Below are 115,343 nucleotides of genomic sequence, written 5' to 3'. Positions count from 1 at the left end.
GATCTGGAACACAGGAAGCAGTTTAACCGGGATTTACAGAGTCGTAATACATGTCCCTTAACAGGACAACCTTCACAAAACAGCTTTCACAAACAAATATCTTAAGTGACAAATTGGCAGAGAAACTATCAGTTTCTGGCTCTCAGCCTGCTGGCTATCAATCTTGCTGGTTATCAGTTCACTGTAACACCGTGAAATAGAGAGTTAATTTTTCCGGTAATTCAGATAAGTATAACTACCAGAATAGGATTTAGTAGAATAGAACTCGATATCTAATTATCTTTATAATCATAGAAGGAATTAGCAACTTAAGATCATTAATTCAGGAATCAATTCTTTGAATTACTCATGAAATTATCAGTTTAGAGATCAATTTCCCGGGATAAAGACAACCTAAACGTTAATTGGAGTTAGTATCCCCTGGAATTCACTCCTTAAAATCTTCAATTCAGGAACAATCCCAGAGATTGGTTATTTAAAATCTTTATTTAAGATCAGCTTCTTTAAATCATTTATTTAAGTTATTTATGTGATATTTAAGTCATTTATGTAATTGTTAAATTAAAAATTACTGATCAGGTTCATTAAATCAGGAATTGTTTATAAGATCAACTGGAATAAGGGACCAATCATAAATTATTCCGGTAAGTATTGAAGTAGGTTCCATGCTGAATCAGCTAGAACGGAAAACACTGGAATAAAGGAATAAGTCAAGGCATGGAGTATGAAGATAAATCATTAAAATATGGAAAAATAGGTTACTGGAATAGGAAACAGGTTAGAATAGTTTACTGAAATATAGGAAAGAGTTTAGTTAAGTCATTTAAAAGTAGAAGCTTACCCGAATTTAAAATCTGTTTGGAAGCAGGCTTTTTGAGAAATAGCTGTGACTAAGGAAGAATACTGAAAGTGTCTGTAGATCAAGCTCGGTTCCGGAATTCTCTAGATAGGTCGGAGAGCCCTTTGGAAATCTATATTATATGAAAACAGGGTTAGAGTTAGTTTCCGGAAATTTCGGCAGGTCAAAATATTTGTATAATGAAACAAATATATATTTAAAGTTGTATTCTTCTTCCAGGAACTGCAGCCTGGTGCATTTCATCCAGGAGGGGACTTCTTTCAGGGTGTAAGAACTAGCTTTTAGAAGTGGCTTTTCTAAAGACGATTCTATAGTTCTCTATTATACTTTCACATTCATGGTCATTGATTCAAGACCGTCACCTGATTCTTTTTGAGGTTTCGGTTTCACAAGGATAAAAAAGTAAAAAACTAAATAAGAGGTTAAAAAATATGACTGAAATAGGCATTGTTGCAGTCGGCGGATATAACGAAATGGGCCGCAATATGACTGCCGTTATTATAGGTGAAGATATTGTTATTCTGGATATGGGGCTCAGGCTTGACCGGGTTCAAATTCATGAAGATGTTGAAATTGATAAGATGCATTCTCTTGAACTGATCGAGATGGGTGCAATTCCTGATGATACTATTATGAAAGAAATCAACGGGACTGTCAGGGCAATTGTCTGTACTCACGGACACCTTGACCACATTGGTGCGATTCCAAAACTCGCCCACAGGTACAATGCTCCTATACTTGCCACTCCCTATACCGCAGCTATTATCAAACAGCAGATAGAGTCCGAGCGCAAGTTCGAGGTCTGCAACAGAGTTATTCCTTTGCAGGCAGGCGGGACCTACCAGGTTACTGAAGACATTTCTATAGAATTCATAAGGGTTCAGCACAGTATCATTGATTGTGTACTTGCAGCTGTGCACACTCCTGCAGGAGCGGTCCTCTATGCCTGTGACTTCAAGCTGGACAGGACTCCGACAATGGGTGAGGCTCCTGACTTTGAGCGCTTCAAATCCCTCGGAAAGGAAGGGGTCATTGCAATGATTACAGAAAGCACGAATTCAGGGCGCTCAGGAAAGACTCCTTCAGAACAGATCGCAAAGGATATGGTTAGGGATGTATTGCTCGGGACAGAAGAGTCCGATGTGGGCATGATCGTTACGACTTTTGCCTCTCACATTGCCAGGCTCAAAGCGATTATCGAGGCTGCCGAGGAAATGGGCAGAATTCCTGTGCTTCTGGGGCGGTCCATGGAACGTTACGTGACTGCAGCCAGGGATGTCGGTTATCTTGAACTGCCCTCCAATGTAGAGATTTATGGCATGAGAAAAGATGTCGACAGGGCATTCAAGCGCATAATGCAGGAAGGCAAGAATAAATATCTGCCTATTGTTACAGGGCATCAGGGAGAGCCAGGTTCCATTCTCGTGCGGATTGCAAATGGGGAAACTCCTTACGCAATTGAGCCCGGAGACAAGATCATTTTCTCAGCAAATGTGATCCCGAGCCCGTTAACTCAGGCAAACCGCTACGCCCTTGAGACCAAACTCAGGATGAAGGGCGGGAGGATCTATGACGATGTCCACGTATCAGGGCACGCGTACAGAGAAGATCACTGGGAACTTCTGCGCATGGTAAATCCCGAGCATGTAATTCCTGCCCATGGGAATATGGAAATGCACGGACATTACATAGAGATGGCGGAAGATGCGGGGTATGTACTCGGAGATACCGTACACCTTCTGAGAAACGGCGAAGTGTTATATATAGAAGAGTAACTCTATTATGAAAAACCCCGTATTTTCGTGATGCCTATGACGCTTATTGATGAGATCAAAAAAAGAAGTTCCCATGTTGATGCTGCAATTGACGAACTGCTTCCAATAACCCGCCCGGAGGAGCTGTACAAAGCTTCTCGTTATCTGGTGGACGCCGGTGGAAAGCGCCTTCGTCCGGCAGTCCTCATTCTGGCAGCAGAAGCTGTCGGCTCCGATCTCAAGTCCGTTTTGCCTGCAGCAGTGGCCGTGGAACTTGTACATAATTTTACCCTGATCCATGATGACATAATGGACAAAGATGATATCCGCAGAGGAATGCCTGCAGTCCATGTGAAATGGGGTGAAGCCGGAGCAATTCTTGCCGGCGACACTCTTTATTCTAAAGCCTTCGAAATTCTGTCAAAAGTCGAAAATGAGCCTGTCAGGATTTTAAAGTGTATGGATGTCCTCTCAAAGACCTGTACCGAAATCTGTGAAGGCCAGTGGCTTGATATGGACTTCGAAACAAGGGAAAGGGTTACGGAACTTGAGTATATCGAGATGGTGGAAAAAAAGACCTCTGTCCTTTATGCAGCCGCAGCCAAAATCGGAGCCCTTTTAGGAGGGGCATCTGACGAAACTGCCGAGGCTTTATCCGAGTATGGACGCCTTATAGGGATCGGTTTCCAGATGTACGATGACGTCCTTGACATGATCTCCCCCGAGGAAGTGCTCGGAAAAGTAAGGGGAAGCGACCTCATGGAAGGGAAGCATACACTTATTGTTATTGATGCTTTCGGGAAAGGCGTGAAACTGGATATCTTCGGGAGAGGGGAAGCCACTCTCAAAGAAACTGAGGCTGCCGTCCTAACTCTTACAGAGTGTGGGTCCCTTGATTACGTAAGGAACCTTGCAATCTCATACATCAATGAAGGCAAGGCAAAACTGGATGTCCTCAAAGACTGTCCCGAAAAGGACCTTCTTCTCCAGATTGCCGATTATATGATCGCAAGGGAATACTGAAGATGAGCTGATTCTGGCTCATCAAATTTTCCATTTCCAGATTTCTTGGTTTGTTTTTTTCCTGATGTTTTGTTTTTTCCTGGTGTTTTTTTTTCCCTGTTTTTCTTTTGGTCGGTGCATATACTTTTTGATTAATTCAAATACCTTTTAATGAGCATATGGCAAAAAAAGTATGCAGTACTTTCATTTTTGTTCCTGTAATTCTTAGAATATTGTGTTTGTTTTATGTGAAAATAAAACATCTTTCGGGTTTGAAAGATTGGAAACGGGTAGATTTTCTACGCTCTTTGGGAGTAATTTTTCAAAAAAGAAGGTTGGAGGCAGGATGTGGTCCTGCCAGAATTCAAATTTCAGGTTCTTTTATTTTTTTGCGTCTCTGATTTCCATTGTGCTCTGCGCAGCTACAAGCCTTGCGATAGGAACTCTGTAAGGGGAGCAGCTTACATAATCGATGCCTATCTGATGCGCGAAGGTAATGGATTTCGGTTCGCCGCCATGTTCTCCGCAGATTCCTATCTTAAGCTCGGGTTTGACGGAGCGTCCTTTTCCGATTCCGATCTTCATCAGCTCGCCAACGCCTTCCTGGTCCAGGACTGCGAAGGGATCATGTTCAAGGATGCCTGCCTTCTGGTAGATGGGCACGAATTTGGATACGTCGTCCCTGCTGAACCCGAAGGTTGTCTGGGTAAGGTCGTTTGTCCCGAAGGAGAAAAAGTCAGCTTCCTTTGCAATCTGGTCTGCGACAATTGTGGCTCTGGGCAATTCTATCATGGTTCCTACTTTGTAGTCGATCTTCATGCCTTTTTCAGCCATTACTGTTTCTGCCGTCTTGCAAACTTCCTCTTTAGAAAGGGAGAGTTCTTTTACGAGGCCCACAAGCGGGATCATGATTTCAGGAACAATTTCCATTCCTTCAGCTGTAAGCTCACAGGCTGCTTCCATTATTGCCCGCACCTGCATGTTGTAAATTTCAGGATAGGTAATACCGAGCCTGCAGCCCCTGTGCCCGAGCATGGGGTTGAGTTCCTTAAGAGAAACTACGCGCTGGATGATTTTTTTAACCTCATCAATCTTCCCGCAGTCCCCGGAGGTTTCGAGTTCCCTGAGTTTTTCGTCGAGCTCTTCTTTATCAGGAAGGAACTCGTGCAGAGGAGGGTCAAGGAGCCTGATGGTTACAGGAAGGCCTTCCATGCTGCGGAAGATTCCTATGAAGTCTTCTTTCTGCATGGGGAGCAACCTTTTAAGGGCTTTCTTCCTTGTCTTTTCATCTTCGGCCATGATCATTTCCCTGACTGCGGGGATCCTGTCTTCACCGAAGAACATGTGTTCTGTCCTGCAAAGCCCGATACCTTCTGCACCGAGTTCGCGGGCAAGGGCTGCATCAGCCGGGTTATCGGCGTTTGTCCTTACTCCGAGAGTCCTTATTTCGTCAGCCCAGATGAGAAGCTTTCTCAGGTCGTAATTTATCTCTGCATCAATCAGGTCTACTTTCCCGATAATGACGCTTCCGATGCTTCCATCAATCGTGATAAAGTCATGCTCTTTAATGGTGAAGCCATTTACCATAAAATGGGCGTTCTTCATATCGATTGAGATTTCTCCGCAACCAACGACACAGGGTTTGCCCATGCCTCTTCCAACCACTGCAGCATGAGAGGTCATCCCTCCGCGCACGGTAAGGACTCCCTGTGCAGCTGCCATGCCTCCGATGTCTTCAGGTGAGGTCTCGGTACGGACAAGAATTGTCTTTTCGCCTATCTCTGCCATCTCTTCAGCAGCTTCGGCAGTAAAGACCACCTTTCCGACAGCGGCTCCGGGTGATGCTGGAAGCCCCTTTGCAATCACTTCAAGCTTTGCTTCCGGGTCAATCCTCGGGTGCAGGAGCAGGTCAATGTGTTCTGCTTTAACTCTGTTTACTGCGGTTTCTTTATCTATGAGCCCTTCTGCCACCATATCGGTTGCGATCTTCACAGCTGCGGCAGCTGTGCGCTTTCCGGTCCTGGTCTGCAGCATGTAAAGTTTTCCTTCCTGAATAGTAAACTCTATATCCTGCATGTCTGTAAAGTGGGATTCAAGTCTCTGGCAGATGTCCACAAGCTGGGCATAGGCTTCCGGGATTTTGTCTCCGAGTGTATTAATAAAGTCTGGTGTCCTTATCCCGGCAACAACATCTTCGCCCTGTGCGTTGATGAGGTATTCCCCAAAGAACTTTTTTTCGCCTGTAGAAGGATTTCTTGTAAAAGCAACACCTGTACCTGAAGTGTTTCCTCTGTTCCCGTAGACCATGGTCTGCACATTAACAGCTGTGCCCCAGCTGTCATCAATGTCGTTGAGCTTCCTGTAGGTAATGGCTCTCTGGTTATTCCATGAATCAAAAACAGCGTTAATTGCCATCTGAAGCTGAACTTTAGGATCCTGAGGGAACTCAAATCCTTTTTCGAGTTTGATTACTCCTTTAAATCTTTCTGCCAATTCTTTCAATGCTTTTGAATCGAGGTCGGTGTCGGACTTAACCCCCAGTTCTTTCTTCTTGTCCTCGATTAAGGAATCGAATTTTCTGAATTCAACTCCAAGAACCACGTCCCCAAACATGGCGATAAATCTTCGGTAGCAGTCATAAGCGAACCTTTCATCATTGACTTTTTTTGCGAGTCCTATAACTGATTTGTCCGTAAGTCCAAGATTCAGAACTGTGTCCATCATCCCCGGCATGGACACTCTGGCTCCAGATCTTACAGAGACTAGCAACGGATCTTCGGGATCTCCCAGCCTTTTGCCATTTAAGGCTTCCAGCTTATCGATTGCTTCTTTTTCCTGCCTGAGTACTTCTTCTGGATATTTATTTTCCTTAAGATAAAGTACACAAACTTCGGTTGTTATTGTAAAGCCAGGTGGTACGGGAACTCCGAGATTTGCCATCTCGGCAAGGTTTGCACCCTTACCTCCAAGCAGGTCTTTCATACTACTCTTACCATCAGTTACATCCTTTCCAAAAAAATATACGAACTTGGACAATGATTCTCCTCCCTGGAACGAGATCATTAATCGGAGTTAGAGTCTGGATATTTTCCAGACCTATGATCTTCATTAATCGGAGTTAGAGTCTGGATATTTCCCAGACTTATAGTCTTCATTAATCGGAGTTAGAGTCTGGATATTTCCCAGACCTATAGTCTTCATTATTCGGAGTTAAAGTTCTGAATATTCCTAGACTTAGGGTCTGATTGTTGCCAACAATGTCTATTTAATATATAAGCTTGTGGTTCTCCCCTCCTGTATCTTATACTTTACTCTTTCAATTTAGTTGGGATCAATGTATAATATAGGTCTTGCGATATACTTATATATGATGAACGTAGACTACATATGCTTTTCAGTCTACAATATATATTCTTATTCGGGACTGACAGTTTAATCCACTCGAAGCCGGGGTATTTCTGCCCTGTGCATAGAGGAATAACTATTCGTGGCTGATATGAAACGACTCGGTACCGTGCTGCACAGGTCAGGTCTAAGAAACCTGATAATTAGAGGGGATGAGGTAAAACCCGATAACGTCTCAGGTAGTGTTCCAAAGCTGAATTCGGTTGTCGTTGACAAGGCTCTGAACCGGATTGGTACAATTGCCAGTGTCTTTGGACCTGTAAACCATCCATATTTTTTAGTGAAGGGCTTTAAGCAAATTCCTGGTTCGGAAACTCGGGCTCTCGTCAATGAAAGAGTCTATATTCGGTGAGATCTCTGACATTCGATGAAGGTTTTAATCCTTTATTATGGTTTAGCTTTAACCGGTTTATAATCTTTTTGCTAGTTATAGCCGCAAGTTTTCTTCTCCCTTCTTTTATATATATACTGTAATTTATAAAGTGCAGGTTTGAGATTCAGGAATAGAGATAGGTCATATTAATTTGTAAGGTGATATAATATGGTAGAAGTCGAAAGGGTTCGCTATTCGGACACTCTTGAAAGAGAAAAAATACGTGCCATGATTAAAGCTCGCAAAGAAAAACAAAAGGAGCAAAGTTTTGAGAACGAAAAGGCCGTGTGTCCAGAATGCGGTAGCAGAAACCTAGTTCACGACTATGAGAGAGCAGAGCTCGTGTGTGGGGACTGCGGACTTGTCATTGACGCCGACTTTGTGGATGAAGGGCCGGAATGGCGAGCTTTCGATCACGATCAACGCATGAAGCGTTCCCGTGTGGGTGCGCCAATGACGTATACAATCCACGACAAAGGGCTTTCCACAATGATTGACTGGAGAAACCGTGATTCTTACGGAAAGTCTATCTCTTCCAAAAACCGTGCTCAGCTCTACCGTTTAAGAAAATGGCAGCGTAGAATCCGTGTAAGCAACGCAACTGAAAGAAACCTGGCTTTTGCTCTTTCCGAACTGGATAGAATGGCTTCAGCTCTCGGTCTCCCGAGAACTGTCAGGGAAACCGCAGCAGTCGTCTACAGAAAAGCTGTGGACAAGAACCTCATCCGCGGCCGGAGCATTGAAGGCGTAGCCGCAGCAGCCCTGTATGCAGCCTGCCGCCAGTGCAGTGTCCCGAGGACACTTGATGAGATCGAAGAGGTTTCCAGGGTAAGCAGGAAAGAAATCGGAAGGACTTACCGTTTCATTTCCAGAGAACTTGCCTTAAAGCTCATGCCAACTTCCCCTATCGACTATGTCCCGAGGTTCTGCTCCGGGCTTAACCTGAAAGGAGAAGTCCAGTCAAAGAGTGTTGAGATCCTCAGGCAGGCCTCAGAAAAAGAACTCACAAGCGGAAGGGGCCCCACAGGAGTTGCCGCAGCTGCAATTTATATTGCATCCATTCTCTGCGGGGAGCGGAGGACTCAGCGGGAAGTTGCAGACGTTGCCGGGGTTACGGAAGTTACCATCAGGAATAGGTATAAGGAGCTTGCAGAAGAACTGGATATCGAGATCATTCTCTAAACTCTTCTTCTTTTTTATTTAGCCAGCCTGATTAAAAGTTTTTCCGGGAAAAGTTTTTTCCAGGTGTGTGGAGGGTACGAATGTGCCCTTTTTTTCATTTCCTTTTCTTCAGAGCTGTCCTTTTTAGCTGTGCTCGAATCTGCTTTCCGAAATCGTTTACTTTTCAAAAGTATACATTTACTAAAATATCTATCTAATTTTTCTAAAAACTTCCAGATCGATAAAATGCTGACAACCGATAATGCTGACAACCGATAATGCTGACAATTGAGATCTTCAGAGCCCTTCTCCTGGGCTTCACTGTCGGGCTTACAGGTGCCCTGGTCCCGGGACCGATGCTTTTTGCAACCATAGAGGTTTCTCTCAGAAAAGGCTGGCTTGCAGGCCCTGAAGTTGTGATCGGACATATTCTGGTTGAGCTTATGCTCTCTATTCTAATTATCTTTGGAGCTGCTTCACTTGTCGGCAGCGGTGCAATCTCAGCTATCTCCGTTATTGGCGGGCTTGCACTTATGGTCTTCGGACTGCTTACGGTAAGGGATGCAAAAGCTGCTGCCTCTGCAAGAGTCTCTTGGGACGCTTCAGGCCTGAAATTTGCTTCAAATCCCGTGACATTGGGCCTGATAACCTCCGTTTCCAATCCTTACTTCTGGATCTGGTGGCTAACTGCGGGTAGTGCGCTTGTGCTGAAAGCACACGAACTGGGAATCCTTATCTCAGTAGCCTTTATCCTGGGTCACTGGGCGGCAGACCTTAGCTGGTTCACTGCAGTATCCGGGTCTTTCAGCCGGGGAAAAGCCCTGCTTTCTCAAAAAATGCACAGACATATCCTCTACGCTTGCGGGATATTTCTGATAATTTTCGGGTTCTATTTCATGCTTAACTATAACAACCCAGCTCAACTGTTCTGATAAGTATTTTTCCTGATAGTTTCTCTGATAATTTTCCTGATAGTTTCTCTGATAATTTTCCTGATAATTTCTCTAATAATTTCCCTGAAATTTACCTGATAAATATTCTTTACTTATATACATTCTTTAGAGCCATCGCTCGCTTATTCAGTGTTGAGAACAGGTAGACTCCTCCGCTGAAAGTCAGCAAAAATAAGCCTACGAGAATTCTCATGTTTTTGACGGTTTTCCATCTCCACCTGTTAGCTACGAACAGGGAACTAAGAGACAGAGTGACAAGCCCAGACGGGCCGTGAAGATATACAACTGCAGGAGCCTTTCTGGCAGTTATAAGCTTGAGTGCGGAGTATGCCATATATAGTAAAGATAAGGATCCCATCATGTATCCTGCGGTATTTATCTTTCCGTGCTTTGGAATTCCCACTTTTTTTGATCGGCTTTTCTTCAGTGCAGTAATTCCGATTATATAAGTCAGCAGGGTTGAGACCTGTAGTCCAAGTGAGATTTTCCTGATATGTTTGATACGCGAGCCCATTCCCAATTTTAGCACCCCTTTTACAATGTTGCTTTCTGGCTTTAGTTAATGATCTTTGATTGAAGATAAGGCTCAGAATTAAAGATCTCTTTGGAAACAAAGTTACTGAAATATTTTCTCTGCCGAAAATCTTTTCCAGAATCATGTGGACTGGAAAATTTGGGCTCGTTAATATAACTGGATAAATTGGGATAGCTTAATAACAAAAGGATAACCTTAGGATTCCGAAAGGTCGATTTTCTATGAGAAGGCAGTGCATAAAAGTACCTAAAAAGAAAGGAGAACCTGCAAGAAGAGTTCTCCTTGGTCTTGAAATTCTTGATAATTCCTTGAAGATAGGTTCGGATGAAATCTTCCTTTATCTTCCCCTCTCCAGGGAGCTCGTCCCTGAGGAGTTCGAGAGCCTACCGGAAGGTTCCGAACTTACGGATTTTGATTTCGAGCCCATGGAAAAAAAGCCTGTTCCTGAAGACCTGCTAGGTTTCAGCCCTGCATACGAAGTCATAGGAGACATCGCCCTTCTGGAAGACGAGAACCTGGATGCGCAAACAGCCTTAAAGATCGCCGACGTCCTCCTCCGGACCCAGCCAAATATAAAATCCGTGGTCAAACCTCTTACTCCTGTCATAGGAGAATTCAGGATAAGGGAATTCGAGATAATTGCAGGCGAGCCCAGAACAGAAACGGTCCACAGGGAGTACGGCTGCCGCTACAAAGTTGACCTTGCAAGAGCTTATTTTACCCCCCGCCTCTCTACGGAACGCTCAAGAATTCTCTCCTGGGTTAAGGAAGGTGATACTGTTGTCGATATGTTTGCCGGTGTCGGTCCTTACAGTATCCTGCTTGCAAAGAGCAAAAAACCTTCAAGGGTTATAGCAATCGACAAAAACCCTGACGCAGTGCATTACCTGAGAGAAAACATTTCCCTTAATTCCGCAAAAAACATTGAAGCAATCGAAGGCGATGCCAGGGAAGAAGCAAAAAGGTTTGCAGGAACTGCCGACCATGTGATCATGAACCTCCCTCACAGTGCCCACGAATTCCTTGACTCTGCTGTCCTCCTTACAAAACCGGGTGGAATAATCCACTATTACGGAATGACTCATGAGGATGACCTCTTCAAAAGTTCCGTCGAACTTATCCGAAAAGCTGCAGGAAAAGCAGGAAAGCAAGTCGAAATTCTGGAGAAAAGGGTAGTCCGTTCATATGCTCCTCATCAATATAACATATGTATCGAGGCAAAGGTAATTTGAGGCTTCTGTCTGCCGCAAGCTCCTGTGAAGGTTCGGAATATGGAAATCTCTCTGCCAGCTGACCTATAAGGGCAGCCAGGGTGTGCCAGTAAAAAACTCCTCTGCAGACGAAGAGAGAGAATAATATGATCAAAAAATCAGAGGCCTGCGTAAAAGAAAATGTTTAAACATTTGCAGGTTAATTTCTGTAAAGGGCTGATGGTTGAAGTAATGCTCTTGAATTTATGATGTAGGAATTGTAATACTGGGGTTAAAAGAAGCTTAAAACTGCTTAATTACAGGTTATTAGTTATAATTCTGCAAGGAGCTGATTTCAGATGTCCACACTTACCTATTTCATGATAGGCTTCTCAATTTTGATTGCTCTCATATTTATATGGTTCTACCTCAGATACTTTAAGAAAAGAGAGAAATAATAAGTTAAATAAAACTGAAGAGTAAGAAATTTACTGGCAGTTTATTTTTTCCTTCTCTTTTATCTCACGCTTTGCAGGAAGGAAACAGCCCTTACGAGCGAAATAGTTAAATTCTTAATCGCTCTTTTAAGTCTGCTTATCCCAATCCATGTGCCGTCGTGGCTTAGCGGTATAGCGGCTGATTCGTAATCAGCAGGCCGAGGGTTCAAATCCCTCCGGCGGCTATTTGTTTTTAGGGTTCAGAGCCTACTTTCTGGAACTATGAGGAAATGGAAATCTTCTTTTTAAACTTCTCTTTTGTAATAAATCTGGATATTTTTCACTGCTAGCCTGAGGGCTGATCTTCATTTTTTCAGAATCTCCATGATCTCTTTTATATCAGGAAGCTCGTGTCCCGGATATTTCTTAAAGAATATCACTTTCTGATTTTCATCAATGATTATATTCGCTCTTTCAGAGACGCCTTCCTTTTCCTTGAATATTCCGTATGTTCTGGCGATTTCCCCATGCGGCCAGAAATCCGAAAGGAATTTGATATGAGTAACCCCTAGTTCCCTTGCCCAGGCTTTCTTCGAAGGCATGGGATCTACACTTATACCAAGAGGTACCGTGTTTAGTTCGACAAAAAGCTCATGGTTTTCTTCAAGTGATTTCATCTGTGCTGCGCAGACCTGCGTCCAGGCAAGCGGGTGGAAGGACAGGAGTACCTTTTTTCCTTTCAGGTCATAAAGATGCAATTCTTCCCTCTTCTGGTCTCTTAACCGGAAGTCCTGTAGTGTTTCCCCTATTTTTATCTCGGTTGTCATAAATTTCCCCAATTTAATATTTGTTTCTCTATTTAAGTTATTAATTGCCTGTGCTTCTGAACTCATAGCTCGTAAACCAGACTTTAGTACAGACTAAAAACAGAAAGATGGAAAAATAAAATGGGTAAATGAACTATATCCGAAAATTCCGGGTACAGATGGAAAGCTCGATAAATATCAGGGAGCAGTTCTGGATATTAACGAAATCAAGAGGACCTGTGACCTTTATTTGTTCTTTCGTATCCCGAATAATCTTTAGGATCAGAACAGGGCTCTACGTGAATTGAGAAGTACCCGTTTTTGCCGCAGATTTCTTTTAATCTGTCTTCAACCTGCGTTGAAATTTCATGTGCATCTACGATGTTGAGGTTTCTGTCTACCTCAATATGGACATCTGCAGCCATTGCATTTCCTATCTTCCGGGTTTTTAATTCATGGAAACCCAGCACTCCATCTGTGGAAATCAAAATCTCTTCAATATTTCTATAGGTTTCCGAGTCCAGTGAGGCTTCCAGCAGTTCATTCAGATTTTTATACGAGATCTCAAATGCCACTTTGAAAATGAAGAAACTTAATATAACGGCAGCTATGGGATCGAGCACTACCCACCTGCCTCCAAGCAGGATTGCGCTCCCAATCCCTATCATGGTCCCTATAGATGAGAAAGCATCGGAACGATGGTGCCAGGCGTTTGCAGTCAGAGCATCACTCCTGAGCTTTCGGGCATATATCATTGTATAACGATACAGCCACTCTTTTATAACAATAGAAAAGACTGCTGCGGCAAGAGCGATCCCGCCCGGAGCTGGCAGTACCTCCCCCTGAAAAAAAGCAATAACCTTCTGGAGGCCACCCCAGAAAATCCCGAAAGCCACTGCAACAAGTACCAGTCCTATAAACGCAGCAGATAGTGTCTCGATTTTCCCGTGCCCGTAATTATGCGTGCTATCTCCGGGTTTTCTGGCAACTTTTAAACCTGCTATTACTGCGATGTCGGTCATGAAGTCTGAAGTGGAATGGGCGGCATCAGCAATCATTGCTGAACTGTTGCCCATTATCCCTGCAAAAAACTTAAAACCTGTCAGCAAAGCATTTGAAGCCATTGCAACTTTTGTTACATAAATTGCCTGGGAATACCGGTTATTTTCAGTCTCCTCAGAGCGAGAGAGAATTCCACTATCTGCACTATTAGTTACTTTCATGGTTTCTCAGAACAGCCAGATATATTTGAATAAATCTTAAATTCATACCTGTATTATATATCTTAAACGGGAACATATAGATAAGCGATCAACAGATATAAATATTCTCTCTCGCCTGCTCTTAATTTATTCACGTCATTAGATGCCGTTTTCTATCAAGTTTTCACCATATGACCCTGAGTAATATTTTTTTCTTATTTTTCCGAATGATTCCTCCTCAAAAATTTTCTTTAAGGTTCATTTTAAGGTTTAATTCTCAGATTTGATTATCAGGTTTGATTTTTCAAGTCTATTACCGCAGGTCCGAGTCTTGATTTTTGTGTCTGCTGCCCTGTTTCTAAAGTTCTTTCAGGGCTTTTTTCCTTACTCTGAAAGATATCTTTTAAACCATTCCCCGGCTAAACGAGCAACTTCTTCTAATGTTCCCGGTTCTTCAAAAAGATGTGTAGCACCCGGAACAATCTTAAGTTCCTTTTCCGTTATGACTATCCTGTCTAAAGCCCACTGGTTCATATCTATTACCTGAGTATCTCTTCCACCTACAATAAGCAGCGTTGGTGCTTTTACATACATCAGGGCAGTTTCAGCGAGGTCAGGTCGCCCTCCTCTCGAAACGACGGCTTTTACTGTGTCTGCATGTTCTTTTGCAGCCATGAGTGCGGCTGCAGCACCTGTACTGGCTCCAAAGTAGCCTATGTTGAGATCTTTAGTATCCGGTCGATTTAAAAGCCATCTTGTCACATCGATAAGGCGTTTTGAAAGCAGGTCGATATCAAAACGGAGATGGCGCGTCATCATATCGACTCTCTCTTCCTCGACCGTCAGGAGATCAAATAAAAGGGTTCCAAGACCGCCTCTCTGCATTTCCTTTGCAACGTACTGGTTGCGTGGGCTGTGGCGGCTGCTTCCGCTTCCATGCACAAAAACAACAATTCCCCTGGCTCCTTCAGGAATATCCAGATTTCCTTCAAGATGAATTGAGTTAATTGGAATGTGGACTTCGATACTCTTTTTCCCCCTACTCAACGATTCTTTCATACTGCCCCCCAAAAAGATTTGCTTTAGAATTTACAGGTATAAAGGTGCGTAAATAGCAAACTTACTTCTGAGTTAGCATAAATAATAGATTTACCTGCCATTTGACTATGAGTTAGTAGTAGATTTGCCTTTAAGCAGATTTACCTTTTAGCAGATTTAACTTTGAGCTTTCCTTGATGGAAGATTCCTTGCTTGTTTCAGTAGTTCGCATACTTCTTCATCCGTGGTCTGGCTAAAGTCCCCATACCAGGCCCCTACCGCATAAAAGGGCTCCGGCGTGGTAGCACAGATTATTTCATCTACTTTATCCTCAAAGAACCTGCACATGTCCGGGGAAGCCGTAGGGACTGCAACGACCAGTTTAGCCGGGTTTTTAGTTTTAATGGCTTCAACTGCTGCATGCATTGTTGCGCCGGTTGCAAGCCCATCATCTATAAGGATTACAGTAATACCAGTTATATCCGGCTTGGGATGGTCTCCACGATATTTGCGCTCCCGGCGTTCCAGTTCCCTAAATTCATTTGCAGCTACCGTAGCAATTACTCTGTCAGGTATCTGATAAGACCTTACAACGTCTTCGTTCAATACACGGATATCATCAGACGCAATTGCTCCCATTGCCAGTTCTTCATTGCCTGGAACTCCCAGCTTCCGTACTATGAAAACGTCCATTTTTACGTTCAGTTCTCTTGCAACTTCAAAAGCTACCGGGACTCCACCCCGCGGGAGAGCCAGTATCAGCACATCTGGACGGTTTGAATATTTTGAAAGTTCTTTTGCCAGCCTTTTCCCTGCATCTACTCTATCTTTAAAGATTGCCATCATTCCCTTCAACCCCCAGTTGAATCAGATTAATTCCTGAAACGCGTTACATTGCTTATAGTATCTATGTTTAAATCCTTAAATGTATAGATTATTATAAATTTAATTAAACCTCTTATAGCTGTTACTTTAAAAACAATAGATGCTGGTAGAAGAATAACTGGTAGAAGTATAGCTGACGAAAGCAGAATGTTTGGAGTATCCTTTAGTTTCGTATGCTTTTTTATCTATGAAGAACTGGGCTTTAAATTAAGTTTGTTTTAAATAATGATTGAATATTATTTTATATGAAGCTGATATTGTTTTTAATATCTGATACATCCTTTTAGATCTAACTGTAACAGGGGTGGGGAAAATAGCAAATTTTAAGGGGAAAAAAGTAGTAGTCGAGCCCTATGAAGTGCTACTCTGGGCAGCTATAATCAGTGTACTCTACGTGATTAGCCTGAGTAACTTCCTGCTTTTCCATACTCTGGTAGAACTCTTCAGCGTGTATGTCGCATATGTGATATTTCTCGTAGTGTGGAAATCAAGAGAACATTTAGAAAACCGATACCTTATGTTTATAGGGATAGCTTACTTTTTTATCGGCGGTCTGGATCTATTATACACGCTTTCCTATGAAGGAATGGGTATATTCCCTGAACTTGGTCCAAATATGCATACTCAGTTCTGGATTGCTGCGAGGTATATGGAGAGTATCTCCCTTCTGCTGGCTCCTCTGTTTTTAACAGGTTACAGTACAGAGTACCTTAAAAAGAGCGACAGGTATATTGAAAGAACCAGGTTTGCCTGGGAAGCCTTTCTAGCGTACGCTGGAATTACTATTATTTGCCTGCTCTCTATTTTCGTTTTCAGGAACTTCCCGGATTCCTATATTGAAGGCTCAGGTTTCACTCCTTTTAAAATAATAAGTGAATATGTAATCTCTTCTATTCTTCTTTGTTCACTGATAGCCCTTTATGTAAAGAGGGATAGATTTGAGAACCACGTCTTCAGGTTACTCGCAGCGTCGATTATCCTGACAGCCCTGGGAGAGCTGAGTTTATCGATTTATGCGGGAGCAAATGGATTTTTTAACCTGACGGGACATTATCTCAAGATTTTTTCTTTCTACCTGATCTATAAAGCAATAGTTGAGACCGGATTTGAAGACCCTTTCAGCCTTCTTTTCAGAGAACTTAAGTATAGAGAAGAGGCTTTGAGGCAGGAAACAATTTTCCTCAAGGATGATCAGGGTTATCTTTACAGATTACTCGGTTTAAAGGAAAACCAGTTTGAGAGAGAACCAGAAGTGGAAAAAGTTCCGATATATGAGAAAGAGTACTATTCATTTGTGCAAAACATAGAGGGACTTATCGGCTTTCGGCTTTACGAGAATCTTGAACCTGTACTCATGGACGGGTCTATTGAAGAGGTTACAGGGTACAGTAAGGAAGATTTCCTTTCTCATAAAGTCAAATGGACTGAACTGGTTATGCCCGAATACCTGCCTCTGTTTTTTGATAATATGAAAAAAGCAATCTCTACCCCGGACCTTTCAAGGGAGTTGGAGTATAAAATACGCAGAAAAGATGGAGAAACTAGATGGGTCAGAGAAATTCTTCAGAAACTTCCGGAGCGCTCTGGAGCGCCAGGACAGATACAGGGTCTTGTCCGTGATATTACCAGACGTAAAATTGCAGAAGAAACTCTGACAAAAATACAGGAAGCCCGGATAAAGGAAATTCACCATCGAATTAAAAACAATTTACAGGTTATCTCTTCTCTTCTCAGCCTTGAGGCTGAAAAATTTGCTGATGAAAAAACGCTTGAAGCCTTCAGGGAAAGCCAGAACCGGGTTATCTCAATGGCTCTCATCCATGAGGAACTTTACGAAGGTAAAGGCATGGACACAATCGATTTTGCGGTTTACCTCAGGAAATTAACCCTTGACCTTTTCAGTTCATATCTCGTAGAAATCGAAAAAATCAGCCTCAAACTGGACCTTGGGCAGGTTCATCTTGGTATGGACACTGCAATCCCTCTTGGAATTATTGTCAATGAGCTTGTTTCAAATTCTTTAAAGCATGCCTTTTCTTCAGACAGAGAAGGTGAAATCAGAATTAGCCTGAGCATAAAGGGAGATTATACTTCAAAAACAGGCGGCTCAGGTAAAGATCGTGGCTGCCCGAATGGTATAGGTTTCCATTACATGGTTATAGTAGCAGATAATGGGACAGGCTTTCCTGAAGAGATAGATTTCCGGAACCCTGAGTCCCTCGGGCTCCAGCTCGTAAATATTCTTGTTGAACAGATAGACGGCTGCATTGAACTTAAAAGGGACAACGGGACTGAATTCACTATCTGGTTTAATAATCCCGAAGATGAAAAGGAAAATCAATAAGATCTGGACGGCAGGAATGATAATGAGATTTGGGTGAATCGGAAATCTGCAGGAGATTTTCAATATGATGCATTTTCAACCGGACTAGATCCATAATCCTTGTCTAATTTTATGCTTACTTTGAAATTTTCCATACGAAATTATTTTTTGGTTGAAAAGAATTTTTTAGGTAATTAATTTAAAATAGTTAATGATATAATGTTATATTCATGGAGTTAGGAAGTTAGTGGGTATGAAAAAAAAGTAAAGAACTGCCTGGAGGCCATTGATCCTGCTTCGGATCAATATACTTGGGGGAGTATATTTTCGAGGCTGCTGTATTGGGGAATCCAGTAAAAGGGTGTAGCGCCTCCGGGCTTCTTCTTACTCTGTTTTTACTATTCTTTTATTTTTCCATTATTTTGTATTCTAATGCTTGATTCAGAGGTTGCCAGACTTCTGATATTTAATAGATATAATTCAATGTAGTTTTATTATATCAGGTCAATTAATACTCTCAGGGAGTATTCTTAAGGGGGCAACTGCAAATATCATACCTTAATGGAAGTTCATTTAAAGTAGGGCTTTATGAGGCAGCGGTCTGGATAGCGATATTGGGTCTGCTTTATTTAATCAGCCTTGGTAACTATCTTCTCTTCCATACTCTGGTAGAACTCTTCAGTGTTTATGTTGCATACGTAGTATTTCTTATAGTGTGGAAGTCAAGAGCTCGCCTGGAAAACAGGTATCTTATACTGATAGGGGTTGCTTTTTTTTTCATAGGAAGCGTTGATTTCCTTCACACCCTTACATTCAGGGAAATGGGGATGTTCCCGGGTTTTGGAACTAACCTGACTGTCCAGCTCTGGATAGTTGCAAGATACCTGGAAAGCATTTCCTTCCTGGTTGCCCCGCTGTTTTTGGTACACAACAGAGAGAATGGAAATAAAGAAGTTGAGGGCAGATCTAGAGAATCTCTTGATGATTCTACGTTTGCCTGGAAAGTTTTCCTTATATATGCAGCAATTACTATCTCTTGCCTGCTCTCTATCTTTTTTTTCAGAAATTTTCCGGTTGCTTATATTGAAGGTTCAGGGCTCACTCCCTTCAAAGTTCTGAGCGAGTACATAATTTCTTTTGTTCTTTTTTGCTCTCTGATAACTCTTTATGCAAAACGGGATAGATTTGAAAACAAAGTTTTCAGCCTGCTCGCAGCTTCAATAATTCTTACGGCCCTTGGAGAGCTATCTTTTACCATGCACTCTCATGTAGATGAATTCCCAAACCTTATAGGCCACTATTTTAAGCTGCTGTCTTTTTACCTTATTTACCAGGCAGTCGTAGATGTCGGATTTGAAGAGCCGTGCAGCCTTCTTTTCAGAGAGCTCAAGCACAGGGAAGAAGGCTTCAGGCAAAAAGCGATCTTCCTCGGGGACGAGTATAATCACATATGCAGAATTATAGGAGTAAACAGGGATCTTGAGCAGAAAGAAAAAAATGAGGATAAAGATCAGGAAGGTTACCATTCTTTTTCAGAACATTTTCCCGGGATCGGGTTCCAGCTTAACTGGGACTTTACACCTGTATCCATGCAGGGGCCTGTTGAGGAAATGACAGGTTATAGAAAGGAAGACATCCTTTCAGGAAAAGTGGATTTGATAGAAATAATTGTACCTGAAGATCAACCTTTAATTTTTGAAAACCGGCAGAAATTGAAATCAAATCCTAAACTTGTAATTGAAGATGAATTTAGAATCCGTAAAAAAAGCGGAGAGACAAAATGGGTCAGGGAAATTACCCAGAGAATCCAGGGTGGGTCTGAAGGCTTAGGAAAATTCCAGGGTCTGGTTTATGATATCACTGAACGTAAAATGGCTGAAGAAGCCCTCGAAAAAATAGACCGAATTCGAGTAAAAGAGGTCCACCACAGGATAAAAAATAACCTTCAGGTTATCTCGTCCCTTCTCAGTCTGCAGGCTGAGAAATTCGAAGATAAGGAAGTCATTGAAGCTTTCAGGGAAAGCCAGAACCGTGTCGCATCCATAGCCATGATCCATGAAGAGCTTCATGGAGGGGAAAGCCTGGATGCCCTTGATTTCGCAGACTATCTGCAGAAACTGACTGCAGACCTTTTTAATTCATATCGTGTGGGCAAAGACGGTGTAAGCCTTAAACTTGATCTTGAAAAGGTCTGGCTTGGCATGGATATTGCAATTCCCCTCGGAATTATTGTAAATGAACTGGTCTCAAATGCCCTGAAACACGCTTTTAAAGGTAAAAACGAGGGGGAAATCCGCATAAGCCTGCTAAACGCAAAAAGACCTGCCTCCATAGATGAGATTTCCGGTTCAGATCGGAATTCAGATCGGAATTCAGACCGGGAATGCCTGGAGAATAATGATTCACATTATATATTGACCGTTGCAGATAATGGAAAAGGAATTCCTGAAGAAATAGATTTTCGAACCGCTGATTCTCTGGGGCTTCAGCTCATAACAATTCTTGTTGAACAGATAGACGGCTGCATCAAACTTAATAGGGGTCAGGGAACTGAGTTCACTATCTGGTTCAATGGTGAAGAAAAGTAAGACTGAAAAGTGCGGGAAATTAAGACCTATTAGTTCAGGGTACGGGAGACAAGAATTTCGGAGCCCTTAATTTCTTAAATTTTCCCGAATTAAGTTGAAATGCTGTTATTTACAGTTGAATAAAGATTTATATAATTCGGAGAATCAAAATATGCCAATGGACTGCGTATAATCAGTCTCATAACGGATATGGAGATGACCAAGATGTCGCCTTCCATGGTAGGAATGAGTTTTCTGGTTCTGGGTATAATCCTGCTCTTTGGAAAGTGGATAAGGGTAATTACCCCCGGCCTCCAGAAGCTCTTTATCCCCAGCTCTTTGATCGGCGGGTTTCTGGGCCTAGTTCTCGGGCCGCAGGTCCTGGGCAACCTGGTTGAATGGTCTGAATATGAGGACACTACACTTGCCCTGCTCGCCGGCGGGATATTTCCTGAAGATATGCTGACCGTATGGGCTGCTCTTCCCGGGCTTTTCATAAACATTATTTTTGCCACACTTTTTCTCGGGAAAAAACTCCCCGGGATTCGAGAGGTCTGGAACATAGCCGGGCCCCAGGTAGCCTTTGGACAGACCGTAGCCTGGGGCCAGTATGTTTTCGGAATATTGATAGCTATTCTTATACTGACTCCTTTCTTTGGCATTGATCCGATGGCAGGCGCACTTATTGAGATTGGATTTGAGGGGGGCCACGGGACTTCTGCAGGTCTGGCTTCTACCTTTCAAGAAGTCGGATTCCCTGAAGGGACAGACCTGTCACTCGGCCTTGCCACTATAGGTCTGCTCTTCAGTGTAATTTTCGGAATTATACTTTTAAACTATGGTGTAAGAACCGGGAAAACCACTGTTTTGCAGGATCCTGGCGAAATATCTCTTAAAAAAAGCGAGCAGGCAGGAATTGTTGATTTCGATTCAAGGGAGTCAGCAGGCAAAATTACAACGAAACCCGAATCTATCGAACCTCTCTCCCTTCATTTTGCTTATGTTGGAGTTGCTATCGGAATAGGCTATATTATTCTTCAGGCCCTCCAGCTGATAGAGGAACTTACATGGGGCAGGATAACAGGCGTATATCTTCTTGAACATATACCTCTTTTTCCGCTTGCAATGGTCGGTGGAATTATTCTCGAGCTGTTCCTTGATAGATATGATAAGTATAAAACGCTTGATAGAAACCTGATGATGAGAATACAGGGCCTTTCCCTGGATATCCTGATAGTTAGCGCTATTGCAACTCTTTCTCTTGATGCCATAAGCGGCAATCTCGCTCCCTTTATTATCCTGAGTATTGTCGGTATTGTCTGGAACGTAGCAGCCTTTCTTTTGTTCGCGCCCAGAATGATACCCTCATACTGGTTTGAAAGAGGCATCGGAGATTTCGGGCAGTCTATGGGTATGACTGCAAGTGGACTCCTGCTGATGAAAATTGCAGACCCTGATAACAAATCTCCTGCTCTTGAGAGCTTTGGGTACAAACAGCTCATGTTTGAGCCAATCGTAGGAGGAGGCCTGTTTACAGCTATGTCAGTCCCCCTAATATTCAATTTTGGCCCGATTCCCGTGCTTATCCTGACAACTATTGTGATGCTTTTCTGGATAGGAATGGGACTTTTATATTTTGGCCGAAAATAATGGATTCTATTCTACCCGTTTTTGTACTTTACCCATTTAATTGATTCTCTTTCACCAGTTATAATGCTGAAGCTTACATGTTTTTTAAAAACGTTCGGGTTTTATAATATCTAAACCTAATTATTAATAAATCGTTATTTGTAGACATGCTTACTGACAACATCAGGCATAAGAAGCTGATACTCTGGGGAGGGGTTACTATAGCTGAAGGGAGTAATCATAATGGGGATGACAGCTCAAAAAATCTTGGAAAAAGCAGGATTTTTACTTCAAAATCTCTTCTTATCACTCTAATCGGAACCCTTCTGGGAGGGCTTGTTTTCGGGCTTGTGGGTTATTTTGCGGAAAGTGGAAGCCTTGCAATACCCAGGCTTGAACCACTCTTTGCAGCGCCTTACGGTTCGGTTACTATTTTTCTTATTATTTTTGGTGCAAGCCTTGGTTCGTTAATCGCCTCTCTGGCTTCTGCAGGCAAGCTCCACAGGGATGAAGGAGCTGAAGAAACCGGAGCCGGGATGAACCTTAACAAATGGTTTACATGGGGGATTGCGGTCCTGACTGCTGCAATAATTCTCAGTGCTGTGGGATATATCTGGATTCTTTCAGCTGCTTACGGAAACGGATCTGATCAGGACCCCCGCATAGGGTATACTATGAAAAACGTACAGAGGATCCCCGGGGATACGCCTGCTCAGGTCGGGGATTCGATGGTTGAGATATATGCAACCGAGCCTCTTGAAATTCCTGCTGACCCGGTTGCAGCCGCAGTAATGGCACCTGTGGCTTCCGCAAGAAACCAGACCCTTGTTTACGGTGCGGAAGGAGGTGGTCAGGGGAATATGGATACCCTTGTTGAGGAATCCTTATCTCTTCTGGGAGAAAGCTCTGTCATTGTAATTATTTCGGCAGAAGAACCTGCCTATGCCCTGCCTGCAGCATATACTGCAGCATATTTCAGGGCACCTGTAGTCCCTGTTGAAGAAGGGTCCATCCCTCAGAGTTTGCAAAACTCACTCGAAAAAGGAGAGGAAAAGGTTATTTTTGTGGCTGCCCCGGAGAGGCTCCTTTCAGACCAGTTTCTTGAAGAACTGGAAGCCTTTGGAGAGGTAAACCGCGTGGCAGACGAGAACATTTACAGGCATGCTCTGTTGTGGGCGAGAAGCCGCTGGGGCAATTTCGGGTGGGGCATGGATGAAAATTTCCATTTCGACGCGTACTACAACTTCGTACTTGCAAACCCTGAGACCCCGGAGTTTGCTGCAGCTGCTCTGCCTTTGGCTTACCAGGGCAATTACGGGCCGTTGCTTTACACACAGAGTGGAGACCTGAATGATTACGTTGACCAGTATTTCTGGAGGCTTTCTCCTGATTTCTTTGATTTCCCTTCAGACGGGCCTTTCATGAACGTGAAGGTTGCAGGAAATCCGGAGAGTGTGAGTTATAACGCCCAGGCAAGGGCTGACCTTGCTCTGGAAGTACGCTCTTTCAAAAATCAGGCAGCCGGAGCAAGCGGGCTTGCCTTACTCGGGTGGTCCTGGTTTTTCATAGGCTTCTTCGGAGCCATCTGGGCTCTTTTTATTATGCCAAAACGCCTGCCTTACAGCTCTTTTTATTCCCGGATTTACTGGCCTATGGCAATGCTGGTATTCGGGCCTGTAGGCGTTCTGGCTTTCCTTCTGGCCTACCATGAAAGGCCTGTGATATCCACGGGTCATATGGCAAAATTCCTGCGTCCTCCCTGGGCTAGGGCTCTATCAGCTACGATTATGAGTTCAGGAATCGGGATGGCCCTCATGATAGCCTCCATGTACCTGTTTCAGTTTTTTGGATTGCCTCTCTTACGGACTTTTGAATTCACATCGCTGTACTGGTTAGGCTCCCCGATGACGACAATTATGTGGCTGATAATGGTTATCCCTGCCGTTATCGTCTCTTCTTTATTTTACATGGGACCGATGATGGCTGATATGCGTGAAATGAAGTACTGGGGAGGGGTAAAGAAGGCTTTTCCAGTAGTCACCCTTTCCATGGTCAGTGCTTCTATAGGGATGTTTGTGACTGCATGGTATGTTATGAACTGGAGGGGGTGGATGAGCGGGGAAGACCTCTGGCTCTGGGTAACTCCTTTATGGATTTCCGCATCTGCAGGTTTTTTTGTTGCCCTTATTCCGAATTATTTTATGGTTAAAGCCGGGTGGAAGGAGGGAGAGATGTGATAAAGCCCGTTTATACTCTTCTTGCAGTTGCCGTTCTTACGGTTCTTTTAATCCTTGGATATGTATCAGCGTGGGACCCTCAGGGAAAGCCTCTTGATATCAGCACTATGCAAAATAAAGAACTGCTTGAGTTAACGGGCAGCACTGCCCGGCTTTCCGGTGAAGACCATATTCAAACAGCCATTGCTTATTCCCAGACAATCTATGCGGCTGCCCAGGATAAAGATAGACCCGGAGCGGTTGTTCTTGTGAGGGACGATGACCCCGCAACTGCAATCGCTACGACACGCTTGCAACACATGCCAGTTAATGCACCCATGCTCTTTGTTACTGAAAACGGAACCGTACTGCCGGAAGAAACCCGGAAAGAGCTCGAAAGGCTCGGACCGGAGGGGGTTATGATGGACAATAACGTGCAGGTATATATTCTCGGGGATATTGACCGAAGTGTGGTCGATGAGGTCGAAAAACTCAAACTGAAAACCCGTACAATATATGCATCAAATCCGATTAAGTTTGCCGAAGTTCTGGATGAGTACATTTCAGTCCTGGAGTCCAATCACAGGCAGATTGTTTTTATAGCTTCTACCGATGCGCTTGAGTACTCATATCCTGCAGCCAACTGGAATGCGCATATGGGGGACAGCTTTGCTTATGTAACTCCTGAAGGGGTGCCCGAAGAAACAAGAAGAATCCTTGAAAGGCGCTGGCCGTATTATCCTTACATATATGTATTTGCTCCAGCTTCTGTTGTTGACAGCGAGATAATGGCAGAACTTTCTCAGTATGGGCACGTTCAACGCATCCCGGGAAATACCCCCCAGGAAATGGCAGTAAGGTGGGCCGGATATAAGGACAGCGGGCACAAAACCTCATGGCTTGTTGGTTACAGGCCTCGAAGCGTTGGATGGGGCTATGCGGAGCCCGGGCATAACCTTCTTCTGGCAAACCCTGAAGACTGGAGAGTTGTAGTCCCAAGCGGAGTGCTGTCACATATGGGAAAGCATGGTTTCCTTATCCTGACCGAACCTGATGGCGAGCTGCCTGATGTTGCACGTTTTTACCTGCAGGTCATTCAACCTGAACCTATATATCCCAGCCAGCAGGTGTTCAACTTCGCATGGATTCTTGGCAGGGATGTTAGCAATGAAACGGTTAGAGAGCTTGATGGGCTCCTTAAAGTGTCTTCCCCTGATAACGGGAACCGCAGCGGTTTAACAGCAGGAAATAACAGCAGTTTAATAAATACAGGCAACAATAGATAACAGAAGGCGTGATTTCTTATTTTGGGATAACTGGGGCATCAATCTGCTGGGATGAAAACTTAGATATGAAAAGCACCTGAAATAAAAATAAAAGGTGCTTTTTTCTTATTTTTTCTATGAATTTTCTTCTCCGCTATTTTCTTCAAGCTAAGGGTTTATTTCCTTCCCTAAGGGCTTTAATACTCTACCTACTTATGTCCATCCGAGGTCTTTCATCTGTGCAGAATCACTTTCTTTTACCTTAGCGGTGTGAAAAAACTCGTCACTTCGTATGTCGAAGAACTCTATGCCGTACACGGTTCCATAATAAGCGGTTATCAGCTCTGACTGGGTTGGGGCTTTAATAAACTGGATGTTCCCTTCTTCATACCACCGATCCCAGGGAGTTTTATCTTCGGATATGCGGTATTTCATTTCTAAAGTATTTCCTTCTGCTCCTGTGGTATTGCCGTTGTTCTCAGGCTCATTGTCAGTATTCTCAGACTCCTGTTCAAAGGGCTGTTGGGAGACTTCGTCCCACTCCCCATCGATTACAGCAGACCTCACATCTCCCTCAAAAACGGTAACTTCTATACTGTGAGGAGTAAGGGCTTGGGTTACGATCTGGTCTGTCCGGTTTCCATAGCCTCCGTGCCTGCTTGTAAATGTATAATTTAAAATATGCTGCTCCGGGAACGTCTCAAGCACCTCGTGACTTTCCAGCTCGAGGTCAAAGCCATCAAAACCGTATGTGGGTGCGGTTTCTATCCAGGCCCTGGCTATCCTTTCAGCTTCTTCCGGAGAGGTAGACAGGGCATAAGCCCTCAGTTCAACCAGTGCAGAATCGATTTCCTGGAGACCTTCAGGCATATATTCTGAATAGTAAGGGTCCACAGTTACGGTTTTTTCTTGGGTTTCCCCGATCAGGCTAATTTCGAGTGTTCCCACATCTGTAACAAGAGGCTGCCCTTCCTGCGGAACATACCGCTCTTCCATCTGAAGAAACTCGTTTTCTTCAAACAGGCTGATAAGATCTCTGAAAGCACTTTCGTTGAAAGGCTTTTCGTGTATTTTCATGAATCTTCCTTCATTATCCGAAGTTGTAAATACAACCGATGTGCTGTTTACGGTTAACTCTTGCAACTGCATCTCCGGGAGTGTGAAGGCTCCGTATGTCATGTGGGTTATGGTTGCATTTTCTGAGATTTCTTCTGTTTGTTTTTCAGTACATCCGGCTACAAAAGTTAATAACAATATCAATAGTACAGAAATTGTTTTGTTAATCAAAATCTCCTCCTTACTTTCCCTCAAAGTTCTACCTAAGGATGCTTTTTAACTGACTTAAAGATATTTTTAACTGAAAATTTTTCTTTAATTATAGTATAAAACCTTTCCTTTAATATTGTATTTTTTTTAAATATGTATTTTTGTTAAGATTTGAGCTAATTAATGATAATTTGTAATTAATTTATCCTCTTTTCTGGTTTAATTTCTTAATTTTTTGGATTCCCCAAATTCAAGATAACATTTATATCTGTACACTAATGATTATATCAGTACTATAATTATTTGAAATCTTCATATTATTGCATTTCCTAAAAAATGCTGATTTAAGTGAGAAGGCACAAACCAGATGAAACTGCAGCTTGTTAATCTTCTTTTATTTTCCGACAAAAGGAAAAATTTACTGTTAGTGCTGTCAGAAGGGCCCAGAAACATTGATGAAATTCTTGATCTTCTTCAGGTCCCCAGAATTTCCATGCTTCCCCAGATCAAAAAATTAAAAGAAGAAGGTCTAATTGTTCAGAAAGAAAATGTATATCATCTTTCTATAATAGGTGATATATTAGTCAAAAAAGCCAGACCCTTACTTGATGCGGCCAGTACATTTGAAGACAACAGTTATTTCTGGAGCCACAGGAAACTGGACTCTATTCCTTTTCATTTATTAAAACGGATCGGTGACCTTAAAGTAAGTCAGCTTACCGAACCTGGGCTTTCTCATGGATTTGATCTGTTTCCTGAGCTGATTAATCATCTTGCCGGATCCTCACAGGTTATGCTCCTTTTTTCTTATTTTCATCCTCAGATTCCTTCTTTTTCCCTTGAGCTCGTAAAAAAAGGCGTTAAGATGCAGCTCATCCTTAGCAAAGATTCATTTGATAGGTTTTCAATGGATTTTCGTGATGCGGGAGAGAAGATCCTGGCGAAGGAAAATGCCTCTATTTTTATGCATGCAGGAACACCGCTTGAAATTCCTGCACTTATCGCTATTTCGAAAAAAGCGTTATTGTTAGGATTTTTTAATAAGAAAGGAAGGTTTGAAGGGCAGTATCTTCTTAGTTTTGAACCCCGCGCCCTGGTATGGGGTAGAGAACTCTTCGAATATTATATGAAAAGGTCAGAGAATGTATGTTCAATGTATTACCCGTATACCAGCTCTGATATTCAGAAAACTTCCGATGACCTGCAGTAAAATCAGAATATGTGTATCCGAATATGTCTTTAAATTAGAATTTAAATTAGGAAGATGAGATCTCCGGTTTTAAGTATATTTTATTGTGAAAAGTCCTACAGGTATCTCGATGAAACGCAACTCTAAGGAATGGAAAGAAAAAAGAGCTGAATTCATTAAAGGCAAGGCATGTGCCTGGTGCGGCTCTTCTGACTGCCTGTGTATCCACACTCCCGGAGCCTTTTCCCCGGCAGAGATCCGTTCCGGGATTTACAGTCTCGCTTATGCCAGGTTCAGGGAAGTATACAGACAGAAGTACCAGAAATTCAAGTACTTCCTGACCGGTAAACACCGCCATAAAAGCCATCCTGCCTGGCACAAAGCCTCGACCATACATAAAATCGAGCCTGACCATACTGACCTTGAAGAACAGCGCATCGAGGAGCTTGTTGAAGACGCAGGAGAAGGAAACTTCAAAAGACTTTATCACGAATGGCTTGAAGAAAGCGGGATTGAAGAGCTAATTGAAGAAGAAACCAGAAAAGCAGAGGAAGAATATTCGTCTCTGGAGCATGCAATTGTGCTCTGCAAGCGCTGTCATTTTGCAAGCTTGAAAGGCATGGAACTCTGCCCTGTATGCAGAAAAAAGTATAAGCCTCCAAGATATGAGACCTGCTTTGACTGTCTGCCCGATATAAAAAAGAACGAAGTTCTGGAAAGGCAAAAGGAAAAAGAGAATTTTCCGGGGAATTCAGAGCAATCTTTTGATAAATCAGTTACTGAAGAGCCATAGTTACTGAAGAGCCATAGTTTTACTTTCTGACTATATGAATATATGACCCGGAAAGTATAGTCCTTCTTAGAGAAGAGCCCAGCCACCCCCTCCACAGGCTCTGCAGGTTCCGTTTTCCAGATTTCCGGATCCGCTGCAAAGTGGACATGTTATTGCAGGCTGGGCAACGAGCACGTTCCCCTGTCCTCCACAGGCTTCACAGATTCCACCTTCAGCATGCCCGGTTCCGTTGCAAAGAGAACATTTTTCCGGAGCATACTCTGTATCTTTATAGGTATAAAGCATCCCATCACCTTCTTCATGTACGAGCACAGGGGTATTTTCCCAAGCAAAAGATTCTTTTAATACATATTCTAGGCGTTCTGGATTAAAAGATCTTGCAAAAAGATAAAAAAGAAAGTGTTATAATGTAATTGCCGGATTTTTTTATATTTATCATCCTTTTTTATGTATCTTTCTAAAGTGTTCTTGAGAATATTTTAGAAATATGTAAAAGTTTAGTCCTGAAGCTTGATTAATAATTTTGCCCCTGACTTTAACCTTTTAATTTGCTTGTTTGAGGGAAACATTAAACCAAAGGAGGTTATTTTCGACATATCTGATGCCGCTTGCCAGCCAGATATTTCTGGAGCTCAAAGAAAACTCTTAAATAAAAATCAGTCTTTTCTGTAATTTCTTACTAAAATTTATTCATAACTTTCTCTCTTAGTAACATAAAATATTATTTTTAATGATTCCGGTAGTTTTAAGTAACATCAAAAAAATAATAATCATTGGGGGAGAGATTTTAAAGTTATGTCTTGGGGGACGCGGACTTTAAAATATATTTCTTTACCTCAGGGAGTTGGAATTATGGTACATAGAGATAATCCGGAATTTTTGTCAGCAAGCACTATAAAAGGAGATAAAGTCATCAATACAGCTGGAGAAGATCTTGGGAAGATTGAAGAATTAATGATTGACCTTCGTGATGGAAGAGTAGCATATGCAGTACTCTCTTTTGGTGGATTCCTGGGTCTAGGCAACAAGTTATTTGCTATTCCATGGAATGCCCTTTCGTTAAGAGTGCACGAACACGCCTTCGTACTTGATATTCCTAAAGAAACTCTCGAAAAAGCAGAAGGCTTCGATAAGGATAACTGGCCTGTAACCAGCCGTGAATGGCTTTCCTCTATGTACAGCTACTATGGATATCAGCCCTACTGGCAGACAGAAGTACTGGAAAACCGACCAGGTAACATTTAAGCCTTTGTAGCTGAGCAAGCAAATACAGATGTCAACCTTACTGGCATGTAGGGTTTGGAATAAACTTAATCAGGAGATTAGTTTTGAAGTTGTGTCCTGGGGAACACGGACTTTAAGATATCTTCTTACTTTAGGGAGTTGGAACTATGGCACATAAAAATAATCCAGATTTTTTATCAGCAAGCACTATAAAAGGGGATAAGGTCGTCAATACAGCTGGGGAGGACCTTGGAAAGATTGAAGAATTAATGGTTGACGTCGATGACGGAAGAATAGCATATGCAGTACTGTCTTTTGGCGGATTCCTGGGTATGGGGGACAAACTATTTGCTATTCCCTGGCAGGCTTTCAGACTGAAACTGCATGATCATGCCTTCTTACTTGATGTTCCTAAAGAAACTCTTGAAAATGCAGAAGGCTTTGATAAGGATAACTGGCCTGTAACCAGCCGTGAATGGCTTTCCAGAAACTATACTTATTATGGATACCAGCCTTACTGGCAGACAGAAGTGGCGGGACAAACTGTAATACGGGGTGAGACAGAAGCAAAAAGAGTATCCCGGGCGAGCAGAGAAAATCCTGACTTTTTGTCAGCAGACACTATGAAAGGGGATAAAGTTGTCAATACATCTGGAGATGACGTTGGGAAAATTGACGAATTAATGATTGATCTCGAAAACGGAAAAGTAGCATATGCTGTACTTTCACATGGTGGGATACTGGGTATAGGTAGCAAATTGTTTGCTATTCCCTGGCAGGCTCTTACTTTGAGAGTGCATGATCACGCCTTCGTACTTAATATTCCTAAAGAAACTTTTGATAAGGCAGAAGGTTTTGATAAGGGCAACTGGCCTTTAACTCGTGAGGAACTCTCCAGAACCTACACTTACTATGGATACGAGCCTTACTGGCAGGCACTACCGGCGGCAGCGGCAGGAGTTTCGACAGGAATCATGGGTGAGACAGAAGCAGAAAGAATGGCCCGGCTGGAAAGAGAAAAATCAGGAATGGTAGGAACTGAAGAAGAGAGAAAGGCCCGGATGGAAAGAGAAAGGCTTGAAGGGCTAAGAGAAACACAGGAAGAAAAGGTATCCCATCTAGAAGAACAACGGATTCAGAGAGAGAGGCAGACCGAAACCGAGAGGGAGAGATTGGCCAGGCTGGAAAGAGAGCAGATGGAATTAGAGAAGCAGGCGGAAATTGAGAGAGGGAAGCTGGTAGGGTTAGAGAAAGAGCTTCAGGAGGCCATTAGACTAGAAGAGACCGAAAAAGTGTCCAGGCTCGAAAAAGAGGTGAATGTAGTAAAGATGCAGGAAGAGGCCCGGAGAGAGAGACTGGCACAGCTGGAAAGTGAACGGGAAAGAGTAGGAAGGCAAGAAGATGTCGAGAAAGAGAAGCTTTCCCGGCTTGAAAGAGAGCGTATGGAAGCTGAAAAACGGGAAGAATCCGAGAAAGAGAAGCTTGCCGGGCTTGGAAGAGAGCGTATGGAAGCTGAGAGGAAAGTAGAGACTGAACAGGAGAGGCTTGCCCGGCTGGAAAGAGAGCGTATGGAAGCTGAGAGGAAAGTAGAGACCGAGCAAGAAAGGCTTTCCCGGCTTGAAAGAGAGCGTATGGAAGCAGAAAAGTGGCAAGAGACGGAATCGGCAAGGATGGCCCGGATGGGAGGTATGGCAAGCAGAGAAAACCCAGATTTTCTGTCAGCAACCACGATAAAAGGGGATAAAGTTGTCAATACATCTGGAGAGGATCTTGGGAAGATTGAAGAATTAATGATTGACCTCCGTGATGGAAGAATAGCATATGCAGTACTGTCTTTTGGCGGATTCCTGGGTATGGGAGACAAACTATTTGCTATTCCCTGGCAGTCTCTTAGACTGAAACTTCATGATCATGCCTTCGTGCTTGATATTCCTAAAGAAACTCTTGAAAAGGCAGAGGGCTTTGATAAAGATAACTGGCCTGTAACTTCTCATGAGTGGCTTTCCAGAACCTACACTTACTATGGATACGAGCCTTACTGGCAGAGAGAAGTGACCGAACGAACCGGATTGCCTGGAGAGATAGGATCAGAAAGAGTATCCGGAAGAGAAGGTCTGGCGAGCAGAGAAAGTCCTGACTTTTTGTCAGCAGGCACTATGAAAGGGGACAAAGTTATCAATACAGCTGGAGAGGATCTTGGGAAGATTGAAGAATTAATGATTGACCTTCATGATGGAAGAGTAGCATATGCTGTACTTTCATTTGGAGGATTCCTGGGTATGAGCGATAAGCTGTTTGCTATTCCCTGGCAGTCCCTTTCATTGAGAGTACACGAACATGCTTTCGTACTTAATATTCCCAAGGATGTCCTGGAAAACGCAGAGGGCTTTGATAAGGGCAACTGGCCTTTAACCCGTGAAGAACTCTCCAGAACCTACACTTACTATGGATATCAGCCCTACTGGCAGATAGTAGTCGTGGAGCAGGCAGAAATTTCGACAGGGGTGCAGGCTGAGACAGAACCAGAAAGAATGGCCCGGACAGAAAGAGAGAAACATGAACAGCTAAAAACTGCGGAAGAGAAAATGGCTCAGCAGGATAAAGAACGAATAGAAAGGATGGAGAGGACAGAGACAGATAAAGAGAAGCGGGAACGACTAGAAAGAGAGCGCATGGTAGCAGAGAGGCGGGAACACAAATACCAGTAATTTTATTTAGCACATCAGGGAGGCATTATTCTGTCTCCCTTAACTATATTGTATTTCTGGTAACAGTGTAAGTTCTTATTTAAGCCGGCTTCAAACAGATAAGAAAGCACTCAAGTTCTTATTCTCAATTTTTAGTTTACTTTCAATTATTTAATTTCCTTTTAATATTTTTTTTCAACTTTTTTCAACTTTCTCCAATTTTTAAATATACTGGCCACGTTTTACGAACTAAATTACTTTTTTGCTGTCAGAAGAGTTGCCAGTAGCGATTTTTTAATTTCTACTGCGTTACTTGGGCAGAGTTCACGGCAACAGTAGCATAAAATACATTTCTCCTGGTTGATCCTGAAACTCCCGTCTTCCAGTTGTTCTACAGCCTGCGGAGAACAATTATTGTAACAAGCTCCGCAGTGAGTGCATTTTCTTTGATTGATCCGGGGATATATTGTGTAATACTTGCCAAGACTGCGTGTAAGAAAAGGTGGGGCTGTGCTGACTCCGCCGCTTGATGGTTTGAATTTCTTTTTGACCTCTTTTAACGGCGTTCCGACCACGACAGGGCACTGGTTTCCGAAACCTTTCTTGAGAGCACCTGCGGTCGTGGGAATTTTCAAAGGATCAAAGCCTATCAGTTCTGCCGCAACAATATCCAGGGAAACACAGTCCCGGCTTGCCAGAATTACTCCTGAATTTACAGGTTTTCCGTGAGAAGGCCCGTTTCCTTCCATACCCACAACTCCGTCCATGACCGCAAAACCGGGCCTGACAACAGAATATACATCGGCAACAGCTTCGCCAAAGAGGTTTCTTTTTCCAAGAAGGTGTATCTCTTTTCGGCACTTCAGAGGAAGGGCTCCAAAGAAGTTCTTGACCGCGCCTGTATAATATGTAAGCTCATGGGTTTTCAGTTTCGGAAGGGATATTATAACATCGGCTTCAAGGACAGGGTTTGCAATGTATAGTTTTCGGAACTGAAGGGGCTCAGGGACTTCTACCAGGGTAAAGCCTGCAGTTTCAAAGTTCACAACTCTTGCTCCGGCTTTTCGGGCAGCCTCTTCTATGCCTGAAGCCCTCAGGGCTGTTGCTGTAGCTCCAGGTCTTGAGATTCCGGCTCCGTCTCCGACAACTGGCTTTCCTCCTGCACTGAGCACAAATTCGCACATTGCTGCTACCACGGAAGGATGGGTAGTTGTGGCAGTTTCCGGCGGGCTTGCCGAAAGAATATTGGGTTTGAGAAGTACACTGTTTCCCGGTTCAATTATATTTTCAATGCCGCCCAGCAGGTCAAGAGTCCTGGCTATTGCTTCTTTTGTTTCAGAATAATCAGGGCAGGGAACTATGGAGACTTTATTCATGCTAAAAGTAAATCGGAATAGTTATTGAATTCCTTTCCGGTTTCAGTCTTTTGTTTCAATCTGTTCAGTCTTTTGTTTCAATCTGTTATTAGTTTGCAGTCTTTCTTAAGTACTTCTTATATCCTGATCTTCACCTGTTTTTGAGGCCCATTATTAAGTCTATTTCTTCGGCTATACTTTCCAGTTCATCCAGTATCCTTTCCGAATCCTTCCTCATCTCCCTTACTGCAGCTTTCAGACTGCCTCCTCTCAGATAGATCAGGCGTTTTTTCCTGTAAAGAAGCCCGGAGTCATTGAGGTTTCGGAGATGATGGTTTATTCTTGAGATCTTCATATCGAGGTCTTCAGCCAGAACTTCAGATGAACTTATCTCGTCGTTTGAGAGGTTTTCAAGTAGACTGAAGATTATCCTGTTAGCTGTATTTTCTGTATCCCTTCCTGAAGAGAAGCCAAAGCTGTCACATAACCATAAAAGGTCTTCTTCAAGGCTCTTTATCCGGGGTTTTTCTAAATTTCTGAGGATAATCTGCTGAACCATCTGTGTACTATTTTAGAGATTCAGGTATATATATTTTATTTTAATTTGTAGATATCATCTCGATTTTTTTGCAATTATACTTATTTTGCTAATAAACTCTTTCCGTTTTGCTGGTAATTTTTAAATACAAGTTTCACACTATATGCAAATAGTTGGGCGTTTTACAGCTCAATACATTCATCTATCCCATGCTGACTTATAGTAACCAGTGGATGTTCAGCTAATATAGAGGTCACTTACATACAAGGAGGAACAAAGAGTGATTATCAGACCTATTGGCGAACGAGTATTACTCAAGCACCAGAAGAAAGAAGAAGTGACTAAAGGCGGGATCTATATCCCGGACTCTGCACGGCAGGAGAAGAAAGAAGGAGTCGTTATAGCAGTGGGGACCTTCGAAGACGGGAAAGAACTCCCTTTGAAAAAGGGTGACCATGTAATTTATGGGGGATACCAGGCCGATGAAGTTGAGCTCGATGACGAAAAATACATCTTCGTTGACTTCAAGGATATCCTGGCAACAGTTGTTGAAGAATAATATTGAATGAGGCCTCTTCTGAACGTACTATATCCGGAATATGAAAATGTCAGATAAATCATGACTTGGATAAATCATGACTTAACTCAGTAAGAATATTTGATCCTAATTCAGGTGAATACAGATGGCTTCAAAGCAGATAATGTTTGATGAGAGTGCTAGAAAAGCACTTTTAAATGGTGTGGATAAAGTCGCAAATACTGTTAAGATCACTCTCGGACCGAAGGGCCGTTATGTCGTGCTGGATAAAAGTACAAAGCCCGTAGTCACAAATGACGGTGTCACCATTGCAAAAGAAATAGAGCTCCATGATAAGTTCGAAAATATGGGAGCCAAACTCGTCAAGGAAGTAGCTTCCAGAACTCAGGACAACACAGGAGACGGGACAACTACCGCAACCCTCCTTGCCCAGAGCATGATCCGGGAAGGTTTAAAAAACATCAGTGCAGGGGCAAATCCCATAGAGGTCAAAAAAGGGATTGAGATTGCCACAGAAAAGGTTGTAGGGTACCTCAAGAGCAAGAGTGTCGAGGTAAAGGGCAAGGACAAAATCATACAGGTAGCTACTATTTCCGCAAATAATGACGAAGAAATAGGCAATCTGATTGCCGATGCCATGGAAAGGGTCGGTTACAATGGGGTAATCACTGTCGAAGATTCAAAAACCATGGAAACCAGCCTTGATGTAGTTGAAGGCATGCAGTTTGACCGTGGATTTGTTTCTCCCTATATGGCACTTGATACTGAAAAAATGATCTGTGAATTTGAAGACCCCTATATATTGATTACGGACAAAAAAATCAACAGCATGAAGCAGATCGTGCCTGTACTTGAGAAGGTTGCTTCTGAAGGCCGGTCCCTCCTGATTATTGCTGAGGATGTCGATGGGGATGCCCAGGCAGCCCTGATTCTGAATATTATCCGCGGAGCCCTGAGGGTCTGCGCTGTAAAGTCTCCTGGTTTTGGAAACGAGAGAAAGGAGATGCTTGAAGACATTGCCGTCCTGACCGGCGGGCAGGTTATCAGCGAAGAAAAGGGCATGAAACTTGAGGAATTCAGCGACCACATGCTCGGAAGTGCCAGGAAAGTTACGGTTGACAACCATAAGACCATAATTGTAGAAGGCAGGGGCGACAAGGCAGAAATTGACGAAAGGGTCAGGATCATCGAAGCCCAGGTCAATATTGCTGAAGCCGACTACAGAAAGACCGAACTTAAAAAGCGCCAGGCAAAACTGGGAGGTGGCGTTGCGGTAATTAAAGTAGGAGCTGCAACCGAAACCGAACTTAAGGAAAAGAAGATGAGAATTGACGATGCCCTGAATGCTACAAAAGCCGCAGTTGAAGAAGGTGTGGTCACAGGAGGAGGAATTAGTCTCTTCCGTGCAGCTGCAACCCTGGATTCCTTGAACCTTGATGGCGACAGGCAGGTAGGTGTAAAGATCGTCCAGAGGTCCATAGAAGAGCCTGTCCGCCAGATCGCCACAAATGCAGGCAGGGAAGGCGCTGAAGTGGTGGCAACCATAAGGGCAGAATCCAGCGAACTCTTCGGGTACAATGCAAAGAGAGACGTGTTTGAAGATCTCTTCGAAGCAGGTGTAATCGACCCGACAAAAGTGGTAAGAAGCGGCCTTCAGAACGCTGCCTCAATCGCAGGCATGATGCTCACAACAGAAGCACTTGTAACAGACTTCGATGAAGAAAAGGATGACAGGACAGCTGCAATCATAATCTAATGCAGCTTTTTTCTTCCTCTTCTCATCTTTTTTTCTTTTTTCTTTTTGCTATCTACTATTGAATGATCAGTATTTTCATGCTCTATTTCACGGTACTGCTGAGATTTACTTTAACTATCTCAAAAACCGCCGGCTCAAGCGGCGCCAGGATGCGGAGTAAAGTTAACTAAAAATACTTCATTCAGGCTACTCTGTATTAATATTAACATCAATCGAACCGTAGACTCTCATTTTTTCTTTTCTCTTCTTTTCTTTTCTTTTCTCTTCTCTCTTTATCATCCTATTTTTTCATGTTTTCTTCACTCCGGTAAAGGCTGAAAACCTTTTTCTCTCATAAGTACATTATTTTTGTAAGAGCGTAACTATCGATATTTATAACTGTTAATCTATAGTCTATCTGTTATAATCCTCCAATTTTATTTTACTGCAGATTCCTCCTATCAGAAAGGTGAAAATAAAAATGCTTGAAGTCTACTGTGACTCGTCTTATAATGAAGGTGAAAATTCCTATATCGGCTGCGTGGTGCTCCGGAGCGGCAGGCAGGTTCACCAGTCAACAACTAAAATCCCGGGCGATCCTCAAAATAATCTTGATTGCGAACTTGCAGCCCTTAATTTTGCTATCTTACTTGTCAGGATTTTTTCCAAAGGCGATAAGGAAATAATTATTTATAATGATTCTACTGAAGCCGTAAAAGCCTTTCAGGGAAGGGTTAAGGAAATCGAAAAGGAGTTGTCAGGGTCCAGAGTTAACTTCGAGTATATCCCCCGCGAGAAGATGAACCAGGCAGCAGCAGACAGCCTGTCTAAAAAGTTTCCGGTTTTTTTCTCGAGTACATCTACGTGTGATGTGGAATCTTTCTCGAGAAGGGAAGACATTCTCTCTGATATTGCCCATAATGAAAGTAGCGTTTTTTATCTGGAAAAAGTTCCGGAAATGTCTTCAAATAAAAAAACCTGCTACAGGCTGATAGTCCGCACAATGAAAAAAACCCTTTCTGATGACCGTACTTATCCAGTAAAAAAGGGAGGTCCTGGCACTCAGGTAAAAGCTGCGGAAGAAATTAGAAAAGACCTCTCAAACCCCGAGATCATTTCTTCCCTTAAATCAAAGGGTGTCAGGCTTGAAAACTCCTACTTCCTGCTCACAGACGAGACATGGGGGCTTCGAGGTACGGATAGCCAGGCATACTCCATCCTGCCCTCTTCCATTCCCCATAAAGTCATATGTGATGAGGTGGACAGGTCACCTCAAAACCTTTTCAGAAGAGCAGAACGTTTCAAATAATTTTCTGCGCCTCGCAGCCCTCTGCGTCCCGCAGCCCATACTTTACTTCCATCTTTCCGGAACTTGGCGACGGTATTGTAGAAATTAAAGTAGTCGGCATTGTGGAAATCAAGTTATTCCACTTATACTGTTATATTCAACCCTTAAACCCAATTTAAAACCCTGAGAATCCATGAAACCCATAGATTATAAAATACAGCTTTTGCTAACAATTTTCGTTAGCTCCCTGCTCCTTGGGAATCTTCTAGGGAGCAAGATAATTGATATTTTCGGCATTGTGACCTCGGTCGGCCTTTTCGGATATCCGCCTACCTTTCTTATTACTGATATAGTAGAAGAGGTGAGGGGGAGAGAAGTGACAAAGGTTTTCGTACATGCAGGTTTCCTTTCACTCTGTATTGCGGTAATTTTCGTGTTTGTAAGTACAGGGCTGCCCCCTTCATCCCTATACTTGCACAGTGAGGCTTATAATAGTGTTTTTTCAAACTCCATGCGACTTATCCTGGCAAGTATGATCGCTTTTATTATAAGCCAGTATCACGACCTCTGGGCTTTTAATTTCTGGAAGCAAAAAACAAATGGCAGGTATTTGTGGCTCAGAAATAACCTTTCTACAATTGTCTCTCAGCTGCTCGATTCTCTCGTTTTTATTTTTATTGCTTTCTATCACTCCACTCCTGAGATGAATGCCATTTCAGTATTTTATATGGTTTTACCGCTCTGGGCTCTTAAGGTAACTTTCGCTCTTCTTGATACTCCGTTTGTATATCTTGGAGTCAGGTGGCTTGCTTCTGAAAACATAGATGACGTCCCCTGTCATGGGGAAAGCAGGGAGGCGGGCCCGGTTAAAGGTTAAAGTGGTACAGTTCCTGAATCATGTTTGGTTCAGGAGTTGCTCCGGATTATGTTTGGAAACTGAATACCAATGCTTATGGGCATCTCCGTCCTATATACATTAACGGGGGTGCTAATCATGGTAGAATATCCTGATGCCGAGATACTGCCTGTCAGGGCTGAAACAAAGAGGAATGCGAAAAATCCTGAAAAAGCTTACGAAAAAGAGGCTGACGAGGGTAAGAGGCGGGAAAAAGAAACTGGTACTCAATACACAGGAATTCTCTCAGAAGAATTCTGTACATCCTGCCTGAATATGCCTGAGGAACAGCGTAAGAGCATGATCCTGGAGATCCAGCAAATAGCTGAAAGAATTCTGAAAGCTCATGGTGTTATTAACGCGCCTGAAGAACTTTTAAAGGGAGAATGGTTTCTCAAACTTCAGAAACCGGAGTTCGAAAAGAAACTGGTCCTTGCAAAGTCCGGAGAAGAAATCTTTATAGGTTTCTATATCTATCCGGAAGAAGCTCCTGTACCTGACCCTAACTTTGTTTTGCTTTCTCAATACGGGTTCTGGTACCCGCAGAGGATAGAGGAAAAATTTGAAGAAACAGTTGCCTCCTTCTTTACGGGAGCTTATGGAGACTACGATTTCCTCAATATTGTCCCTGAAAGCGTTGAAAAATTCCAGGCCTTTCAGCGTGATTTTGCAAAAAAACTTGAAGATCAGGGCTGGGATGGGCCTGATGTGGAGGTAGTTGAAAAAATAATGCCTGAAGATTAAGTTGCTATGGAGGATTAAGTTTCTATAGATCTATCCAGTTGAGGGAGTTAGCTTTTTTCTTGTAAACTCATTCCGGGATTTTTTTCTTTATATTTCCTCAGTTCTGACTCTTTATTTTTCCCACAGAATATTTAAATATTGAAAGCATACGCAGTTTTAGGTACATACTTAGTGATATTACTTGCTTCTACCCGTGGTTTTTATAGTAATCGCTTTTCAGAAGGTCTTTTATGTTTTCAATGAATTCCGAATGCATCCTATCAAAAAAATCAGAAGATATCCCTCCTTTCTATGTGATGGAAGTACTGGAAAGTGCCAAGGCCCTGGAAGCTCAGGGCAGGCATATAATCCACCTCGAGGTCGGAGAGCCTGATTTTCCTACCGCCCCCCATATATGTGAGGCTGCCTGTGCTGCGATTGGCCAGGGGCTTACAAAATACACTCACAGCCAGGGACTCCCTGCCCTGAGAGAGGCAATAGTTGAGTCTTATTACCGGAAGTTTGGAGTTGACCTGAATCCGAATCAGATTGTTGTCACTTCCGGAACAAGCCCTGGTCTCCTGATGGTTTTTATGGCTCTGCTTGAAAAGAGGGACGAAGTAATTATGTCTAACCCCCATTATGCCTGCTATCCGAATTTCGTAAAGTATCTGGGCGGGACCCCTGTTTTTGTCTATACGAGCGAGACAAACGGCTTTGCTCTTGAACCGGAAACAGTAAGGCAGTGTCTGAGCCCGAATACGAAAGCCATCCTTATTAACAGTCCTTCAAATCCCGGAGGACATGTTATGTCTCCTGAAAGCCTGCAGGGTCTTGCCGCTATAGCGGATGAAAGAGGCATTCCTGTTGTTTCGGACGAAATCTACCAGGGTTTAATCTATAGCGGAGAGGAACACAGTATTCTGGAATATACTAAAAATGCCTTTGTTCTGAACGGCTTTTCCAAACTGTATGCAATGACTGGCTGGAGGCTCGGCTATATTATCTGCCCCACTGAATGTGTACGCGCGATCCAGAAAATTCACCAGAACTTCTTTATCTGCGCTAACTCTTTTGTGCAGGAGGCAGGTATTGCAGCCCTGAAAGGTTCCCAGGAACACGTTGTCGAGATGGTTCAGACCTACAATATACGCCGCCAGTACATGCTTAAAAGACTTCTTGGCATGGGGCTCGAAGTTCGCAGAGAGCCACTGGGAGCTTTTTATGTCCTTGCTGATGCCCGCAAGTTCAGCAACGATTCTCTTGAACTGAGCCGCCGGATTCTCAACGAGGCAGGTGTGGCGGTAACTCCTGGCATAGACTTCGGAAACGGAGCAGAAGGCTATCTGCGTTTTTCCTATGCCAACAGCCTGGAAAATATTGCAGAAGGTATGGACCGCCTGGAAGCTTTTCTGGTAAAAGAACTTGATGGGTGAGGGCTTCCTGAACCATAAATCAGGCAACCTATGATTATCAACCTTTCCAATTATTTTTCTAACTAATTTTTTGGCAAGTTTCTAATCAACCTTCCCCAATAATTATTTCTAATCAGTCTTTCTTTTTCTTTTTTAGTGTGTACTCTAAACTTGATTCCGAAAAGCTTTCCAGTTCTACCAGATTATCAGGTACTGACGATTTCCCATGCAATTTTTCATTTTCCCAAACTGGTTTTTTATCTTCTTTTATGTCTGTTTCACTGATTGTTTCTTCTAATTTATCTCCGGCTTTCTCTTTTCTGATTTCTGTTTTACTCTTTTTTTCGCCAGCAAAAGAGGTTTCTTCCCTCACCATCAAATTTTCATCTTTTTCCCCTGATCCTCTCTGAAATTTTTCCAGTCCCCTGCCGCCTGCCGGAGTTTTTCTCGGGGATTTAAACTTTAGCTTTTCGGGGTTTCTTTTTATAACAATGCCTGAAGCCAGCAGAACCAGGCTTGCAACAAAGTAGGTAAAGAGACTGAGGTGAAGTTTTTCCTCCAGCACAATTGCTGTCTCCCCAGAGGCATCGACCTCTTTTGAAACCACGCTGTATCCGGTCTTCTTTATAGTTAGTTTATACTGTCCTTCGGCTGCGTGAAATACGACAGGAGTCACTCCTTTATACTTTCCGTCGAGGTAGACACTTGCTCCGGAGGGGCTTGAAGAAATGCTGTATACTCTCTCGTTTACACGGAGTTTTTTTGAGATTGAAGTTGTCTCCCCGGCTTTAACAAACACCCGCGCAAAAACATCATCATATCCCTCCTGCCTCAGCACCACCTCGTAAAAACCAGGCGGTACTCCTTCTATAAGGGCAGGTGTTTTTCCCGCAGCCTTTTCATTTATGTAGATCTCAGAGCCGTTTGGAATTGTTATGATTTTGATTTTCCCGAAACTCCCTTTTTCCTCTGCAGCTGGGTTTTCAGTCTCTATACCTGCGGAATTGTTCTGTCCGGGACCTACGGTTGATGTATTCGCAAATACGGGGCTGATAGCTAAGGTAAGTATCAGTAAGGAAATAACTATGTAGATAGGGGCTTTTCTGAAGTCTTTCTGTTTAAGTCTTGGTTTAATATCAGGTTTACTTTTTATAGGGAATCCCTTCGTTTTAAATGATGGGTCTTTGTTTCTAGCAACTGGTATTTATAACTCCTCACTCCCGTTTGCAGAATTGAGCAGAACCTTTTAATTTCTCTCAGTTTCCTTTCAGTTTCCTTTCAGTTTCCTTTCAGGTTTTAAACTTCCTTTTAATTTTCTTTTTTATCTGTTTAATGCAGGTTGCTCTGTTTCCATTTCATTAACTGTTTTCTCCCGCTTAAAATCAAAGATTCTGCTCTGTCCTCCCTCTTTTTCAGGACAGAAAATCCCTGTAATCATCCAGGTTCCAGATATGAAATGGGTTCCCATTATAAAGTAAAGTTCTCTTTCTTTCAAACGTTCAAAGAGCTGTTCTTTTATTTTCTTTTCCACAGCTCCGGGTTTCCTTTCTTGCCTTACAATATTCCGTACGGTTTCATTGAGTTCCCAGTCAAGCAGGACAATTTTATGCCCCCTGCAAGCTTCTTCCCCCTCGCACCTGAAAGTGTACTTAACCTCTACAGGCATTCTGGATTTTTCCCCTTTTTCCAGGAAATCTCCCATCATATTAAAGTACTGCTGCCGGTCATAGGTTTCGATGCTGTTTACTTTAACCTCAATATTCAGAAGCTCCGGCTTTATCACTCCCAGACTTACCCCTTCAATATTCAGTCTTTCTAAAGAAGTTACCAGTGGCAGGATAAGCTCTTTTATCCCCCTATCTTTTGCGGGCTGTTTCAGGTTAACGTAATCAAGGACTTTCCTGCTTTCCAGCCTCGGGTCATTCTCAGGCTTTGTAACCGTAACCTCAAGCAGGTCATTCCTCCTGAAATCCACCAGTCCTTCGCCGTACCTGAACCTGAGGGGATAAAGCCTGAGGAGTTCTCCATCTTTGTTGATGCCGGTCACTCCCACAGCATGCCCGTCCCCATCCCGTTTGCTTTTCTCCGGGGTAGCTCTGACAAGGATTGCAATTTTTTCTTTTTCTCGTCTCAAAGGAGAACCTCGGTCGTTTAAATGGATATAGCGAATATGGAAGATTGAATCTTAGAAGAAGATTATACTTTGAAGGTATTAACCATTGGGGGAGCTGGATGAAAGTGTTTACTTCCGAGACTATTGTTTTCTCTAAATATGTAATGGGTTAGGTCCTTAACAGTATAAACTCTGGAGATAAAATGAGAATATCATTAAAAGAGGTAAATATCGAGACTTTAAGATGGAATTAGGAAATACTAGTGCTTCGATTCCAAAATAAATCCCTTATTTAGTGGGAAAATGGGTGACCATTGTATATATTCAAACTTCAACTTTTGTGAACATACTTCGGAATCGCAATACTAGTGAACTACTCCTCCCTGAATTCTTCGCCTTCCGGCTCAGTTTCGAGGGATAAGCTTCCTACGAGTACATTATCTCATATGGCTTCGGATCTCAAAGATCCTCAATTCCTCAATAAGCCTGTTTATCGTAGATTTCCAGTAGCAAGCTACCGAAAGCTCGTCTACAGAGCATTTTGCAATAGGTTTCACAACCTTCAGTTGCGAGATACTCAGTCAAGCTCTACTGTTCACCGTTCAAACTTTTACCTTCGAAACTTCTTCGAAGAACCTTATAGTCTAAGTTCAGAAAGTTTGTACCTGACAGTTCCGGCTATTCCCKACTTTGTTACCACGAGGGCGAGGAAGAGCTACGGATAACATGCAATAGGAGTTGAAGATATAAGTAAATTTACGGAATCAATAACAATAGAAGGTGTGAAAATTGACGGCTTTCATCCCCCACCTGCCATCTCGGATAAATCCGACCTGTAGAGGAAGGGGACTTCCCGCCTTAGAGTTAAATGTACTCATAAAAACTGAGAAAATCTTCCTGAAATCAAAATTAAAGAAAAGAAATAAATGTGGGGCTGGTGAGATTCGAACTCACGATCGACGGGTATCTCCGAACAACTGCTTTCACAGTTTTAGTTCTGGTGAGCATCTATCAGTGCTCCAACGGTTCCTCATTGTCTTGCCCCGTCGGGAAAGACTCGGTAGACCCGTTGTTCATCATTTATCCGCTGGAGCCCATCGCCATGCCGGGCTAGGCCACAGCCCCTTAATGAGGATTAACAAGGATACTGACATATCTTTTCTCTTTTAAATAGTTAACGGCAGGAAATAATGTTTTCGAAAAAAGATTTCTAAAAGGTTACTATTTCTTCCTCAGTACATGAGCAGGAAATAGATTACTCCTGCAAGGATTGCGATCACAAGTATTGCAAAGGAGATATAGCCAAGCAGGCGGACTGCAAAGTCATATGTGCTTACTTCGCCTGTCCATTTGCCTGTTCTCCTGCGGTCAAAGTATTTCATAATTTTTTTATCTAATTTCAAATAGTTCAGGGCTCCCTTTTCAATTTTCTTCTATTATCTGGCATTTCACAAATAAAGTTATTTATATGATTTCCAAAGGCTTCGGGAAGTACGATTACATAAAAGTCAAAGAATCAAAGAAACGTAAGGATCAAATTCCTATTTGTTTGATACCCCTGTGAAAACGAAAGAAGGTCAGGAATGGCTTTAATCTTTTTTTAAGCCGAAAAAGTGGGTTTATGGCGGTAAAAAAGTAACTGGAGAGCTTTTTTCATATCTTTTAGCTCTCACAGTATTCCGCTGACTGTCAGAAAAGCTGTTGTCTTTATCGTAGTTTTATCGCGGTCTTCAGTCAATTTTGTTGAATTTGGATGCAGGTGCCCCACAAATTGGACATTTCCCTTCTGGTTCGCCTTCTATAGTATGTCCGCAGACACTGCATACATGGTAATCAACCTCTTTATTATTTCCAATTTCGTTCAATGCTTTTTCATAAAGTCCGGCATGAATCCTTTCTACTTTATTTGCCACCTCAAAGCTCCAGAGAGCCCTGTTGTCCCCTTCTTTCTTTGCTTCCTCTATAAACTCGGGGTACATTGTCATAAACTCGTATGTTTCGCCTTCAATGGCGTCTTTCAGGTTGTCCATTGTAGTTCCGATCCCGCCCATACGCTGAAGGTGGTTGAAAGCATGGACCGTTTCCGCAGCAGCAGCGGCTCTGAAAAGTTTGGCTATCTGATGATACCCTTCTTCATCTGCTTTTTTCGCAAAGGCCAGGTATGTCCTGTTTGCCATCGATTCGCCAGTAAATGCAGCTTTAAGGTTGTCCTTGGAATTCATATATATCTCCCCTTAATTTGAAATCTTTTTTTCACCCTATTTTACTGGATCATATATATTATTTTTACCGCCCATACTATCTAACATTAAATATAAAGCTTCAAGTTCTGGAATTAGGCTGCATTATCTTAAACACCTGCATTTTGAAGGGAAGTGGCAGGCTGCAGTTAAGCGGTTGAAAAGGCTGAAGTGGCAAACCCTAACGAAGAGAAGCTGATAACAACTGATTATTCTGGCAGCTGGTCTTGCCGGTAGAAAATAGAAGTAAGCAATTTCAGGCTCTTTTTCTAAAAAATAGGTTTCTGTAGGCTTTTAAATCAGAAATTTACGCCCAGGGCAGGATTCGAACCTGCGCTCTCCCAAAGAAGAAACGGTTTTCGAGACCGTCGCCCTACCGCTAGACTACCTGGGCATTTTGCTTTAAGAACGTTTAGATTACTTTAGGTTAGTTTAGATGTTAATACTTTAATTGATGTTATTACTTTAATTAACTCAAACATTTTATGGATTTTAAGCGATGAGGAAATTTCCGGGCAGTGCCCGGCGTTTTTGGTGCAGAGTTAAGTGAATACACTTTCTATCTTATATATTTTATTCTCAGCAGGCTCCGGGATTTTAAAAATCGAAAAGCGACTTCTGACCTGCAGGCTTTTCTGGACTCTCTTCCTCTGGTCCTTTTGTCCCTGCGACTGATGTTTTTTCTTTATCTGTATCTGCTGTTTCCGCTATATTTGTTGACTTTTTCCGATTGAGATCGGAGAAAGACGTCTGAGTTCTGGTTTTTCCCTTCTCTGTTTTTGCTATTTCTGGAATCCTTTTTTTTCCCTCGCCAGCTCTTCGTGCAGGTTCGGGCTTTTCTACTTTCAGGTGTTCGGGCAATTCGAGCCAGCCATACTGGCCGCCTCCGCCAGGGTGGATTATAACATCGCCTTTCCTGAAGGCGAGAATTGCGTTTACGACTCTGTCATCCACTATTTTCAGGGCTTCAGGTTCTGCATAGATAAGGGCTTCAACCTCGTTTCCGAAGTGTTCTATAAGAGTTTCCCATGCTGTCTTTACGCCTTTTGTCTGGACACTTGCGTGGCCAAGTGCCATCTGTATTATTTCTGCAAGAGGGATAAGGTGAAGGTAAGGAGGGCGGTGGTCAGGGTGCTTGGGCTCTTCAAAATCCGCAAGTTCGTTGATCCGGTCAGTTACTCCTTTTTTAATAATGCCTCCGCATTTCGGACAGCGCCATCTTCTGGCCTCGGCTTCCGGCAGAGGATATTGAGTAAAGCATTTAATGCATGCAGACCGGTTGTATTTTCCTTCTTCAGGAAAAAAACCGACATTCAGAGTAGGCCCGTACCCCTGTTCCCTGAGAATGGCTTTTTTGAGACCCTCAAAGGTAATGTCAGGAATATTAAACTGAGTAAATTCTCTTGCCAGTTTGTTGGTAGAAGGGGAATGGGCGTCAGAGTTTGTAAGGAAGGTCAGACGGTGCAGTTCTTCAATCCTGTCAGCATAATTGCTATCTGCACTCAGGCCAAGCTCAATAAAAGAAACATAATCCGTCATACTCCCGTAGCAACTCTCCAGGCTGTCGTGATAGGCGTAGAGAGCAGTCCAGGGAGTAAAAGCGTGGCAGGGCCCGATAAGAGCCCCAAGGTCTTTTGCAATCTCTGCAATTTCACAGCCATCCAGCTTAACTGTGGGGCGCCCGTCTGCTTCAAGGTTTCCGAAAGGGGCAATTCTTTCTGCCAGCTCTTCGGCTTTTGAAATCGAAGGTAAAATAAGAAGGTGATGCACCCGGTCGATATCCTCTATTTCGGTAGTGGGGATAAAAAATATATTTCCTATCCAGATTTCTTCATCTGAAGTGGCTGCTTTTCTAATATCTTCCAGCCACTTAGGATGAGTACAGTCCCCTGTACCGATAAGCTCCATCCCTTTTTTTGAGGCTTCACTCGCAATTGTGGGTAGTTCCATCTTCCCGGAACACGCCATCGAGTACTTCGAGTGGAGATGGAGGTCTGCATTGACTTTCATTTCCGAACCTATCGCCAGAATTTTTATTTTCAGGTTCTTTAGCTGTAAATTTCTCTATCCGGATTCCCGATCCGCGTATTCTCTGCCTGGAACTTCCCGATCAGTGTATTTACCCTATATAACGCAGGTCTTCTTCCGTCGGTTTAACTTCGGGGTAGCTCTGCTGCTCTTCTTTTTCTTTCAACTTTTCGAGGATATTCTCCATTTCCTCGGCTTTTTTCTTAAGAGAGTCTGTATTTACCTCGATCCCGAACATATTACACAGTACCTTCAAAAGAGATTGGGCGCTTTTAGGATCCATCAGGTATCCGGGTGTCATTCCCATAAGGCAGGCGGCATCTATGCCCCTCATCCCACTGAAAGCCACAAGCAGGCCGGATGCTCCTACAATTCCCCCACTTGGCTCTGATTCCCTGAACTCGACCCCGTATTTCTTAATCTCTTCGATCAGTTCCGTGCTGTTGGCAACTCCAAGGACCGTCTCTTCATAGGTAAGTTTACCTGTCGGGTAGCCCCCGAGGGTATATATCCTGGGCACTTTAAGTTCTACTGCAATGTCCAGGTAAAGAGAGCAGAGTTCATAGTGTCCCTGTGAGGTAGTGCTCTGGTGGTCTCCTACAAGAAAAAGGAGATCGTTTTCCTTTGCTTTCCCGTGGTATATGGTGTTACTTACCGGACGGACCGTGCAATCTTTATTAACAAGTACCTGAGGTGGAAAATGCGGAGAATAAACTTCCATAATCTTTTCAGCCTCAAGTTCGTCTACAAGATGCTCTGCCACCAGTTTGCCTACAAGCCCTACTCCCGGAAGTCCTACTATCAGTATAGGGTTTTTGAGCTCAAGATTTTCTTTCAGGCGGACAAGTGTACTTTGCTGCATAAAAAAATCCCTTATCCTTTCTTTGCAAGTCTGCGGTACTTACCGTAAGGGTCCTGAGGAGAAAAGCGAGCCGGGATCGCGGGCAAGGTTTCTCCCCCGCAAACCGGGCATATTTCCCTTAAAGTGTACCTGCCGCAATTTTTGCATTTGCGGATTTTTTGTCCCAAAGGGCATCACGCCTTTGTCGATTCGATATGCCGTTTGAAGATCCCATGTCCGCCAAGTTTGGAAATAGTATCTACTGCCGTCTGGGCGGATTTCTTAAGGACTGATTCGGCTTTCTTATAGTCAGGAGCTATTACCTTGATTCTATATCTCGGAGCCCCTGTGTAACTTACTTCGAGCCTGACATCTTTTCCATCAACATCACTGATGGAATTTGCAGCGTTAAGAGACTGTTTTATGACCTCTATGCCGTTTGGAAGATTACAGGTCAAATCAACATACCCTGCGATATCCACGAAAGGCAGTTTGATATTTTCTCCTGCGATCTTGGCTATGCTCTTTAAGTATTTCTTGTTGACTTTGAGTCCTTTAAAGGCTTTTTCCCCTTCGATAGCTGCTTCTTCGAAGGCAGAATAGGCGCTTCCAAACTCCTCTACCAATTTCTCGTGCAGATCCTGCAGGCCGCCTTCATCGGTCTTGGTCTCTTCGGCCACGAACTGGAGCCACTTGGCGGCTTTTTGCTCATTTTTCCATTCCTGGATCTTGGCCCGCCGCTGGTGCTCGTTCACATCTTTCAATGAAAGGTCTATGTGGCCGCGGGAAGGGTCCACGTTCAGAACCTTGCAGACAATCTTTTGCCCTTCCCTTACGTAGTCCCTTACGTACTTGACCCAGCCTGCTTTAATTTCGGAGATATGGATGAAACCTTCCCTTCCTCCGAATTCCTCAAGCTCGACGTAGGCTCCGAAATCCGTTACATTCTTTACAGTACAGACAACAAATTCTCCGACTTCGGGCCAGTTATCGTTTCCCATTCGCACCACTTCTCAAATTTTGTCTTTTATTAATTTTTACTCTAATTCTGTAAAGTGCTTTTACCGATCCGGTTATTCAAGCACTTCCAGAATGTGAGTTGTAATTGTTGATTTTCCACCGGTTGGTTCGGCAAGGGTCCTTCCACAGACAACGCAGGTAATTTTACGGCTTGCGCTTCCGAATATAATCTGTTCGTTTTCGCAGTCGTTGCACTTTACGCGCAGGAACCTGCTTTTTGGCCTCTGGGTATAGTCTACCATTTTATCTTACTCCTTGAACTCGAACTTCTTTGCCCTGAAACAGGGTCTCTGGTGGGCTTTCTTACATACGGTACAGCGGTATCTGAGCCAGATGCGCTTTGTTGGCTTGTCGCCACCAGGCACCTTGGAGAATTTTCCGCTGTTTCCTATACCTTGCTGTCTTTTCTTCTGCCTTGCAATATGGGTCATGGAAGAAGCCTGGCCCTTTTTGACCCTTTCTGCTACGTGTTCGCTGTGGGTCTTGCAGAACGGGCAGTAAGTTCTGAACCGCTTTGGAATTTTCATTCTTTACACCTTTTTTTGATGATTATTGGTATTGTAGCTCGCCTTCTCCGGCTTTTGCGGAAAGGCGTTGTTATATAGTTTTGAATGTACGTATGGCGTTTACGTACGGCGTTTTATTCCTGGGAAGCTCTTATTTGGGAAGCCTTTGATTAGATGAACTTGAAATTCTTCAAACCTCTTTTTGTCTCGATATCACGATTGGCAATCCTGTATCGACAACGAGGTTAGAGCATGCTAACAAGGTTAAGCTACACAGATATAGCTACACATATAAATACTAATACTATTGCCTGAAGTGCTTCTCCTTCATAAGTAATGAACCTGCTGCTTACAGGGTCTCTGAGGCGCCTGTACATAACTGTTTTTCTGACTAAAATTAGCTGTATATTTCAGGGAGTCAGTTCTTGGCGGAATCCTTTTCTCCGGAGCCTTTTTCTCCGGCAGTAATTAGTTTTGCTGCTTTTCGCTTTATCAACCCTGTTGCATTCAGTTGCGGCAAAACAACAACATCTTCGGCATTGACCGTATAGTTCCGGCCATCTGCACCTGTGAAGGTAGGCAGGTCTTTCAGTATCCGGACAATAACATATTCTTCGTTTATATTATTTTTGCCCGATACCGTCCCTGTTTCCTTTCCATCTGCGGTCACAGTTATTTCCCTGCCTGTCTTTGCTTCTACAAGAATCGCGGTAGATGCATGCCTTGACTCCCCTATTCCGGGCCAGATTGGGACCTTCCCGGAATCAGGATATAAAATGGGACCTAAAAGCTCTACTTTTGCAGCTTCTATGCCCTGAAGCACGAGGTCATACAGCAATTTTTCCGCAGGAAGCAATTTTTCGATATCCTTTGAAATAGGTTTATCAGCGTGAGATTGAATCGTTGCCCTGGTAATTACCTTTCCTATCCTTTTCATAAAGATAGTCTCAAGGTCAGAAAGTGCCCTTTCATGCTCGTCGTTGAGCATCTTTGACTCCGGAGAACGAGGATTATTAGTCTTCCCAATCTCTTTCTCAAGCTCCCGGATGTATTTTTCAGCTTCCAGGTAAAAATCAGCCGGAATTGTTTTCAATGTCTGGTTTTTTTCTTTATACAGCGTTTGGCTGATTTCTTCTATGTCCATACTCCGCAACACCTCTACAAATCAGATATACGGCTGCATACTCCGGAACTTCCTGTTTGCCTTCCTCTATTCTTAAATCCTTGCCCTTCAGTTGTACTGAAAATGGTTTTGAAACGGTTATTTTTGTCGGTTTCTCGCTAAAAACAACTGCGTCGTTAAGCGGATCAAACACTTCAAGCTCGGATAAAGCAAGTCTTTTAACCAGCATCCCAGACCCTCCGTGCAGGGATCCAGGCACACGAATAAGCCTTTTGATGTCGGCAGTTACAGGTTCGTCAACACTGGCTCCGAACCTGTGCAGGAAATCCTCAACTGATTCCTGCATAAAGTATGCAGCAATCTCCTTAAAATTCCTTACGTCGAAGTCCAGTCTTCCTCTCTCCAGAATATCTTTTAAGCCGTTTTCACTATTCGTAATATTAATCAGCTTTTTTATTGTGGTATCCCCTACCTTCTCATGCCTGCGAAGCTCGGGAAACATATCCTTTTTGTATTTCTTTCCACACTCTGTCTTCATATAGTCCGTAAGATAAAGCGCGACTCTCTTTCCCCACCCCGATTCATATCCCGCAAGAGTGCACTTCACAGGCACATTCTTAATTCCTTTAAATGCCTTTGAGCCTGTCCCGAAATCTCCATCCATTGAAACTTCTTTGAAAAAGTACTTGAAATCAACATCCCTGCCACTCACGTAGTTCACGATCTCCCTTCTCTCGGAACTCCCGAGCTTCATGACTTTCGGGCTTATGACATGGAAATGATATCCTCTCCCTCCTGAAAACACCAGTTCCAGCTCCTGCTCTGAAAATCCAAAATCATCTGTAAGAAAATCCATGAGCTTAAGAGACTCTTTCTTCACAAGCTCAAGCATATCAGCATAATTCTTCGGGGCATTTGGAAGGTGATCTGCATCAAGGTCAAAAATAAGCTCTGCCCCAAGCCAGTTTTTCTCATTCATTTTCCGCGCATCAGGGTATTCGTAATAAGCTGTGGAATTGTAAACATGGGCTGGAGCCATGCCATAAAGGTAATCAAGAGCTTCTCCCGGCGAGCCGAAAGACCTGTGCCTGTGCATCATTTTTTCCGGCATATCATCATAGAAGATAAAAGCCCACTCCCGGCTAGGGAGGTGGTCCGGTAGGCCTATCTCAGCGGTTTTATAATAGTTCTGAAAACAGGATTTCAAATAACGGGTCGTTCGATTGTCCATGGTTTTAGGGTTTTTGGATCTTTGAATTTAATGTTATTTTTGGGTTTAGTTAGGGTTTAGTTAGGGTTTAGTTAGGGTTTACTTAGGGTTTAGTTAGGGTTTAAGGTTAAAGATTATTTCAGGGTTTTAATTAGGGAATTTCTATGATAGATTATTCTCATATTTTACTTTTGTTTATATGAGTTTTCTTAAAACAATTTTACCTTCAATCCGGATCTAAGTGAGAGACTTCGAAGATGATGGAAAACTGCCAGTTCAAGGCCAAAGCAAAAACATTATTGTCGGGCATCTTTTCTAAAAAAATCGAGTTTTTATCTATGGGAGGGCTGAGTTACAGCTGGAAGTTTCCTTCCTCGGAGGTTATCAGCCCGACAGGTAGAGGTAGTTCACAGACAAGGTTGTAGTTGAATGATTAGTTATAAGTTGAAAGGAAGAGGTTTACACAGAAAGAGACAAACAAAAAGAGTTCACGTGCAATAAAAATAAACTTGATAAAAAGACTGTAACCGAATTCCATTAATATATGGCCCCTTTATATTTGTTCTTGTCAATGAGTATGAAAACCAGAGGAACTGTAGAATTGGTAAGAAATAAGAATTTTTAGGGGCAAATTCGTGAGAAGCAAAATTAGTATTATAAATCACATTAACACAGTCCGAAGCTATCTGAAAAAGAAAGAAATTGAAGACTCATGTGTTATAACAAAATTCGGAAGCTTAGAGATTACTGATGTCTTTACCAGCTCGTCTACAGGTATGGAATTTGTATTGATCTCAGCCGGTGAATTTCACATGAACACCGTTTCTAAAGATAAAGACAGATCAGATTATGAATCCCCCGCCCATAAAGTAACGATTAAAAATTCTTTTTATATGGGTAAATCTTCGGTTACACAAAAACAATGGAAGAACATAATGGGAACCAGCCCTTCACACTTCAAGGGTGAAACCCGACCCGTTGAGATGATTTCCTGGGGAGAAGTCCAGGAATTTGTTCAAAAACTGAATGCAATAGAAAACACTGATAAATACCGTTTACCTTCGGAAGCCGAATGGGAGTATGCTTGTAGAGCCGGTACACAAACAAGGTATTTTTTTGGCGATAATGAGTCAAAGCTTAATGAGTATGCATGGTGCGTTGAGAACTCTGGACGTAAAACTCACCCGGTTGGCCAGAAGAAACCGAATCCCTGGGGACTTTCTGATATGTACGGGAATGTATGGGAATGGGTCCAGGACAAATGGCATGATAACTATAACTTAGCTCCTTCAGATGGACGTGCATGGGAAGACGGAAATAACTTCTATCGTGTCTCTCGTGGGTGCAGCTGGTATTGCAACGCCGGGTCCTGCAGTTCGGTTGCCCGCATTAGCCGTGAGCCTGAGAGTCATTTCGCCAATCTTGGATTTCGCCTTTTGAGGGAACTGTAAGTTCATCTCTCTTTTCTTCCTTGCTAAAGAGCCACACTAGATGTGCTGGACAAGACAGGCTCAAGACAGAATTTCCGGTTTCTTTACCTTAAATCCCTTTTTCTTACCCGAGTCCCTTTCAAAATTTTTCCAAGAACTGCCCGCCATCAATAAGTCCTTTTGAGCGAAGCTCACTGCTAAAACGCATAAATTAGTCCTCTTGAGCGAAGCGAAAAGGACGCGTACTCCTGAGTCGCAATTCGGGCGAGTCGCAATTCGGGCAAGTCAATTCTGGAGGCGCAACTAGGGTGGTGCAACTATACTGTAAAAAGAATTCTACAGTAACACTTATACGAAAAGCCTCTCTTATATCCACTTTATGAAGCAGGATATGTCAAGTGCCGACGTTGCTGCAGTTATTGCCGAACTGTCAGCGGGTCCGAAATCTATTATTGATGCGAAGATCGGGAAGATCTACCAGACATCAGGTGAGGAGATCCGCATCAACCTTTACGTTTTTCATCAGGGCAGGGACAACCTGGTTATTGAGGCTGGGAAGCGTATCCATTTAAGTAAGCACTTCAGGGCAAGCCCCACGCTTCCTCAGGCTTTCCCCATGCTCCTTCGAAAGTATCTTGCAGGGGGCAGAATCGTATCCGTAGAGCAGCACGACTTTGACAGGATCGTGAAGATCGGGATTGAGAGAGGGGGGATCAGAAATACTCTCATTGTGGAGCTGTTTGCTCGGGGAAATATCCTGATTGTAGATTCCGAAAACAAGATTATCCTGCCAATGAACCCTGTTACTCTAAAGGACCGTAGGTTGAGGAGTGGGGAGATTTACGAGCTTCCTGAGGCACAGCTGAGCCCTGTGGAGGCTAAGGTTTCGGACCTTATGGATTCGTTTTCGAAATCAACGGCTGATATCGTCCGTACTATTGCTACAAGATTCAATCTCGGAGGTGTCCTGGCAGAAGAAGCCTGTTCACGCGCAGGAATTGAGAAGTCTAAACTTGCAAAAGAAGCAACTGTAGAAGATGCTGAAAAGCTCCGCGATGCGCTGCAGGATCTCTTTTCTCCGTTGTTCAGGGGCAGGGTTGCAGGTAAAGACGAGATAAAGGCTGAGCCTGAAATCGGTACTGAAACTGATGTCGAAACTGAAGTCGAAACTGAATCAGATATTGAAATCGAATCTGGCAATGAAATAGAAGTTGAAGCAGAAGTTGAAGAAGTTGAAGAAGTTGAAGCAGAAGTTGAAGCTCAGGCGGGAAGCGAAGTCCAGATTCCGGGACTCATACCTCAGCATATAAAGAAGGAAATTAATGGGAAGATCGAAACTTTCGATGTGGTGCCTTTTGACCTCACTCGCTATTCCGAATACGAAAAAGAATATTTTGATTCATTTAATACGGCGCTTGACGAGTTTTTCGGGAGAAAAGCGCTGGAACAGGTCGCAGAGGTAAAGGAAGCCGAGAAAAAAGAGAAAAACCTTGGCGTTTACGAAAGGCGGCTTCTCCAGCAGGAAGAGAGCCTTGCAAAGTTCGAAAAAGAAATCGAGAAAAATAACATTATTGCAGAAATAGTATATGCTAATTACCAGATCATTGAAGAGCTTTTTTCCGTACTCAACGGCGCAAGGGCAAAGGGTTATTCCTGGGATGAAATCCGTTCTATCCTGAAACAGGCAAAAAAGTCCGTGCCTGCTGCCAAGATGATTACAAATATTGACCAGAAAACCGGGACTGTAACAGTAGATCTTGACGGGAAGAGCGTAAACCTTGACATCCGGAAGACTGTGCCTCAAAATGCCCAGGAATACTACGAGAAGGTCAAAAAGTTTACTAAAAAAAGAGATGGGGCTATCAGGGCTATTCAGGACACCAGGAAAGCTATGGAGAAAAAGGCTGCTGCAAAGGCTGCAAAGGCAGGGAGAAAACTGCAAGCTTCCCGGAAAAAACACTGGTACGACCGTTTCAGGTGGTTTGTGTCCTCAGACGGCTTCATGGTTGTAGGAGGAAGGGATGTCGATACTAACGAGGAAGTTTTCAAAAAATACATGGAAAAGAGAGACATTGTCTTCCATACTCAGACCCCTGGTGCCCCTCTGACAGTTGTTAAAACCGGGGGAAAGGAGGTTCCGGAATCTACCTTACAGGAGGCTGCGCAGTTTGCAGTTTCTTATTCGAGCCTCTGGAAAGCCGGACAGTCAAGCGGCGACTGCTATTGGGTCAAAGCCGAACAGGTAACAAAGACTCCGGAATCAGGAGAGTACGTGAAAAAAGGGTCATTTGTTATTCGCGGAGAGCGCAATTACTTCAAAGACGTACCTCTTGGAATTGCTGTCGGGCTTGAATTGAAAGGCGAGACAAGAGTCATAGGGGGACCTATTGCTGCAGTCCGGAAGCATGCGGACTATATCCTTGAAATTACTCCGGGCAAATTTAACCAGAATGATATTTCGAAAAAAATCTATCGGATTTACGCAGATGAACTGAAAGATCCTCGCTTTGTAAAGCAGATCGCATCCCCTGATCTGGTAGCTATGATGATCCCTGCAGGAGAATCAGATATCAGGAACCAGAAGCCGGAACGAAAAAGTCAGGGAACAGGGCCTGAAGGAGAAGAGTACGGAACTTACGAACTGGAGGCTGAATCTGAAAGCAACGAGGAAGAAGATGAGGGGGAATTCGGAGAAGAGACCGGAGAGGAATTCGGAGACGAAATTAGAGAGGAACCTGGAGAAAATATTGAAGTGGAAATTGAAAACGAAGCCAGAGAGGGGAATGTAGAGGAAATTGAAGTACGTGGAGTGAAAAAAGCATGAGGGTCACAAACCGTTCTCTGAAAGGCAGGGAAGGGGAAATTGCCGTGACAGCCGAGACTCTTGACGACCTCTGGCACCTGAAATACGTAATTGAAAAAGGAGACCTGGTCTTTGCCCTGACCAAAAGGAAAGCCGATACGGCAAGCGATAAACTTCGTCCTGAAAAAGCCGAGAAAGTAAAGGTAAGGTTGGGGATCAGGGTCGAGGAGCTGGAGTTCCATAAATTCGCTAACAGGCTGCGAATACACGGGCCAATAGAGCAGGGGATGGACACCGGGTCCTATCACACTCTCAACGTTGAAATTGGGACTAACATTTCTATCATCAAAGAACACTGGAAAAATGACCAGTTCCAGCGCATTCAGGATGCCGAAGAAGCCGGAAAACGCCCAAAAGTTGTCCTTGTAGCAGTCGAAGAGGGCGATGCGGATATTGGTTTTGTGCGTCACTACGGAATTGAGGTATATTCTCATATCCGGCAGTCATCCGGGAAGCGAGAGACAGGGCTCAGGAATGAGTTTTTCAGGGAAATCGTTGAACAACTCAGGCATGTGGTTCCCGAAGATGCCTCTATAGTGATTGCGGGCCCTGGTTTTACCAAAGAAGATTTCCTGAAATATTTCCATGATGTCGAGCCTGATATGGCTTCAAAGGCATTGACTGAAGACACATCCATGATCGGGATGTCCGGATTTCAGGAAGTCCTCCGCAGAGGAGCTGTGGACCGAATTATGCAGGAGTCTCGAATAGCCCGGGAATCCTCTCTCATGGAAGACCTTATCCGGGAAATCTCAATGGACGGTAAAGCCGCTTATGGTTTTGCGGATGTAAAAAATGCTCTTGGTTACGGGGCTGTCGAAACCCTGCTTATTGCTGACGAAACTCTGAGGGAGGGGCGGGAAAAAGGGGAAAATATTGACAAACTCCTTATGGAGGTTGAACAGGCTCAGGGAAAGGTTGTTGTGTTCAGCACATCTTTTGAGCCCGGGGAAAAGCTTCACAAACTTGGAGGAATTGCAGCTCTGCTCCGCTTTAAAGTAAAGGGTTGAAGCGGTAATGGATTTGTAATTTCAGTTATTTAACCCATATCTCTCTATCTTTTTACCCTTTACCTATCTATCTTTTTACCCTTTACCTATCTATCCTTTTATCCCACATCTATCTATTTGTTCTTACTTTTGTTTGTTGCTATTATTCTCTATTTATTTACACATTTTGCCTTCGGTTTCCTGAAAAGCTGAAACGATTTATTTTTATTTTCTTTTTTTACGTCTAATTTAATATTATTTTTCCCCTTTTTTTCAGTTAAAATTAGTAAAATTTATTAACTACTTAGCTTTACTTTTTGTTACTTCTAATTATTTTCATAACAATATTTGCTTATTGATTCTTTATATGTGTGGCTTGGTTAATAATATTCTATGAAAAAGAGCGGTGATATTTATGAATTTCAATATCCAAAAAGCTTTGTCTTCATTTTGTATCGCATTTACAATCTGTTTAATGCTTCCTCCTCTGGGCCTTGCAGCTCCGACTATATGCGGGACTCCTTTTGACACCAATGCAACCTCATCCGATGGATTTTGCTGGGATGCAACCACTTTTGGTGGCTTTAATTACCCTGTAAACAAACACAAAGATTTCGTTGCTTCTGAGAACTGGTGGGGAGAGCGCCTGCAGTATATCGAGAAAGATGGGCAGGATAAACTTGGAAAAGACAATCCCGGAAACCATGTTATAGGTAAAGAGGAACTTGCGTATACTACAAGACAATTCTCCAACAAATACGAACTTGTTTCCGACCTTGAGCTCAATGCCGGGACAACTCCTGCAAAACTTGGCGGGATGTTTTACTATAAACTTGCCTTGTTTGGAAAACCGTATGTCACCGTTGAAAATGATGCAAGGCAGCTTGCAAACATTGTAATCAGTCAGGACAGCAGTGACAAAAAAACGCTTAAAGCCGGTGAGGTCTGGGAACTCGGTAAAGGCTATTCGCTAACCGTGAACCAGGTTGACGCAGAGGGCAATAAAGTCTGGTTCTCCCTCTCTAAAAATGGGAAAGAACTCGAGTCAGCGATTGTGGACGCCGACGGAACTGTTGAAAATCAGACCTTTACCGCAACTGCAGATTTTGGAGATGGAAAAGACCAGCTCTACTTCATTACCTATGTGGATTCTGTTTTTGCGGGTGCTGTTGACTCTTTTGCAGTTTTCAAGTATACCTGGTTAATCGACAGGGGTGACACTCTGATTATTAATAATGGGGATGAATATCAAGGCTTTGAAGTAAAGGAAACTTCTAAAGATGGCATTGTCCTCAGAAATTCAGATTCAATTACCCTGAACCTCGATAAGGATAAAAAGAATTACTTTACAGACGCCTGGTACTTCCAGACTTCAGATGAGGGAAAAGGCAGTACCTCTTCGAACGGATATATTATTTACCCTGCAACAGACGTTGTTATTGAAGACAAAAACGCTACCGAATCCGCAGATAATAACACTTTTACAGGAGAGGACAATGTGATAGATAAGGTATCGGGTTCAAATGAATCTGGAAATATCTCCCCTGATTACAGGAGAGCATCTCCTTCCGAAATAGCTTTCGCGGATTCTGAAAATAATAATAATAATGATAATAATACTCATCCTGAAGAAAAAACAGTAGAGGAATCTCCGGTAAAACTTCCGGGCTTCGGGATAATTCCCGGGATTATAGGGATTACAGTCTGCAGAGCTCTTAAAAAAAAGAGTCAATCCGTTATTTTCAGGTGAGAAATATAATAGAGGGTTGTTCTCTAAGAGGTTTATCTCTGTAGGGAATTATCTCTCGTGCTTCTTTTTTACCTCTTTTTTTTCAGGTCATCAATTGTTACATTGTTGATAACTCGAATTGGGATTTGCTAGAATTTTGTCGCGTTCGATGCAGGAGAGCGATCTTCATCCATAAAGATAAAAAGAAGATATCAGGCAAATAGCAATTTACGCCTGTTTTTCTTGCTTTTTCTGTTTTTGAAGCTTCTTTCTGCTTTTTTCTGCTTTTTTCTTTTTTGAAGGGCTTCCGGGAGAGCTGGAGAAGGCTTTTGTATTTACCTGAATTGAAAAACATCCGGAGTTATGGAAAGTAATCTCTCAGGCCCGAATAATTTTTTTTCAGTAATTATCTCTTAATTGCGGTGCTGATTTACAGGTTTTTTTATCTGGCTGACAGGCGGGCCCAAACCCATTACGCGAAGGGGATAAAACTAGAGAGATTTTTTCCTGGCTCCATAATAGATCAAAATATCAATCAGAGACTGCCTTTTTCAGATAAGGAGAAGGGCAATAAACCCGCTTAAAAAAATTCCATCAAAGGTTCCTGCCCCTCCAATGCTTGCAACAGGGGCTCCCAGGTTCTTAATTTTCCCCAGATTAAAAATGTCAGCCCCTATGAGGGTCCCAAGCACTCCTCCTGTATAAGCAATGATAACACGGCATGATTCAGCAGGACAATCAGGGATATGGACAACCGAAGTAAGAAGGACTGCAGTAAGAACAGCAGTCAGGGGTGGGATCAGAGCCGGAGTCGCAATGCCTACTCCTCTAATTGGCCTTGCTACAGAATAGGTTATAGCTGCAACAATTACCACACCGGCTCCTGCAAGAAGTAAAGAAGAAGGGAATTGTGTAAGAAGATAAATGGAAATAAGGACAGGAATAACTGCTCCTCCAACATTGATAGCAAGTACCGTTTCGTTTTTGACCATCTGTCGGATAGGAATTCTGTAGGAAATCCCGAAGACCTTTATATAATTTTCTTTGACAACCGGAATGTCAGACTTCAGAGTTGTCAGTGGGATATTGATCCCGCTTCCAAGGAGAGACAGGAGCAGGATTAAGAGTGCGTCTTCTGCGGAGAATCCTATTTTCATGAAGGCAGAAACAATAACTCCCAGAAACAGAGACCCAAGCCCGAAGACCATTATGAGAATTAACAGGAAAAGAAATCTAAGGCTAAAAGGCATGTAGAAAATCTGTCTGCTCATAGAACCAACCTCTTTTCTCCGGCTTTCTGCATATTAAGAGGTATGTACATTCTCTTTATTAATGAGTATCCGTTTTCACTCGAATTTCCATACCTGCACCGGAAGACTCTAAAAAATAGGCAGTTAAAAGAAGGCAGTTAAAAGCAGGGAGTTAAAAACAGGCAGTTAAAATATTTTCCTGCGTGCCAGGTTCAGATATATCTGGTTGCAGGCTGTAAGGATTCCATACAGATTGTTTCTTTTGCATCTTTGTATACTCTGAGGACTCCGCCCGACTCTGACACTGTTATTGAGATTGCTACCGTATCCCTGCTTATGGCGGCGGCTGAGACATGGCGCCCTCCCAGTCCTTTTTCAATATCAATATTTTTTCCGTCAACATCAAGATATCGTCCTGCTGCACGGATAAGGCCCATTTCATCTATCACAAAAACTCCGTCAAGCTGGGCAAATTCCTTTATGGATTCCCAGTTTTTCTTGTCAAGGATGTTCCTGTGAATTTCCTCATGACCTGCATACGGGTTAAGAATTATCTGATGAGAACGTTTCAGGACTTCTTCGGAATCGCCTACGATAAAAGCAGCTCCTATTTTTTTTCCTTCCCTGCCTGTGAGGGCGATATCAAAAGCAATTTTCAGGACTGCACTCATGACTTCCGGCCTGACTCTCTCTTCACATTCTTTCATTGCTTTTACAAGGGGGTTCTCATCGAGGTTGTGGACTATAATAGAGCTGGAACCGCGAGTTTCGACAACACCTACAACAATCCCGCTTCTGGGGCTCCCAAGTGCGTACTCTATGGCTGCGGCATGCTGCAGGTGATCAACATTTCCCGAAGCTTCCCGGTTGAGTTGATCGCTGAGTTCTTTTGCAGGGCTTTTTCCTTCTTTGCCGGTTGCTACAAGGTGGTCTATTATGCTTTTCGGGCGCATGGAAATGTAATATACCGGAACTCCTCCGGTCTCGATCCCCTCAAAACTCATATCTCCGGAGACCATAATTGCGGCAGCACCAAGTTCCTGGGAAATGCGGGCTGCCGCTTCTGCAATTATATGTGTTCTGTCCATGTCGTCCACCTCTTTTTATTTTATTCAACCATGTTGCAGTCCTGCTGTTTCACTCTTAGTTCTTTTATATTCTGCTGTTTGATTTTGAAGTTAATTATTATTTCTTTGGGCTAATGTTATTTTCATAGGTTAACATTATTTCTCAGAGTTAACATTAATGGTAATTATACATATAATAATACTGTTAACAAGCCTGTTTGTTGTGTAGCAATATCTGATATAATAATTGCTCTGTGGTTGACCCTATTTCTCTCTTTTTCTTATCATTTTTTCTCAGCTCATTCTACTTATTCCCTTTTATTTTTTTAAATGCAGTCCTGATTAATACGGGTTTACAATTTTTTCTGGAAACAGTGTCATGAATCCGTTTTTTCCTGATATGCAGGCTGACAGAAACATTTTTCTGTTTTTCCCTTCTTATTTATACTGGTGAAAGCTTTGATCAGGACATTCATAGCAGTGGAACTGGACCCGAGTTTTGGTGAAAAAATTCGCCAGATTCAGGAACGATTTTCCGATTTTGACCTGAAGTTTGTTAACCCTGAAATCGTTCACATAACTTTGAAGTTTCTCGGTGATATTGAAGAATCAATGGTTAAACCTCTGGAAGAGGCCCTTGATTCCCTTATGTGTGAGCCTTTCGAAGCAAGAATTGAGGGTCTTGGTGTTTTTCCAAAACCTTCAAACCCTAAAGTCCTGTGGTTGGGAGCAACAGGGAACTTCGAAACTCTCCATGCTGATGTGGAAACATTACTGAAGCCCTTTAAGTTCAAAGGGGAGGACAGGGCATTTACTGCCCATGCTACTCTTGCCAGGGTAAAAACCCTGAGTAAAGACCAAAAAAGTGCTTTTGCAGATATTCTGAATGAATTAAAAGATACCAGACTGGGCAGCATGCAGGTAAATAAAGTGCTTCTGAAGAAAAGCACTCTAACTCCGTACGGTCCTATTTATGAAACCCTGCACACGGTATACCTGGACTGACAGGTCTTCTTGCGCTGGACTGCATCAGTCCTCCACAATCCTGATCAGTTTCTTTTGTGTATCCTTAAGACAACAAGACAACACTTCAAATAGATTTAATTTCAGCTGTACCCTTCGGCTTCATATTCCCTAAATCCACCCGAATATACAAGCCTGCGGTCTTCTGTTATTATGAGGCATTCAACACCTTCGAGATTTTCTATCATCTCAAGCCCTTCTTCTTCTCCCATCACAAAGATCGCAGTTGCAAAAGCGTCGGCGTCAATAGCGTTTCTGGCAATTACCGTGCTGCTAATAATGCCTTGTGAAGGGTACCCTGTTCTCGGGTCCGAGATGTGCGATACTCTTGCTGACTCATTAAAGTAACGTTCGTAATTTCCGCTTGTTGCTACTGCAATATCACGAGCTTCGATAGCCGTAACATATTGTTCGTTTCTGTCCGGGTTCTGAAGACCTACCATCCAGGGCGTACCGTCAGGCTTCTGACCTATGTATTTCCCGTCTCCCCCTGCATTGACGAAAGCGTTTTCAATCCCGTTTTTCTTTAAGGACTCGATTGCTTTATCTACCGCATAGCCCTTTGCGATTCCTCCCAGGGCTACTTTCATCCCCGGTTTCAGGCTTACGTTCCCATTCTCGGTACTTATTTCCGAGTAATTTACGAGTCTGAGAGTTTCGTTCAGTTCATCTGCAGTTGGGGGTTCCTGCGATCCTCCGGGAAGGAATTTACTTTTCCAGAGGTCAAGCACTGGCTGGATGGTGATATCAAAGGCTCCTCCGCTTTTCTCTGAATAATACTTTGACTTCTCTATTACGTAAGTAAAAGCAGGATCAGCATTTTCAACTTCTCCTCGGGTGTTCAAGATATTAAGTTGGCTATCTTCTTTTGAGGGGCTCATAAGAGCGTCAACTCTATATATCTCATTAAAGGCATCATCTATTGCCTTCGAAGCCTCGCTTTCATTTGAAGCATATATGGCTACCGTAACTGTAGTATCCATGATGCTTCTCGTCTGTTGAAACTCCTGAAGTTCTCCACTCTCTTCAGGCTCAGACTGCAAACAGCCTGATACTAGAATGGATAATACCAGTAAAAACGCAAATAGTATTTTGTATTTTGAATCCATGCTTTATCAATTTTGCCTGCTTGTTTTTTAAGCTTGGGTTATTTTTAGTATCCGATCCAGATTTCTTTTCACCGGTAAAGAGGTAAAAATAAAATTGGAAGGAGATTCCGGTTTCGTTCTCTATTTGATCGTCTTTTTATTTACGGTGTTTTTCCTTTACCTTTTAATTCTTTCTTCCTATTCTATTTCTTTGTTTTTTCTGTGCTATATATTTTTATTCATGTGAGATCTATTATGTCTTTTCAGACTCTTTCGGGCTCTTTCAAGCTCTCTCAAGCTCTTTAATTGTCTCTTTTATTTGTCGTATCTGTCCTATTTTATATGCGAACGTTCTGTAATTATTCTTTTTTATTTACTGGTTAATTCATGATTAATGATTAACAAATTATCAATTATTGATTACTTAAAAATTTAACAAATTTTATATAAATCTTATGTTATTATATCTTTATGGGGTTTTTCCTGTGTTCGGAGGTTTAATCTCTGGTTCTTTATCCCAGGTCATTTGTGTATATACCCCTCCTGATTTTAATGTATAATCATGTATATTTTCTTTAGAAAACTATATATATTAAAAAAGTGTAATTTTTAACTTATATTTCAGATATTTTATATATTTGATTAATATACGTCATGTACTATATATAAAGTATATATTTTTATTACTTTATAAAAGTCTATACAATTCCCTCAAACTTATTTCGAAAGAAATAAGTATTACTTCACGCAAACATTTTTCGTTGAAGAGGAATTTAGCTTTGTTTTTCGGAGTAAAATGGCTATCTAAAGCAAGGAAAGGAAAAAGCCGGTGATCAAAAAAATCCTTCAGGAAAACCAATGATGCCAAAAAGAGCTAGGCTAGCCGTTCATGCCAGTTCCTTCTCGCTTCAGTTTTCCGTTTAATTGGTTTCCTTTCGGTCTCTGGTTGATGCCACTGGAGGTCTGGAAGGAACGGCAGTGTACACCCTCTGGCCGTGTACTCGATCCAGCCGTAAATATCCTTCAATCTCATTCATTACTCAATATAAGTTTCAAGTTGTTGAAATTTGAACTTTGTTTCTTTCCGAGCATGAACATAACAACATGAACAAAAAAAGAGAATGTGGTCGTTATGAATAGGTTAAATCTGTTGGTGTCGGGAGTCGCTGTGCTGCTTCTTGTGGCTGCTGGTGCCTATTCTTCTCTTGGATATGCAGGGAATGATCAAATTGCATCCCACTACATGACCAAGGGAGAATGGTCCGATACGGTCTGCGGAGGCTGTCACTTCGATGTCTACGAAAATGTCAATCATTCTTATCATGTACAGGTAGATATGGATCGGTGGTCCCCCCTCACAAATTTTGATCTTGAAACATCCGGAGAAGAGGAATGGGTCAAAGAATTCGGGAAATACCATCCTGGTGGAGGTCCGCTTGCAGAATACGGCATTGGCGTTGACTGTATGATGTGCCATGAACAGTATGGTCTTTACGATTTCGAAGCCCGTGCCGAGAAGATCGAAAAGGGAGAGTACGATGATGCAAACAGGGCAGCCATGGTAAATTCCAGCCTTGCTGCAAGAACTAATCCTATCCAGTTTTTTGTCTACAATGCTAACCTGCTTACCCCCTACCCCCTGCTGATCGTTTTCCATGATGATGTAAATGGAGCTCCTTCACATACCTCCTGTGCTGAAAAGTGTCACATCCAGGACGTGGAAAAGAGAGCTGTAACCTGGGGCAGTGAGGAAACCTATGCAGAGTTCGATGCCCATGCAAAAGAAGGTGTTGAATGTGCTGAATGTCATCACACTGAAGGTTTCATCATAACCTCAGACCATCAGATCGGGCGCGGAAATGCTTCTGATACTCCAGACCTTCCTGAGAATCACTTTGATGATACGATGCGCAGCTGTGACGATGCAGCCTGCCATGCAGGTATCTCTCATGGGGCCTTTGCAGATTCTCACATGGAATTCCTTGCCTGTGAAGCCTGTCATATCCCAATGCTTCCTGGAGGAGAACTACCCGGTGGTAAGCCTCTCAAGACTTTCAGCTGGCAGAATGGAGAACGTGAAGATACTTATTGGGAGGAAGATTTCCAGCCTGCTCTTGCCTGGTACAACGGAAACTTCGGAGATGTTCTGCCTGCCGTGGACACAAGGAATGACACCGATGTAAAGGTGACTCCTTTCAACAATATTACCGGAACATGGTGGGATGCAGGCACTGATTCTGAAGTGCTCTCAAACCCGAACACAAGCATCTCTACAGGAGACCCGATCCCGGTAAAGTATGTAAAGGCAGCAGATGCTGATGGAGACGGTGAGGTCACAGTGGGAGAAATGCAGGCTTATGATGCCGACGGAGACGGACAGGCTGACTATCCGAATGCGGTATTGAGAACTGTTGGTCTCTATTATCAGGTCTCTCACAACATCGTGAGCAGTGACGTTGGAATCGCCTCTCCTCTTACCTGTAAGGACTGTCACGGAAGCCAGGCAGTAATCGACTGGGAGTCTCTCGGTTACGTGGAAGACCCTGGAGGGGAGTCGTCAGCAGTAAAGAGTATTGATATCAGCTATACCAGGCCAAGACCTGTAGAGGTTGAAAGGGAACCTGCATTCTAAGGAGGTGACAAACCTGAGTGACGTTGTTAGACTTGACAAACTGCCTGAAAAGGCGATTATACCCATGAGGCAGCACGATGGAATTGCATGTGCTCCTCTGGTCAAGAAAGGCGAAGCGGTCATTGTCGGCCAGAAGCTGGGGGAATGCGAGGGAAGTGACCTCGCCTTTGTCCACTCCCCCTTCTGCGGGACTGTAGACTCAATAGAGCTGATGCCGAATCCCAGTGGAAAAAGAATCCTCAGTGTTGTGCTCACTCCTTCTGAGTGTGCACAATCGGTTGATTTCGTGCCTGAGAAGAACGCACCTCCTTCAAGGTTAATCCAGATAATCAAGGAAGCGGGAATTGTTGAGTATTATGAAAAGCCCACATACCTTGCCCTGAAGCCTGGAAAGAGGATCGATACCCTGCTTATGAATGCAACCTTCCCCCTTATTACCCACGCTTACCTGAACTCTCTTGACAAGGTTCTTGAAGGGTTCAGGCTTATGCTAGAAGCAAGTGGAATTGCAAGAGGGGTAATCGTTGTAAGGGCAGATGATAAGGAATCCATTAAAGCCTTCAAGAGTGCAAAGGTTAACGGTAAACCGCTTACTGTTGCTCCTATCATCGGAAAGAGACATGCCGACTATTACCTTGAGGACGTAGAAGACCAGATACTCGTTGTTGCTGCAGGCAGAATTACCTATACCCCAACAATGATGAACCTGCTTTCAGCCAATGTAATGGGTAGAAAGCTTCCTCTCGGAGGTGAGCCTGCAGATGCGCATACAGTAGTATGTGGAGTAAAGTCTGCCAAAGCGGTATACGACGCTATATGCGAGGGCAAACCTTACCTGGAGAACGTGGTGACAGTCAAAGGGGCTGTCAACAACCCGAAGAGTATAATAGTCAGGTTCGGAACTCCGCTAAAAGATGTTATCGAAGCCTGCGGAGGCTACAAAGGCGAACCCGGGAAAATCATTGTAAACGGGTCCATGGGCGGGATAGCGGTATATACGGATGAGGCGCCGATAGTCAAAAGCACGACTGGAATTGTGGTTCAGACCAAAGAACAGGTTCTGCGGGATGAAACATCCGTCTGCATTCACTGCGCTCGCTGCGTGGATATCTGCCCTGTAAACCTGCTTCCGACCCGGATCGCATCATATTCTGACCTTGGAAAATACGATGAATGTGATCATCTGTACGCTATGAACTGTATCGAATGTGGCTCATGCGCTATGGTGTGTCCCTCAAAGAGACATCTTGTACAGTTGATAAGATACTCAAAACTTCAGATCCAGAACATGTGTGCTGAAGCAAGAGGAGGCGACTAAATAAATGGCATTTACGGTATCTCCACCTCCTCATATAAAGGAGGGTGTATCGGTTAAGGCATTAATGTGGGGAAGATTTATTGTTCTTCTCCCGTTATGTTTAGCTTCGATTTACTTATTTGGATTCTCGGCTCTCGGAACTCTTATCTCCGGGGTGCTGGGTGCAGTTTTTATCGAACTGGCAATCCAGAAAACATTTCATCAGAAAGTAACAATTGGTGACGGAAACGCAGCATATATGGGCTTGATTATTGCACTGATAGTTCCACCCTCGGCCCCTATCTGGCTGCCTTTTATAGGGGCAGTCTTCGGGGTAGGAGTTGTAAAGCATGCTTTTGGGGGGCTTGGCTCTTATATGTTCCACCCCGCTCTGGCTACCTGGGTCTTTTTGAGCCTTTCATGGCCTACTCTGATGGTTCCTGCCTCAATTCCTCAGCTTGGCTCGCTCTCGGACCTGGTCCTTGAAACAGGAGCAGGGTTCCTGGCAGATGCTTCACCTATTGCCATGATTGGTGTGCTGTTTTTGATTGCCAAAAAGTACGTTGACTGGAAAATCCCTCTAGCTTATCTCCTGACAACTGTCATACTGGTAGTTTTGCTTGGAGACCCGCTTTCTTACATCATCACAGGGACTTTCTTACTTGGAGTGTTTTTCATAGCAACGGAAACATCTACATCCCCTATAACCAGAAACGGAAGGTTTATTTATGGGGCAGTTTGCGGGTTCCTGACAGTGGTTTACGGGTATTTTACCGGGGACTATATTTCAGGGACACTCTATGGCCTGCTTCTGTCAAACGCTGTCTTCCCGCTGATTGAGCGCTCCACCATTCCAAAACCATTTGCAGCCCCGGTGATCACACACTCCACCGCTCCCAAAGTCGTTGGAGGTGAAGAAGAATGAAAAATACACCAGTAAACATAGTTCTTAAAATGGTTGTGCTCTCAGCTCTTGCAGCCGTACTGCTTGCAGTAACCTTCGTTCCTACTCAAGCGCAGTTAAAAATACTGCAGGATGAGCAGGAGAAACAGGCGTTAAAGGCAGTTCTGCCTCAAGCTGCAGATTTCGAGCCCGTAATCGGAGATCAGGTGGATGCAGATGGTGAACCTGTTATTCTTTATTTCCGTGGAGTCGACTCTTCCGGGAATATTGTGGGGTACGCCTTCAGGAATACTCAGCCAGGTGCACAGGGTCTTGTCGAAGTTCTCGGTGGAGTAAGCTCGGACTTCAATACCATAACAGGAATGGAAATTATGTCTCACGCGGAAACTCCAGGGCTTGGAGCAAAAATTGCTGAGCCCGGGTTCAAGTCGCAGTTCTTAGACCTCTCTGTTGCAGATTTGAGCCTGACCAAGAACGGTGGAAAAGTTGATACCATTTCCGGTGCAACCATCTCTACTGTCACGGTAGTGAACGCTCTGCACTCTGGAATTGATAATGTAAGAGCTATGGAAGGGTGATTAATATGGCTGATAGGAGTGTAGCAAGTGAATTTATGCGAGGAATTACCAAGGACAACCCTATATTTGGCCTCGTTCTCGGGCTCTGCCCGACTCTAGCTGTCACCACTTCCGTTGCAAACGGGATTGGTATGGCTGCAGGCACTATTTTTGTCCTGGTCGGTTCAAACCTGCTGGTTTCTGTATTACGAAATGAAATTCCGGATACGGTAAGGATCCCTATAGAACTTATTGTCATAGCCACTTTCGTGTCGATTGTGGATATGGTTATGGAAGCTTTCACGCCTGGGATGTATGCATCTTTAGGTGTGTATATCCCTCTTATTGTCGTGAACTGTATCGTGATCGGTCGTGCCGAAGCATATGCCCTGAAAAATGGAGTATTCTACTCGCTGATCGATGGGTTAGGTGTAGGTACAGGTTTCCTGCTAATGCTTATGCTATTAGGAGGAATAAGGGAACTTTTGGGAACAGGTGGAATCAATCTCTTTGGAATGCAGTTAATTGACCTTGTCTCCACGCTCGGATTCAACCCGATAGGTGTTATGACTTTATCTCCTGGAGCTTTCCTGACCATTGCGGTTCTGATGACCATGGTCAATTACAAGAGAATCTTAAAGGCTATGAGAGGTGCTTAAAATGGCAGATGCATCTCTATTTTCTATATTTATGGATGGAGTGTTCCTGAAGAACTTCCTTATAGTCCAGTTCCTCGGGCTTTGCTCCTTCGTGGGTGTTACAAAGGATGTAAAAAGCGCATCAGGAATGTCAGGGGCGGTCATCTTCGTTATTACGATGGCTGCTTCAGTATCATTCTTCCTGTATACGTACATTCTTGTACCTTTGAGGCTGGACTACCTTACTACGATCGCATTCATCATAGTGATCGCAGCGCTTGTGCAGCTGGTAGAGTTTGTTGTCCGGAAGTTTATGCCCCCTCTGTACAGGTCGCTTGGTATTTACCTGCCTCTGATCTCCACAAACTGCGCAGTGCTCGGAGCCGTACTGCTTAATGTGATGAATGAATACACCTTCATCCAGAGTGTTACTTTCGGGATTGCTGCAGGGCTTGGGTATACTGTTGCAATGATCATCATGTCTTCCATACGTGAATGGAGCAGTGTAGTATACGTCCCAAAAGCAGTCGGAAGAGGTGTCACATATGCTTTCTTCGTTGCACTGATCATGTCAATGTCGTTTGCTAATTACTTCAAGGTGATTCCGCTATGATCGTTGCAGCAGACGTTATGCCCGTAATCATAAACACCGTTTCGGTGCTTGTAGGGCTTTGTATAGCGGTAGGCGCCATGCTGGTAATCGCATCCAAGGTCTTTAAAGTAGAAACCAATCCTCTGGTCGATGAGGTTGCCTCCCTTCTTCCGGGAGCTAACTGCGGTGGGTGCGGATTTGCCGGATGCGCTGCCTGTGCCGAAGCTATCGTCTTACAGGGTGCACCTATCAACAGCTGCCCTGTCGGAGGATATGACGTTGCAAAACTGATCGGCGCAGTCATGGGACAGGAAGTTACAGAGTCCGAGAAGGCCTTTCCGTTTGTCCGTTGCCAGGGCGGCAATGTGAACTGTACAACCCTTTACGACTATCATGGAGTAGAAAACTGTAAAACTGCCCTGATGCTATGCGACTCAAGGAAAGGCTGTACCTACGGTTGCCTTGGTCTGGGAACATGTGTTAAAGCCTGTCAGTTCGATGCTCTCTCGATGGGAGAAAACGGGTTCCCGGTTGTGAACAAAGCTCTCTGTACAAGCTGTGGAAACTGTATTGCATCCTGTCCGAATGGCGTGCTCACCTTTGCCAGAGACTCCGAGAAAGTGCATGTTCTGTGTCGCTCCCACGATAAAGGTAAGGATGTCAAAGCTGTCTGTGAGGTCGGATGTATCGGCTGTAAGAAATGTGAAAAAGAATGTCCTGCAGGAGCTATCAAGGTCACGGAATTCCTGGCTGAAATCGACCAGGAAAAATGTACAGGCTGCGGAGCCTGCGCTGGAGTTTGTCCGCAGAAAGCAATCGAGCTCCGGTAATCCGGGCTCGTTTTTTTCTGACCTTAAACTAAAAAAGAGGTGAAAAATATGCCGTACAAAACTTTCCTTGGCTTGCCTGAAAATATAGTGGCTGCTCTTTGCTACCCTGTAGGCTGGCTCTCAGGCCTGTTCTTCCTGCTCCTTGAGCGCAAGAACAAATTTGTCCGCTTCCATGCCATGCAGTCGGTCCTGCTTTTCATGCCGCTTGCTCTCTTTATCTTCCTTGTGGCATGGATTCCTGTGCTTGGCTGGTTCATTGCAGACGGTGCAGGGATGACAGCGATGCTGCTCATCCTTATTCCGATGTACATGGCTTTCAGGGGCTCAAAGTTCAAAATCCCGATTATCGGGCAGATTGCCTATAACTTTGCCTATGGAGAATAAACGTATTTAACTTGAAAAACCGAATTGTCCTGAAAAAGGGCAATTCTGCTTACTTTTTTTACTTTCCCGAATTGCGACTCGGGATCACAGAAAATCAGAGATTTCCTGGGAGTTGCAATGTAATCGCAACAGTACGCGGTCCTTTTCACTTCGCTCAAGAGGACTAATTTGGCATGAAAATTCTCTCAAATATTTTCATTGTTTGTGCCTGTTACTTAAAGAATTTCATATCCGTTTATAGGTTCTAGCAGTAAACTTTTTTCAGGTGGACTAATATGAGTAAATTATTTTCTTTGCCCAAAGAGAACCAGTCTGAATAATACTTAAATACATCCTCTATACACTTTTTTGTATCTTATCCGTTTTTCGTGGTTAAAGATCATTCAATGAGTTTGGCGTAACATTTACACCAAAAAAATGTATAGGGATGCAGTTCCCCGGAATATTCTTTTTTCGAAATGCGGTCGATATGCTTTAAATATCGCAAACATTCGAAAGTTTAAATATTATCTTCTCTAATTAAGGTGCAAGCACTAATGGAGGACTCTAAGATTAAAGAAGAGATCTGGATTGAAAAATACAGGCCTGTCAGGCTGAATCAGGTAGCAGGGCAGGATGACACAATTGAGCGCCTGATGTCTTATGTGGCAACTAAAAACCTTCCTCACCTCCTCTTTTCCGGGCCTCCGGGCGTCGGGAAAACGGCTTCTGCAGTTTCAATTGCAAGGGAGATTTTCGGGGAAGATTTATGGCGAGAAAATTTTACGGAACTCAACGCTTCCGATGAGAGAGGCATTGATGTAGTTAGAAACAAGATTAAAAACTTTGCAAAAACCGCCCCTCTAGGTGGAGCTCCGTTCAAGATCATTTTCCTTGATGAAGCCGATGCCCTTACATCGGATGCGCAGTCTGCCCTCCGCAGGACCATGGAAAGATTCAGCAGCAACTGCCGCTTTATTCTCTCATGTAACTACTCCTCCAAGATCATTGAGCCTATCCAGTCCAGATGTGCAGTCTACAGGTTCAGGCGACTTTCCGATAAAGCTATCAGAGAACGTCTTGAATATATTGCTAAAGACCAGGGTTTGTCCATCACCGAAGGCGGGTATGACGCTCTGGTTTACGTGGCTCAGGGGGATATGAGAAAAGCTGTAAACTCCCTTCAGGCTGCTGCTTTCATTGATGTAGAAAAGCCTATCTCCAGGGAAACGATTTACAGGACTACAGCAACCGCAAATCCTGATGAAATAAAGGATCTGATCGAGACTGCTCTGCGTGGAAATTTCAGAGTTGCCAGAAAAGAGCTTAACAGGCTGCTCTATGAAGAAGGGCTTTCCGGAGAGGATATTGTGGGGCAGATCTACAGGGTAGTTTCCGAAATGGATAACCTGATGATTCTTGACCTCGGGCTTTCGGAACGGGATATTGTCGGACTTGTGGATATTATCGGGGAGACCGACTTCAGGCTAACTGAAGGAGCCAGCGAGAAAATCCAGCTGGAAGCTTTACTTGCACATTTTGCTCTTTCAAGAGAAGCCGAAGCTTCAGAGTTCTGACAAGCAGGTTTTACAAGCAGTCTTATATCCAGATACCGCAGTTTCTATTTCCAGATCTATGAAAAGCAGATGAAAAAGGAATGTCTGAAGCGAGCCTTTTTCTTTCAAAAGATTCTAGTTATCACTCCTGATCATTATGTCTGTTGAAAATTTACTGGTAGAAATGCTTGGGGCTGTGCCCCACTGGTTTGCAGTAATGGTTATAGGGGCTCTTCCGATCTCTGAACTGAGAGGAGCAATCCCCGTTGCCATGGGAATTTATGGAATGGAACCGCTTGAGGCTTATTTCCTTTCTGTATTTGGAAATCTTATTCCTGTAGTTCCCCTTTTGCTTTTCCTCGAGCCAGTCTCCGGATACCTGAGGCGTTACCATATCTTCGATGTCTTTTTTACGTGGCTCTTTTCACGGACCCGTAAAAACCACAGTAAGAACTTTGAGAAATATGGACTCCTTGCCCTGACCCTTTTCGTTGCAGTACCTCTACCGGTTACAGGGGCATGGACAGGCTGTGCAGCGGCTTTTGTATTCGGAATAAAGTTCAAGCACTCGTTTCCGGCAATCGCTGCAGGAGTAATGATAGCAGGAATCATCGTAACTGCTGTTACTATGACAGGTATGGGCCTGGCTGACCTTATTTTCGGAGTTTGACCAGGGGTCAGGCTCTTCGAAATCTTCATATACCTTAAAAATATCAAATATATCATAGACAGAACAAATATAAATTTCTCTTTATATTTGCAGCCAGTCCTGCTTCTACAGCTTCTCACACTGTATATTCCCCGTTGTCTGGCAATTCTCTGTAGTTTTTTGAGGTGATGTTTAATGGCAAAGGCAGATAAGAAAAACAAAAAAATAGTTCAGTCCGAAAAATGTATTGGGTGCGGCATCTGTTATTCCGTTTGCCCTGTGAACGCAAAAATAATGAAAAATGATGATTTTGATCCTGAAACTGCTGAACTTGCAATCCGGATCATTGACGGGATTGCAATCATCAGTGATGAAATCTGCATCCGCTGCGGAGCCTGCTCAAAGATTTGCCCGGTGGAATCTCTCACTATAGTTGAGGTTGAATCCGCAACTGCATAATAAGGATAATGTAAAAATAGGAAAAATGCTGTTTTTCAGCATTTCTTTCTTTTTAGTCCAAACATATTTTTCAGTTCTTTTTATCCATTACAGCGGTATTTGTACGATTGTGCCGGTATTTCAAAGAGCTGGCAGTCCAGTTTCTTCCGGTCCAGTTTCTTCAATACTTTTTGTAATATGCTCATTTAAGTTGATGCTAAAAGTGTTGACGCTGTATGCTTACACTATCAAAATCTGAGGTTGCTTGCCTGAGATATATCTTTTAATTTACAGCATTTCTTTTGCCAGTTTTATATCCTCAGCCTTTACGGTTTTTCTCCCGGCGTGTTCTGCGAGTTTTATAGCTTCTTTTGAAATCTGAAGCCCGTATTCTTCCAGGATTTCCGTAAGAGCCATTCCTGCGCTCTCGCTTACTCTGTGGGCACCTGCTGTCCTTATTAAACGCTCGATTGGTGCAAACGGTATAACTTTTGCTGCCATATTAATCCTCCAAGCTTCTTTTTCGTTATTATAAATTCCTTCTAATCTCTGATTTTGTAATCAGATTCTATAAATACCTTTGCTTATATCGGAGTTTTCTTCACTTCTTATTCAGCTTTTAATGCTCTTTTTCCCCTTTATTTACTTTGTAAAGCCTATTTACCTCTCTTTCGGATTTTAATTATTTTTATAAAGATTTTCTAATACCTGTAAACTCTTGACCTGATTTTTTCAATTACTTTCAGTTCTTGAAGGTACAGGAGAATACTTTTTTTGCCTCTATTATGCATCAGACCCTTCAATGAATCCTGTAAATCTTTTAAACCTTTTATTCGATGAACATTGTCAATTTTTATCGCTTCGTTTTGAATCTCTTTTGAATCTCTTTCGGATCTCTTTCGGATCTCTTTTGGATCTCTTTTGGATCTCTTTTTCGAAATCTTGATATCACATTATTCGAATCTAGTCAAACATGCTCTTACAGGAACTCCTTGGCATAAATGAAGAGATCTACCTTGTAGAAGAAAGTTACACCTCCCAGAGGACTCCTGAGCGTACGCTCCAGTATCTTAACAGAGTCCGAAACTTCCCGGGTGCAGGGGATATTCGGCTTATAAGAGTCAGGGAGGCAGGGCATACACTGGGATTGCTGTTTTTCAATCCTGCAGATGAAAATGTTCCTGTAAATTTCTGGTCAGTGTTCACCGGATCCCTTGCATCAATGCCCATGAAAACCAGATTTGAGGCCCTTGCAGACTCCTTTCTTTCCTTCACCTCTCCTGAGAAGGATATCGAGCTTTCTTCCGAAACCTGGCGGAACGCAATAAATGAATATTATTCCCTTACGCTTGTTAGCCGGAACCTTTGTCCGGGCTGCTCTGTCAAACCTGAGTCCTACAAAAGTGTTTTTTCAGAAAATCGCGTAAAGAGGGTCACAGAAATTTTTGAACTTCTCCGAAAAAAAGGCTGTTACCCTGAAGGTAGGCTCCTTGAGGTCTGCTGTGGGAACGGGATGTCAACGCTCGCACTCTACAGGCTCGGGCTGGATCCCCTTGCCATAGAAATCAATAAGTGTACTGTCTGTCAGGGTCTAGAGCAGCAGGTCCTGAACCCGCAAAGGTCTGTGGTTATGGATGCAACAGCCATTTCAAGATATTTCGAGCCCGGTAGTTTTGATGCAGTAATGGGCTTTATGCTGGGGCTTGTATATGAATTTAACAAAGAGCTCTGGACCGGCATAATGAGAGAAGCTGTCTCGGTTGCAGCTGACGGAGCTGTCCTGCTCTTTACCGTAAGCAGTAAGCCTGAGATTGAAATCCTTGCCGATACTCTCCTTAAGGCCGGAGTTGAGGGAGAGATTGTGGACAATACGGATTCTGAAGGTACTTATGACCAGTGGCTCTTTGTCGGGCGAAAGTAAAAAAGTTTATTTTCCGGAAAATAAACTTCTTTTTTATTCTTTTATTTCTTTTTTGTTTTCACTTTTATCTCGACTGTATTATTTTACTTTCTCTATCAATCCTACTTTCTCTATCAGGTATCCCGCTTCTTTATCAAGCTCATACTTTTTACTGTATCCTGATCATTTTTTATCCGGAACTTTTTGAAAAGAATGTCTTCTTATGTTAACGATGCGAAAGGTATTTAGCTGTTAACAATGGTATTATTAAAAAATATTCGTATCGACGCAAGACACATTGAGTTTTGCGGCTGTATCTGTAATATTAATTTCTCCTGCCAGATTATGCGGTGCTGGAGATTCGGTTATGCTTAACCGGATTAATCTCCTCTCCAGGTAAATTGCAGATTGCTGCAATCAACCGCCATCAGGAGATTTCTATGCTTTGACAGAACCAGATCAGAAGACAAGCCCCCGATACTCAGGAAACTCTGGAATAATCTCTCTGGAGAAGGCACAGATGAGTATTTTCAATGAATTCTGTTTTTGGTTCGATTTAAGAGGCTCATCCATGCGCGTAAAAATTACTGAAACCGTCCTCCGGGATGCACACCAGTCCCTCCTGGCAACCAGGATGCGGACAAGGGACATGCTCGAAGTGGTTGAACAACTGGACCAGATTGGGTATTTTTCCCTGGAAATGTGGGGAGGTGCCACCTTTGACTCCTGTATTCGCTACCTTAACGAAGACCCCTGGCAGCGCCTCAGGGATCTCAAGAAAAAGATGAAGAATACAGATGCTCAGATGCTTCTCCGTGGCCAGAACCTTGTAGGGTACAGGCACTATTCGGACGATGTGGTTGAAAAGTTCGTCACCAAAGCCTATGAAAACGGCATTGATATCTTCCGGGTTTTTGATGCGGTCAATGACATCCGGAACATGGAACTATCTATTAAAGTGGCAAAAGGACTGGGAGCTCATGTACAGGGCACGGTCTGCTACACCATAAGTCCGGTACATACGGTAGAAAAATACGTGGAACTTGCAAAGCAGCTCGAAGAGCTGGAATGTGACTCCCTCTGCATAAAGGATATGGCAGGGCTTCTCTCTCCCAATGAGGCTACGAAGATAATCAGTGCCATGAAAAAAGAGATCTCCATCCCCATTTCTCTTCATTGCCACTGCACCTCGGGCATGGCTCCGATGAGCTATATGGCAGCCTGTAGTGTTGGGGTAGATGTTCTGGACACAGCTCTCTCTCCTCTGGCATGGGGGACCTCCCAGCCTCCTACCGAGACCGTTGTTGCAGCTCTTAAGGGAACACCATATGATACCGGGCTTGACCTTGGAGCTTTTGAAGAAGCTGTCAGGTATTTTAAAGACCTGAAGGACAAGTACCGCGGAATTCTTGACCCTATTTCCGAACAGATAGACACCAATGTCCTTATCTACCAGATACCCGGAGGCATGCTCTCCAATCTGGTTTCCCAGCTAAAAGAGCAGAATGCCCTTGACAAGTATGCAGCTGTGCTTGATGAGATGCCAAAAGTCCGAAAAGAACTCGGGTATCCGCCTCTTGTTACTCCCACAAGTCAGATTGTAGGCACACAGGCTGTACTTAACGTGCTCATGGGAGAACGCTACAAGGTCATTCCTAAAGAGGTAAAAGACTATGTACGCGGGCTCTACGGGCGCTCTCCTGCGCCGATTAGCCCTGAGATCATCGGAAAGATCATAGGCGATGAAGAGCCGATTCACTGCCGCCCTGCCGACCTTCTCAAGCCTGAATACGAAAAGAGAAGAAAAGAAGCAGAGGAAATGGGCATTGCAAAATCCGAAGAAGATATCCTTACATACATCCTTTACCCGGCAATTGCTCCTAAGTTCCTGAAAGGAGAAATGGAAGAAGAATCCCTGGCAGTTATTGCCCCTGCCCCTGCAACTCCTCAGGATTATGCTATCCCGACTCATTTCAGGGTTGAGGTGGATGACGAGGTTTACGAAGTCAAGATAGAGCCTCTCGGCGGAGTTTCCATCTCCGAGGCATCCCCTAAAAAGCCAGGCCCCGAATCCATCAAAGGAGGAGTCACCTGTTCAATGCAGGGCATGGTACTTTCCCTTAAGGTCAAGGTAGAAGATACCGTTAAAGAAGGGGACACGGTTGCTGTTATCGAAGCCATGAAAATGGAAAACGCGGTTCATGCTCCACATTCGGGAATCATTAAGGAAATTTTTGTTTCCGAAGGGGATACTGTCGCTCCTGGTGACATAATACTGTCAATCGAATGAATTGAGCAAGGTGGAAGGTATTATGTTCAAAAAAGTACTCGTTTCAAACCGTGGTGAAATAGCAATCAGAGTCATGCGTGCCTGTCGGGAGCTTGGAATTTCCACTGTAGCTGTCTGTTCGGAGGCTGACAAAAATGCCCTTTTTGCTAAGTATGCAGATGAAGCCTACCTGATAGGCCCTGCACCTTCCAGCCAGAGTTACCTGAACATGGAAGCCATCATCGCAGTTGCAAAGGATACCGGAGCCGATGCAATCCATCCCGGCTACGGCTTTCTTTCCGAAAACCCTGTCTTTGCAAAACGCTGTGAGGAAGAGGGTATCATTTTCATAGGTCCTCCAAGCCACGTGATTGCCGAAATGGGAAGCAAAATCCGAGCCAGGCACCTGATGATGAAAGCTGGAGTGCCTGTCGTGCCCGGAACAAAGGACGCAGTTGAGGATATAGGTGAAGCTCTGGAAGTTGCTGAAAAGATCGGTTATCCGGTTCTTATCAAGGCATCTGCAGGAGGCGGCGGAATAGGAATGAAAGTTGTTCATTGCAGGGAAGAATTTGCTACATCCCTGAGTTCCACGCGGCAGATGGCAGGTTCGGCTTTCGGTGACTCTTCCGTGTTTATTGAAAAGTATGTGGAAGAGCCAAGGCACATAGAGATCCAGATACTTGCCGACTCTTATGGTAATACGGTTTACCTCTCTGACAGGGAATGCTCTATCCAGAGGAGACACCAGAAGTTAATTGAAGAGGCTCCTTCCCCTATAATGACTCCCGAACTCCGGAAGCAAATGGGGGACGCTGCTGTAAAGGTCGCAAAAGCAATCGGTTATGTAAACGCAGGGACCGTTGAATTCCTTTACTCTAAAGGAAATTTCTATTTCCTTGAAGTCAATACCCGCCTGCAGGTGGAACATGGGATCACTGAAATGGTTACGGGTATTGATATCGTAAGAGAGCAACTCAGGGTTGCCTGGGGTGAAAAACTCGAGTTTGAGCAGGAAGATATAGTTATCGATGGGCACGCAATCGAATGCAGGATAAACGCTGAGGATCCCTTAAACGATTTTGCCCCTTCTCCGGGAAAGATTCGGAGATACCGTTCTGCCGGAGGACCCGGAGTAAGAGTGGACAGCGGTGTGCATACAGGTTATACAATCTCTCCCTATTACGACTCCATGATTTCCAAACTCTGCGTCTGGTCAAGAAAAAGAGAAGACGCTATTGCCAGGATGGAAAGAGCGCTTTATGAATATGTGGTCGTAGGAGTAAAAACCAACATTCCTTTCCATAAAGCTGTTATGCGGAACCCCGCGTTTCGCAGGGGTGACCTGACAACCGGTTTCATTGAAGAGCAGAATATCCTTGAGGCTGTGGAAGAGGTCGTTAAGGCTGATAGTGAAAAAGGGGCTACTCTGGCTTCTGCTCTCGAGGCAAAAGACAAGAAGGTTGCAGCGATCACAGCTGCTGTACATGCCTATGTTAACATGGCCCAGAAAACACAGCGGTGATCCCGTTCACTCTCCGGAAAACCGGAAAGAGAGATTCCGGTCTGTTTGATATGAAGAATATGTTTGGACTAAGAGAATATATACGGTGGAACGTATACATTTGTATGGGGTGCACGGATGGGAGATAAACGATCTCGAATTATTAAAGCGCTTAAAGATGCACAGAAAACCCCTGTTTCTGGGGAAGAACTGGGTCTCAAGCTTGGGATTTCTAGGACTATGGTATGGAAATATATCAAATCCCTCCAGGCCGATGGATATGAAATCGAATCTTCCCCGAAGAGGGGCTATGTCCTGAAATCCGTGCCTCAACTCCTGTACCCTGATGAGATCCAGATGGGTCTCAAAACGACTCTTCTGGGGCAGAAGATCCATTACTTCGAGGAAGTTAGCTCCACCAACAGTGTTGCTAAAGAAATTGCAGCTTCCGAAGAAGAAGGAGCTCTTGTTATTGCTGAGATACAGAAGGGAGGCAGGGGCCGCATGGGCAGGGAATGGGTCTCACCCCACGGCGGAATATGGATGTCTGTGATCCTGAAGCCCGGTATTCCTCTCAGGCACGCCTCAAGGCTAACCCTTGTTACCGGGCTTGCAGTTGCAAATGTAATCCGCGACCTCGGGCTTGACGCCCGCATCAAATGGCCAAATGATGTCCGTATAAATGGAAAGAAAGTATGCGGGATCCTTACCGAAGCAAAGGCTGAAGTGGACAGGGTGGATTACGTTGTTCTCGGGATAGGGATCAATGTAAATATGGATTTAAAGGATATCCCTGAGTCTTTTCGTGCAGGCTCAACCACTCTGAAAGTTGAGCTTGGAAAACATATAAGAAGAGTTTCGTTCCTGCAGGACTTTCTCTTTGAGCTTGAACAGCAATACATAAATTTCAAGACCCAGCCATTTTCCCAGATCCTCAATGACTGGCTTGCACTCTCGGATACAATTGGTAGGGAAGTAAAGGTCACCACACCCTCCAGGATTATAGAGGGCAAAGCTGTTGGAGTAACCCCGGACGGAGCACTTATAATCCGCAAGGCAGATGACACTAAGGAAGAAATTATTGCAGGTAGATGCATTTATGCGCGCCCCAAATAAACACGGAAAAAAAGACAGGGAAGGAATGAATTTTCTCCCTGCACTTTTTTTCTCTGCCACGATCTTTTTTTTCTTTTCAATTATTATCTCTTATGTAGTTTTTCCTGTCGCAGGTGCAAATAATGAGAAGCTCTCTATTATTTTAATTGATGGAGATGAGGTTTACGTGCGGTCAGGCAACTATTACACCTTCTTGCAGGATTATCAGATTTACGTAAAAGGTGCCAATTCTGAAGGTAGCAGGGTATGGATCGAACTGCGCAGAAACGAGGTTTTTCTTGAAGACTCTATTGTCGGCGAGGGCGACACTTTTGTATATTCTAATAACTCCACAGAGATTCTGAACCTTACAGTGGACACTATATATGGTGGGGCCAATGGAGTGCTGGTAAAGTTCTCTCCAGTATATCAGCACCTTAATCCAAAACTTCCTATGCCTCAGACCCCGGTAATTCCTCCTTCCAGTAGCTCTTACAACAACTCTTCTATCCCTCCTGTATTTGAAAATCAGGCAAAAGGTTTTGATCTGCCCCTTTTTCTTCTGGGGCTTGGATCTGTTCTTCTAGTAACTGGATTTTTTGCGGGAAGACACAGGAAAAAATAATTTTAAATCACCTAATTTAAAACAAATAATTTGAAATAACTGAATTAAAAGAACTGGTTTAAAATAACTGGTTTAAAATAACTGGTTTAAAATAACTGAATAAAATAACTGAATATAATAACTGAATAAAATAACTGAATATAATAACTGAATATAATAACTGAATAAAATAACTGAATTAAATTAAACGAATTAAAATAAATGCTTTAGAAATAGTAGTTTGTTGAGCTGTTTTTATGTCTTTTTTAAAAATAGGGATCAGACCTAAAAGTGAGGGCAGGTCTGAGAGCCAAAACTATATCTTTAAATAGGAAACATTTTTTCCAAGGTGGGAACTAAGTTTTTAAACGAGAGTTCCCGATGAAATAGATAAGTCTGAAATACCTAACACAGACTTCTTAAGTATCGGCTTTCTACCGTTGATTCTGTTTATTTTTTGCTCTTTTTTGCTTTTGCTCTTTTTTGCTTTCTCAGTCGTTTGTAGAGAACTTTACATCCCCTTTCTCTATAAGGAGCTTAAGGTCTTCCAGGCTGAGGCGAGCATTCTTCTGCAGCTTTTCGCGGGCGTCACTGTGCTTCTGGCTTACTTTATGCTCATCTTTCGTTAGCTGAAGGTCCTTTAGCCTGTCAAGGTATAATGAGAGGTCTTTTCGGCTGCCTGCGATGCCATTCTTGAGAGGGTCGATTTTTTCTTTGATAGAATTTATGTTTGCGATTTTATCGGTAAGCTGGGCATGATACATATTTGCTTCTTTTCGGATTTCATCTGCTGCCTTGAAGTTTTCGAGCATTTCCAGGTGGCACGCCTGAGATTCATCCGAAAGTGCCTGAATTTTCTCGTGAAATTCATCCCCTTCTTTATGAATTCCCTTGGATTCTTTATAACTCTCCTGGATCTGTGCATGCAATTCGTTTGCCTTCTTTGCAGCTCCAAGGCGTGTGCCCAGATCACTTAATTTCTGGACTATCTTTACTTCCACTGCAAGGGGAAGTTCTTTATTTAAAAGAGCGTCCAGTTCAGCCTCATACGCTCTTGAGAGAGATTCTACGCTTCCGTGAGATAGTTTATTACACTCATCGCGCTGTTCCTTGAGGCCCGCAATTCCTGAAAAAAGTTCCTGAGTTTTGGAATTTACGTCGCTCCTTCTCCCCTTATACTCGCCAATTTGCTTATTAATCTCGTCACGTCGGTCTCTTAGTGACTGTGCTTTTGCAACCCTTTCCTTAACCTGATGGTTTAGAGAGTCTCTCTTTTCTTTCAATTCGTCGATATCGGTCCTGTTTATTTTCAGTTCCTTAAAAATCGAAGCCAATTGCCTTTCGCTTTTCTCTATCCTGCTCCTGAGCTCGTTCACTCTGCCCTTGAGCTCCCGTTCGTTAAGGTTTGAAAGGTCGGCCGTTGCAGTTTCTGCTGTTGAAACGTCGTTGTTCATGTCTTACACCCACGTGTTTTCCGAAAACTGTTATACTTTTTGTTTTTCCCAGTAACTCAGGGCTTCTTGATGGTCTTTTATTTTGCTGCTGAGCCATTTGTGCTGGGGTTTATCTTTGGATATTTCAATGTTTTTGCTTCCATCATCCTCTTCAAGTTGTTTTTCAGACTCTTTTATTTCCTTTAATTCCAGGTTTGAGTTTCTAGCTTCCTCCATTCTGGCTCTGGTTTGTAGTAGAAGGCTTTCTCCAACTCCTTTTTCCCTGGTGAGTTCGTGCAGGTTTTCCATAAAAGAGTCTTTAAGTCCCTGTTCCTCTTCGGGTTCGATCTGTCCTTTAAGTTTTTTAATATCTTCCTTTATTTTATCAGCAGTTACAGGATCCAGTTTCGGGAAGAGCTCCTTTTCGAGCAGTCCTTCTGCCTGATGGTAATACTGCTGTCTTTTTTCCTTCAGGACTTCTTTTCGCTCCGCCATCCGGGCTCTGGAAATTCTAGCATTTTTTGTGTCTTCTTCAAACTGGTTCAGCCTGCTGTCCAGTTCTTCAAACTCTTTTTGGTATTCTTCCAGAAGCCTTTTGTGTTTTTCCACAACCCCGGAAATCAGTTCTCCTTCAGTCAGCATTCTGATCCCGGCTCCTTCGATATTTCCGCTCACAGTATCACGATTCTGTAATTTATTTTTATAGGTTTCATTTTTATCCGGCTCTATAGAGCCAGCCCGGAAAGTTGAACCGGTAATTGCCATATGCCACTTTTAACCAGTTAAACAACAGTATGAAATGTAATGGTTTTTTCAAACTCTGAATACCTGAGCATGTGGTACGCAGTCGATCATGATTACGGAGTCAGGATCGATAAACCCGCACTTTATGGCACATTTAATTGTTTTTTCCCCGAAGAGATTTGCAGTAGTAGCTCCTTCCAGAGCTTCCTGAAGTTCTTCCTCAGAGACAGGCTCTCCTCCATAGAAAGCTTTGCTTATCTCTACTACGGCATTACCATGTTTCAGGGTTTTTCCGAGCACTTCCTTATCACAGGCTGCAACAAGCATGTGCCCTCCATTTTTATAAATCTTTAGATACATATTTTCCCTTTTTAAGTAATATTTCGCCCTTTTAGTATTTACAGCTTAACCATTATTATTTTGTTTATGGGTAGACCGCTCCTGCCTGCGGGCACTTCTGATGTGCAGCAACTTTTTTTCGGGTTATGAGAAATCACTGCTTTTTGATTTAATTAATGAGCCTGATATGGGTCTGATCAGGAGAAAGGATATCGCCTCTCTGCTTCATTTTCTTAATATATTCCTCTGCATGCCCTCTGTCTATCCCGTGTTCGTTCTCAGCCTCTGCGTAAACTTCTTCAAGAGGGGCTTTGCCACCGGGATGTCTCTCACAGACCTTTTTTATTATATCTTTAAGGAGTTTTATTTTATTTCTCTGGCTCATGCTTGTGCCAGAAGCAAGTATGTCTGCATCGAGAGCTCCCGTTTCCGGATCAACACCCACGTTTTTAAGGCAATTCATGGTGATTCTTATAGTCCGTTTTGCATCTTCCAGAGTGACTATGTTGCTCAGACGTATTCTTGCACTGGCTTCGGAGAGGCGAACAAGCGCCTCAAGTTGCCTTGCCGTCACGGGTACGGGTGTATTCTTGCCTTCTCCACTCTTCCTGAGGTCAGTATAGAAATTAATAAGGTGCTTCCGTGCGTCTTCTTCCATTACAGGGTACACGTTTTTTCTTGCGTATGCAACGTACTTCCGCATAATTTCTGCTTCGATCACAGGCTCGATTACTTCCATTTCTGCATCAACAAAATCTTCTGTAATATGAGACCCTGGAAGCTTCTGCCGCTGTTCGAAAAGTTCTCCCGCGTAATGCGATTGAAGGATATGGTTTGCAATCCTGCTGTCAAGGGCGTGGTTTGGGGTATCGAGCAAAACGAAGATAAGGTCAAAACGGGAAAGAAGGGCTGGAGGCATGCTTATCTGCTCTGCAAGTCCTTCATACCTATCAAAGCGGCCGTATTTCGGGTTTGCAGCTCCAAGAAGGGCACAGCGAGATTTCAAGGTTGCAATAATCCCTGCCTTAGCTATACTTATGGTCTGCTGTTCCATTGCCTCATGCAGAGCACTCTTGTCCTCTGTCTTCATCTTGTCCATTTCGTCAACTGCAGCAATCCCCATATCAGCCATGACAAGGGCTCCACCTTCTATTGTCCATCTGCCGTCATTCATATCATCTTTTACGGCAGCAGCAGTCAAACCGCTTGCAGATGCACTTCTCCCTGATGTAAAAACGCCCCTTGGCGAGAGTTTAACCACATAGCGCAGCAGCTGGCTTTTTGCAATTCCGGGATCTCCTACGAGCATGATATGGATATCGCCCCTTATTCTGGAACCGTCAGGAAGGTTTTTCACAACGCCTGAAAAAAGCTGGAGGGCAAGGGCTTCCTTTATGTCTTCATATCCATAAATTGAGGGCGCAATAGAGCTAATAATTTTGTCGTAGATTACGGGGTCACGGGAAAGTTCAAGGATTTCTTCTTCGTCTTCAGCAGTTATGTCCAGTTCGTCATAATCCTTATCCAGGCGTTCGATGGAATTTGCTTCCAGTACCAGGTCGTAGAAGGTGGATTTTCCATCTTTGAGGGTGCGCTGTCTTGATTTCAGAACCCCGTTAATGATAACGCGGTCTCCGGGTGTGACATTTCCTGTGAGGTCATCTTCAGCGTCCACTTCCAGGCTCTGTGGCTGTGAACCTCCTCTGAGGTTTTCTGGAGATTCCTGGATCTGGACTTTCTGGGCATCAATAAATGTAGAATCTTCAATTGCAATCTTGAAAGGCCCTTTCTTTCCGCAGGTTTCATTTTCGCAGCCTGAAAAGGGCTCTTCAAACTTAAAGCTATTTTGTTCAACAATCGTAAGGTGCCCGCATCTCATGCACTGGAAGGCGGCTTTAGTAATCCTTGGCCTTACTTCTGTGGCCTTCCTTATCATGCCTTCGATTGCAATGAAGCGTGAGAGGTGTTTACTTCTCAGTTCCCTGATAGAAATCCGGTTCGGGATTTTTATTATCCTTACATGAGCCTGCTCAAGATTCTTTTCTACAGGAAGGTCAATTTCTTTCAGGGCAGCTTCAGCTGCACACACAAGTTCTCCGGGATGCTCAAGAAACTCTTTAGAAAGCTCCCTGTCAAACTTCTCGATATCTGTAAAATCCACTCCAAGGCTTCGCTGGTCTGGATACTCGTTTGCAAGCTGAAGGATTTCATTCCAGTAGTAGTCTTTAAAGAATCTTTTTAATTTCTCGTCCCACTTGCTTTCTATATCTGTCATGGCATTCTCAAAAATACTTGGCTTTTATCTAAAATTTCTATTTTTGATCAGGTTATCTCTTCTTAAAAATGATCCTAAAAAAAGTTAAAAAACGTACAATAGATTCTGATGTAAGACAGGTTTATTATCATATGAACTTTTCTATGCTTTCCGAATTTTCCGTTTTATGCAGGTCTTCGGCTTCTGCCGCAAGCCCCATTTTTCTCTCGGTTTTCTTTATTATACCTCTCAGAGTCTGGACTTCTCTCGGGGTTAGCCCGGCTCTTCCGAATATTCTCCTGAGCATGAGTGAGGTTTTATCTTTTTTGTGGGCCGGGTAATCTATTTCCTCAAGCAGTTCATCCAGATGCCCGTAAAGAAGCCTCAGGTCAAAGCCTTCGGCAAGCGGATTGTTCCCCCCTTCGAGTTCTGAAAGCTCGTAAAGAACGATTGCAACCGCATGAGAAAGGTTCATTATCGGATAAATCTCTGAAGTCGGAACCGTGATAAGCATATCAAAGCCTTTCAGTTCGTCATTTCTGAAGCCACTGTCTTCACGCCCGAAAAGGACTGCAATGGTGCCGCTATATTCTTTAATTTTTTCTTTGAATTCCCTGGCAGTATAAAGGGGAAGGCGGATATGCTCTCCTGTCTTCAGGCTTGAGGTCCCTGTGGTCCCTACGAGCAGATCTGCGCCTTTTACGGCTTCTTCAAGTGTTGAGGTAACTCTTGCACCTTCCAGCACATCCCTTGCGTGAGAAGACATTGCTCTTGCCTGCCCCTCGAGCTCACAGGGATTTACCAGAACAAGATCAGAATACCCAAAGTTTTTCATCGCTCTTGCAACAGATCCAACGTTTCCCTGGTACATGGGTTCAACAAGCACTACCCGAATCTCAAGTGACAAATTTCTCAATCCTTACTGCGTTTTTTTAAAATCAGTTATCGAGGGTAATTGCATCTGCCATACAGACAGTCACACACATTCTGCACCCCAGACAGTAAGAGGGGTCCTTCAGGACACAGACCTTTTTACCGTTTTTTTCTTCTATGGAATAAACCCTCGGGCCTTTAGGGCAGGCAGCCTTACATGCCCCGCATCCTGTACATTTCTCTTCATCAATATAAATTTTCATATTGACTGTTTTCCATCTGTTTTAATCTGTTTTTATTCTTAGTTTTTATTCTTGTTTTCACTTTCTGTAACTTTTTTGTCCTTTTTACTGTAGTCTTTTATCCTTTAAGGTATGCAGAGGTCTTATTTATTCCTCTTATATATTAGATTAAGCTTTACAAAATTAAATATAGAATGGCCAAACTGAGGGATCAAGTACAAACGGGATATTTAGCAGGGCTCAGGGACTTTATGGAAAGAATAAAAAGCAGCAGTAAACTACAAACGGATCTTCTGGTCCGTTCTCTCCCATTATTTTAAAACCTTAATTGATTTATTCTCTGACTCGCATTTTTTTACTTGTATCTTTTTACTTACATTTTTTACTTTATTCTTTTACTTTATTCTTTTACTTGATTTCCATCCTTAATAGTGAGTTCATGTAAAAACTGTATCAGTTCATGTAATTGATCCAGAATTTATCATGAGCCAATCCAGACTTTTAATTCACGATCTGAAACTATCCTTTGTGTACACATACAAATTTATATTGTTTCAAGCAATATACTCTCTGATCTGGTACTCTCTTTTACGAGACCAGTAGTTTAATTCCTCTAATCCGGAGGGTGCCGGGTTGTCGAGGTTCTGTAGTTTTGTAAGGGGTCTAATTTCCTGGGGCTAAAACAGGTTTCCAGATCTGTTTACTTACGGATAAAAAATTTCTGAAACCTCAACCTGTTCATCAACTCAGTTTCGCTTTGATGTCTGAACGTTGGGCTTAAACGAACTGATTGCTTAGGTTAATTAATTGCTTAGGCTAACTGGTTACTCAGGCTAACTAATTAGATCCTGAACCAAACCTGAAGTTATTAAATTAGGAGAGTGTAAAATATGGTAAGCAAGGAATATGTTAGGGGAGACCTTCCTGAGAAAGCTGCAATCCTGCAAAGAGATGGGGAAACTTATGCAATTGCTCCGCACATTCCCGGAGGGATCGTATACCCGGAAACCCTGAGAAAGATAGCAGACATTGCAGAGAAATACGGAGCTGCAGCTCTGAAAATTACCTCAGCCCAGAGAATTGCGGTTGTAGGGCTCAAGGAGGAAGACCTGGATGCAGCATGGGCTGAACTGGGTATGAAACCCGGAGCCGCCATCGGGCTCTGTGTCAGGAGCGTCAAAATCTGCCCTGGAACTACATTCTGCAAGAGAGGCAAACAGGATGCTGTCGGACTTGGCCTGAAGCTTGATGAAAAATACCACGGTATGCAGCTTCCTTCTAAATTCAAAATGGCTGTTTCCGGCTGTCAGAATTCCTGCTCCGAACCAAGCATAAAAGATATAGGAATCATGGGTACGGCAAAAGGCTTTACTCTGAGTGTCGGAGGGAGTGCGGGGCCCCGGCCAAGGCTCGGGAATGTGGTGGCAAAAGACCTTTCCGAAGAACAGGTAATGGATCTTGTTGACAGGATTATCAACTTCTATAAGGGCTATGGAAAGTCAAGAAGGATCGGAGAAGTACTGGACGAGATAGGGCTTGAAAAATTCAAAGAAGGAGTAGGACTGTAAATAGATCTTTTGAAATATGGGCCTATTCGATTGGACGCAGCCTATTTAGTTGAACCACGTTAGGTGAGATAGTTTCAAATGAGCTCAAATGAGCTAAACTTAAATAAACTGGTTTCAAATGAGCTAAATTCTAGTAAATTGGTTTCAAAAGCAATTTCAGAAGGAGAGCTGGATAGTTTGATCTCAGAGAAAAACCGTACTTTCAAGTATCTTGCAGGAGTTTAATCCGGATCACCTTTTTCCAGCTTTTTCCTATCCTGTTTTTTCTAGCCTGTTATTTTTACTTTTGTGAGCGTATCCCGCTCTTTTTCTGTAATTTTTTTAATCTCTCTGCAGTCGGATGTTTTCATTTTCTGTCAGGAATAATTTCAATAAAGTAATTTATAATTTTTATATTATAATTTTACCACTATTTTTCGAGTTTTCTTTTTCTTTTCCTTTTAGATGGCTTTAATGCTACCCTGTTTTCGCGGCTCTTGTGAGCTTTTCGATGTATTGTGTGTTAAAGATAATGTTTAAATATAATAGATACAAAGACTAACAGACTATTCAAACCTTATACAGACAGTCGCTACGGTTCCTGCTCTGTTTTTACTGTTATTGATATTCTGTAACATCAATGATATTTCTAAAAGCAGTATCAGTTCTCAGTTTTTGACCCATATATAGGAGGAATAAACTATTAGCAGTGAGATGGCATACTTCTCTGGGCTCTCGGACGCACTTCGACTTACGTTTGTCCAGATAATGATACTCAGCACAATCGCCATTGTGATTTTCTTATACGGAATGATCCTTAACTTCCAGAAATGGGGAGCAGGAGTGACAGGTTACGCCCTTGAGCCTCAGGAAGGAAAGAAAGGAAGTGCAATCAGATTCTTAAAAACCTGGTGGGAACAGGTCAAAGAAGAGTCTCATCACGGACACGGAAAACCTATCCTTGAGGTTCTGATCCTTGATATTCTCTTCCAGAGAAGAATCCTCAAAAGAAGCCCTCTTCGCTGGTTCATGCACTTTACGATTTTTGCAGGCTGGATGACTCTGTTTGCCCTGTCAGGGCTCATGTTTGCAGTCGAGATGATTGAAAAGTTCGGAATCGAGCTCCCGTTCACCCCCGCAGAGTTTAGAGAATTCCTCTCTCTCCCGAACTATATCTTCGGCTATGTCCTGCTTATCGGAGTTATCATTGCAGTAGTCAGGAGACTCGTTGTCTCGGATGTAAGGCAAGCTACCATCATGTATGACTGGGTCCTTCTCGGAGGAGTCTTCATAGTCACGATTTCCGGCTTTATTGCTGATGGTATCAGGACCCAGTTTATCTGGGGCTTCGGGCTTGACCCCGCAACCGCACCCCCTGCAGCTCTCTTCCACTCCGTGATTTCTCTGCTATTCTGTATCGCATATATCCCATACAGCAAGTATATCCATGTAATCGCCACCCCCCTTGCAATCCTTGCAAATAAGGGAGGAGAATAAAAATGTCAAAAAAAACTCCATCAATTGACACCAAGAACCTTACAGCAGTCCAGCTCATGGAGCTCGACTCCTGCACCCGCTGCGGTGAATGTGTAAAATGGTGTCCAACTTATGCAGCTTCCGGTCAGAAGCCCGGGTTAGCACCCAGGGATAAAATCCTGCGCTGGAGGCAGTTCATGAACAAATCCTACGGGATCAAAGCAAAACTCTTCGGCCCGACTGAAATCCCCCAGTCTGAGCTTGAAGAATTCAAAGACGATGTGCACGGCTGTACCACCTGTGGTATCTGTGCAACCGTATGTGAATCAGGCATCAACACAGTGGAACTCTGGGAATCCCTGAGGACAAACCTTGTTAAGAAAGGAATCGGTCCTTACGGAAAGCAGAATATGTTCCCCAAGCTCATAGGACAGTACCACAACCCTTACCTGCTTGACCAGAAAGACAGGCTTGCGTGGGTGCCCCCTGATGTGAAGATTGCAGACAAAGCAAATATTGTCTACTTTACAGGCTGTACCGCAGGATACAAGCAGCTTGCCCTCGCCCTTGCAACCTCCCGTGTGCTTAACAAGCTGGGCATCGAATTTGCCATGCTCGGAGAAGAGGAATGGTGCTGCGGTTCTGCCCTTATCAGAACAGGTCAGGTCCATGTCAATGATGTGCCCCGTGAAACCGCAAGACACAATGTTGAAGCCATTAAGGCGAAGGGTGCCACAAAGGTTCTCTTTGCATGTGCAGGCTGTTTCCGTGCAGCAAAGGTCGACTGGCCGAGGCTTATCGGCGAAGAGCTTCCTTTTGAGGTTGTCCACATCACAGAGTTCCTCGAAGACCTGATCAAGAAAGACAAAATCAAATGGGAGAAATCTCTGGACAAAACCGTTACCTATCACGACCCCTGTCACCTGGGCCGCCACGTGGGTGTCTTTGATGCTCCGAGGTATGTGCTTTCCCATATTCCGGGCGTCAAGTTCGTTGAGATGGACAGAATAAAAGAATTCCAGCGCTGCTGTGGAGCTGGCGGTGGTGTAAAGGCAGGTATTCCGGACCTTGCAGTCGGTGTTGCAGAGTCCAGAGTCAAGGATGCCCTTGAAACCAATGCAGATATCCTCTCCAGTGCATGCCCCTTCTGTAAGAGGAATCTTATGGATGGTCGTGACTCTCTCAAAGCTGACCTCGAAGTCGAGGATGTCATTGTCCTGGTTGCACAGGCCCTTGGTCTCAGTGTAGAAGAACCCAAAAAAGCAGAACCCAAAAAAGCTTGAAGGCTGGTTTTTTCCCAGCTTTCTTTATTTCTATTTTTTTGATCCCGTGTCTTACTGCTTATAGTAAAACTTAAATACCGACACTTCCCTCCCCTTGAATATGTATATTCCTTACGAATTTCTAGGAAGAGTATTCATATACCTGATGCTTCTTGCTCTTGCAGGCACCGGGCTTGCCCTGCTTATAGGGGCGTATTCGTTTAAAAAGCACAGGATCATTTTTCCGGGGTTCGTATTATTTACGCTGTATCTCTTTTATTCTCCTGCAAAATGGATCTGCAGAGTTTTCCGGATAAGGGATACCCTTGTTGACGATATCCTTATTGATGTCAGGAACGCTGTTATGTACGATGATTTCATTAAGAACAAAGGCAGGAAAATTCTACTTCTTCCGCAGTGTTTGCGTCACCCCAGCTGTAAAGCAAGGTGCGATCCTGTCTATGGTTATGAGTGCAGGCGGTGCGGTCTCTGTGATATATCAAAGCTCTGTGACGCTGCTGATAGGTGTGGTTTTCGGGTTTTCGTCGTCCCAGGGGGCAGTTTTGTTAAAAAAATATTCAAAGAGTACAGGCCCGAATCCTGTCTCGGGGTTGCCTGTTATAATGAGCTATCCGAGAACATGCAGGCTGTTTCTTTTGTCCCTGTTCAGGGTGTTCTTCTTCTCAAGGACGGCTGCTTCAATACTGAAGCAAATGTTGAAGAAATAATTCAAAAAATGGAGATGTGCCATGTATAACATTATCGGGCAGGCTCTTTTTATCTCCGTCCTGATATCCTTTACCCTGTCAGGCATGGCTCTGCTGGTCAGCCGCAGGAGCCTTACACGCAGTGTTTTTCTGGCAGGCTTTTATGCAGATGTACTTGACTTCTTTTATTTGCCTTTAAGACAAATTTTCCTTAAATTTTCAGACACGCGTGTCTTGGACAAATGGATGTCATCTCTGAAAAATAGAGCCCATGCTTCTGCCTTTGCAAAAACGAAAAAGAGGGTCATTCTCGCTCCTCACTGCATGCGCAGCCTTGACTGTCCTGCCCACTCTACACAGACAGGAATCCAGTGCAAGTTATGTGGAAAGTGTGTTTTTACTCAGTTAAAGAAAGACGCTGAAAAATACGGGTATAAGGTTTTCATCGTGACAGGTTCTTCATTTGTAAAAAATATCCTTAAAATGGAAGCAGCAGACGGTGTTCTTCTTATCGCCTGTGACTATGAGATCAACAAGGTCATGCGTGCTCTTAAAGGCAAAAAAGTAATCACCTACGGAATTACTATGGAAAACGATGGTTGTTTCGGGACAAAAGTGGATTACCAGAAGGTGCTTGGAGTTTTTGAAGATCTTAAAAGTTAATTTACAAGAGTGCAAAAAGTGTCGTATTTCTTCCGATTTTCTCTTTTTTGCACGTTTCCTATTTCTCTCTTTTTTCATAACTCAATCGCAATCTTGAATTATATCAACACTTTAAATTAGGTCTTGGTTGAATAGATTGAAACTCATATAATTTCAGGATACTTTAGAGGATGTTACTTTCATGTATGATATAATCATCGTAGGTGGTGGCCCTTCCGGAGCCTCGGCCGGGAGAAGGGCGGGAAAACTTGGTCTTAATATACTGCTACTTGAAAAGGAAGAATTCCCCAGGTACAAACCCTGTGGAGGAGGGCTCTCGAAACATGCGATTTCTTACCTTGATTTCGAGCTCCCTGAGGATGTTATTGAGTGGGAAATTACAGGGGCAAGGGTCTTTTACAAAGACCAGTTAATCGAGGCACATAAAGATTACCGGTTGTCTGTTCTTGTCTCTCGGGATATGTTTGATAATTTCCTTCTTGAAAAGGCAAAGGAAACCGGAATTGAAGTCCATACAGGGGAAAAGGCGCTTTGTTGCAGGGAAATGCCCGAATATGTCGAAGTCGAGTCTAACAGGGGCACATATAGGGCAAAATTTGCAATCGTTTCCGAGGGGGCACAGGGACTCGTCAAAACGTGTGTAAGGCCTGCGGATACTAAAGAGGAGTATGGGATCTGTATGGTCGCCGAAGTCCCTGCAGAGGAAAAAGAAATTGAAGAAAGACTAGGAAGGGCAATTGAACTGCATTTCGATGTTGTCGGAGGAGGGTACGGCTGGATCTTTCCCCACAAAACCTATTATTCTGTCGGAATTGGCGGAGTTGTAAAAGACCTTTCCCATCCAAAGGAAGCAATGCTTGAGTTCCTGAGGGTAAACGGCTTCAGAGGCGATTACAAACTGCACGGTCACAAGATCCCCTGGGGAGGAATTAAGCGAAAAGTTTCCGGTTCGAGAGTCCTCCTGAGTGGGGATGCTGCAGGTTTCGTTGATTCTTTCTCTGGGGAAGGACTGGCTTATGCTATCAGTTCCGGGCAATTTGCTGCTGAAGTAATTGCCGAAATTTGCCTGCATAATGGTAAAACAAAAGACCTGAATAGGTATGAGTCTCTCTGTCAGGCGGAGTTTGGAACACATCTTAAGTATTCCCTTATATTTTCCAGAATAATGCATCGCTTCCCTGAGAAGACATTTAAAATCTTCACATCAAGTGATAAAATGATTGATAAATACCTTGAAGTTGTGGATTTCAGCATTAATTATAAGGATTATCTTCGTTGGTCCCTTCTAAATGTTAAACTCAGGTAATTCCTGAATTTTAAATTCAAGTAATAATATGGAGTTTTTCAAAGGTATTCCTGGTTTATCAAAGATCCTCTCCCAACTCTCTTTTTCCTCTATCTTTTTATTGTTCCAGAATCAATCTACTTTATGGGGTAAACAATTCATTTGAGGCTGTCTGTTCACGGCATGCCTCATCCATTAGCAGGGGTCTTGAGTATGTATGATCTGATTATAGTGGGTGGAGGGCCTTCGGGAGCCTCTGCCGGAAGGGTAGCTGGAAAAGCAGGAATCTCAACCCTCCTGCTTGAAAAAGAAAATTTCCCGAGGTATAAGCCCTGTGGAGGGGCTTTATCCCCGTATGCTCTATCGTGCCTGGACTTCGAGCTCCCTGAGTCTTTAATAGAAAGGGATATTTCCAAAGTAAGGATCCATTTCAGAGACAGCTGTATTGAAAAGCAGGTTAATTACAGGTTAGCTTTGCTGGTCTCCAGAAATGTTTTTGACAATTTCCTGCTTGATAAAGCCAGGGAGACAGGAATTGAAGTTCATTTCGGGGAAAAGGTTCTGGATTGTAAGGAAAGAGGAGAATGCGTTGAGGTTAATACTTCACAGAATACTTACCTGGCAAAGTTTGTCCTTATTGCGGAAGGCTCAGAAGGCATGCTTAAATATGCTGTCAGTCCTCAGAGAACCCGGAGAACAGAATATGATCTTGCCCTTGTTTCGGAAATCCCTGAAAATGACGAGGTGATAATGAATAGGTTTCCCGATGTTATAGATATTCATTTCGGGACTGCACCCGGGGGGTACGGCTGGATTTTCCCTCATGCAGGGTATTATTCAGTGGGAGTAGTGGGAACAGCCGAACATCTAAAACACCCGAGGAAGGTAATGCAGGATTTTTTGCGGGCAAACGGCTTTTCAGGGGAATTTCAGTTCCACGCCCACATTATTCCTCAGGGGGGAATAAAGCGAAGAACTGTAAGTTCAAGGGTCCTTCTTAGTGGAGACGCCGCAGGTTTCGTGGACGCCTTCATAGGGGAAGGTATCGCGTATGCGATCCGGTCAGGACAGCTTGCAGCGGAGAAGGTGGCTGACCTTGTGCTTTATGATCGGAAATTGAGCGATCTTAAAGAGTATGAATCCAGGTGCAGGCAGGATTTCGGAAACTTCCTTGTCAGTTCCCTTAAACTGGAAAAAGTTATGTACCGTTTCCCTGAGATCTCTTTCAAGCTTGCTCTCAGCAGAAATGAAATATTGGATAAATATCTGGATGAAGTTGTGATAAACAGAAGCCACAAAGACTATGTCAGGTGGTTACTTCTTAATTTCAGTCTGGCTGAACCTGCACTTAAAATAAAGTCCATGACAGGGAAGAATCAGTAGTGTAAAAAGAATAATTAGAGCCAGAAGTATAAATAGAATTATTAGATGCGAGTGAGGCGTGTAAGCTCCCTTCTGTTCCTGCAAAGATTTCCGCCACTTATCAGTGTAAGAAATGGTCCTGAGACTCTTGCAGCGACGGCATTCGGCTAAGCGTTACCAAAACCAATCGGGACGATTCCGGACTGCTCGTTCTTCCCGATTTCCAACTTGCACCCACGAGGATTCGCCGTTTCATCCACTTTCCCTGCGACCTCAGCTTACGGCATCATCGCATTTGCAGGGTATGGTTCTCGTTTCTGTGCCAGGGCCCGGGCTCTCGCCCGACATCCTTTACAGATGTTCGTGTGTCCGGAGCGGTGGGGAGACTTTCCTCAGACCAGAAGGTCCGGCAGCCGTCCATCCTCTCTCGCATGTTATTGATTGACTGGCTCTATATATTTTTTGATCGTATATATATTTATGGGCTGATATTTCTGCAAAAGGAAACTAGCTAAAGAGGTTTCTTATCCGAATTCATCTTCAGCAAATTTATCTTCAGCAAATTTATCTTCAGCAATCTTCTGAGAGATTTAAGTTCTTTCACGGCTCTAAATAAACAGGGGGATTCCTTCCGTGTACTCTATATAACTTTTGTGTGTTGAGGATATGCCCAAATATTAATATATATGTATTGTAATCGTGAAAATAAGATGGATTTTCCATTTTCATAAATTATCTGGAAAAAGATCCCCTTAGATTTAACGAGATTCGTTAGTTTAATATGTGACTATAACTATCATTTTTGTGTTCAGTTTTCAGGCTTATTTTTTAGAGGTAAAACATGAGTGATTATCTATTTGATTTGCATATTGGATATGTCCGTTTCAGAAATCCTATCGCGCTGGCGCCAATGGCAGGAATTGTCGACAGTGCTTTTGCCAACCAGTATGCAGGTGATGCCGGGCTCGTAGTGCTTGGAGCCTTCAATCTGGATGAAGGGTCGATTGCAGTTGCATCAGACCTTGTAGCCAGGGGTAGAAAAGAGTTCATTTCCAATGAACCTATGGAGCTTATAAAAAAGGAAATCCGGGCTGTAACCTCCGGTAGTGCTGTTGCGGTAAACGTGAGAAGCACTACTCTTGAGCCTTTAATTGAAGCTGCAAAAGTTGTAAAGGAAGAAGGGGCGATCCTTGAACTAAATGCTCACTGTAAGCAGCCTGAAATGCTCGAGGCAGGGATAGGAGAAGCCCTTCTGCGTGACCTTCCAAAGCTTTCTGCCTGGATAAAGGCAATAAAGGAAACAGGGGTCGTACTTTCTGTAAAGGTACGGGCAAATGTGGTGAATGATGTCGAACTTGCCAGGCTTATTGATAAGGCTGGGGCTGACATCATCCATATAGATGCCATGCTCGAAGGTTTCGGAGCGGATCTCGATTCCATTACAAGTTACAGGGATGCTACAAGGCTCTTCCTCATAGGCAACAACTCGGTTACTGACTTTGCCGCTGCAAAGGACATGTTTTCCCGGGGAGCTGATATGGTTTCTGTTGCAAGAGGGGCCATGGAAAACCCTGAACTGATAAAGGAACTTGTAGAAAGTGTAAGTTCTTATCAGCAGTCGATAGGCTGGTACAATGCCCCCAAGCACGTTTGCAGTGAAGGGGACTTCAGGGCTCTGGCTTTTTGCTGTCTCCCGGTAAAGCCCTGCCCTGTGCATGAGAAATCCCGAAAGCTGGGATACACCGCAGAAGAGTTCGCCCGGACAAAAATGGAATTTGCCAGGGGCACGATGCTCGAGTTCGGAGAGGATACATGTTTCGGCAGCCTTGTCTGGTGCTGCAAGATTACAAAGCCCTGCTGGATCAGGGATGGTGTTCTGAACACGCTCGACCTTTCTGACGCGGAGTACATGAAGCTTAAGGAGCAGCTGGCAAAATATATCCTTGACCACGCCAGGATTCCAGTAAATGAATCCCACTAATACTGCCTTCTCCTGTCACATCCCTGAATGGGTGGATGAGTCTCCGGCCCCGAGTCTGATTGCACGCTATGCACAGCTTGCTATGCTGCTTGAGGTCTCAGCTTCTCCAAAGCCAGGGAACGTTGATAGGGAACATAATTACCCTGATACCTGTTTTGAGCATTTTGTCGCTTCTTCGGTTGCTGTCTATCCTGTCCTTGAGCTTGCTGCAAGGAGCAAAGGAAGGATAGGAGCCCTTCTCAGAAGTGCAGTTTACGAAAGCTCTGCCTGGCAGCAGGGAGGAAATACTCATTTTGGCGCCTTCTTACTCCTGATTCCTCTGGCAATGGCTGCAGGCGAAATTTCAAGAGAACAACCTCACTGCGGAAAAACAGGTTTCCGGCTTGAGATCGGGCAATTTGAGCACCTTGCTGCCTGTGCACACACTTTCGTCCGCGCAACGGACTGTGAAGATGCTGTTGAGTTCTACAGGGCTTTCGGGCATGCAGGAGTCAGGGTAAACAGTGTGAACGAATTTGACCTCGAAGATCCTGAAGCAACTGCCGATCTAAGGAAACAGAATATCACCCTTTACGCTCTTATGGAGATTGCCAAAGGGTATGACCTCATAGCAAATGAGTGGACCTCAGGTTTCGGGCGCTGCCTTGAGGGGGCAAAAAACATTCTTGATTTCATGCAAGCACGAAACTGCAGAGCAGAAGCTTTGACCGGAGTTTCTGTTTCCAGCTGTTCAGGCACGGGAATAAACGATGCTATAGTGTATACATTCCTGAAACTGCTTTCAAAGCACAGAGATACTTTTATCCAGACCAAGTTTGATACCGAAACTGCAGATTACGTATCTTACAGAGCAGGTGAGATTCTTTCAGGCTGGGAAACTTCAGGGAAAACAGCCAATGGCTTTGCATCCATTCTTCCTGCAGTACAGGAGTTTGACTCCGAGCTTCTGGAAAAAAGGATTAATCCCGGCTCTACTGCAGATATTATTATTGCAGGGCTTTTTATTGCCCTTCTCGGAGGCTTGAGATTTTGACCGAGTTCTCTTCTGATTGCAGGGAGTTTGAAAAACCGTGTCATACTATCGACCTTCCTCAGTTCGGGATCCGGGAGGGAATCTCTGAAGTAGTAGTAAGCACCGGATTTGAGCACCCCAATGCCGCTCCTATAGGTATCATCACAAAGGGCGGGAGGCCTTTCGTTCGCCTTTTCAAAGGCAGCCACACGTGGGCAAATGTCCTTAAAGAGGGTTATCTCACTTCAAATGTGGTTTACGACCCCCTTCTTTTTGTGCGTTCCACCTTTTTCGACCTTGAACCTTCCGAGTTTGGATATGTGTTTGCAGGCGGGCTTAAGTTCCCGGTACTTAAAGAAGCCGTCTCCTGGGTTGTTTTCGAATGCATTAATGTTAAAAATACGGACCAGGCTCTTATTGCCGAACTTGTTCCTGTGGAAGCGGGCTTCAATGAACTTAATAGAAAAGACCTTCCCGTACCCAACAGGGGATTTAATGCCGTGCTTGAGGCTACCGTCCATGCGACCCGCTACCAGCTTTCGAGGGATGGAAAATACCTCGAATGGATCCGACATTATGAAACCCTTGTTTCCAAATGCGGAGGCGATGCTGAAAAGAAAGCTATGAAACTGCTTTATGAAGTGCTCGGGATTTGAATTCTCTTTTGCATCCAGAATGTCTTTTTTAGAAAATTATATTATCTCCCTCAGGCATGACTTCTTTCCATGAGTTTTCAGAGAATTGCATGGGGTATTACAGGAGCAGGGCATTTCCTGAACCGCAGTTACCAGGTCTTTAAAGAACTCAAACTCAGAGACCCCGGACTTTCCGTAAATACGTACGTCTCAAGGGCAGCTGAAGAAGTGCTCAGGATGTACGGGCTTGAGCAGAAGCTTGTGAAAATCTCGGGAGGAGACTACCTTGAGGAGATTTTCCGGGAAAGCGAGCAGGGTTCAAGTTCCCCTAAAGTCGGGCGCTTTCTCCTTGATAGATATGATGCCCTCTTCATCACACCAGCAACCTCAAACACTGTTTCGAAGATTGCCTATGGTATTGCCGATTCCCTTGTAACCAATGCCGTTGCCCAGGCAGTAAAGGGAAGAGTCCCGGTATATATCGTGCCCGTGGACATTGAAGGCTCTATTGTATCGGAAATGCCCTACAACATTGACAGAAAACAGTGCAGGCACTGCGAAGAATGTCCTCCGAGAGAAAACTGCCCCCACGAAGCAATCAATGAGAAAAATGGTGTCACAGACCAGATAGAACTCCTGAAATGCAAAGGCTGCGGGATCTGCAAGGAGCTGTGTCCTTATAATGCCATCAAGGGCGGGCCTGTAGATGTACTGGTCAGGGATGTGGATATGCGCAATGTTGAGATTGTAAAAGGGCTGCAGGGAATCACTGTACTTGAAAGCCCTGAAGCTATTCTGGAGTTTTTTTAAATTTCAGTTTTTCAGCTAATTTTCTTTTCCTTTTCTCTGCCGAGAACTACCTCGCATTGCAGAGCCGCAACTCTGCAGAAAAGGACATCTTATTTTGCACTTGCAGTGCAACTGCCAGAAAAGCCTCCGATTTCCTGTAATCCTAAAGATAAACCCGGGCAACGAAAATCAAGGCTCTTTAGAGTTATTAATCAATGAGCTTCAGTTGCCCATTTTCAAGCACTCCGCAGCTGTCGGACATAAAACGGATCACAGATTCGTCATGGGAAATGAGTAGGTAACCCGTATTCCGCTCTGCCTGAGCCTTTCTAAGCATATGGAGGATATGGGCCTGCACTGAGACGTCAAGGGCAGAAGTCGGCTCGTCAAGGATGATGTATTCCGGGCTGAGCAAGAGGATCCGGCCCAGAGCAAGGCGCTGTAACTGGCCACCTGAGAGCTGGGAAGGGTAGCGGGAAAGCACTTCTTTCGGAAGGCCTGCGGTAATAATCATCTCTTCTGTTTTCAAGGTATGTTTCACTTTAGGGACCTTGAGAAGTGTCAGTACCTCAGAAACCGAATGACCTATCTTTTTCCTCGGGTTAAAAGCATCCATGGGGTCCTGAAACATAATCTGGACTCTGCGGCGGAAGGCTGCATGTTCTGTTTTTTTCATCCCGGAAAGCGGGAGGCAGTTATAATATATGGAGCCTGCAGTGGGCTTCTCAAGCCCGGCAATAACTCTTCCGAGTGTGCTTTTCCCTTCCCCGGATAGTCCCATAAGCCCGAAGGTCTTGCCTGGCCTTATTTCCAGTGAGATCTCTCTGAAAACGTACTTTCCAGGACTCAGCAAGCCAGCTCCGTAAATTTTAGATAGGCTGTCTGCTCTCAGGGATATAAAAAACACCTCACAGATCTTTCGTCAATCTCTTTAAGCTCCGGGTGTCTCTCAGTGCAGCTTTTTTTCCTGAGTGAACATCTTGGGTGAAATTTGCAGCCTGAAGGGGGGTCGCTGAGTGGAGGGGAAAAACCGGGTATGGGAACAAAGCCATTTTCGGGCAGGCTGTTCAGGAGTCCCTTTGAGTAAGGATGTAAGGGTCTCTCAAAAAAGATTGAAGATTCAGCAAGTTCAACAACCTCTCCGGCGTACATTACGGCGACCCGGTCTGCAAGCCTCTGCACGAAGCCAAGGTCATGGCTTATAAGAAGCATGGCAGTCTTCTTTTCCCCTTTCAATTTCTTAAGCTCGATTTCCAGCTCAGTGATGCATTTTCTGTCAAGCCCTTTGCCGGGCTCATCTGCTATAAGGAGGATCGGGTCAAGCATAGTTGAAGCCGCGATCAAAAAGCGCTGGTTCATCCCTCCTGAGCACCATGAGGGGTAATAGCTAATCCACTCAGCGACGTTTACAAAACCCATATTTTTCAGGACGGTTGCGGCTTTGGAAATCGCTTCTTTTTTCTTTTCCTTCCGGTGCACACGCAGAGGTTCTGCAAGCTGGTGCCCTATGGAATACACAGGGTTAAGGGCAAGGGACGGGTTCTGGAAAACGATCCCAATTTCTTTTCCCCTTATCTTTGCAATCTCTTTTTCACTTAGTTCTAGCAGGGATTTTCCCACTAATTCCACAATACCTTTCACTCTGGACTCAGGGGGCAGAAGGCGTACAATTGCGTGTGCGACCACGGATTTTCCACAGCCTGTTTCTCCCACGAGAGCCAGAGTTTCGCTTTCTCCAATCGAAAATGAAATGCCTGAAAGAGCGGTTATGGTTTTTATTCCCTTAAAAGAGACTTCGAGATCCCTTACTTCAAGCAATGTTTTCGTGAAGTGGGCTTTCATACCGTACTCGCACCCCCGCCTGTGTATTTCTCCCCTTTTGTCTCAAGCCCGAACCCTACCATTGCGATAGACATCACGCAGAGGGTAATGCAGATCCCGGGAGGCATGTACCACCACCACATATCCCTGATAAAACCTCCTCGGAAAAAGGCAAAAGAAAGCATACTTCCCCAGCTCCTCATACTTATATCGCTGAGTCCCAGGAAAGAAAGTGAGGCTTCCGAGATCATTGCTGAAGCTGTTGCCAGCATGAATTTAGGTAACAGGACATGCACGATATTGGGGAAAATGTCCGAGACCATAATATGCCAGGCGGAAAAGCCCATACATCTGGCGCTTTTAACGTAGCCTGCTTCTCTGAGCTGCAGAGTCTTTGAACGGGTGACTCTGGCGGTAGATTCCCAGGACAGGAGGCCAAGCACAGGGATCAAGATCCAGATACTAGGTTTCAGGAATGCTCCCAGGACTATGATAAGGGGAATTTTCGGAATAATAAGGACAACATCGGTAAATCCCATCAGAAGCTCATCAGTGGCTCCCCTGAAATAACCCGCACAGAGCCCGAGAATAGTCCCTAATATGGTTGAGAGAAGGGCCGCTGCAAAGCCTAAGGTCATTGAAATTCTTGCCCCGTACACAAGTTCGGAGAGGATATCGTTTCCTATATCGTTTGTCCCGAGAAGATGTCCTTCCGAAGGAGCTCCATAAGGCATGAAACGCTCTTTTGGGGCATAGGGGGCAAAGAGAGCAGGGAACAGCGCCATGCACAGGAAAACGGCAAAGAGGAGAATGCCTCCCCAATTGAATTTTCCCGGAAAATCTTTCTGTCTCCGGAAACTCCGGAACGATATTTTTCCAGGAAAACTGAAGCTGGGAGTTTCCAGCTGTTTTTCAGGATGCCCTTCAGTACAGGTTTCTGTTATGCAGGTCTCTTCAATACGGGCAGCTTCCAGACTCATGCCGGCCTCCTGACTCTGGGATCGATTAAAACATAGAGCAGGTCAGCAAGCATATTCGCAAACAGGGCCGTAAGGGCAATTACCAGAAAAGCCCCCTGGAGAAGTGGATAATCCTTTCCCATTATTGCTCCGTAAATAAGGGTGCCCATGCCGTTTAAGGAGAATATTATTTCTATAAATAGTGCCCCGCTGAAAAGAAACCCAAAGTCCAGGGCAAGCAGAGTTATGGCCGGAAGTGAGGCATTTTTTATGATGTGCCTGAAGAGTATGCCGGTATCGTGCAGGCCCTTTGCCCTTGCATACAGCACGTAAAGCTGTTCCTTTTCCTGGATTACGCTTCCGCGCATAACCAGAAAATTTCTGGATGCTGAAAAGATAGACATTACACAGACAGGCAAAAAGAGGTGATGCAGCATATTCCCTATTTCCGGGAAATCATAAAATCCCTTTGAGGGAAAGAGCCCTAACTTGAAAGAAAAGAGATAGAGGAAAAGGAGGGCAAGGAAATAAGGTGGTGTGCAGGAAAGTACAACAAAAGCAAAACCTGCAAAACGGCTCATTCTTCTTTCCGGCTTCCATCCGGCAAGGGCCCCTAGCAGGCTCCCTAACAGGGCTCCAACAATCACTGATACTCCTACAAAAAGCAGGGTCCAGCTCATCCTGTCCAGCAGGATTTCTGCAACAGGAGCATGGAGGTGATAAGAATACCCCAGGTCAAGGTGCAAAAGGTCCGAAAGGAAGGACACAAACTGCTCATAAAGGGGCATGTCAAGCCCGAGTTCTGCCCTAAGCTCTTTCATCACGTTTTCAGACACATAAACGTCTTCTCCTATAAGGTTTTTTACAGGGTCTCCAGGCATGAACCTTGGGAGGGTGAAATTGATGACGGTTATAAGTACCAGTGAGGCAAGATATCTGGTTGCTTTTCTTGTTATCTCTGACATTGCTCTTATTTTTCCGGTTTCTATTTTTTACTATTTCTCTTTTCAATTTTCCTTTTTTACTGTTTCTTTTCCGATTTTTTTCCTGTCTTCTATGCCTCTATTTTCCTAACATTTACAAAGTTGTCCTGATTATAGATCCCGTACAGAGGGTCAGTGTACCATCCTTCGAAGTGCATATTATACGGGGTAACCACGCTGCTCCAGTAGAGGGGAATTGCAGGCAGGTTCTGTGCATAGTAGTCCTGAAGCTCGTATGCGTAATCCTGAATTTCTTGAGGGTCCGTGGTTGCGAGAATATCATCGCAGAGACTCAGGAACTCGGGGTCATTCAGGTTATGCAGAACCCCCTGGCCTGTCCGTCTGGAATCAAAATAGCCGCTCCCCCAGCTTGCGTGCATGAGCATGCCCCAGGGGGTAGAGCGGGTTACGGTAAGATCGTATTTGTAATTGTCCTTGAGAGCAACCCAGGTGTCCGCATCTGCAGTTCTCAGGTCTGCGGCAAGGCCCACCCCTTCCAGATATTCTTCAATAAGTTCACCTGTGCGGGCATACTCTGGCCGAATAAGGATTTCAAGCTTAACGTCTTTTCCGTCTTTTCCTTCCAGAATTCCATTTCTATTGTTGTCCGAATATCCTGCTTTTTCCAGAATTTCTCTGGCTTTTTCGGGGTTGTACTCAAGCTTTTCGGTTTCCTTGAAAGCTTCCATGGAAGGCGGCACAAAGCCGCGATTCGGAACTTCCCCGTACCCAAGAGTCTCAAGCATTGCGATCTCTTCATAATTTATGGTATAGGCAAGGGCTTCTCTGAATTCCGGGTCTGAAAAAGGAGCTATCTTCAGGTTCGGGGCGAGGAAGACAAGCCCGATATCTGTTTTTTCCAGAAAATTAAAATCTCCGGTTTTCTCGAGCTGCTCAATGCCGGAATAAGGGTATGACCCGGCATATTTGTAATAAGTATCAACATCTCCGTTTTTAAGGGCAAGGGTGGCAACATCCGCACTTGAGTAAAAATGGACCTCTACAGTTTCAGATTCCGGAGCTTTACCTTTCCAATAAGGGTTTTTCTCAAAAACAAGCTTTCCGGCGTTAAAGTCTATCAGCTTTAGATAGTAAGAACCGCAGCCAACATAAGGACCGTTATTTGTGTACTCCACCGGGTTTTCAATTGTTTCCCAGATATGGGCAGGGAGGATATTGTAGGTCGCAAATTCCAGGTCAATACGGGTGTAAGGCTTGTTAAATTTGAAGGTCACGGAATTGTTTGTGTCCGAAACAGCCGAACTTTCCAGGGTATCATTTATCCATCTGGCGGAGGGTGTTTCTTTCCCGTAATAGCGGATTGAAAACTCGACATCTTCCGGAGTCACAGGTTCTCCATCGCTCCAGTAGAGGTCGTCTCTAAGGTAAAAGGTCCAGCAGGTGTTATTTTCCGAGACCTCATAGCTTTTGACAAGCTGACCTTCAAGGTGCCCATCGGAGTCCATTTTCATGAGGGGTGGGTTTGAAAGATGAGCAAAAACTCCCAGATTTGAGTCTCCGAGAAATGATGCAGATTTTACTATGCTTGGAGTTGCAATTTTCAGGATTGATACTTCAGAAGCTGCTGACTGCTGCATACCCGTGACTGCTGCTTCGAAAATTGCTTCAGAGCCCTGCAGTTTTTCTTCTTCTCCCAGCAGGCCTTTTATATACGTTATAATCCTGTCAAATATCCCGCCGTTTGAGGGCGTAAGATTTTCTCCAGAATCCTCAGGTTCTGCTGCTCCTGCTGGATATATGTTTGAGCAAAAAAGAATCATCAGTACTACAAAAATCAGCCATTGTTTCAACCCTTTGTTTAATCCTGATTCCGTGAAATCTTTCCCCTGTTTCATCCTGCTGCCTCGTCTTGTCCCAAGTTTTTTCTTCTTGATTTAATGAATAACGCCAAAGGTTCCGGTTATTTTGAAAAAATCATTGTTCTCCCGCTTATTGTTATCCTGTTTTCCTCTAAACCACAAAGGCTGCGGTCGGTACTATGCGTGAATTATGAGTAAGAAAGATAGTGACAACCTTAACGTACTTTTCTCTTTAGCTTTGTTTGCATTTTTTAACAACATTAATGATCCAGATAATTAAAAATCATACTAAATCGTTGTTTTTTATGTTAAATAAACTAAACAATTCGCGATATAAACCTTTTGATTTTTTTATATTTTTTTAAAAAACAGATTCATATGCGGACGGTTTTTCAGGTGCCGGATCTCAATCGAACCGGAAAAAGAAAAAACTGGAAGAGAAAAAAATGTGCTTTAATTTCGATTTTCGATCTCAATCTTTTTTTCGATTTCTTTTGCAAAACTCTTTTCCGAATGAATATAGAATGAAGCCGGAAGCCCTGTGTTTGAGATCATATACAACAGGTTCATAGCTGTCCGGTTAAGTTTTGGAGAATAGTTTAAAAGAGCGCTCCTCGAGATTTTTACCATTGCATCCAGGGACTTTATTCCTGTAAGGTAACTTTTTATATCCCGGTTCTTCTGGCTTTTTTCGAATATCAGATCTATCCAGGTATTCATCTCTTCGATCAGGAGCTTTCTTGTAAGGTCTTCGGGAACGATGTAATTTCTTCCCTTTTCTATATTCCTGAAATATTCCCTGAAGCTGTCTCCTTTCGCAAGGGTATATACCTGCCCCAGTTTTCCGGAATGAGTGTCCGTTGTCGCAACAATGCTTTTACCAAACCTCTCTGCAAGAGCTATCGTAAGTTCGTTTTTCTGCTTGAGCTCATGCATATTATATTCAAGTACAGGAAAGAGCTTTGCCAATTTCGGCACTGCAGAAGGGTCTGGTTGCCGGTGGAACTCAAACCAGAAAGGGTGATTATAAACAAAAGGAAGTTTGTGCCGCTTGAGGTATCCGATAAAACTTTTGAGGTTGTGTTCTATTATTGCTATTTCTCTGAGTTCTGAAAATTCCTCCCGGTCAAGCTCGAAAACATTGACATGCAAAGTATGTCCTGCAAGTTCCGGGTCATATATAGTCATCTCAACTCCAGGGACAAGCTTTTCACGGTCCCATCCGAGAATTTCATATGCCTCCATTGTATCGTGGTCAGTAAATGTCACAAAATCCATGCCCATCTCAAGAGACTTTTTGTAGAGACTCTCGGGATTCAAATCATTTGCCGGAAGCACATCAAAAGAACAGGTTGTATGCACGTGCAGGTCTGCCCGTTTCCAGCCTTCTTCCATAAGCTCAGCTGCCCGTTCCGGTGCTATCAGCTTTTCCTCGTAATTCCTGTGCCTTCCCCCCATAGGCGTAGAATCCTGAGATTTTAATTTTTCCCTGATTATTTTAATTCAGTTTTATATTTCTCCTATTATAGTATAATCCTTTTTTTAAATTAAGGTTTCCCGAAAAACCAAAAAACAGTTCTTTAAACTCTTCAAATTAATTAGCAATGATGAATACAAAATAATAGAAGGAAGAATGGATGGGAAAGAGAATTTATTTCTACTTAGATTATAATACCGGGAAATTCAATATTAATAAATGGCTCTTTTTGGGGAAGAGCATGATAATTAAATCCATCAATCATTAACTGAATAAGTAAACTGGACTTACAATTCATTTTCTATCAGGGACTGTAGAATACAGATCTAGAACTCGAGGACTGCTTTTTCGAATGAGGTTAATTGCCTGCTGAGGAAAGGGCAAAGCATTTTGATTTTATATACCATTTATGCGGCAATATTTGACAATTTAAGGGGGAATTCATTGTCTGAATTAGATGAACAGGATATACTGTCTAGATTAACTAAGTTAGAACAGAAAATGAACAATCTGGATAATAACGCAAATGCTCTGATAGATGAATTAGAGAGTCTGCAAACTGTGGCTAGAGAGTTAAAGATGGAGGACTTTGTCGAGAAATTCGATGAATATATCGAAGAGATAGAGGTTATAAAGGAAGATTTAAGCTGTAAGTTATCTGATGAGATAGAAAACGAACAGATGAAAGAACTGGTAGAGTCAAGGATGAAAATTGTCCCGGTGGACATCGAGAACCTGAAAAACGAATATAGTTATGTCCGCGGTAAATTAGCAGAGATAAGAGATGAAATAAATAAAAGTAAACCGACTAACGTGGGTTAAATACTAAACTGAGTAGCGAGGGTTAATGCCGTAATAAGGGGCAATTGGAGGTGAAGACCGATGCATAAACAACTGGCGTATAACCAACCGGTGAATAAACTTCCGGCTAAAAGACTAAAGCCCTCTATTTGCCTGCCTCCTGCCTGCCCTAATTATCTGACCCGTCATTCATGTACTATCTGATCTATTAATGTATCACTCGGTCTATTAATACTCGGCATGGTCTGCGCTTTATATGCTTTACACTGCTTTAATTGCTATTTTTTCAACCGCGGGTCTGTTTGCTGCCAAAAATGTTGCTTTTAACTGTCCTGCCGTGTCTCTGAGTTCTATTTTTGCATCTGAGTAGTAACCGATCTCAATGTCTTCCGTGAATTCTCTGGTGGTCGAGAGGCTGGCAGCACCCATAACACCGGTAATTGGAAGAGACCAGAAATGGTGGTCTTTGTAAGTTGGGTTATAATTGACAGCGGTACTACCTGTCAGATGTGCCATGTAAACAATCCTGACCTTCATCACACCTCTGCTTGCTGTCAGTACGGCTTCAACTGACTCGCCCGGGCCTAATTCGACACTGACTCCTGAACTTGAACCGACTGTAATGCTTTTGCTCTCAGATCCATCCTGCCCCCAGGAATGGCTGTAGGACATTGATGTTTCTCCACCTGCTCCGGTTCCCAGGAAGCTGACACTGTATGTAATCTTCCTCCCTACTTCAATAGTGTCAGTCTGAGACCAGTTACTTTCTGTGGTATTGTTGACTTGGTCTGAAATGCTGGCATCAAAAGTGGCTGTTTTTGTGCTGCTATTGACGAATTTCTTGGTTGCCACTATCACGGGTTCTGAAGTAATCCCGGTTACTTTTGAACTCTTAACATCCAGTATTGTCTGAACCTCACTCCAGCCGTATGTTTTATAAAGGTCATCCCAGGGAGTGGGGCTGTGAAGATAGGCATCATTCGGTTTCTTTCCGAAATATTTTTCAACTGCATTCTTGAGGCCCGAGTCTTCAATGCCGAATGTCTTTCTCTCTTTGTCTGTGATGATGTGCTGTTCACTTCCCGAAGCGCTGACACTGGAAGTTGATGCGTCTGCACCTGCTTTTATGCTGATTTCAATTCCCATACTTTACTGTATGAAAATTATGAAATATAAATTTTTTGAGAAAGTGATAAAATAGGTTTCTTCGTATTTCACTCAAATTGGAAGCAATGATGCAGATACATACAATGGCACACAAGCCAGCCTACAGGTTGAGGAAGGTAAGCCCCTAAATAACGATTTGCTTGTATCACAGGGATTAAGGGAACGAAACGAAAATCTGAGAAAACAGATAGACTTAATGAGTGACCAGCTGCGCATCAAGGACGAACAGATAGAAAAATAAAACGAGAGCATGCATAAGCAGGCGGTCCATATTCAAACATTGATCTAGGAAAATAGTAGGTTAAATATTAAGCTGCTTCCGGAGAATGTGAAAATAAAAAATCCATGGTGAAAGATCTGGTAATATAGGGGAGATTTCATTTATTCAGGTAGAATTCTCTTTGTCGGTGCATTTTAATTGTTCTTCTACTTCTGTGGATGGCTGATTTGTTTTACTTTTATGAATTGATATGTTATCATATTTAAGCGCCAAGACCAACGTAAATAATAATGTAGGGATTGATAATATGTATGCGATGGTGTTTGTTTTAAATAGTGTTGCTGGAATAAGCATCGCAATACCGGCAATTCCTGCTGCTAGCCAGTAGCATGAATGTGTAACTAGTTTTTCTAGATCGTCTCTTGGTCCTTCTATATATATTGAGATCCCATCAATTGCTGCCATCATAAGAAAAAACGTTGTTGTTGATATGTTATTATTACCATGTCCCTGATCGTTTCATCATATTCGTTTAATTCGATTGTGATGGCTGCATTTACTAAGAGTCCTATTAATAATCCTGCGAAACCGATCACCGGTGTTGCTCGATTTTGGATTGCTTTTTTATCTTGCATTTTCATTCATGCCTTCAGGCTACTAAGTTTAACTGTATACGAGCCTTCATATTTTAATATTCTTTAATTCTTCGGCGTTGTAAATGATTTGACAATATGTAAAAAAGAATAACAGCAGAAATGCTGTTCACTTTAAAAGAGGTTCTGTAAGAAATTCTGTGACAGCAGCCCGAAAGTTCCAATTAATGGAATTCTCAGTTCTTTTGGTATGCGTGGCTTAATCAAATTTAAAAAAGAGGGATTCCAATTTCTTTTAATTGAAATATTGGAGAACTTATCGCAGAACAAACTTTTAACTTCTGTTGCGAGTTTTACACTTTGATTAATAAGCATCTTTGTGATGGGCTAATTTCACTAATGTCACGGTTTGCGCTTTTTCGTCAACAGAAAAACAGAGTATAAAGTTAGAATCAATGTGTACTCGCTTATATTTATTTAGAGGATAATTGAGATTTTTATAATGCTGAGGATTGATACAGATTTCATCAGCTTTCTTGAGAATTGCCTCAAACAGTACATGATTCTTCTTGTTTAACTTTCTCAGCTCTTTTGAAAGTTTTCCTCTGATCAGCAATTTGTACAGGCTTACTCATCCTCATCAGGCAAGCTTTTGATGTATGCTTTTAATTCATCTGCATTTTCGAATGGTCCAATTACTTCATCATTCTCAGAATCAAGCATTTCCTTTATGAACTCAGGACTGTATCGAGGCTCAAGTATTTCTTTTTCATATTGAGCTACAACTAAATCGAGAGCAGCACTCTTATCCTTTAGATTATATTTGGCTTTAACAATATTAAGAACTTGATTTGTTTTGTCTGATATTTTAACTCTAGCCTGTATCATATGCATCCCTCATGCACACTATATGCACATGTCGCATATAAAACTACCTTATCAATTAGATTATGTCAACTGTAACATATTCCATGCAGTAAGTTTTTTCCTTTATATTGGTTCGTCATTACAAAAACTAGACAATGTGGTATAGGGTGGAAAAATGAAATATTATTTGCAGATATCGAAAATCTATATAATTAACGGTTGTATCCAGACATTGAAATGACGGGGATTGGCCTTCAACGTTCCTGAAAAACAGTTTTATATTCTCTTATTTCCAGCACTTGTCTTTCTAGAAACCTGCCCCTAATTCCGGCTTTCACTCAACAAATATATATCACTCCTTAAAGTATCTTTTATCCATGACCCTTGAGCCCGTGCATATGCATAAGATCTCGGAGCTTGCAGAGAGGATTGACCGTTCATTTGAGATTGATGAGTCAAAAACGGCGGCTGACATCTATTCTCTGCTTGAGGAGTTGAAGATTGACGGGAAGGTAATCCTGAAGGCTGTGGACAGGCTCTTTCGGGGGATGGTCAGGACTGAGCTGATGGCACAGAGCGAAGATCCGTATCCGGTTACCTATGCCTGTGACAGCGGAAGCACGAATCCCAAAACTTATGACAGCGGGCTTTTTGTGGACTTTTGCCACTGTGGGCTGGCTGCAACGCCTACAGATCTTGATATCCAGAGGTGCAGGACAATTGTTTGTGCTGCTTATTCTTCTTCACAGAGGATAGCAATGCGGGCTACATCGGGCTGGGAGACCTTTGATGAAGGGCTTGGAAGGGCAAAACTGGTCACAATTGCTCCGGATGAGCTGAAAAGAAAGGCTCCTGACATGGTGCACAGCTTTGCCATGTACCTGGCAGAATCCGAGCACATGCTTTTCATGAAGGACCTGTTAGAAACGAAGAGTTTTTTCATAATAGACGGGCCTATTTATCCTAAACAGCTTATGTACTGGATGGTGCTGGATGACGAGGAAGTGCAAATCCGGCAGAACGATAATGCCCGAAAAATCCTCCAGAATTACATTGATATTATGGATCATTTTCTGGAAAAGAGGAGTCCTGTGATAGGCTTTGTAAAAAATCCGACTGACAGGCAGATCATGGATGGTGTCCGAAAGAAAAGGGAAGGCTTTGACCTGCCCTGGATGCTTGACGCCCAGTTTTTCCGAAACCTTCTCTCCCCTCACAAAGTTGATAGCACATCAGAGCAGGGGCATGATGGAAGGAATTCGAAAATTAACGGGAAAGACGGCAAGTATAACGGTTCCAGAAATACTTACATAACTTACACCAACTGGTTTTTGCAACCCAACAGGTTTTACGAAAAGATGCTTAACGGGACTTCCCCCCTTGCGGCCGCGGACACGTTCCAGCAAGAGCTCAGGCACAAGTTTTTGCCTGAGGATTATGCCCTCTGTTTCTTCATGCTTTACGTGCCCTCCACGGATGTGGTTTTTAAGGTTGAAGCTCCTTATGGGCTTATTAAGGATGATTTCCTGCGCATGCAGATTACCAAAAAAGTGCTCTTTGACCTTTCTTTGCATGGTTTTCCCCTTACTCTCACAAAGGCAGACCACCTCGCAAAAATCAGGAAAGTGGAGAGAGAAGAGATCGATAAATTCTTTGAAAATATGAGTCCTGATACCTCATATAATGACACCCGGTGGGGTAAAATCAATGAAATATGAAGATGCCGATATTCTGGCTTTTATTTCCAATAAGCCAAAACTTACTTATGCTCCTGAAAAGGATACCGGATCAAACGAAAATGCAGGCCCAAATGAAAGTTCCGGGAATAAGGCGAAGGATCTGGAAAAGAAAAACCTGGAAAAGGATCTGCTTACGGAAGCCTCCGGTCCGGACTCGCTGCCAGCTTTTGAAGAATTCCCTGTTTCTTCATCTGAAGCTCTCAAGAATACTCTTCCATCTGAAGCTCTCACGGATGCTTTTTCATCTGAAGCCCTTATGGAAGATAATTCCCATAACTCTCTAAATATTATCTCAAATACAGTCTCTCAGGCTCTTTCCAGTATTTCTAGGGTTGCTCCGGAACCAGTCTCTTCTTTTTTCCCTGATAGCTCTTCCGTTTCCAGGATTTCCGGAGAAGACGAACTTCCTTTTGAGGCATTTGATGAATATGATATCGGAGCCTCCAGAGTTACTCCAGCTCTGGATGAAGCCTTCGGAATTGTCACAACAGGCATAGAGCCTCTGGAGATAACCCATTCAGGAGCTACGATTACAGGATATATCGCGTCTGCCCGCAGGAGCGAGATAAGACTCGGGACATATGTTGTCGTGCCTTATGAGGGCGGAGAAAAGCTCTTTGCAAGGGTAGGAAAACTTCAGTACAGGCAGGAGTTTGCAGTGGACGATGCAACTGAAATCCACTCAAGGCGCATGTTGAACGCCCGGGCAAGCCCTATAAATGAAGCAGACTACAAGTTCCTTGCCTGCCTTGATCCCCTCTGTATCCTGTACCGGAAAAAAGCAGACAGTGCACTCACACGCAGGATGGCAGACCGAATTCCCCGCCCGAACACTCCTATCCTGCCTGTTACGGATAGGCTTGAAGTCCAGACAGGGCTGAACATTCCGGAAGAAGGAGTTTTCCTCGGGCACCTCAGCGTTGGAGGCGAACTTGTAAAGACTCACTCAGAGCCCGAAACAGTCGCTTATTACCTCAGAAATGATTATTCTATGGGAGATCCCCTTATTTTCAGGCACATGCTGATCTGCGGGAGCACCGGAACTGGAAAAACTTTCCTCTCGAAAAATATCCTTCGCCAGTTCATGACTGAAAGCAACAGGTACAGGTTGCGAAACTCTCCTGATAAAGCCAGGAAAAATCCCTGCCTGGTAATCATGGACCCTCAGGATGAGTACTCCCAGATTTTCGAGGACAACGAAACCCTTACAGAAGAGGACAAATTCAGGTTTGAGTCCGAAAATGTCACTTACGGCAGGGTTCAGTCAACAAAGGCTTTTGTTGCAAAGGTTGAAGGGCAGAAATATCCCGGAGATAAGTCAAGGGCAGAACAGATCGAATTCACAATTCCTTTTTCCCTTGTGAAGCACAACTCCTGGTTGATATCGGCAGCCGGGATGTCAGAACTTCAGTACATAGGACTTGAAGTGCTCCTGGGGGATTTTTTCAAATCAAGCGTTCCACATACCTACCTGAACTTCATTAACCATATTGAAAATGAAGGTACACGTTCCTACTATGTTGACAGTGGAAAACTGCATGAGTCTTCTTATGATGGAATTGTGAGGAGAGTAAGTAGTCGGTTTTTCCCGAAGGTCTTTGACCAGGACGCGACTCCAATCACCGAAATCGTAGACAAAATCTTTAAGCCTGGGCAGATTTCGGTTTTCCCGACCGAGTACATAAGTTCTCCCAGAATCAGGGATCTCATAGTGCTCACAATTATGAGCCTGATTGTTGACAATAAACTCAATACCACAGGTATCGATGCCATCAAAGAAACTCCGATCATCCTGGCGCTTGATGAGGCCCACCGCTATCTTTCCAGTGCAAACGGGGAACATGCCCGCCTTATTATCTCACGTTTCGCAGATGCAGCCCGTCAGGGAAGAAAAGAAGCGTTAGGACTCTTTTTGATCACGCAGGACCCTCAGGATATCGATGACACTGTTTTCAAACAGGTGAATACAAAACTGATCCTTAACCTCAACAATGACACTGCAATCTCATCTTTAAAAGTCCCTAAAGAGTACGAACGCAGGATTCCCTACCTTAAGAAAGGGCAGATGATAATCCACAGTCCTGATAACAGTGATATTGTAGAGATTCTCGGGCTTTCAAATTGCGTTGTAAGGCACCGCTAAAAAATATGAAACAAAAAGCAGGAGAATAAGTAAAGAAAATAATGAATAAGAAATAAAAATAGAAATAAAAATAGAAATAAAAACTGAAATAAAAACTGAAATAAAAACTGAAATAGTGAAACAAGCACGAGACCCAATCCGAATCGTGATCCGGATTCTGTTTTTTAAGGAAAAATTTCTCAGCACATGCCTGTCTGATAAAGCGCAGGCATATGCCTCTTCTTTTGTGCTTATTCTTCCTTCTTTTTATTCTTTTATTGGATTTCGTCCCTTCGCTTTTTCAGCTCAAAGCTGCTCAAAAAGTTGCATGTTATCGAGGACCGACTTCATCTTCCAGTACACATATCTCTTATATGCACCGGGATCAGGGATATCATAAATCACATTTGCATGAACGTTCCAGGCAACATGGTTGACAAGCTCGCTTTGCTGCAGTTCATCTACAAAATATTTAAGCTGGCTGAAGTCATCGATACTGTCTCTCCAGTCTCCAGCCCGCAGTTCGCTTCCCTTATCCTCTTCTGTCATCTCCATCTTCCGCAGGGCAAAAGCGTA

101 protein-coding genes, 3 tRNA genes and 1 other RNA gene (1 of these 105 running past the window's edge) are annotated in these 115,343 nt (G+C 43.5%); 58 read left to right on the top strand and 47 right to left on the bottom strand.

Annotated features, from left to right (window positions below; translation table 11 throughout):
* Window positions 1-1,290 precede the first annotated feature (1,290 nt).
* Both FXV91_RS08500 and FXV91_RS08495 read left to right on the top strand, forming a co-directional pair.
* Window positions 1,291-2,634, top strand: coding sequence for an RNase J family beta-CASP ribonuclease (locus FXV91_RS08500; RefSeq protein WP_229390142.1), 1,344 nt, complete (start codon window positions 1,291-1,293; stop codon window positions 2,632-2,634).
* Window positions 2,635-2,670: 36 nt separating this feature from the next.
* On the top strand, window positions 2,671-3,636 hold the full coding sequence (locus FXV91_RS08495) for a polyprenyl synthetase family protein (protein WP_229390229.1): 966 nt from the start codon (window positions 2,671-2,673) through the stop codon (window positions 3,634-3,636).
* Between the two features lie 360 nt (window positions 3,637-3,996).
* Here the strand turns inward: FXV91_RS08495 and ppdK are convergent, their stop codons facing one another.
* Entirely contained in the window at window positions 3,997-6,651 is a 2,655-nt protein-coding gene (gene ppdK, locus FXV91_RS08490) for a pyruvate, phosphate dikinase (RefSeq protein WP_229390141.1), read from the bottom strand.
* Window positions 6,652-7,111: 460 nt separating this feature from the next.
* On the opposite strand from ppdK, the gene FXV91_RS08485 reads away from it, so the two are divergent.
* The 3 genes from FXV91_RS08485 to FXV91_RS08475 all read left to right on the top strand — a co-directional run bounded on the left by FXV91_RS08485 (window position 7,112) and on the right by FXV91_RS08475 (window position 9,486).
* Window positions 7,112-7,372 (top strand): Gar1/Naf1 family protein, encoded by a 261-nt coding sequence (locus FXV91_RS08485; protein WP_229390140.1) that lies wholly within the window; start codon window positions 7,112-7,114, stop codon window positions 7,370-7,372.
* A gap of 189 nt (window positions 7,373-7,561) precedes the next feature.
* Window positions 7,562-8,575 (top strand): transcription initiation factor IIB, encoded by a 1,014-nt coding sequence (locus FXV91_RS08480; protein ID WP_011020659.1) that lies wholly within the window; start codon window positions 7,562-7,564, stop codon window positions 8,573-8,575.
* 257 nt (window positions 8,576-8,832) lie between these two features.
* A complete protein-coding gene (locus tag FXV91_RS08475) occupies window positions 8,833-9,486 on the top strand; it encodes a LysE family transporter (protein WP_229390139.1) in 654 nt (217 codons plus the stop codon).
* Between the two features lie 109 nt (window positions 9,487-9,595).
* On the opposite strand, the gene FXV91_RS08470 is transcribed toward FXV91_RS08475, so the two are convergent.
* A complete protein-coding gene (locus FXV91_RS08470) occupies window positions 9,596-10,027 on the bottom strand; it encodes a hypothetical protein (protein ID WP_229390138.1) in 432 nt (143 codons plus the stop codon).
* Window positions 10,028-10,263: 236 nt separating this feature from the next.
* Here FXV91_RS08470 and FXV91_RS08465 point away from each other — a divergent pair, with 236 nt between their 5' ends.
* Complete coding sequence (locus tag FXV91_RS08465) at window positions 10,264-11,274, top strand: class I SAM-dependent methyltransferase family protein (RefSeq protein ID WP_229390137.1); 1,011 nt, start codon at window positions 10,264-10,266, stop codon at window positions 11,272-11,274.
* 568 nt (window positions 11,275-11,842) lie between these two features.
* Window positions 11,843-11,914 (top strand) — tRNA-Thr (locus FXV91_RS08460).
* A gap of 120 nt (window positions 11,915-12,034) precedes the next feature.
* Here the strand turns inward: FXV91_RS08460 and FXV91_RS08455 are convergent.
* The 4 genes from FXV91_RS08455 to FXV91_RS08440 form a co-directional block, all read right to left on the bottom strand.
* Window positions 12,035-12,496: a peroxiredoxin gene (locus tag FXV91_RS08455; protein WP_229390136.1), complete on the bottom strand. Its 462-nt coding sequence runs from the start codon at window positions 12,494-12,496 to the stop codon at window positions 12,035-12,037.
* 206 nt (window positions 12,497-12,702) lie between these two features.
* Window positions 12,703-13,698, bottom strand: a complete 996-nt coding sequence (locus tag FXV91_RS08450) for a cation diffusion facilitator family transporter (RefSeq protein WP_229390135.1) — start codon at window positions 13,696-13,698, stop codon at window positions 12,703-12,705.
* A 363-nt stretch (window positions 13,699-14,061) separates the two neighbouring features.
* Complete coding sequence (locus FXV91_RS08445; protein WP_229390134.1) at window positions 14,062-14,736, bottom strand: dienelactone hydrolase family protein; 675 nt, start codon at window positions 14,734-14,736, stop codon at window positions 14,062-14,064.
* 156 nt (window positions 14,737-14,892) lie between these two features.
* Window positions 14,893-15,561 carry a phosphoribosyltransferase gene (locus FXV91_RS08440; RefSeq protein WP_345945484.1) on the bottom strand — a complete coding sequence of 223 codons (669 nt, stop codon included), beginning with the start codon at window positions 15,559-15,561 and terminating at the stop codon, window positions 14,893-14,895.
* A gap of 343 nt (window positions 15,562-15,904) precedes the next feature.
* Here FXV91_RS08440 and FXV91_RS08435 point away from each other — a divergent pair, with 343 nt between their 5' ends.
* From FXV91_RS08435 to FXV91_RS08415, 5 genes are all read left to right on the top strand, one after another.
* Window positions 15,905-17,944, top strand: coding sequence for an MASE3 domain-containing protein (locus FXV91_RS08435; RefSeq protein ID WP_229390133.1), 2,040 nt, complete (start codon window positions 15,905-15,907; stop codon window positions 17,942-17,944).
* 593 nt (window positions 17,945-18,537) lie between these two features.
* A complete protein-coding gene (locus tag FXV91_RS08430; protein ID WP_345945483.1) occupies window positions 18,538-20,511 on the top strand; it encodes an MASE3 domain-containing protein in 1,974 nt (657 codons plus the stop codon).
* A 204-nt stretch (window positions 20,512-20,715) separates the two neighbouring features.
* Window positions 20,716-22,140 carry a sodium/glutamate symporter gene (locus FXV91_RS08425; protein ID WP_229390132.1) on the top strand — a complete coding sequence of 475 codons (1,425 nt, stop codon included), beginning with the start codon at window positions 20,716-20,718 and terminating at the stop codon, window positions 22,138-22,140.
* A gap of 146 nt (window positions 22,141-22,286) precedes the next feature.
* Entirely contained in the window at window positions 22,287-24,356 is a 2,070-nt protein-coding gene (locus FXV91_RS08420) for a DUF4396 domain-containing protein (protein WP_229390131.1), read from the top strand.
* The gene (locus FXV91_RS08415) at window positions 24,353-25,621 is read left to right on the top strand and encodes a cell wall-binding repeat-containing protein (protein WP_229390130.1); all 1,269 of its coding nucleotides are present in this window, start codon (window positions 24,353-24,355) and stop codon (window positions 25,619-25,621) included. The genes FXV91_RS08420 and FXV91_RS08415 overlap by 4 nt, the downstream gene beginning before the upstream one ends.
* 192 nt (window positions 25,622-25,813) lie before the next feature.
* Here the strand turns inward: FXV91_RS08415 and FXV91_RS08410 are convergent, their stop codons facing one another.
* Window positions 25,814-26,887 (bottom strand): hypothetical protein, encoded by a 1,074-nt coding sequence (locus tag FXV91_RS08410; RefSeq protein WP_229390129.1) that lies wholly within the window; start codon window positions 26,885-26,887, stop codon window positions 25,814-25,816.
* 346 nt (window positions 26,888-27,233) lie between these two features.
* On the opposite strand from FXV91_RS08410, the gene FXV91_RS08405 reads away from it, so the two are divergent.
* Window positions 27,234-28,076, top strand: a complete 843-nt coding sequence (locus tag FXV91_RS08405; protein ID WP_229390128.1) for a winged helix-turn-helix domain-containing protein — start codon at window positions 27,234-27,236, stop codon at window positions 28,074-28,076.
* Window positions 28,077-28,185: 109 nt separating this feature from the next.
* Window positions 28,186-28,848: a hypothetical protein gene (locus FXV91_RS08400; protein WP_229390127.1), complete on the top strand. Its 663-nt coding sequence runs from the start codon at window positions 28,186-28,188 to the stop codon at window positions 28,846-28,848.
* Between the two features lie 66 nt (window positions 28,849-28,914).
* Here FXV91_RS08400 and FXV91_RS08395 read toward each other — a convergent pair whose 3' ends face one another.
* Window positions 28,915-29,160 carry a transcriptional regulator gene (locus tag FXV91_RS08395; protein ID WP_229390126.1) on the bottom strand — a complete coding sequence of 82 codons (246 nt, stop codon included), beginning with the start codon at window positions 29,158-29,160 and terminating at the stop codon, window positions 28,915-28,917.
* Between the two features lie 540 nt (window positions 29,161-29,700).
* Here FXV91_RS08395 and FXV91_RS08390 point away from each other — a divergent pair.
* Both FXV91_RS08390 and FXV91_RS08385 read left to right on the top strand, forming a co-directional pair.
* Window positions 29,701-30,093 carry a PRC-barrel domain-containing protein gene (locus FXV91_RS08390; protein WP_229390125.1) on the top strand — a complete coding sequence of 131 codons (393 nt, stop codon included), beginning with the start codon at window positions 29,701-29,703 and terminating at the stop codon, window positions 30,091-30,093.
* Between the two features lie 146 nt (window positions 30,094-30,239).
* Window positions 30,240-32,780: a PRC-barrel domain-containing protein gene (locus tag FXV91_RS08385; protein ID WP_229390124.1), complete on the top strand. Its 2,541-nt coding sequence runs from the start codon at window positions 30,240-30,242 to the stop codon at window positions 32,778-32,780.
* Between the two features lie 233 nt (window positions 32,781-33,013).
* Here FXV91_RS08385 and FXV91_RS08380 read toward each other — a convergent pair whose 3' ends face one another.
* Entirely contained in the window at window positions 33,014-34,135 is a 1,122-nt protein-coding gene (locus tag FXV91_RS08380) for a DUF362 domain-containing protein (RefSeq protein ID WP_229390123.1), read from the bottom strand.
* A gap of 130 nt (window positions 34,136-34,265) precedes the next feature.
* Window positions 34,266-34,673, bottom strand: coding sequence for an ArsR family transcriptional regulator (locus FXV91_RS08375; RefSeq protein ID WP_229390122.1), 408 nt, complete (start codon window positions 34,671-34,673; stop codon window positions 34,266-34,268).
* A 259-nt stretch (window positions 34,674-34,932) separates the two neighbouring features.
* On the opposite strand from FXV91_RS08375, the gene groES reads away from it, so the two are divergent.
* The 6 genes from groES (at window position 34,933) to FXV91_RS08345 (ending at window position 41,267) form a co-directional block, all read left to right on the top strand.
* On the top strand, window positions 34,933-35,211 hold the full coding sequence (gene groES, locus FXV91_RS08370) for a co-chaperone GroES (protein WP_229390121.1): 279 nt from the start codon (window positions 34,933-34,935) through the stop codon (window positions 35,209-35,211).
* A 124-nt stretch (window positions 35,212-35,335) separates the two neighbouring features.
* Complete coding sequence (gene groL / locus FXV91_RS08365; protein WP_229390120.1) at window positions 35,336-36,946, top strand: chaperonin GroEL; 1,611 nt, start codon at window positions 35,336-35,338, stop codon at window positions 36,944-36,946.
* A gap of 460 nt (window positions 36,947-37,406) precedes the next feature.
* The gene (locus FXV91_RS08360) at window positions 37,407-38,234 is read left to right on the top strand and encodes a ribonuclease H family protein (protein WP_229390119.1); all 828 of its coding nucleotides are present in this window, start codon (window positions 37,407-37,409) and stop codon (window positions 38,232-38,234) included.
* A gap of 172 nt (window positions 38,235-38,406) precedes the next feature.
* The gene (locus FXV91_RS08355; protein ID WP_229390118.1) at window positions 38,407-39,090 is read left to right on the top strand and encodes a queuosine precursor transporter; all 684 of its coding nucleotides are present in this window, start codon (window positions 38,407-38,409) and stop codon (window positions 39,088-39,090) included.
* A gap of 117 nt (window positions 39,091-39,207) precedes the next feature.
* The gene (locus tag FXV91_RS08350) at window positions 39,208-39,852 is read left to right on the top strand and encodes a hypothetical protein (protein WP_229390117.1); all 645 of its coding nucleotides are present in this window, start codon (window positions 39,208-39,210) and stop codon (window positions 39,850-39,852) included.
* Between the two features lie 230 nt (window positions 39,853-40,082).
* Entirely contained in the window at window positions 40,083-41,267 is a 1,185-nt protein-coding gene (locus FXV91_RS08345; protein WP_229390116.1) for a pyridoxal phosphate-dependent aminotransferase, read from the top strand.
* Window positions 41,268-41,379: 112 nt separating this feature from the next.
* Here FXV91_RS08345 and FXV91_RS08340 read toward each other — a convergent pair whose 3' ends face one another.
* The 14 genes from FXV91_RS08340 to priS form a co-directional block, all read right to left on the bottom strand.
* Complete coding sequence (locus FXV91_RS08340) at window positions 41,380-42,186, bottom strand: PEGA domain-containing protein (protein WP_345945490.1); 807 nt, start codon at window positions 42,184-42,186, stop codon at window positions 41,380-41,382.
* 381 nt (window positions 42,187-42,567) lie between these two features.
* Entirely contained in the window at window positions 42,568-43,380 is an 813-nt protein-coding gene (locus tag FXV91_RS08335) for a hypothetical protein (protein WP_229390115.1), read from the bottom strand.
* A 908-nt stretch (window positions 43,381-44,288) separates the two neighbouring features.
* Window positions 44,289-44,484: transfer RNA gene (locus FXV91_RS08330), tRNA-Trp, on the bottom strand.
* 107 nt (window positions 44,485-44,591) lie between these two features.
* Window positions 44,592-44,741, bottom strand: a complete 150-nt coding sequence (locus FXV91_RS08325) for a hypothetical protein (protein WP_229390114.1) — start codon at window positions 44,739-44,741, stop codon at window positions 44,592-44,594.
* A gap of 348 nt (window positions 44,742-45,089) precedes the next feature.
* A complete protein-coding gene (locus FXV91_RS08320) occupies window positions 45,090-45,581 on the bottom strand; it encodes a rubrerythrin family protein (protein WP_229390113.1) in 492 nt (163 codons plus the stop codon).
* Window positions 45,582-45,909: 328 nt separating this feature from the next.
* Window positions 45,910-45,993, bottom strand: a tRNA-Ser gene (locus tag FXV91_RS08315).
* A gap of 203 nt (window positions 45,994-46,196) precedes the next feature.
* Complete coding sequence (locus FXV91_RS08310) at window positions 46,197-47,609, bottom strand: endonuclease Q family protein (protein ID WP_229390112.1); 1,413 nt, start codon at window positions 47,607-47,609, stop codon at window positions 46,197-46,199.
* A gap of 109 nt (window positions 47,610-47,718) precedes the next feature.
* Window positions 47,719-48,489: a proteasome assembly chaperone family protein gene (locus FXV91_RS08305; RefSeq protein ID WP_229390111.1), complete on the bottom strand. Its 771-nt coding sequence runs from the start codon at window positions 48,487-48,489 to the stop codon at window positions 47,719-47,721.
* Between the two features lie 11 nt (window positions 48,490-48,500).
* Window positions 48,501-48,656 (bottom strand): RNA-protein complex protein Nop10, encoded by a 156-nt coding sequence (locus FXV91_RS08300; RefSeq protein ID WP_229390110.1) that lies wholly within the window; start codon window positions 48,654-48,656, stop codon window positions 48,501-48,503.
* Between the two features lie 6 nt (window positions 48,657-48,662).
* Window positions 48,663-49,469: a translation initiation factor IF-2 subunit alpha gene (locus FXV91_RS08295; protein ID WP_229390109.1), complete on the bottom strand. Its 807-nt coding sequence runs from the start codon at window positions 49,467-49,469 to the stop codon at window positions 48,663-48,665.
* A gap of 72 nt (window positions 49,470-49,541) precedes the next feature.
* The gene (locus FXV91_RS08290; RefSeq protein ID WP_011020692.1) at window positions 49,542-49,730 is read right to left on the bottom strand and encodes a 30S ribosomal protein S27e; all 189 of its coding nucleotides are present in this window, start codon (window positions 49,728-49,730) and stop codon (window positions 49,542-49,544) included.
* A 6-nt stretch (window positions 49,731-49,736) separates the two neighbouring features.
* The gene (locus tag FXV91_RS08285) at window positions 49,737-50,015 is read right to left on the bottom strand and encodes a 50S ribosomal protein L44e (protein WP_229390108.1); all 279 of its coding nucleotides are present in this window, start codon (window positions 50,013-50,015) and stop codon (window positions 49,737-49,739) included.
* 397 nt (window positions 50,016-50,412) lie between these two features.
* Window positions 50,413-51,138 (bottom strand): DNA replication complex GINS family protein, encoded by a 726-nt coding sequence (locus FXV91_RS08280; RefSeq protein ID WP_229390107.1) that lies wholly within the window; start codon window positions 51,136-51,138, stop codon window positions 50,413-50,415.
* The gene (gene priS, locus FXV91_RS08275) at window positions 51,104-52,348 is read right to left on the bottom strand and encodes a DNA primase catalytic subunit PriS (protein WP_229390106.1); all 1,245 of its coding nucleotides are present in this window, start codon (window positions 52,346-52,348) and stop codon (window positions 51,104-51,106) included. The genes FXV91_RS08280 and priS overlap by 35 nt, the downstream gene beginning before the upstream one ends.
* Window positions 52,349-52,962: 614 nt before the next feature.
* Between priS and FXV91_RS08270 the strand changes: the two genes are divergently transcribed.
* The 4 genes from FXV91_RS08270 (at window position 52,963) to FXV91_RS08255 (ending at window position 59,359) form a co-directional block, all read left to right on the top strand.
* The gene (locus tag FXV91_RS08270; RefSeq protein WP_229390105.1) at window positions 52,963-53,778 is read left to right on the top strand and encodes a formylglycine-generating enzyme family protein; all 816 of its coding nucleotides are present in this window, start codon (window positions 52,963-52,965) and stop codon (window positions 53,776-53,778) included.
* 358 nt (window positions 53,779-54,136) lie between these two features.
* A complete protein-coding gene (rqcH, locus tag FXV91_RS08265) occupies window positions 54,137-56,581 on the top strand; it encodes a ribosome rescue protein RqcH (protein WP_229390104.1) in 2,445 nt (814 codons plus the stop codon).
* Window positions 56,578-57,630 (top strand): mRNA surveillance protein pelota, encoded by a 1,053-nt coding sequence (locus FXV91_RS08260; RefSeq protein WP_229390103.1) that lies wholly within the window; start codon window positions 56,578-56,580, stop codon window positions 57,628-57,630. The genes rqcH and FXV91_RS08260 overlap by 4 nt, the downstream gene beginning before the upstream one ends.
* 394 nt (window positions 57,631-58,024) lie before the next feature.
* A complete protein-coding gene (locus FXV91_RS08255; protein WP_229390102.1) occupies window positions 58,025-59,359 on the top strand; it encodes an S-layer protein domain-containing protein in 1,335 nt (444 codons plus the stop codon).
* A gap of 530 nt (window positions 59,360-59,889) precedes the next feature.
* Here the strand turns inward: FXV91_RS08255 and FXV91_RS08250 are convergent.
* Together FXV91_RS08250 and FXV91_RS08245 are read right to left on the bottom strand one after the other, a co-directional pair.
* Window positions 59,890-60,609, bottom strand: coding sequence for a DUF1614 domain-containing protein (locus FXV91_RS08250; protein WP_229390101.1), 720 nt, complete (start codon window positions 60,607-60,609; stop codon window positions 59,890-59,892).
* Window positions 60,610-60,800: 191 nt separating this feature from the next.
* Complete coding sequence (locus FXV91_RS08245) at window positions 60,801-61,676, bottom strand: diadenylate cyclase (protein WP_229390100.1); 876 nt, start codon at window positions 61,674-61,676, stop codon at window positions 60,801-60,803.
* Between the two features lie 438 nt (window positions 61,677-62,114).
* On the opposite strand from FXV91_RS08245, the gene thpR reads away from it, so the two are divergent.
* Window positions 62,115-62,660, top strand: a complete 546-nt coding sequence (thpR, locus tag FXV91_RS08240) for an RNA 2',3'-cyclic phosphodiesterase (RefSeq protein ID WP_229390225.1) — start codon at window positions 62,115-62,117, stop codon at window positions 62,658-62,660.
* A 101-nt stretch (window positions 62,661-62,761) separates the two neighbouring features.
* Here thpR and FXV91_RS08235 read toward each other — a convergent pair whose 3' ends face one another.
* A complete protein-coding gene (locus tag FXV91_RS08235; protein WP_229390099.1) occupies window positions 62,762-63,787 on the bottom strand; it encodes an FAD:protein FMN transferase in 1,026 nt (341 codons plus the stop codon).
* Window positions 63,788-64,919: 1,132 nt separating this feature from the next.
* Between FXV91_RS08235 and mmcA the strand changes: the two genes are divergently transcribed.
* The 11 genes from mmcA to FXV91_RS08180 all read left to right on the top strand — a co-directional run bounded on the left by mmcA (window position 64,920) and on the right by FXV91_RS08180 (window position 74,243).
* Window positions 64,920-66,398 carry a methanogenesis multiheme c-type cytochrome gene (gene mmcA / locus FXV91_RS08230; RefSeq protein ID WP_229390224.1) on the top strand — a complete coding sequence of 493 codons (1,479 nt, stop codon included), beginning with the start codon at window positions 64,920-64,922 and terminating at the stop codon, window positions 66,396-66,398.
* Window positions 66,399-66,402: 4 nt separating this feature from the next.
* Window positions 66,403-67,716: an Rnf electron transport complex subunit RnfC gene (gene rnfC, locus FXV91_RS08225; RefSeq protein WP_229390098.1), complete on the top strand. Its 1,314-nt coding sequence runs from the start codon at window positions 66,403-66,405 to the stop codon at window positions 67,714-67,716.
* Between the two features lie 4 nt (window positions 67,717-67,720).
* Window positions 67,721-68,620 carry an Rnf electron transport complex subunit RnfD gene (gene rnfD / locus FXV91_RS08220; RefSeq protein ID WP_229390097.1) on the top strand — a complete coding sequence of 300 codons (900 nt, stop codon included), beginning with the start codon at window positions 67,721-67,723 and terminating at the stop codon, window positions 68,618-68,620.
* Complete coding sequence (gene rnfG, locus FXV91_RS08215; RefSeq protein ID WP_229390096.1) at window positions 68,617-69,177, top strand: Rnf electron transport complex subunit RnfG; 561 nt, start codon at window positions 68,617-68,619, stop codon at window positions 69,175-69,177. Before rnfD ends, rnfG begins: the two co-directional genes overlap by 4 nt.
* Before the next feature lie 5 nt (window positions 69,178-69,182).
* Window positions 69,183-69,815 carry an Rnf electron transport complex subunit RnfE gene (gene rnfE, locus FXV91_RS08210; RefSeq protein WP_229390095.1) on the top strand — a complete coding sequence of 211 codons (633 nt, stop codon included), beginning with the start codon at window positions 69,183-69,185 and terminating at the stop codon, window positions 69,813-69,815.
* Between the two features lies 1 nt (window position 69,816).
* Window positions 69,817-70,407, top strand: coding sequence for an Rnf electron transport complex subunit RnfA (gene rnfA, locus FXV91_RS08205; protein WP_229390094.1), 591 nt, complete (start codon window positions 69,817-69,819; stop codon window positions 70,405-70,407).
* Window positions 70,404-71,216 (top strand): Fe-S cluster domain-containing protein, encoded by an 813-nt coding sequence (locus FXV91_RS08200; protein WP_229390093.1) that lies wholly within the window; start codon window positions 70,404-70,406, stop codon window positions 71,214-71,216. The genes rnfA and FXV91_RS08200 overlap by 4 nt, the downstream gene beginning before the upstream one ends.
* A gap of 48 nt (window positions 71,217-71,264) precedes the next feature.
* Window positions 71,265-71,600, top strand: coding sequence for a DUF4870 domain-containing protein (locus tag FXV91_RS08195; RefSeq protein ID WP_229390092.1), 336 nt, complete (start codon window positions 71,265-71,267; stop codon window positions 71,598-71,600).
* 536 nt (window positions 71,601-72,136) lie between these two features.
* Window positions 72,137-73,156 (top strand): replication factor C small subunit, encoded by a 1,020-nt coding sequence (locus FXV91_RS08190; protein WP_229390091.1) that lies wholly within the window; start codon window positions 72,137-72,139, stop codon window positions 73,154-73,156.
* Window positions 73,157-73,292: 136 nt separating this feature from the next.
* Window positions 73,293-73,805, top strand: coding sequence for a small multi-drug export protein (locus FXV91_RS08185; protein WP_229390090.1), 513 nt, complete (start codon window positions 73,293-73,295; stop codon window positions 73,803-73,805).
* Between the two features lie 174 nt (window positions 73,806-73,979).
* The gene (locus FXV91_RS08180; protein WP_229390089.1) at window positions 73,980-74,243 is read left to right on the top strand and encodes a 4Fe-4S dicluster domain-containing protein; all 264 of its coding nucleotides are present in this window, start codon (window positions 73,980-73,982) and stop codon (window positions 74,241-74,243) included.
* A gap of 267 nt (window positions 74,244-74,510) precedes the next feature.
* Here FXV91_RS08180 and FXV91_RS08175 read toward each other — a convergent pair whose 3' ends face one another.
* The gene (locus FXV91_RS08175; protein ID WP_011033762.1) at window positions 74,511-74,723 is read right to left on the bottom strand and encodes a histone family protein; all 213 of its coding nucleotides are present in this window, start codon (window positions 74,721-74,723) and stop codon (window positions 74,511-74,513) included.
* A 472-nt stretch (window positions 74,724-75,195) separates the two neighbouring features.
* On the opposite strand from FXV91_RS08175, the gene FXV91_RS08170 reads away from it, so the two are divergent.
* The 5 genes from FXV91_RS08170 (at window position 75,196) to FXV91_RS08150 (ending at window position 81,615) form a co-directional block, all read left to right on the top strand.
* Window positions 75,196-76,143, top strand: a complete 948-nt coding sequence (locus FXV91_RS08170) for a class I SAM-dependent methyltransferase (protein ID WP_229390088.1) — start codon at window positions 75,196-75,198, stop codon at window positions 76,141-76,143.
* Between the two features lie 550 nt (window positions 76,144-76,693).
* Window positions 76,694-78,412 (top strand): sodium-extruding oxaloacetate decarboxylase subunit alpha, encoded by a 1,719-nt coding sequence (gene oadA, locus FXV91_RS08165; protein WP_229390223.1) that lies wholly within the window; start codon window positions 76,694-76,696, stop codon window positions 78,410-78,412.
* 22 nt (window positions 78,413-78,434) lie between these two features.
* Window positions 78,435-79,916 carry an acetyl-CoA carboxylase biotin carboxylase subunit gene (locus FXV91_RS08160; protein WP_229390087.1) on the top strand — a complete coding sequence of 494 codons (1,482 nt, stop codon included), beginning with the start codon at window positions 78,435-78,437 and terminating at the stop codon, window positions 79,914-79,916.
* Window positions 79,917-80,033: 117 nt separating this feature from the next.
* Window positions 80,034-81,011: a biotin--[acetyl-CoA-carboxylase] ligase gene (locus tag FXV91_RS08155; protein WP_229390086.1), complete on the top strand. Its 978-nt coding sequence runs from the start codon at window positions 80,034-80,036 to the stop codon at window positions 81,009-81,011.
* The gene (locus tag FXV91_RS08150; RefSeq protein ID WP_229390085.1) at window positions 80,995-81,615 is read left to right on the top strand and encodes an S-layer protein domain-containing protein; all 621 of its coding nucleotides are present in this window, start codon (window positions 80,995-80,997) and stop codon (window positions 81,613-81,615) included. The genes FXV91_RS08155 and FXV91_RS08150 overlap by 17 nt, the downstream gene beginning before the upstream one ends.
* 470 nt (window positions 81,616-82,085) lie before the next feature.
* Here FXV91_RS08150 and FXV91_RS08145 read toward each other — a convergent pair whose 3' ends face one another.
* The 6 genes from FXV91_RS08145 to FXV91_RS08120 form a co-directional block, all read right to left on the bottom strand.
* Window positions 82,086-83,048 (bottom strand): coiled-coil protein, encoded by a 963-nt coding sequence (locus tag FXV91_RS08145; protein WP_229390084.1) that lies wholly within the window; start codon window positions 83,046-83,048, stop codon window positions 82,086-82,088.
* A 30-nt stretch (window positions 83,049-83,078) separates the two neighbouring features.
* Window positions 83,079-83,702, bottom strand: a complete 624-nt coding sequence (locus FXV91_RS08140; RefSeq protein ID WP_229390083.1) for a hypothetical protein — start codon at window positions 83,700-83,702, stop codon at window positions 83,079-83,081.
* Window positions 83,703-83,840: 138 nt separating this feature from the next.
* Window positions 83,841-84,131 carry a DUF424 domain-containing protein gene (locus FXV91_RS08135; RefSeq protein WP_229390082.1) on the bottom strand — a complete coding sequence of 97 codons (291 nt, stop codon included), beginning with the start codon at window positions 84,129-84,131 and terminating at the stop codon, window positions 83,841-83,843.
* Between the two features lie 148 nt (window positions 84,132-84,279).
* Window positions 84,280-86,385, bottom strand: a complete 2,106-nt coding sequence (locus FXV91_RS08130; RefSeq protein WP_229390081.1) for a minichromosome maintenance protein MCM — start codon at window positions 86,383-86,385, stop codon at window positions 84,280-84,282.
* Window positions 86,386-86,512: 127 nt separating this feature from the next.
* Complete coding sequence (locus FXV91_RS08125; protein WP_229390080.1) at window positions 86,513-87,271, bottom strand: RNA methyltransferase; 759 nt, start codon at window positions 87,269-87,271, stop codon at window positions 86,513-86,515.
* Window positions 87,272-87,302: 31 nt separating this feature from the next.
* Window positions 87,303-87,500: a 4Fe-4S binding protein gene (locus FXV91_RS08120; RefSeq protein WP_229390079.1), complete on the bottom strand. Its 198-nt coding sequence runs from the start codon at window positions 87,498-87,500 to the stop codon at window positions 87,303-87,305.
* 869 nt (window positions 87,501-88,369) lie between these two features.
* Between FXV91_RS08120 and FXV91_RS08115 the strand changes: the two genes are divergently transcribed.
* The 8 genes from FXV91_RS08115 (at window position 88,370) to FXV91_RS08080 (ending at window position 95,802) form a co-directional block, all read left to right on the top strand.
* Window positions 88,370-89,047, top strand: coding sequence for an NAD(P)/FAD-dependent oxidoreductase (locus FXV91_RS08115; protein WP_229390078.1), 678 nt, complete (start codon window positions 88,370-88,372; stop codon window positions 89,045-89,047).
* Window positions 89,048-89,125: 78 nt separating this feature from the next.
* Complete coding sequence (locus FXV91_RS08110; protein WP_229390077.1) at window positions 89,126-89,272, top strand: hypothetical protein; 147 nt, start codon at window positions 89,126-89,128, stop codon at window positions 89,270-89,272.
* Between the two features lie 468 nt (window positions 89,273-89,740).
* Window positions 89,741-90,523, top strand: a complete 783-nt coding sequence (hdrE, locus tag FXV91_RS08105) for a dihydromethanophenazine:CoB--CoM heterodisulfide reductase subunit HdrE (RefSeq protein WP_229390076.1) — start codon at window positions 89,741-89,743, stop codon at window positions 90,521-90,523.
* Between the two features lie 2 nt (window positions 90,524-90,525).
* The gene (hdrD, locus tag FXV91_RS08100; protein WP_229390075.1) at window positions 90,526-91,785 is read left to right on the top strand and encodes a dihydromethanophenazine:CoB--CoM heterodisulfide reductase subunit HdrD; all 1,260 of its coding nucleotides are present in this window, start codon (window positions 90,526-90,528) and stop codon (window positions 91,783-91,785) included.
* 100 nt (window positions 91,786-91,885) lie between these two features.
* Window positions 91,886-92,521, top strand: a complete 636-nt coding sequence (locus tag FXV91_RS08095; RefSeq protein ID WP_229390074.1) for a DUF116 domain-containing protein — start codon at window positions 91,886-91,888, stop codon at window positions 92,519-92,521.
* Window positions 92,514-93,134, top strand: coding sequence for a DUF116 domain-containing protein (locus FXV91_RS08090; protein WP_229390073.1), 621 nt, complete (start codon window positions 92,514-92,516; stop codon window positions 93,132-93,134). The genes FXV91_RS08095 and FXV91_RS08090 overlap by 8 nt, the downstream gene beginning before the upstream one ends.
* 181 nt (window positions 93,135-93,315) lie before the next feature.
* Window positions 93,316-94,440, top strand: coding sequence for a geranylgeranyl reductase family protein (locus FXV91_RS08085; protein WP_229390072.1), 1,125 nt, complete (start codon window positions 93,316-93,318; stop codon window positions 94,438-94,440).
* A gap of 192 nt (window positions 94,441-94,632) precedes the next feature.
* Window positions 94,633-95,802: a geranylgeranyl reductase family protein gene (locus tag FXV91_RS08080; protein WP_229390071.1), complete on the top strand. Its 1,170-nt coding sequence runs from the start codon at window positions 94,633-94,635 to the stop codon at window positions 95,800-95,802.
* Between the two features lie 49 nt (window positions 95,803-95,851).
* On the opposite strand, the gene rnpB is transcribed toward FXV91_RS08080, so the two are convergent.
* Window positions 95,852-96,210: RNase P RNA component (rnpB, locus tag FXV91_RS08075), an RNA gene on the bottom strand.
* 412 nt (window positions 96,211-96,622) lie between these two features.
* Between rnpB and FXV91_RS08070 the strand changes: the two genes are divergently transcribed.
* The 4 genes from FXV91_RS08070 (at window position 96,623) to FXV91_RS08055 (ending at window position 100,219) form a co-directional block, all read left to right on the top strand.
* Window positions 96,623-97,762 carry a methanogenesis marker 9 domain-containing protein gene (locus tag FXV91_RS08070; RefSeq protein WP_229390070.1) on the top strand — a complete coding sequence of 380 codons (1,140 nt, stop codon included), beginning with the start codon at window positions 96,623-96,625 and terminating at the stop codon, window positions 97,760-97,762.
* Window positions 97,749-98,795 carry a triphosphoribosyl-dephospho-CoA synthase gene (locus tag FXV91_RS08065; protein WP_229390069.1) on the top strand — a complete coding sequence of 349 codons (1,047 nt, stop codon included), beginning with the start codon at window positions 97,749-97,751 and terminating at the stop codon, window positions 98,793-98,795. The genes FXV91_RS08070 and FXV91_RS08065 overlap by 14 nt, the downstream gene beginning before the upstream one ends.
* Window positions 98,792-99,430, top strand: a complete 639-nt coding sequence (locus FXV91_RS08060; protein WP_229390068.1) for a DUF447 domain-containing protein — start codon at window positions 98,792-98,794, stop codon at window positions 99,428-99,430. The genes FXV91_RS08065 and FXV91_RS08060 overlap by 4 nt, the downstream gene beginning before the upstream one ends.
* A 69-nt stretch (window positions 99,431-99,499) precedes the next feature.
* Entirely contained in the window at window positions 99,500-100,219 is a 720-nt protein-coding gene (locus FXV91_RS08055) for a dihydromethanopterin reductase (acceptor) (protein ID WP_229390067.1), read from the top strand.
* 187 nt (window positions 100,220-100,406) lie between these two features.
* Here the strand turns inward: FXV91_RS08055 and FXV91_RS08050 are convergent, their stop codons facing one another.
* The 6 genes from FXV91_RS08050 to FXV91_RS08025 all read right to left on the bottom strand — a co-directional run bounded on the left by FXV91_RS08050 (window position 100,407) and on the right by FXV91_RS08025 (window position 107,239).
* A complete protein-coding gene (locus FXV91_RS08050) occupies window positions 100,407-101,051 on the bottom strand; it encodes a dipeptide/oligopeptide/nickel ABC transporter ATP-binding protein (protein ID WP_229390066.1) in 645 nt (214 codons plus the stop codon).
* A gap of 35 nt (window positions 101,052-101,086) precedes the next feature.
* A complete protein-coding gene (locus tag FXV91_RS08045; protein ID WP_229390065.1) occupies window positions 101,087-102,040 on the bottom strand; it encodes an ABC transporter ATP-binding protein in 954 nt (317 codons plus the stop codon).
* A complete protein-coding gene (locus FXV91_RS08040; protein ID WP_229390064.1) occupies window positions 102,037-102,999 on the bottom strand; it encodes an ABC transporter permease in 963 nt (320 codons plus the stop codon). Before FXV91_RS08040 ends, FXV91_RS08045 begins: the two co-directional genes overlap by 4 nt.
* Window positions 102,996-103,943, bottom strand: a complete 948-nt coding sequence (locus FXV91_RS08035; protein ID WP_229390063.1) for an ABC transporter permease — start codon at window positions 103,941-103,943, stop codon at window positions 102,996-102,998. Before FXV91_RS08035 ends, FXV91_RS08040 begins: the two co-directional genes overlap by 4 nt.
* Window positions 103,944-104,032: 89 nt before the next feature.
* A complete protein-coding gene (locus FXV91_RS08030; RefSeq protein WP_229390062.1) occupies window positions 104,033-105,817 on the bottom strand; it encodes an ABC transporter substrate-binding protein in 1,785 nt (594 codons plus the stop codon).
* A gap of 417 nt (window positions 105,818-106,234) precedes the next feature.
* Window positions 106,235-107,239: a PHP domain-containing protein gene (locus tag FXV91_RS08025; RefSeq protein ID WP_255679993.1), complete on the bottom strand. Its 1,005-nt coding sequence runs from the start codon at window positions 107,237-107,239 to the stop codon at window positions 106,235-106,237.
* 463 nt (window positions 107,240-107,702) lie between these two features.
* On the opposite strand from FXV91_RS08025, the gene FXV91_RS08020 reads away from it, so the two are divergent.
* On the top strand, window positions 107,703-108,080 hold the full coding sequence (locus FXV91_RS08020) for a hypothetical protein (protein WP_229390061.1): 378 nt from the start codon (window positions 107,703-107,705) through the stop codon (window positions 108,078-108,080).
* A 240-nt stretch (window positions 108,081-108,320) separates the two neighbouring features.
* Here FXV91_RS08020 and FXV91_RS08015 read toward each other — a convergent pair whose 3' ends face one another.
* From FXV91_RS08015 to FXV91_RS07995, 5 genes are all read right to left on the bottom strand, one after another.
* The gene (locus FXV91_RS08015; RefSeq protein WP_229390060.1) at window positions 108,321-109,205 is read right to left on the bottom strand and encodes a follicular epithelium yolk protein subunit; all 885 of its coding nucleotides are present in this window, start codon (window positions 109,203-109,205) and stop codon (window positions 108,321-108,323) included.
* Window positions 109,206-109,611: 406 nt separating this feature from the next.
* Window positions 109,612-109,914: a hypothetical protein gene (locus FXV91_RS08010; protein ID WP_229390059.1), complete on the bottom strand. Its 303-nt coding sequence runs from the start codon at window positions 109,912-109,914 to the stop codon at window positions 109,612-109,614.
* The gene (locus tag FXV91_RS08005) at window positions 109,911-110,087 is read right to left on the bottom strand and encodes a hypothetical protein (RefSeq protein ID WP_229390058.1); all 177 of its coding nucleotides are present in this window, start codon (window positions 110,085-110,087) and stop codon (window positions 109,911-109,913) included. Before FXV91_RS08005 ends, FXV91_RS08010 begins: the two co-directional genes overlap by 4 nt.
* Before the next feature lie 316 nt (window positions 110,088-110,403).
* Window positions 110,404-110,655, bottom strand: a complete 252-nt coding sequence (locus FXV91_RS08000) for a type II toxin-antitoxin system RelE/ParE family toxin (protein ID WP_229390057.1) — start codon at window positions 110,653-110,655, stop codon at window positions 110,404-110,406.
* A gap of 11 nt (window positions 110,656-110,666) precedes the next feature.
* Window positions 110,667-110,927 (bottom strand): DUF2683 family protein, encoded by a 261-nt coding sequence (locus tag FXV91_RS07995; RefSeq protein WP_229390056.1) that lies wholly within the window; start codon window positions 110,925-110,927, stop codon window positions 110,667-110,669.
* A 356-nt stretch (window positions 110,928-111,283) separates the two neighbouring features.
* Between FXV91_RS07995 and FXV91_RS07990 the strand changes: the two genes are divergently transcribed.
* Complete coding sequence (locus FXV91_RS07990) at window positions 111,284-112,624, top strand: DNA double-strand break repair nuclease NurA (protein WP_229390055.1); 1,341 nt, start codon at window positions 111,284-111,286, stop codon at window positions 112,622-112,624.
* Window positions 112,614-114,788 (top strand): ATP-binding protein, encoded by a 2,175-nt coding sequence (locus tag FXV91_RS07985; RefSeq protein WP_229390054.1) that lies wholly within the window; start codon window positions 112,614-112,616, stop codon window positions 114,786-114,788. The genes FXV91_RS07990 and FXV91_RS07985 overlap by 11 nt, the downstream gene beginning before the upstream one ends.
* 285 nt (window positions 114,789-115,073) lie before the next feature.
* On the opposite strand, the gene FXV91_RS07980 is transcribed toward FXV91_RS07985, so the two are convergent.
* Window positions 115,074-115,343: the 3' portion of a hypothetical protein gene (locus tag FXV91_RS07980; RefSeq protein WP_229390053.1), read on the bottom strand. It continues 159 nt past the right edge of the window; the window shows 270 of its 429 coding nt (coding positions 160-429); its start codon lies off the right edge, out of view — the gene reads right to left on this strand; it ends in the stop codon at window positions 115,074-115,076.

Origin of the sequence: Methanosarcina sp. DH2, from assembly GCF_020804225.1 — an archaeon.
Classification (GTDB): Archaea; Halobacteriota; Methanosarcinia; order Methanosarcinales; family Methanosarcinaceae; genus Methanosarcina.
This window is presented reverse-complemented; position numbering and strand designations above follow the sequence as displayed.

Excerpts from the sequence above, each read along its gene's own strand:
- FXV91_RS08420 (WP_229390131.1), top strand. The coding sequence starts at position 22,287 with ATGCTTACTGACAACATCAGGCATAAGAAGCTGATACTCTGGGGAGGG.
- FXV91_RS08380 (WP_229390123.1), bottom strand. The coding sequence starts at position 34,135 with ATGAATAAAGTCTCCATAGTTCCCTGCCCTGATTATTCTGAAACAAAA.
- FXV91_RS08005 (WP_229390058.1), bottom strand. The coding sequence starts at position 110,087 with ATGAAAATGCAAGATAAAAAAGCAATCCAAAATCGAGCAACACCGGTG.
- hdrE (WP_229390076.1), top strand. The coding sequence starts at position 89,741 with ATGGCATACTTCTCTGGGCTCTCGGACGCACTTCGACTTACGTTTGTC.
- FXV91_RS08475 (WP_229390139.1), top strand. The coding sequence starts at position 8,833 with ATGCTGACAATTGAGATCTTCAGAGCCCTTCTCCTGGGCTTCACTGTC.
- FXV91_RS08030 (WP_229390062.1), bottom strand. The coding sequence starts at position 105,817 with ATGAAACAGGGGAAAGATTTCACGGAATCAGGATTAAACAAAGGGTTG.
- FXV91_RS08295 (WP_229390109.1), bottom strand. The coding sequence starts at position 49,469 with ATGGGAAACGATAACTGGCCCGAAGTCGGAGAATTTGTTGTCTGTACT.
- rnfE (WP_229390095.1), top strand. The coding sequence starts at position 69,183 with ATGGCTGATAGGAGTGTAGCAAGTGAATTTATGCGAGGAATTACCAAG.
- FXV91_RS07995 (WP_229390056.1), bottom strand. The coding sequence starts at position 110,927 with ATGATACAGGCTAGAGTTAAAATATCAGACAAAACAAATCAAGTTCTT.
- hdrD (WP_229390075.1), top strand. The coding sequence starts at position 90,526 with ATGTCAAAAAAAACTCCATCAATTGACACCAAGAACCTTACAGCAGTC.
- FXV91_RS08190 (WP_229390091.1), top strand. The coding sequence starts at position 72,137 with ATGGAGGACTCTAAGATTAAAGAAGAGATCTGGATTGAAAAATACAGG.
- FXV91_RS08280 (WP_229390107.1), bottom strand. The coding sequence starts at position 51,138 with ATGGACATAGAAGAAATCAGCCAAACGCTGTATAAAGAAAAAAACCAG.
- FXV91_RS08255 (WP_229390102.1), top strand. The coding sequence starts at position 58,025 with ATGAATTTCAATATCCAAAAAGCTTTGTCTTCATTTTGTATCGCATTT.
- FXV91_RS08325 (WP_229390114.1), bottom strand. The coding sequence starts at position 44,741 with ATGAAATACTTTGACCGCAGGAGAACAGGCAAATGGACAGGCGAAGTA.
- FXV91_RS08305 (WP_229390111.1), bottom strand. The coding sequence starts at position 48,489 with ATGCAGCAAAGTACACTTGTCCGCCTGAAAGAAAATCTTGAGCTCAAA.
- FXV91_RS08070 (WP_229390070.1), top strand. The coding sequence starts at position 96,623 with ATGAGTGATTATCTATTTGATTTGCATATTGGATATGTCCGTTTCAGA.
- FXV91_RS08095 (WP_229390074.1), top strand. The coding sequence starts at position 91,886 with ATGTATATTCCTTACGAATTTCTAGGAAGAGTATTCATATACCTGATG.
- FXV91_RS08310 (WP_229390112.1), bottom strand. The coding sequence starts at position 47,609 with ATGAAAGTCAATGCAGACCTCCATCTCCACTCGAAGTACTCGATGGCG.
- FXV91_RS08450 (WP_229390135.1), bottom strand. The coding sequence starts at position 13,698 with ATGAAAGTAACTAATAGTGCAGATAGTGGAATTCTCTCTCGCTCTGAG.
- FXV91_RS08045 (WP_229390065.1), bottom strand. The coding sequence starts at position 102,040 with ATGAAAGCCCACTTCACGAAAACATTGCTTGAAGTAAGGGATCTCGAA.
- FXV91_RS08375 (WP_229390122.1), bottom strand. The coding sequence starts at position 34,673 with ATGGTTCAGCAGATTATCCTCAGAAATTTAGAAAAACCCCGGATAAAG.
- FXV91_RS08500 (WP_229390142.1), top strand. The coding sequence starts at position 1,291 with ATGACTGAAATAGGCATTGTTGCAGTCGGCGGATATAACGAAATGGGC.
- FXV91_RS08405 (WP_229390128.1), top strand. The coding sequence starts at position 27,234 with ATGAAACTGCAGCTTGTTAATCTTCTTTTATTTTCCGACAAAAGGAAA.
- FXV91_RS08440 (WP_345945484.1), bottom strand. The coding sequence starts at position 15,561 with ATGATGGCAATCTTTAAAGATAGAGTAGATGCAGGGAAAAGGCTGGCA.
- FXV91_RS08485 (WP_229390140.1), top strand. The coding sequence starts at position 7,112 with ATGAAACGACTCGGTACCGTGCTGCACAGGTCAGGTCTAAGAAACCTG.
- FXV91_RS08085 (WP_229390072.1), top strand. The coding sequence starts at position 93,316 with ATGTATGATATAATCATCGTAGGTGGTGGCCCTTCCGGAGCCTCGGCC.
- FXV91_RS08345 (WP_229390116.1), top strand. The coding sequence starts at position 40,083 with ATGTTTTCAATGAATTCCGAATGCATCCTATCAAAAAAATCAGAAGAT.
- FXV91_RS08040 (WP_229390064.1), bottom strand. The coding sequence starts at position 102,999 with ATGAGTCTGGAAGCTGCCCGTATTGAAGAGACCTGCATAACAGAAACC.
- rnfA (WP_229390094.1), top strand. The coding sequence starts at position 69,817 with ATGGCAGATGCATCTCTATTTTCTATATTTATGGATGGAGTGTTCCTG.
- FXV91_RS08185 (WP_229390090.1), top strand. The coding sequence starts at position 73,293 with ATGTCTGTTGAAAATTTACTGGTAGAAATGCTTGGGGCTGTGCCCCAC.
- FXV91_RS08175 (WP_011033762.1), bottom strand. The coding sequence starts at position 74,723 with ATGGCAGCAAAAGTTATACCGTTTGCACCAATCGAGCGTTTAATAAGG.
- FXV91_RS08120 (WP_229390079.1), bottom strand. The coding sequence starts at position 87,500 with ATGAAAATTTATATTGATGAAGAGAAATGTACAGGATGCGGGGCATGT.
- FXV91_RS08445 (WP_229390134.1), bottom strand. The coding sequence starts at position 14,736 with ATGAAAGAATCGTTGAGTAGGGGGAAAAAGAGTATCGAAGTCCACATT.
- FXV91_RS08285 (WP_229390108.1), bottom strand. The coding sequence starts at position 50,015 with ATGAAAATTCCAAAGCGGTTCAGAACTTACTGCCCGTTCTGCAAGACC.
- FXV91_RS08355 (WP_229390118.1), top strand. The coding sequence starts at position 38,407 with ATGAAACCCATAGATTATAAAATACAGCTTTTGCTAACAATTTTCGTT.
- FXV91_RS08350 (WP_229390117.1), top strand. The coding sequence starts at position 39,208 with ATGGTAGAATATCCTGATGCCGAGATACTGCCTGTCAGGGCTGAAACA.
- FXV91_RS08195 (WP_229390092.1), top strand. The coding sequence starts at position 71,265 with ATGCCGTACAAAACTTTCCTTGGCTTGCCTGAAAATATAGTGGCTGCT.
- FXV91_RS08080 (WP_229390071.1), top strand. The coding sequence starts at position 94,633 with ATGTATGATCTGATTATAGTGGGTGGAGGGCCTTCGGGAGCCTCTGCC.
- priS (WP_229390106.1), bottom strand. The coding sequence starts at position 52,348 with ATGGACAATCGAACGACCCGTTATTTGAAATCCTGTTTTCAGAACTAT.
- FXV91_RS08480 (WP_011020659.1), top strand. The coding sequence starts at position 7,562 with ATGGTAGAAGTCGAAAGGGTTCGCTATTCGGACACTCTTGAAAGAGAA.
- FXV91_RS08360 (WP_229390119.1), top strand. The coding sequence starts at position 37,407 with ATGCTTGAAGTCTACTGTGACTCGTCTTATAATGAAGGTGAAAATTCC.
- FXV91_RS08400 (WP_229390127.1), top strand. The coding sequence starts at position 28,186 with ATGAAACGCAACTCTAAGGAATGGAAAGAAAAAAGAGCTGAATTCATT.
- FXV91_RS08290 (WP_011020692.1), bottom strand. The coding sequence starts at position 49,730 with ATGGTAGACTATACCCAGAGGCCAAAAAGCAGGTTCCTGCGCGTAAAG.
- FXV91_RS08145 (WP_229390084.1), bottom strand. The coding sequence starts at position 83,048 with ATGAACAACGACGTTTCAACAGCAGAAACTGCAACGGCCGACCTTTCA.
- FXV91_RS08035 (WP_229390063.1), bottom strand. The coding sequence starts at position 103,943 with ATGTCAGAGATAACAAGAAAAGCAACCAGATATCTTGCCTCACTGGTA.
- FXV91_RS08425 (WP_229390132.1), top strand. The coding sequence starts at position 20,716 with ATGTCGCCTTCCATGGTAGGAATGAGTTTTCTGGTTCTGGGTATAATC.
- FXV91_RS08115 (WP_229390078.1), top strand. The coding sequence starts at position 88,370 with ATGGTAAGCAAGGAATATGTTAGGGGAGACCTTCCTGAGAAAGCTGCA.
- FXV91_RS08320 (WP_229390113.1), bottom strand. The coding sequence starts at position 45,581 with ATGAATTCCAAGGACAACCTTAAAGCTGCATTTACTGGCGAATCGATG.
- FXV91_RS08025 (WP_255679993.1), bottom strand. The coding sequence starts at position 107,239 with ATGGGGGGAAGGCACAGGAATTACGAGGAAAAGCTGATAGCACCGGAA.
- FXV91_RS08135 (WP_229390082.1), bottom strand. The coding sequence starts at position 84,131 with ATGTATCTAAAGATTTATAAAAATGGAGGGCACATGCTTGTTGCAGCC.
- FXV91_RS08130 (WP_229390081.1), bottom strand. The coding sequence starts at position 86,385 with ATGACAGATATAGAAAGCAAGTGGGACGAGAAATTAAAAAGATTCTTT.
- FXV91_RS08455 (WP_229390136.1), bottom strand. The coding sequence starts at position 12,496 with ATGACAACCGAGATAAAAATAGGGGAAACACTACAGGACTTCCGGTTA.
- FXV91_RS08010 (WP_229390059.1), bottom strand. The coding sequence starts at position 109,914 with ATGATGGCAGCAATTGATGGGATCTCAATATATATAGAAGGACCAAGA.
- FXV91_RS07985 (WP_229390054.1), top strand. The coding sequence starts at position 112,614 with ATGAAATATGAAGATGCCGATATTCTGGCTTTTATTTCCAATAAGCCA.
- rqcH (WP_229390104.1), top strand. The coding sequence starts at position 54,137 with ATGAAGCAGGATATGTCAAGTGCCGACGTTGCTGCAGTTATTGCCGAA.
- FXV91_RS08260 (WP_229390103.1), top strand. The coding sequence starts at position 56,578 with ATGAGGGTCACAAACCGTTCTCTGAAAGGCAGGGAAGGGGAAATTGCC.
- FXV91_RS08065 (WP_229390069.1), top strand. The coding sequence starts at position 97,749 with ATGAATCCCACTAATACTGCCTTCTCCTGTCACATCCCTGAATGGGTG.
- FXV91_RS08160 (WP_229390087.1), top strand. The coding sequence starts at position 78,435 with ATGTTCAAAAAAGTACTCGTTTCAAACCGTGGTGAAATAGCAATCAGA.
- FXV91_RS08150 (WP_229390085.1), top strand. The coding sequence starts at position 80,995 with ATGCGCGCCCCAAATAAACACGGAAAAAAAGACAGGGAAGGAATGAAT.
- FXV91_RS08495 (WP_229390229.1), top strand. The coding sequence starts at position 2,671 with ATGACGCTTATTGATGAGATCAAAAAAAGAAGTTCCCATGTTGATGCT.
- rnfD (WP_229390097.1), top strand. The coding sequence starts at position 67,721 with ATGGCATTTACGGTATCTCCACCTCCTCATATAAAGGAGGGTGTATCG.
- FXV91_RS08090 (WP_229390073.1), top strand. The coding sequence starts at position 92,514 with ATGTATAACATTATCGGGCAGGCTCTTTTTATCTCCGTCCTGATATCC.
- FXV91_RS08250 (WP_229390101.1), bottom strand. The coding sequence starts at position 60,609 with ATGAGCAGACAGATTTTCTACATGCCTTTTAGCCTTAGATTTCTTTTC.
- FXV91_RS08245 (WP_229390100.1), bottom strand. The coding sequence starts at position 61,676 with ATGGACAGAACACATATAATTGCAGAAGCGGCAGCCCGCATTTCCCAG.
- rnfG (WP_229390096.1), top strand. The coding sequence starts at position 68,617 with ATGAAAAATACACCAGTAAACATAGTTCTTAAAATGGTTGTGCTCTCA.
- FXV91_RS08170 (WP_229390088.1), top strand. The coding sequence starts at position 75,196 with ATGCTCTTACAGGAACTCCTTGGCATAAATGAAGAGATCTACCTTGTA.
- FXV91_RS07990 (WP_229390055.1), top strand. The coding sequence starts at position 111,284 with ATGACCCTTGAGCCCGTGCATATGCATAAGATCTCGGAGCTTGCAGAG.
- FXV91_RS08235 (WP_229390099.1), bottom strand. The coding sequence starts at position 63,787 with ATGGATTCAAAATACAAAATACTATTTGCGTTTTTACTGGTATTATCC.
- FXV91_RS08015 (WP_229390060.1), bottom strand. The coding sequence starts at position 109,205 with ATGGGAATTGAAATCAGCATAAAAGCAGGTGCAGACGCATCAACTTCC.
- FXV91_RS08385 (WP_229390124.1), top strand. The coding sequence starts at position 30,240 with ATGGCACATAAAAATAATCCAGATTTTTTATCAGCAAGCACTATAAAA.
- oadA (WP_229390223.1), top strand. The coding sequence starts at position 76,694 with ATGCGCGTAAAAATTACTGAAACCGTCCTCCGGGATGCACACCAGTCC.
- FXV91_RS08055 (WP_229390067.1), top strand. The coding sequence starts at position 99,500 with ATGAGTTTTCAGAGAATTGCATGGGGTATTACAGGAGCAGGGCATTTC.
- FXV91_RS08155 (WP_229390086.1), top strand. The coding sequence starts at position 80,034 with ATGGGAGATAAACGATCTCGAATTATTAAAGCGCTTAAAGATGCACAG.
- FXV91_RS08180 (WP_229390089.1), top strand. The coding sequence starts at position 73,980 with ATGGCAAAGGCAGATAAGAAAAACAAAAAAATAGTTCAGTCCGAAAAA.
- FXV91_RS08110 (WP_229390077.1), top strand. The coding sequence starts at position 89,126 with ATGAGCTCAAATGAGCTAAACTTAAATAAACTGGTTTCAAATGAGCTA.
- FXV91_RS08390 (WP_229390125.1), top strand. The coding sequence starts at position 29,701 with ATGGTACATAGAGATAATCCGGAATTTTTGTCAGCAAGCACTATAAAA.
- FXV91_RS08465 (WP_229390137.1), top strand. The coding sequence starts at position 10,264 with ATGAGAAGGCAGTGCATAAAAGTACCTAAAAAGAAAGGAGAACCTGCA.
- FXV91_RS08200 (WP_229390093.1), top strand. The coding sequence starts at position 70,404 with ATGATCGTTGCAGCAGACGTTATGCCCGTAATCATAAACACCGTTTCG.
- groL (WP_229390120.1), top strand. The coding sequence starts at position 35,336 with ATGGCTTCAAAGCAGATAATGTTTGATGAGAGTGCTAGAAAAGCACTT.